The following is a 113,112-nucleotide window of genomic DNA, read 5'->3' as shown; positions in this document are numbered from 1 at the left end:
CGTACGTGCTGGCGGGCTGGACCGGCGCGATGATCCTGCACGGCCTGTGGAACGGCCTGGCCTCCTACGGCGGCTTCCCCGGGCTCGTGGTGGCCTACCTGGCGCTGCTGGTCGTGCTGGTGGTGCTCATCGGCGTAGTGTTCAGGGACCGGCGGCGCATCGTGGCGCTCATCCAGCGCTACCTGCCGCCGTACGAGCCGACCAAGCTCGTCACCCCGGCCGACATCTACATGCTCTCGACGTTCTCCCGCCGCCGCCAGGCGCGCCAGTGGGCCCGCGCCCACGGCGGCAAGGCCGGCGTGCGCGCGATGCGCGACTACCAGCTCGCCGCCACCGAGCTGGGCCTGCTGCACGAGCGTGCCGCCCGCCACATGGTCGACGAGCACACCTTCCACGAGGAGCAGCGGGCGCTGCTCGAATGCATGAGCACGGCCAGGGCCGACTTCCCGGTGCCGTCGATGCACGCGCGCTCGGTGGCGAGGGGGTCGCCGCCGCCCGGCTACGCGCCGGGCGCCCCCACCTGAGCGCCGCCGGGCCGGGCCAGGATCTCGGTGAGCGAGACCTCGCGCGGCCCCGGGTAGACGGGGTCGGAGTGCAGGACCACGGCGTCGACGAACGCCTTGCCCGCGGCGAACACCTCGCGGGCGGCGCTCGCGTAGGTGGTGACGGCGTAACGCCTGACCGAGTCGTCACCCACCCCGAACGCCTCCAGCCCCGCCGCCCTGCACAGCGTCACCGCACGGGGAATGTGGAACTCCTGGGTCACCACGGTCACCTTCTCGGCGCCGAACACCCGGCGCGCCCGCACGCACGAGTCCCACGTGTCGAACCCGGCGTAGTCGAGCACCATCACGGCGTCCGGCACGCCCCTGGCGCGCAGGTAGTCGCGCATCGCCGTCGGCTCGTCATAGTCCGCGCGGCTGTTGTCGCCCGACAGCAGCAGCGCCCGCACCTTGCCCGCCCGGTACAGCTCGGCGGCGATGTCGAGCCTGCGGGCCAGCATCGGGCTGGGGTGGACGCCGTCGTACAGGCCCGCGCCCAGCACGAGCGCGGCCTGCGCCTGCGGCACCCGCGCCTGCCAGCCCGGCTCCTCCGCCGTCGCGCGATGTCCCGAACTGCTCAGCCAGGCCCACGTCATGGGCGCCAGGGCGAGCACGCTGGCCAGGACCAGCCCCTGGTACGCCCGGCGCAGCGTCTTCCGAGAGAGGCGGACTTTTCCCAGCAAATCGCACCCTTCCAGGACCGGGGGAGTGGCGGACATCTCCCATAAACCCTGGCATATCCGATCAGAGGGCGTCGGTCTTTCCGGTGGGGGAGTGGGTTCCGGTCAGAGGGCGTCGGTCTTTCCGGTGGGGGAGTGGGTTCCGGTCAGAGGGTGGTGGTCGTTCCGGTGGGAGTGGGTCGCCGTCAGAGGGTGGTGGCCGTTCCGGTGGGGGTGGGTCGCGGTCAGAGGGTGGCGGCTGCTTCGGTGGGGGAGCGGGTCGCGGGGGCGGGCTCGCGGTCGCGGGCGCGCAGCGAGGTGACGACCCGCAGCGTGGCGGTCCACACCAGGGTCGAGCCGAGCACGTGCAGCAGCACCAGCAGGGCCGGCACGGCGAGGAACCACTGCGTGTAACCGATCAGGCCCTGCAGCAGCTCGGCTCCGAAGAGCGCGAGCGCGGCACGGCGGGCGGGCCGGGGCCCGTTGGTCACGTGGAGGGCGAACAGCAGCGCGAACGTCAGCCCGACCACGACGTAGGCGATGTCGGCGTGCAGCCGGGCGATGACCTCGATGTCGAAGTCGAAGCGCGAGGCCAGCTCGTCGCCCGAGTGCGGGCCGGTGCCGCTGACCCCGACGCCCACCACCAGCAGCACGAACACGGCGGCGAGCAGCACGTGGCCGAGCCTTCTGACGTCGCGGTGCGTGATGCGCCGCATGGGGGCGTCGCCCTCGCCCGAGCGCGCGTACAGCAGCCAGCAGGCCGCGATGAGGCCGCTGGAGATCAGGTAGTGCATGCCCACCGTGAACGGGTTGAGCATGGTGCCCACCACCAGCCCGCCCCACAGCGCCTGGGCGACGATGCCGACCGGCTGCAGCCAGGCCAGCCGCACCAGCGAGGAGCGCCGGGGCGACAGCCGCAGCGCCGCGAGCACGCACGCCACGCCCACCGCCAGCACCAGGAACGTCAGCAGCCGGTTGCCGAACTCCACCGCCATGTTGAGCGGGTCGACATCGGCGTGCACGACCGGGACGAAGCTGTCGGGAGTGCATCGCGGCCAGGTCGGGCAGCCCAGCCCCGACTCGGTCACGCGCACGCCGGCCCCGGTGACCGTGATGCCGGCGTTGACCACCACGGACGCCAGCGCCCAGGCCCGCATCGACCGCTCGGTCGGGGCGAGGAAGGAGCGCAGCAGCCGGACGAAGGGGTTGGTGCTGTCGGCGGGTAGCTTCACGCCATCGATGGTAGGGGCCGTGACAGGCGGTCCCGCCACCGGCCACCGGGCGGCTCGCCGTCCCGGTCTTTCACCATTACAAGGTATGTGACATATTACTGGAAGGAGGTGGTGATGTCCGACGTCATCGTCGTCGGCGCCGGAGTCGTGGGCGCGGCCTGCGCCTACTACGCCGCGCGCGCGGGCCTCGACGTGACCGTGATCGACCGCGGCTCCGTGGCCGCGGGCACGACCGGCTCGGGCGAGGGCAACGTGCTGGTCTCCGACAAGGAGCCGGGGCCGGAGCTGGAGCTCGCCGTGCTGTCCAACGGGCTGTGGCGCGAGCTGGCCGGGTACGGCGGCTTCGAGTTCGAACCGAAGGGCGGGCTCGTCGTCGCCGAGACCGGCAAGGTCATGGCGGCGCTCACCGAGCTGGCCGCCGAGCAGGGCGTGGAGCACACCCTCGTCCAGGCGTCCGAGCTGCGCGACTACGAGCCGCACCTGACGCCGGAGCTGGCCGGCGGGGTCTTCTACCCGCAGGACGCGCAGGTCCAGCCCATGCTCGCCGCCGCACGCCTGCTCAGGCACGCCGCCGAGAGCTTCGGCGAGGGCACGCTACGGCTGCACCTCGGCGCCGAGGTCACCGGCTTCCTGCGCTCCGGCGACCGGCTCACCGGCGTGCGCACCACCAAGGGCGACGTGCTCGGCGACGCCGTCGTCAACGCGGCGGGCACCTGGGGCGGCGAGATCGCCGCGCTGGCCGGCGTCGAGCTGCCGATCCTGCCCAGGCGCGGCTTCATCCTCGTCACCGAGCCGCTGCGCGAGCCGCTCATCCGGCACAAGGTCTACACCGCGGCCTACGTCACCAACGTCGCCAGCGACAACGCGGGCCTGGAGACCTCGGCCGTCATCGAGGGCACCCCCGCCGGGACCGTGCTCATCGGCGCCAGCAGGGAGCGCGTCGGCTTCGACCGCACCACCTCCGTGCCCGTGCTCGCCAAGCTGGCGCGGCAGGCCGTCGAGCTGTTCCCCGCGCTGCGCGGGATCCGGGCCATCAGGTCCTACTGCGGGTTTCGGCCGTACTGCCCCGATCACCTGCCCGTCATCGGCGCGGACCCGCGCGTCCCAGGGCTCTACCACGCGTGCGGGCACGAGGGCGCCGGCATCGGGCTCGCACCCGCCACCGGGCACCTGCTCGCCCAGCTTCTCACCGGCGACAAGCCCGCGCTCGACCTCCACCCCTTCCGCCCCGACCGTTTCGCGAAGGAGGCCGCATGACGTTCCACATCACCGTGGACGGCCGGCAGGTGCCGGTCGTGCCCGGCCAGACCATCGGCGCGGCCCTGCACGCGGCCGGCGTGCGGTCGTGGCGCAGCACCAGGTTCGGCGGGCGGCCGCGCGGGCTGTTCTGCGGCATCGGGGTCTGCTTCGACTGCCTGATCTCGGTCAACGGGCGGCCGCCCGAGCGGGCGTGCCTGCTGGAGGCGGCGCCGGGAGACGAGGTGACGACGGCGTGACGTACGACCTCCTCGTGGCCGGCGGCGGGCCCGCCGGCGTGGCGGGCGCGCTGACGGCGGCCCTGGCCGGGCTGCGGGTGGCCCTGGTGGACTCCGGTCAGCGGCTCGGCGGCCAGTACTTCCGCCACACCGCCGCGGACGAGACAGGGCCGGGCGCGAAGCCGGATCTCGCGAGGTTCCTGCGCCAGGCGCGGGCCCTGGAGGCGCGCGCCGACGTGCTGCTGCGCCACCAGGCGTGGAACGTCTCCCGCGAGCCGGACGGCGACCTCGTCCTGCGCTGCGTCACGCGCAACGGGGACGGCGAGCGCGTCGCCGAGCTGCGCGGCCGCAGGCTGCTGATCGCGACCGGCGCGCACGACAGGCCGCTGCCGTTCCCCGGCTGGGACCTGCCCGGCGTGCTCACGGCCGGAGGCGCGCAGGCGCTGCTCAAGGGCTCGGGCGTGGTGGCCGGACGGCGCGTCGTGGTCTCCGGCACCGGGCCGTTCCTGCTGCCGGTCGCCGCCGGGCTGGCCGCCGCCGGAGCGCGGGTGCTCGGCGTGCACGAGGCGAACGGCGGGCTCGGTCTGGCCAGGCACCCCTTGCACGCGCTGTCCAAGGCGGGCGAGGCCGCTGGGTACGCCGCCGCGCTGGCCCGCCACCGGGTGCCGTACCGCACCCGCCAGGCCGTCGTCGCCGCGCACGGCGATCGCGAGGTCGAGGCCGTCACCCTGGCCAGGCTCGACGCCGCGTGGAACGTGCTCGCCACCCGCGTCGTCGAGTGCGACACCGTGGCCGTCGGCTACGGGTTCGTCCCGCAGATCGAGCTGGGCACCCAGCTCGGCTGCGCCACCAGGCACGACGCCGACGGCAGCCCGGTGCTCGCCGTGGACGCCGCCCTGCGCACCAGCGTGCCCGGCGTCTGGGCGGCCGGCGAGCCCACCGGCGTGGCCGGATGGCGGCCCGCCGAGACCGAGGGCCGCGTCGCCGGGTACGCCATCGCCGCCGACGCGGGCCGCCCTGCCACGGCGGGGCCCGACGGCGTGCCCGCGGTGCTCGCCAGGCGGCGCGAGCGCGGGCGTGCCTTCGGGGCTGCGCTGCAGCGGGCGTACCCCGTCATGCCGGGCTGGCGCACGTGGCTGCGCGACGACACGCTCGTGTGCCGCTGCGAGGAGGTGCCGCTGGCGCGCGTACGCGAAGCGCAGGCACTGGGCGCCACCGGCGCCCGCGCCGTCAAGCTCCTGGCCCGCCCCGGCATGGGCTGGTGCCAGGGCCGCATCTGCGGCTACGCCGTCTCCTGCCTGGCCGGGGAGCCGCCGCAGCCGCCGCGCCGCCCGATCGCCCAGCCGGTGACGCTGGGCGCGCTGGCCGAGCTCACCACCGACCAAGACGAGAGCACCGCTCGCCGACCCTCTGGAGGACTGCCCTGATGGACAACCGCAGCAAGCCCTGGCACGGCGTCATGGTCGCCACCGCGCTGCCCCTGCGCGAGGACCTGTCGGTCGACTACGACCGCTACGCCGAGCACTGCCGCTGGCTGATCGAGAACGGCTGCGACGGCGTCGTGCCGAACGGCTCGCTCGGCGAGTACCAGACGCTCACCCCCGGCGAGCGGATCAAGGTGATCGAGACCGCGGTCGAGGCCGTGGGCGGCGCCAACGTCATGGCGGGGGCGGGCGCGTACGGCGCGGCCGAGTCCCGCCGCTGGGCCGAGCAGGCGGCCGCGGCGGGCTGCGGATCGGTGCTGCTGCTGCCGCCCAACGCCTACCGGGCCGACGAGCGGGCCGTCCTGCAGCACTACCGCGAGGTCGCCCGGGCGGGCGTGCCGATCGTGGCCTACAACAACCCCTACGACACCAAGGTCGACCTCACCCCCGCGCTACTGGCCAGGCTGCACGAGGAGGGGCTGATCGTGGCGGTCAAGGAGTTCACCGGGGACGTGCGGCGCGCGTACGAGATCGCCGAGCTGGCCCCCGAGCTCGACCTGCTGATCGGCTCCGACGACGTGCTGCTCGAACTCGCGATCGCCGGCGCGAAGGGGTGGATCGCCGGCTACCCCAACGCGCTGCCGCAGTCCAGCTCCGCCCTCTACCGCGCGGCGGTGGCCCGTGACCTCGACACGGCGTTGCCCCTTTACCGGAGCCTGCACCCGCTGCTTCGCTGGGACTCCAAGACGGAGTTCGTCCAGGCCATCAAGCTGTCGATGGACCTGGCGGGCCGTCACGGCGGTCCGTGCCGGCCGCCCAGGCAGCCGCTCACCGAGGAGCAGGCCGCCGTGGTGCGCGCGGCGACGGAGAAGGCACTGGCAGAAGGGCTGCGATGAGGACAAAGCGCGTTTTCCACGCCGTCGACTCCCACACCGAGGGCATGCCGACCCGGGTCATCACCGGCGGCATCGGCGTCATCCCGGGTGCGAGCATGGCCGAGCGGCGCGTCTACTTCCGCGACAACCTCGACCACATCAGGACCCTGCTGATGACCGAGCCGCGCGGTCACTCGGCCATGAGCGGCGCCATCCTCCAGCCGCCCACCAGGCCGGACGCGGACTTCGGCGTGCTGTTCATCGAGGTGTCCGGGCTGCTGCCGATGTGCGGCCACGGCACCATCGGCGTGGCGACCGTACTGGTCGAGACCGGCATGGTCGAGGTGGTCGAGCCCGTCACGACCGTGCGTCTGGAGGTGCCCGCCGGGCTCGTCGAGGTGGACGTCGCCGTCGAGGACGGTATGGCCATGTCGGTGACGCTGCGCAACGTGCCCTCCTACTGCGACCGGCTGGACGCCAAGGTGAGCGTGCCGGGCTTCGGGGAGATCCCGTACGACCTGGCCTACGGCGGCAACTTCTACGCCATCGTCAACCTCGACGACTACGGCCTGCCGTTCGACCGCGCCGCCAAGAACGAGATCATCGCCGCCGGCCTGAAGACCATGGAGGCGATCAACGCCGCCGACGAGCCGGTGCACCGCGAGGACGACCGCATCCGCGGCTGCCACCACGTGTACTTCGCCGCGCCCGGCTCCGACGCCGTGCACTCCCGCCATGCCATGGCCATCTACCCGGGCTGGTTCGACCGCTCGCCCTGCGGCACCGGCACCAGCGCCCGCATGGCGCAGCTCCACGCGCGCGGCGAGCTGGAGGTGGGCAAGGACTTCGTCAACGAGTCGTTCATCGGCACCCGCTTCATCGGCCGCGTGCTGGAGGAGACCGAGGTGGGCGGACGGCCCGCCGTCCTGCCGTCGATCACCGGGCGGGCCTGGATCACCGGCACCGCCCAGTACTTCCTCGACCCCCGCGACCCGTTCCCGGCCGGTTTCGAGCTGTGAGGCGGCCGCTGTGATCACGACGATCGACTACCACACGGCCGGCGAGCCGTTCCGCATCGTCACCGGCGGCGTGCCGGAGATCGCCGGGTCCTGCGTGCTCGACCGGCGCACCACCGCGATGGCCGAGTTCGACGACGTGCGGCGGCTGCTGTGCCTCGAGCCGCGCGGCCACGCCGACATGTACGGCTGCTTCCCGGTGCCGCCCGACGACGACGGCGCGCACCTGGGCGCGCTGTTCTGGCATAAGGACGGCTTCTCCACCGCGTGCGGGCACGGCACGATCGCGCTCGGCGCGTACGCGGTGCACGAGGGCCTGGTGGCGGCGCCGCCCGACGGGGTGACCGACGTGGTGGTCGACGTGCCGTCGGGGCGGGTCACCGCCCGCGTGCGCACCGTCGCGGGCCGCGTGGACGCGGTGACGTTCGTCAACGTCCCCTCCTTCGTCCTGGACCGCGGCGTGCAGGCGGGCGACGTCCGCGTGGACCTCGCCTACGGCGGCGCCGTCTACGCCTCGCTGCCCGCCGCCGGCCTCGGGCTGACCGTCGAGCCGCGGCACCTGGACGCGCTCATCGGGCACGCCCGCCGCATCAAGGCCGCGCTGGCCGGGCACCCCGCCACCAGGCACCCGTCCGACGAGCGGCTCTCCGGCGTGTACGGCGTGATCTTCCACGAGGAGCTGCCGGACGTGGACGGCGTCAGGCACCAGCGCAATGTCACCGTCTTCGCCGACGGCGAGGTGGACCGCTCGCCCTGCGGCTCCGGCACGGCGGCCAGGATGGCGCTGCTGCACGACGCCGACGGCACCGCGACGCTGGTGCACGAGAGCGTCGTCGGCAGCGTCTTCACCGCCCGCGTGGCCGCGCGGACGGCCGGCGGCGTGGTGGTGGAGATCGACGGCACCGCGTACCGGACGGGACGGCACACCTTCGAGCTCGACCCGGCCGACCCGTTCCCGACCGGGTTCACGCTCCGATGAGCGGCCCGGCCGGCGACCCGGTGGGCGCCGCCATGGGCGGGCTGCCCTACCTCGACGCGGCCGCCGTCGAGCGGCTGGTGCCGATGGGGCGGGCCGTGGACGTGCTGGAGGAGGCGCTGCGGGCGGGCCTCGACCCCGAGGACACCCCGCAGCGGCCGATCGTGGACGTGGCCGCGGGCCAGCTGCTGCTCATGCCCGCCGCGACCCGCACGTACGCGGGCGTCAAGGTCGTCTCCATCGCCCCGGCCAACCCCGGGCGCGGGCTGCCCCGGATCCAGGGGACGTACCTGCTGTTCGACGGCGACACCCTGGCGCCGCTCGCGGCCATGGACGGGATCGCGCTCACCTCGCTGCGCACGCCCGCCGTCTCCGCCCTGGCCGTGCGGCACCTGGCGGAGCAGGACGCGCGGCGGCTGGTGGTGTTCGGCAGCGGGCCGCAGGCGTACGGGCACGTGCTGGCGCTGCGCGCGGTACGGCCGGTCGAGGAGGTCACGGTGATCGGCCGCGACGCCGGGCGCGCGGAGGCGCTCGCGGGCCGCTGCCGCGAGCTGGGCCTGAAGGCCCGCGCATTGACCGGCCGCGACCCCGCCGTCACGGCCGGTCAGGCGGCGGATGCCGCGCCGGAGCCGGCGGCGGCTTCCGCCGCGGATCGGGCGGCGGGTCCGGCGGACGACGGCGAGATCGCGGTGGAAGCCGCCGTGGCCGAGGCGGTCGCGGCGGCCGACCTCGTCGCGTGCTGCACCACCGCCAGGACCCCGCTGTTCCCCGGTAAGCTCGCCCGCGACGGCGTGACCGTCGTCGCCGTCGGCTCCCACGAGCCGGACGCCCGCGAGCTCGACGGCGACCTCGTCGCGCGCGCCACCGTGGTCGTCGAGGCGAGGGCGGCGGCCCTGGAAGAAGCGGGAGATCTGCTCGTCCCGATCGGCCGGGGTACCATCACCTCTCGTCATCTCGCCGGTAACCTCGCCGACCTGATCGCCGGAAGGGTCGTCGCGGGCCCGGGGCCGCGCGTGTTCAAGAGCACCGGCATGGCGTGGGAGGACCTCGTGGTCGCGGCTGCCGCTTACGAGGCGTGGACATAGAAGGGATGGGCGGATGGCTGCCGAGGACCGGCTGGATCTGCCGATGGTGGGAGAGCGCCAGAGCCTGCGCGAGCAGGTCGCGCACGCGTTGCGGGCCGCGCTGATCACGGGTGAGATGCGGCCGGGGGTGGTCTACTCCGCCCCGGTGCTGGCCGCCCAGTTCGGCGTCTCCGCGACGCCCGTCCGCGAGGCGATGCTCGACCTGGCCAAGGAGGGCCTGGTCGAGGCGGTGCGCAACAAGGGCTTCCGGGTGACCGAGCTGTCCGACCGCGACCTCGACGAGCTGACGGAGATCCGCCAGCTCATCGAGGTGCCGACGGTCGCGCGGCTGGCCGACAGCTCCCGGGCCGAGGAGTTCGAGCGGCTGCGGCCGATCGCCGAGGAGATCGTCTCGGCCAGCGAGCGCGGCGACCTGCTCGCGTACGTGGACGCCGACCTGCGCTTCCACGTGGAACTGCTGTCGCTGAGCGGCAACTCCCACCTGGTGTCGGTGGTGCGCGACCTGCGCAACAGGGCCAGGCTGTACGGCCTGTCGCAGCTCTCGGAGCGCGGCACGCTGACCGACTCGGCCAGGGAGCACCTCCAGCTGCTCGACGCGCTCAGCAGCGGCGACAGCGAGGCGGTGAAACGCCTGATGGCCGAGCACATCGGCCACGTGCGCGGCATCTGGGCGGAGCACTGACGCGGGCGGATCCGTACGAGCGGGAAATCACCCCCGAACGTTGCACTGGCCGCAAGTTCTGACATTCGGGGATCGAGCACTCCCCGATCGAGGTAATCTCGATGCGGGCCGCCCGAGCGGTGCACGCCGGTGGTCCCATCATTCTCACCACGACGGATCGGCCGTGCCCGCATCCGCCGGTGGCGCATGCCTGGTCAAGCGGACTCCCGCACTCCGCTGACCTTCGCGGGCTCGGCGCACCCCGCCCACCGAGCCGAGCCCTCCGCCGCGCGCCCGAGAGACCCCATCCCACGGGCGCGCGGCGGCCCCATCATCCGATCCGTCAGCCGCTCGTCCTGCCCGTCCTGGTGGAGCCGAGGCTGGCGGCGACGATGCACACGATCGCGGCCCACTGCTGCACGTGCAGGATCTCGCCCAGCAGCAGCACGCCGATCAGCGCCGCGGCGGCGGGCTCCAGGCTCATCAGGATGCCGAAGACGTGCTTGGGCATCCGCCGCAGCGCCTGCAGCTCCAGCGAGTAGGGGATCACCGACGACAGCAGCCCCACGCCGAGCCCGATCAGCAGCAGCTCGGGCTGCAGCAGGTCGGCGCCGCCGGTGGTGACGCCGACCGGCGCGATCACCACGGTCGAGACGATCATGGCGAACGCGAGCCCGGTCGTGCCGGGGAAGCGCCGCCCGGCCGCCGACGACAGCAGGATGTAGGCCGCCCAGAACACGCCCGCCATGAGCGCGAACCCGATGCCGGCCCAGCTCACGGTCTCGGACTCGCCCCAGGGCGCGAGCAGCACCACGCCGGCCCCGGCGAGCGCGACCCACAGCAGGTCGATGCGCCGCCGGGAGGCCGCCACCGCGACGCCGAGCGGCCCGAGGAACTCGATCGCCACCGCGATGCCCATCGGCAGCCGCGCCAGCGCCTCGTAGAAGACGAGGTTCATCAGCGCGAGGGTGACGCCGAAGCCGGCGCCCACGGCCCAATCGCGCGCGCTCAGCCCCTTCAGCCTCGGCCGGACGAACGTCCCCAGGATGAGCGCACCGGCCGCGATGCGCAGGAACACCACCGCGCTCGGCGGCAGCGACGCGAACAGCTCCTTGGCGAACGCCGCGCCCAGCTGCACCGAGAAGATGCCGAGCAGCACCAGCCCCGATGGCGGGATGGCGTCGGCGGCGGTGCGCAGCAGGTTGCCGGGGCCGGGCAGGCGGCGTCCGCGGTCGAGCGGGTCGTCGAGGGCGAAGTCGGTCACGGAACTCCTCGGGATCCTAACGGGACAACCGTCAGAGCTTACCCAGGTCAGACGACATGTCCCTGCGTGAGGTGGTACTACTGACGGTTGGCTGCAATTTCCGGACAGAACACCAAGGACCGATGAAAGCCCCCACCACGCCGGCGAAGCCCGCCCGGCCGCCGCTGGCACTGTCCGTCTCCTCGTTCGTCAGCAGCTTCGACAGGTTCGCGGTGAGCCCCATGCTCGTGCTCATCGCCGCCGACCTGGACGTCCCGCTGTCGGCCTCGGTCGCCGCCGCCAGCGGCTACTACCTGGCGTACGGGCTGACGCAGCCGCTGTGGGGGCTGCTGTCCGACCGGTTCGGGCGGGTGCGGGTGATGCGCTGGGCGCTGTCCGGCGCCGCCGCCGCGGGCGCGGTCTCCGCGCTGATGCCGGTGCTGTGGGCGCTGGTGCTGGCCAGGGTCGTCACCGGCGCCTGCTTCGGCGCGGTCATCCCCACGAGCCTGACGTACGTGGGCGACACCGTCGCGCCCGACGTGCGCCAGCGCGCGCTCACCGATCTCATGGCCGCGGCCGCGCTCGGCACCGCGCTGGCCACCGGCCTCGGCGGGGCCGTCGCGGGCCTGGTGGACTGGCGGGTGGCCTTCACCGTGCCCGCCGCGTGCGCGCTGGCCTGCGCGCTGTCGCTGCGCGCGCTGCCGGAGCCGCCCGCGCACGCCGGGGCGGGCCGGGGCGTCGCCGGGCACCTGCGGGCGGTGCTCGGGCAGCCGTGGGCGCTGCTGGTGTTCGGGCTGGCCTTCGCCGAGGGGGCCATCATGCTGGGCGCGATGCCGTTCCTCGCCACCGCGCTCCAGCACACCGGGCTCGCCGCCGCCGTGGCCGGGCTGGCCATCACCGCGTACGGGCTGGGCCTGTGGGGCTTTTCCCGGCTGGTCAAGACGCTGGCGGGACGCTGGCCCGCGCCCGCGCTCATGCTGACCGGCGGCGCGCAGCTCTGCGCCGGCTTCGCCCTGGTGAGCGTGCACGTCAGCGTGCCGCTGGTGGCCGCCACCGCGCTGCTGCTCGGCGGCGGCTGGTCGTTCCTGCACTCCTCGCTGCAGACCTGGGCCACCGCCGTGGTGCCCGAGGCCAGGGGGACCACCATCGCGTTCTTCGCCTGCGCGCTGTTCGTCGGCAGCGCGGTCGCCTCGTGGGCGGGCGGCCCGCTGGCCGAGGACGGCAGGTACGCGCTGCTGTTCGGCCTGGCCGCGGCCGCCGCGGTGCCGCTGACGGCGGTGGCCGCGCTCAGCCGCCGCCGCTACGGCGCCCTGCGCGCCGCCGCGCCGGAGTGACCACCGGGCGGCCTCTCACTCCCAGCGGAACGTCCGCGAGACCAGCGCCAGCGACAGCACCGCCCACGCGGCGAGCACGGCGAGCGGCCCCAGGGGGAGCGCGGCGCCCTCGGCGAGCACCGCGCGCAGGCCGCCGGTCAGCGCCCCGATGGGCAGCGCCTCCAGTACCGGCCGCACCCCTTCGGGGAACACGCTGAGCGGGAACATCACCCCGCCGACCCCCAGCAGCACCAGGTAGACCAGGTTGGCGGCGGCCAGCGTGGCCTCGGCCCGCAGCGTGCCCGCCATGAGCAGGCCCAGCCCGCTGAAGGCCGCCGTGCCCACCACGACGAGCAGCAGCGCGCTCAGGAACGACCCGTGCGGCCGCCAGCCGAGCGCCAGCCCCACCGCCACGATCACCACCGCCTGGACGACCTCCACGCCCACCACGGCCGCCGTCTTGGCCAGCATCAGCCCGCTCCTGGACAGCGGGGTCGCGCCCAGCTGCTTGAGCACGCCGTAGCGGCGCTCGAAGCCGGTCGCGATGGCCTGGCCGGTGAAGGCGGTGGACATCACCGCGAGCGCCAGCACGCCGGGCACCAGGAAGTCGACCCGCCGTCCGCCGCCCACGTCGATCAGCGGGGCGAGGGAGAAGCCGATCAGCAGCAGCACCGGGATGATCAGCGTGAGCAGCAGCTGCTCACCGTTGCGCAGCGTCGCCCGCAGCTCCGCGCCGGCCTGCGCCAGCACCATGCGCGGGAACGGCGCGGCCCCGGGCGCGGGCGTGAAGTCGAGCGGTCCCCGGCTCGGAGTGTGGGCGGTCATCGCAGCTCCTTGCCGGTCAGCTCCAGGAAGACGTCTTCGAGCGTGCGCCGCTCGATGCGCAGGTCGTCGGCCGTGACGCCCTCGGCCGCGCACCAGGCCGTGACCGTCGCCAGCAGCTCGGGCCCGACCAGGCCCTCGATGATGTAGTGGCCGGCCGGCGACTCCTTGGCGGCGCTGCCCGCGGGCAGCGCGTTGAGCAGCTCCTCCAGCGCCAGCCCCGGCCGCGCCCTGAACCGCAGCTGCCGCTCGGCCCCGGTCAGCGAGGCGGGGGTGCCCTCGGCCACCACGCGGCCCCTGTCGATGATGACGACGTGGTCGGCCAGCCGCTCGGCCTCGTCCATGTGGTGGGTGGTGAGCACCACCGACACCCCGGCCGCGCGCAGCTCGCCGACGAGGTCCCAGCAGGCGTGGCGGGCCTGCGGGTCGAGCCCGGCCGTCGGCTCGTCGAGGAAGACCAGCTCGGGACGCCCGATGACGGCCGCGGCCAGCGACAGCCGCTGCTGCTGCCCGCCCGACAGCCGCCGGAACGGGGTGCGGGCGTGCTCGCTCAGCCCGAGCCTGGCCAGCAGCGCGCCGGGGTCGAGCGGATGGGCGTAGAACCGGGAGACCAGCCGCAGCCACTCGCCGCAGCGCACGGCCGGAGGAACCCCGCCCGCCTGCGGCATGATGCCGACGCGGGCGCGCAGCTCGGGCCGCGTGGGAGCCAGGCCGAGCACCTTGACCGTGCCGCCGTCGGCGGTGCGGAACCCCTCGCAGATCTCGACCGTGGACGTCTTGCCCGCGCCGTTGGGGCCGAGGACCGCGGTGACCTGGCCGCGCCCCGCCTTGAACGTGAGGCCGTCGATCGCCGTGGTGGCGCCGTAGCGCTTGACCAGCCCGGCGATCTCGACGGCCGGCTCCGGCACCTGCCCTGGGGCCGGCTCGGCGGCTCGGGATTCCATGGCCACGAGTTTAGGGACTCCCCGGGGCGGTTCGCCGCGCAGGTGAGCGCGCAGGTGAAAGGGACGGTCGCGGCCTCGCGGGCGCCTCATTGTGCCGCGTCCCGGCCAGGTGCGCGCGGCGGTTCGACGTGACGTTCGCCGCAAAAGCCGTCAGGCCCTGGAATACCGCGGAAAACATGTAATTATCAGATGACCGGGAATTCGGAGGATCAGAACCCCGTTGCTAGTCCTCGGTTCTCTTGGGCCAGCCGCCACAGCCACCACCGCAGGAGAAGGGGAACACGCATGTCCGTGGCCGAAGCCGCCGCGTCAGCCGTCACCGCACCACCCACACTCGTACGGCAGGAGCGTAAAAGCCGCCGCGGGCTGCTGCTGCTGATCCTCGGCGCGCTGTCGGCCATCGGCCCGCTGTCGATCGACATGTACCTCCCGGCGCTGCCCGCCATCACCTCCGAGATGCTGAGCGCCCCCGCGCAGGTGCAGCTCACCCTGACCGCCTGTCTCATCGGCGTCTCCGTCGGCCAGGTGATCGCCGGCCCGGTGAGCGACGTACGCGGGCGGCGGGTGCCGCTCCTGATCGGCGTCGCCGGGTTCATGGCCGCCTCGCTGCTGTGCGCGTTCGCCCCCTCCGTGCCCGCCCTCATCGCCTTCCGGCTGATGCAGGGCATGCTGGGCGGCACCGCGCTGGTCATCGTGCGCGCCATCGTCCGCGACCTGTACGACGGCGCCGCCATCGCCCGCATCTTCGCCACGCTCATGCTGGTCAGCGGCCTCGCCCCGATCCTGGCCCCGATCGCGGGCGCGCAGCTGCTCGCCTTCACCTCCTGGCGCGGAGTCTTCGTGGCGCTCAGCATCATGGGCCTGGTGCTGCTGCTGGCCGTGCTGGCCGGCGTACGCGAGACGCTGCCCGCCGAGCGGCGCGAGTCCGGCGGGCTCAAGCACACCCTGCGCACGTTCTGGCAGCTCCTGCGCGACCGCAGGTTCATGGGCTTCGCCCTGACCGGCGGCCTGGCCTTCGGTGCGATGTTCGGCTACATCTCCGGTTCGCCGTTCGTCCTCCAGGAGGTCTACGGCGCCACGCCCGCGCAGTACTCGCTCATCTTCGGCGGCAACGCCCTCGCGCTGGTCGCCGCCTCGCAGGTCGGCGGCCGTCTGGCCGGCCGCGTGCCTCCCGTGCTGCTGGTGAGCATCGGCCTCGGCACCTCGCTGACGGGCGCCGCGGTGCTGCTGGCCGCCGCGCTGGCCGGGTTCGGCCTGCCCGGCATCGTGGCCGGTCTGTTCATCATCATGCTCGGCCAGGGCCTGACCATGCCCGGCACCGGCGCGCTGGCGCTCGGCTCCCAGCCCGCCCAGGTGGCCGGCAGCGCCTCGGCGCTGATGGGCGTCCTGCAGTTCGCGCTCGGCGCGGCCGCCGCCCCGCTGGTCGGGCTGGCCGGTTCCGCTACCGCGGTGCCCATGGCATGTGTCATGCTCGGGCTCTTCCTGTGCGCCGGGCTGGCGTTCACGATCCTGGGCCGGGCAAAGACGGACAAAGTTAGGTAAGCCTACCCTGCGTGACCCATTCCATTCCCGTCCCTGGTCAGATCCGTTTGTGCAGCGGGAAGGAATTACGGCACACTGATGTTGTGAAAAACATGCCCACGATGGAGCCCGGCAGCGAGCGCGGCACGCGCGCCCGCGTCGCCAGGCTGATCCTGGAGCATGGTCCCATCGCGGCCGCCGCCCTGGGCGAGCGGCTCGGGCTCACGCCCGCCGCCGTCCGGCGTCACCTCGACGCCCTGGTGGCCGAGGGGATGATCGAGCCTCGCACGATCCGCCCGCGCGGTCAGCGCGGGCGCGGACGGCCGGCCAAGCTGTTCGCGATCACCGATGCGGGGCGCAGTGCTTTCGAGCACGCCTATGACGACCTGGCCGGGAGCGCGCTGCGCTACCTGGCCCGGCGCATGGGAGACGAAGCCGTGGCCGATTTCGCCCGCGAGCAGGTCGCGAGCCTGCTCCACCGGTTGGAGCCGGTCATGCGGACGGTGCCCGCGGACCAGCGCGTGCAGGTGCTGGCGCAGGCTCTGTCGGCGGAGGGGTACGCCGCCTCGGCCAGCAAGGCCAAGTCCGGCGGCGACCAGCTCTGCCAGCACCACTGCCCGGTGGCTCACGCGGCCGCGGAGTTCCCGCAGCTGTGCGAGGCCGAGACGGAGGCGTTCGCGCAGCTGCTCGGCACGCCGGTGCAGCGCCTGGCCACGATCGCCCACGGCGACGGGGTGTGCACCACCCACGTGTCCCCCCAGTCCCTGGCCGATTCCGCACATAAAGACAAGAGCAAGGAGACCGGAAGGTGACTGTCACCGACCGCCCGGAGCTGGAAGGCCTCGGGAATTACAAGTTCGGCTGGGCCGACCCGGATGCCGCGGGTGCGGCGGCCAAGCGAGGCCTGTCCGAGGAGGTCGTCCGCAACATCTCCGCTCTGAAGAACGAGCCGGAGTGGATGCTCGACCTTCGCCTGAAGGGCCTCCGCCTGTTCGAGAAGAAGCCGCTGCCGACGTGGGGCTCCGACCTCAGCGACATCGACTTCGACAACATCAAATATTTCGTGCGCTCGACCGAGAAGCAGGCCGCTTCCTGGGACGAGCTGCCCCCCGACATCAAGAACACCTACGACAAGCTCGGCATCCCCGAGGCTGAGAAGCAGCGTCTCATCGCCGGCGTCGCGGCCCAGTACGAGTCCGAGGTCGTCTACCACAAGATCCGCGAGGACCTTGAGCAGAAGGGTGTCATCTTCGTCGACACCGACACGGGCCTGCGCGAGCACGAGGACATCTTCAAGGAGTACTTCGGCTCGGTGATCCCGGTCGGCGACAACAAGTTCGCCGCGCTCAACACCGCCGTGTGGTCCGGTGGCTCGTTCATCTACGTGCCGCCGAACGTCGAGGTGGAGATCCCGCTGCAGGCCTACTTCCGGATCAACACCGAGAACATGGGCCAGTTCGAGCGGACCCTGATCATCGTGGACGAGAACAGCTACGTCCACTACGTCGAGGGCTGCACCGCGCCGATCTACTCCTCCGACTCGCTGCACAGCGCGGTCGTCGAGATCGTGGTGAAGAAGAACGCCCGCTGCCGTTACACGACCATCCAGAACTGGTCCAACAACGTCTACAACCTGGTCACCAAGCGCGCCGTCGCCTACGAGGGCGCGACCATGGAGTGGATCGACGGCAACATCGGCTCCAAGGTCACCATGAAGTACCCGGCCGTCTACCTCATGGGCGAGCACGCCAAGGGCGAGACGCTGAGCGTCGCGTTCGCCGGTGAGGGCCAGCACCAGGACGCCGGCTCGAAGATGGTGCACCTGGCTCCCAACACCAGCTCCAGCGTCATCTCCAAGTCGGTGGCGCGCGGCGGCGGCCGCACCTCCTACCGTGGTCTTGTGCAGATCGAGGAGGGCGCCCACGGCAGCGCCAGCACCGTCAAGTGCGACGCCCTGCTGGTCGACCAGATCAGCCGCTCCGACACCTACCCCTACGTCGACGTCCGCGAGGACGACGTCTCGATGGGCCACGAGGCCACGGTCTCCAAGGTCAGCGAGGACCAGCTGTTCTACCTCATGAGCCGCGGGCTCGACGAGGACGAGGCGATGGCGATGATCGTGCGCGGCTTCGTGGAGCCGATCGCGCGTGAGCTGCCCATGGAGTACGCGCTCGAGCTCAACCGGCTGATCGAGCTGCAGATGGAAGGAGCCGTCGGCTGATGGGCCTGAACGAGAAGCCCGTGTCGACCCTGCACGAGAAGTCGTCCTTCGACCTGGCCGACTTCGACGTCCCGACGGGTCGCGAGGAGGCGTGGCGCTTCACGCCGCTCTCCCGCCTCAAGGGCCTGCACAACGGCAAGGCCGAGCCGGCCGGTCACGTCCGCGTCGACGTCGATGCGGCCCCCGAGGTCACCGTCGAGACGGTCGGCCGCGACGACGCCAGGCTCGGCACCTCGTTCGTGCCGTCCGACCGGGTCAGCGCCCAGGCGTGGAACAGCTTCGAGAAGGCCACCGTCATCACGGTGCCGCGCGAGGCCGTCACCTCCAGGCCCACCGTGCTGACGCTGACCGGCGAGCAGGCCGGCGGCGCCGCCTACGGCCACATTGTGGTCAAGGTCGAGCCGCTGGCCGAGGCCGTGCTCGTGCTCGACCACAAGGGCAGCGCCGTCTACGCCGACAACATCGAGTTCGTCGTCGGCGAGGGCGCCAGCCTCAAGGTGGTCAGCCTGCAGGACTGGGACGACGACGCCGTCCACGTCTCCGCCCACCACGCCCAGCTCGCCAAGGACGCGGTGTTCCGCAGCTTCGTGGTGACGCTCGGCGGCGACCTCGTACGCCTGTCGCCCAGCGTCAGCTACACCGCCCCGGGCGGTGACGCCGACATGACGGGCGTCTACTTCGTCGACGCCGGCCAGCACCTGGAGCACCGCCTGCTGGTCGACCACTCGCAGCCCAACTGCAAGAGCAACGTCGACTACCGCGGCGCGCTGCAGGGCCAGGACGCCCACGCCGTCTGGATCGGCGACGTCATCATCAGGGTCGAGGCCGAGGGCACCGACACCTACGAGCTCAACCGCAACCTCATCCTCACCGACGGCGCCCGCGCCGACTCGGTCCCCAACCTCGAGATCCTCACCGGCGAGGTCGCCGGGGCGGGCCACGCCTCCGCCTCCGGCCGTCTCGACGACGAGCACATCTTCTACCTCCAGGCCCGCGGCATCCCGCACGACGAGGCCCGCCGCCTGGTCGTGCGCGGCTTCCTCGGCCAGCTCGTCGAGAAGATCGAGGTGGCGGAGATCCGCGAGCGCGTGCTGAACGCCCTGGAGGCGGAGCTCTCGCGATGAGCGCTTTCGAGAAGGTGTGCAAGCTCGCCGACATCCCCGACGAGGGGGTCATCGGCGTCGAGGTGGGGGAGACCCCGGTCGCACTCGTGCGCAAGGGCGACGAGGTCTTCGCCCTGCACGACATCTGCTCCCACGCCGAGGTCAAGCTCAGCGAGGGCGAGGTCTACGACGGCACGCTGGAGTGCTGGCTGCACGGCTCGTGCTTCGACATCCACACGGGCAAGCCGACCGGACCTCCCGCGACCCAGCCAGTGAACGTCTACACAGTGAAGATCGACGGCGATGACGTCCTCGTCTCGCTCTCGAAGGAGTCCTAAGCACATGTCCACCCTTGAGATCCGTGACCTGCAGGTCGCCGTCGAGGACAAGGAAATCCTGCGCGGCGTCAACCTGACCGTGAAGGCCGGCGAGACCCACGCCATCATGGGCCCCAACGGCTCGGGCAAGTCGACGCTCGCCTACGCGATCGCCGGTCACCCCAAATACACGATCACCGGCGGCCAGGTGCTGCTCGACGGCGTGGACCTGCTGGAGCTGTCGGTCGACGAGCGGGCCCGCGCCGGCCTGTTCCTCGCCATGCAGTACCCGGTCGAGGTTCCCGGCGTGTCGGTGTCGAACTTCCTGCGTTCGGCCGTCACCGCGATCCGCGGCGAGGCGCCGAAGCTGCGCGAGTTCTCCAAGGACCTGAAGAACGGCATGGACGCGCTGTCCATCGACCCGGCCTTCGCGCAGCGCAACCTCAACGAGGGCTTCTCCGGCGGTGAGAAGAAGCGCCACGAGATCCTTCAGCTGGAGCTGCTCAAGCCGAAGATCGCGGTGCTCGACGAGACCGACTCCGGCCTCGACGTCGACGCGCTGCGCGTGGTGTCGGAGGGCATCAACCGCTTCCGCTCCTCGGGCGACACCGGCGTGCTCCTCATCACCCACTACACCCGCATCCTGCGCTACGTGAAGCCGGACTTCGTGCACGTGTTCGCGGCCGGCCGGATCGTCGAGGCGGGCGGACCCGAACTGGCCGAGAAGCTCGAGGCCGAGGGCTACGAGCAGTACACGAAGGCATCTGCATGACTTCCACCGGCCTCGATGTGGAGAAGATCAGGAAGGACTTCCCGATCTTCTCCCGCGAGCTGCCCGACGGGCGCCCGCTCGTCTACCTCGACTCGGGCAACTCCTCACAGAAGCCCAACCAGGTCATCGAGACCATGCGGGAGCATCTGGCGCTGCACTACAGCAACGTCGGGCGCGCCATGCACGTGCTGGGCGCCGAGTCCACCGACGCCTACGAGAGCGCCCGCGACAAGGTCGCGGGCTTCATCGGGGCGCCGGCGCGCGAAGAGGTGATCTTCACCAAGAACGCCTCCGAGGCGCTCAACCTGCTGGCCTACTCCTTCGGGAACCCGGCCACCACCGACCCCCGCTTCGCGCTGGGGCCCGGCGACGAGATCGTGATCTCCGAGATGGAGCACCACTCCAACATCGTGCCGTGGCAGCTGCTCGCGCAGCGCACCGGCGCGACGCTGAAGTGGTTCGGCGTCACCGACGAAGGCCGGCTCGCCTACGATCCTTCGCTCATCACCGAGCGCACGAAGATCGTCTCCATCGCCCACCAGTCCAACGTGCTGGGCACGATCAACCCGGTGGCCCAGGTGGCCGCCAGGGCCCACGAGGTGGGCGCGCTGATCGCGCTCGACGCCTCGCAGTCCGTGCCGCACCACCGCACCGACGTCACCGCGCTGGGCGCCGACTTCGTGGCCTTCACCGGCCACAAGATGGTCGGCCCCTCCGGCATCGGCGTGCTGTGGGGTCGCTCGGAGCTGCTCGAGGCCATGCCTCCGTTCCTGGGCGGCGGCGAGATGATCGAGGCGGTCTGGATGGACCACTCGACGTACGCGCCGATCCCGCACAAGTTCGAGGCGGGCACGCCGCCCATCGTCGAGGCCATCGGGCTCGGCGCGGCGGTCGACTACCTCACCGAGGTCGGCATGGACGCCATCGAGGCGCACGAGCGCGCCCTGACGGACTACGCGCTGCAGGCGCTGCGCGAGGTGCCGGGGCTGCGCGTCATCGGCCCCGAGTCGCTGGAGGAGCGCGGCGGCACGGTGTCGTTCACGCTGGAGGGCATCCATCCGCATGACGTGGGGCAGATCCTCGACGACCAGTTCGGGGTGGCCGTCCGCGTCGGGCACCACTGCGCGCGTCCGCTGCACCTGCGCTTCGGAATACCGGCGACCACGCGGGCGTCTTTCTACCTGTACAACACCACGGGCGAGATCGACGCCCTGGTGCGCGGCCTCCATCACGTTCAGAAGGTGTTCGCATAGCCATGATCGGCGAGTCGATGTACCAGGAGCTGATCCTGGAGCACTACAAGCACCCGCAGGGGCGGGGGCTGCGCGAGCCGTACGACGCCGAGGTTCACCACGTGAACCCGACGTGCGGCGACGAGATCACGCTCAGGGTCAAGGTGGGCGACGCCGGCAAGATCCTCGACGTCTCCTACGAGGGTCAGGGCTGCTCGATCAGCCAGGCCGCCGCCTCGGTGCTGCACGAGCTGGCCACCGGCTCGACGGTCGACGAGACGCTGTCCGTGGTCGACGAGTTCACCCGGCTGATGCAGGGCAGGGGGCAGGTGGAGGCCGACGAGGAGATCCTCGGCGACGCGGTCGCGTTCGCGGGCGTGGCCAAGTTCCCGGCGCGCGTTAAATGCGCGTTGCTTTCTTGGATGGCCTATAAGGATGCGGTTGTGAGGAGCGCTGCCCAATGAGCAAGCCAGTGGAGACGCCGACCGATTTCGACGGTGAGACGAGTCCCGAAGAGGTCATGGAGGCACTCAAGGACGTCGTCGACCCCGAGCTCGGCATCAACGTCGTCGACCTCGGCCTGGTCTACGGGCTCAACCTCGACCCCGGTGAGAACGGCGGCAAGCCCGTGGCCACCATCGACATGACCCTGACCAGCGCCGCCTGCCCGCTGACCGACGTCATCGAGGACCAGGCGCACTCCGCACTCGACGGCATGGTCTCCGACGTGAAGATCAACTGGGTCTGGCTGCCGCCATGGGGCCCGGACAAGATCACGGACGAGGGGCGCGAGCAGCTTCGTATGCTAGGCTTCAACGTCTGACCTTTTCCGCTGTCACGGCTGGCGTAAATCGTCAGCCGTTTCAGCGTGTTCGGCGCATTTTCCGGAAAGTCCGGACGCACGCCGGGGGAATATCCGATAACATCCCCGGCGTTGGTAACAGATGTACCTGACGTCTCATTGCGCGTAACGCACCGCCTGCGGCCGGTGCCAGGTGCGTCTCCCCCTTTTCTTCCCGCCCCCATGACGGCGGGTGCCCTTACCCTGTGCGGCCCCGCCGCATGCCTTGGCTCGTCCTTTCGCAGAAGTGACGTGCCACTTCGACGGAAAGGCACGACTTTCGTGACCATGCTTGACGCTGTCATGCCCACGCTCGACGACACCTCGTCAGAGCCGGGCCCGTCCGAGTTCGAGCTGCTCGGCCTGCCGAAGCCGCTCGTCTCCGGACTGGCCAGACTGGGCTTCGACAGCCCGTTCCCCATCCAGAGGGCGACGATCCCCGACGTGCTCGCCGGCCACGACGTGCTCGGCCGCGGGCAGACCGGATCCGGAAAGACGCTCGCCTTCGGCCTGCCCACCATGGCCCGCATCGCCGGCGTGAAGCCCGCCCCAGGGCGGCCCCGCGCGATGATCCTCGTCCCCACCCGCGAGCTCGCACTCCAGGTGCACGACGCCCTCGAACCCCTCGGCCGCGGCCTCGGCCTGCGCATGAAGGTGGTCGTCGGCGGCATGTCCATGGGCAAGCAGATCGAGGCGCTGCGGCGCGGCGTCGACCTCGTCATCGCCACCCCCGGCCGGCTCGGCGACCTCATCAGGCAGGGCGAGTGCTCGCTCGCCGACATCGAGGTCAGCGTCCTCGACGAGGCCGACCACATGTGCGACCTCGGCTTCTTCCCCGTCGTCACCGAGCTGCTCGCGCAGACCCCGGCCGACGGGCAGCGGCTGCTGTTCTCCGCCACGCTCGACGGCGACGTCGACAAGCTGGTGCAGCGCTTCCTGAAGGACCCCATCACCCACTCCGTGGCGCCCGCGACCTCGCCGGTCGACACCATGGAGCACCACGTCATGCAGGTGACGCGGGACGACAAGTTCGACGTCACGGCCGAGATCGCCAACCGCGAGGGCCGTACGATCATCTTCGTCCGCACCCAGCACGGCGTCGACCGGCTGTGCAAGCAGCTCGCCAGGGTCGGCGTCAAGGCCGGCGGACTGCACGGCGGCAAGCGCCAGAACCAGCGCACCCGCATCCTGTCGGAGTTCCGCGAGGGCGCCATCAACGTGCTGGTCTGCACCGACGTCGCCGCGCGCGGCATCCACGTCGACAACATCAGCCTGGTGCTGCACGTCGACCCGCCGCAGGACCACAAGAGCTACCTGCACCGGGGCGGCCGCACGGCGCGCGCCGGCGAGAAGGGCACCGTGGTCACGCTGGTGCTGCCCAACGAGCGCCGCTCGACCGAGGCGCTCACCCGCCGGGCCGGTATCCACCCGTTCCGGCTCAAGGCCACGCCGGGCCACCCCAGGGTCGCCGAGGTGACCGGGGCGCGCGCGCCGAGCGGCGAGGCCATCCCCGTGTGGGAGCCCGACGTCCGCAAGCCGCTGCGCCCGCGTCGCGACGGCGGCACCTCCGAGCGCCGTGGCCGCAGGCGCCGCGACTTCGACGGTGAGCGCCGCCCGCGCCGCCACGAGGACGGCGAGGAGCGGCGGCCGCGCCGCGAGTTCGACGGCGAGCGCAGGCCGCGCCGCGAGTTCGACGGTGAACGCCGTCCGCGCCGGCACGACGACGGCGCCCGCGCGTTCGACGACCGGCGTCCGCGCCGCCACGAGGAGGGCGAGCGGCCCTTCAGCGCGCCGTCCGGCGAGGGCCGCCCGCACCGCCACGGTGAGGGCGAGCGGCCGTTCGGGCGCTCGCAGGAGCCGAGGACGTTCGGCGACGACCGCCGCCGCGAGGGACGCGGCCGGGGCGGCCACCGCTCCGACGACCGCCCGCTGCGCTCGGACGAGCGCGGCCCCCGCCACGGCTCCGACCGCGGCCGTCCGTACTCGGGTGACCGCGACCGCGGCTACCGTTCCGACGACCGCCCTGCGGGTCACCGCTCCGGGCGCTCGGACGAGCGCGGCCGCCGGAGCTCCGGCCGCCGCTACGAGCGCTGACCGGCCGCTCGGACACTCGTCTCAGTGAGTGCCGACCGGCCGCTCGGGCGCATATTCGCTCCCGCGAGCGCTGACCGGTCGCTAGGTTCGCGCTCGCACCGCGAGCGCTGACCGTCGCCTGAGCTGAACACGGAACCGCCCGCCGCACCCCCGAGATGCGGCGGGCGGTTCGCGTTTCCAGGTCAGCCCCTCAGCCCGCTGAGCGCGATGCCGCGGACGAAGTACCGCTGGAAGAACAGGAAGAACAGGAAGAACACGGTCGTCGGCAGCGAGGCGAGCAGCCCGCCCGCCATGATGGCGCCCTGGTGGTCGGGTCCGGCGTAGTAGGAGTCGAGCCGGGCCGGCGCGACCGGCAGGTTGGCCATCTCGTCGCTGCACGATGATGAGCGGCCACGGGAAGTTGTTCCACTCGGCGAGCACGATGAAGATCGACATCGCCGCGCGGCGGTGCGCCAGGCGCGGTGCGGGGCCGTTCCGGCGCGGCCTGGGCGAGCGTGTCCACCGGGGCGGCCATCACAACTCCTTCAACGCGCGGCCAGGCGAAGGTGAGGAACGCGAGCAGATCGCGCTGCCCGCAGCCGTCGTTCGTCGTCGCGTCAAGGACGTCCGATCTCTCGCCCGCTTGATGGGCGGATCTCTGCACTTAAACGGTAAGTGGCAACTTTTGTCATGAAAGTTTCACGTGGCCGCTTGAGCTACATCGATGACCAGTTGACGTGCTGCTTTGGCACATTACGGTTTCGGACGCCTGGCTTTTCCGGTTCATCCATGTGGGGAGGCGCGAAAGCAGCCATCCGATGTGTACGCTGACGCTGCCCGTACATGAACTGTTGATGACGCTCGTCTCGCGTGGCGGACGCAGGGCGGCGTCACCCCGTGACGCAGACTAGGCTTAACAGGCACGCCAGCCGACCGACGAGAGAGACCATGAAGACCTTCGAAGAGCTGTTCGCCGAGCTGTCAGAGAAGGCCAGGACCCGGCCCGCGGGCTCGGGCACCGTGGCCGCGCTCGACGCCGGCGTCCATGCCATCGGCAAGAAGGTCGTCGAGGAGGCCGCCGAGAGCTGGATGGCGGCCGAATACGAGTCAGACGACAGGGCAGCGGAGGAGATCTCGCAACTCCTCTACCACGTGCAGGTGCTCATGATCGCCCGGGGCATCGGCCTCGACCAGGTCTACAAGCATCTCTAGGGCGCTCCGGCGCCCGGCCACCGAGGAGAGACAGCGAGAGCGAGACACGTAAGGACCTGACATGCTGCGCCTGGCAGTACCGAACAAGGGCGCGCTCAGCGAGGGCGCCCAGAGCATGCTCAAAGAGGCCGGCTACCGGCCCCGCAGGGACAGCAAGGAGCTCGTCGTCGTCGACGAGGCCAACGGCTGCGAACTGTTCTTCCTGCGGCCCAGGGACATCGCCGTCTACGTCGGCGAGGGCACCCTCGACGTCGGCATCACCGGCCGCGACATGCTGATCGACTCCGGCGCGCCGGTCGAGGAGATCATGCCGCTCGGCTTCGGCAACTCGACCTTCCGGCTGGCCGCCCCGGCCGGCGCGATGTCCTCGGTCGCCGACCTCGACGGCCGCCGCATCGCCACGGCCTACCCCGGCCTGCTCGACAAATACCTGTCCGACCAGGGCGTCGACGCGCGCGTGATCAAGCTCGACGGCGCCGTCGAGACCGCCATAAGGCTCGGCGTGGCCGACGCCATCGCCGACGTCGTCGAGACCGGCACCACGCTGCGCAACGTCGGCCTCGAAGTCTTCGGCGAGCCGATCATGCGCTCGGAGGCGGTGCTCATCAAGCGGCAGGGCGCGGGGGAGACGCCGGGCGAAGGCCAGCTCGTCCGCCGCTTCCAGGGCGTCGTGCACGCCCGCGACTTCGTCATGATGGACTACGACATCCGCGCCGAGCGCATCGAAGAGGCCATCGCGCTCACCCCGGGCATGGAGGGGCCGACGGTCTCGCCGCTGCACCGCGAGGGCTGGGTCGCCGTGCGGGCCATGGTCCGCCGCCAGGGGCACCAGCAGGTGATGGACCAGCTCTGGGACATCGGGGCGCGCGCCATCCTGGTCACCGACATCTACGCCTGCCGGCTGTGAGCCTCGGGGCGCGCCCGGCCGGTCATGGGGCGGGCGCGCCCGTCTGACCCCGGGCGCGCCGGCCCGCCTGGTCTCGGGCCGCGCCTTTCTGGTCCTGGCCGCGCCGTCCGGTTGATTCCGGGGCGCCGGCCCCGCCTGGTCCCGGGCGTGCCGCCCGTCTTGGTTCCCCGTACGGTGCGTCCGTACTGACAAATGTCATGGCGAAGGCCGGAGGGAACGCACTGCCGCCGCCCACCGGCCCGCACCTAGCGTTCACGTCATGAACGCCATCGTGTTCGACCACGTCAGCAAGCACTACGGGGACGTGCTCGCCGTCGACGACCTGTCGCTGTCCGTCGCGCCCGGCTCGACGGTCGCGCTGCTCGGCCCCAACGGGGCCGGCAAGTCCACCTCCATCAACCTGCTGCTCGGCCTCCTGCAGCCCACCAAGGGCACGGTGGCCGTGCACGGGCGCACCCCCGCCGAGGCGGTCAGGGCCGGGGAGATGGGCGCCATGCTCCAGCACGGCGCGCTCATCCCCGAGCTGACCGTCAAGGAGCTCGTCGACTGCGTCCGCCGCCTCTACCCCCGCCCCCTGGCCCTGGACGAGGTCCTGGAGCTGGCCGACCTGACCGGCCTGGCCGGGCGGCGGGCGGACAAGCTGTCCGGCGGGCAGGCGCAGCGGGTCAGGTTCGCCCTGGCCATCGCGGGGGCGCCGAAGATCCTGCTGCTCGACGAGCCCACCGCCGCCATGGACGTCGAGTCCAGGCTGCGCTTCTGGGCGGGCATGCACGACTACGCGGCGGGCGGGCGTACCGTCGTCTTCGCCACCCACTACCTGGAGGAGGCCGACGAGCACTCCGACCGGGTGATCGTCATCGCGCGGGGCCGGCTGGCCGCCGACGGCACCGCCGCCGAGATCAAGGCCGCCGCCGGCGGCAGCGCCGTCAGCTTCGACCTCGGCGCCCAGCCCACGGCCGGGCTCGACCGGCTGCCCGGCGTCCGCGCCGTCGAGGTCGTCGCCGGCACGGCCACCCTGCACACCTCCGACCCCGACGCCACCCTCGACGCGCTCTACCGCGGCACCACCCTCGACGTGCGCGGCCTCCGGCTCACCGGGGCCGGCCTCGAAGCCGCGTTCCTCCAGCTGACCAGGGAGTCCTGATGCTCGCCTTCGCCAAGATCGACATTCTGCGCATGCTGCGGAACCGGCGCTACCTCGTGTTCGTGGTGACCTTTCCCGTGCTGCTGTACGCGATCAACGCCAACATCTACGGCCAGGACACCTCCCCGGACGGTGTCGGCTACAGCGTCGTGCTCATGGTGTCGATGGCCGCCTACGGGGCGCTGGCGGCGTCCATGATGAGCTCCGCCGTGCCGCTGGCCAGCGAGCGGCAGTCCGGCTGGCTGCGCCAGCTCCAGATCACCCCGCTGCCCGGCTCCGCCGTCATCGCCGTCAAGCTCGTCACCGCGATGACCCTCGTGCTGCCGTCGCTGGCGCTGGTCAGCCTGGTCGCGATCGTGCAGCAGGGCGTGTCGCTGCCGCCGGGCAGATGGGCGGCGCTGCTGGTGGCGCTGTGGCTGGGCGTGGCGCCGTTCGTGGCGCTCGGACTGGCCATCGGCTCGGCGCTGACCGCCGACGCCGCCCAGCCGGTCGCCATGATCTGCATGTTCGCCCTGGCCATCGCGGGCGGCCTGTGGTTCCCGCCCGAGGTCTTCGGCGCGACCATGAAGGCCGTGGCCGAGCTGACGCCCTCCTACCACTACGCCGGGCTCGGCTGGAGCCTCGCCGCGGGACACGGCCTGGCCATGGCGGACGTGCTGGCCGTCGCCGGGTGGACGGTCGTGCTGGGCGGGCTGGCGGCCTTCCTCTACCGGCGGGCTACGGTACGTGCATGAGCTTCGCCGACCGGATCAGCTTCGGTGGCCCCGACGAGAGCGGGAGGCCCGCCAGGAGACTGGTGGGCGTCTCCATCGGGATGGTCTACCTCCTCTTCCCGGTCACCGACATCGTGACCGGCGCCTTCACCGGAGCCAAGGCCGTCTGGGCGGCGCTGTTGCTGGTGGCGTACATCGGCGCCTACATCGCCACCGTCGTCAGCCCGCCGAACATGGTCAAGGCGGGCCGCTTCACCTACCCGCTGCTCGCGCTGGTCACCCTGCTCGGCGTGACCGGCGCGCTCGCCTTCGGCGGGTCCTGGCTGTCGCTGCCGGTCTACACCGTCGTCCTGTACGCCTTCGTGCTGCGGCCCGCCCACGCCCTGGCCGGCATGGCGCTCAGCCTGCTCGTCGTCATCGGCGGCGGCGTCCTGCACCGCGACGACTGGGACACCCTCGCCGTGCTCTCCATCCAGGTGGTGACGCTCGGCGTGCTGTTCATCAGCGTCCGCAACACCCGCGCGCTGAGCCACCAGCTCCGCATCGCCCAGGACGAGGTGGCCAGGCTCGCCGCCACCGAGGAACGCCTGCGCATCGCCCGCGACCTGCACGACCTGCTCGGCCACAGCCTGTCGCTGATCGTGCTCAAGAGCGAGCTGGCCGGGCGGCTGGCCGAGGAGTCGCCCCGGGTGCGCCAGGAGATCGCCGACATCGAGTCCGTCGCCAGGAAGGCGCTGACCGAGGTGCGCGAGGCGGTCGCCGGCTACCGGCAGCGCAGCCTGGCCGAGGAGCTCGACAGTGCCCGCGCGGTGCTGGCCGCCGCCGGGGTCGCCGCCGAGGTGCGCGTCACCGGGGGACCGCCGCCCGCCGCGCTCGACGAGCTGTTCGGGTGGAGCGTGCGCGAGGGCGTCACCAACGTCGTACGCCACGCGCACGCCACACGGTGCGAGATCACGGTGACCGTCGAGGGTGACACTGCCATGCTGGAGATCGTGGACGACGGAGACGGCGGCGACGGGCCGTACGAGCTGGGCAACGGCCTGCGCGGGCTGACCGAACGGGTGACCGGCGCCGGCGGCACGGTCACCGCCGGCCCCGACGGACACGGGCACGGGCACCGGCTCAGGGTGCGGGTGCCCGCAGTGGAGTACGCATGATCACGGCGCCGGCGCCTGCGGTGGAGTACGCATGATCAGGGTGATGCTGGCCGAGGACCAGGCCATGGTGCGCGGGGCGCTGGCCTCCCTGCTGGGCCTCGAAAGCGACATCGAGGTCGTCGGCGAGGCCGCCGACGGCGACGAGGCGCTCGCCGTCGCCGCCGCCACCCGGCCCGACGTGGCGCTGCTCGACATCGAGATGCCCGGCACCGGCGGGCTCGCCGCCTGCCGGAACATCGTCCGCGACGTGCCGGGATGCCGGGTGATGATCCTCACCACCTTCGGCCGTCCCGGCTACCTGCGCACCGCCATGGAGGCGGGGGCGGTGGCCTTCCTCGTCAAGGACAGCCCGGCCAGGGAGCTGGCGGCGGCCATCCGGCGGGTGCACGCGGGGGAGCGGGTCATCGACCCCGCCCTTGCGGCCGCCGCGCTGAGCGCCGGTCCCAACCCGCTGTCGGGGCGCGAGCGCGACGTGCTCGCGGCGGCGGCCGACGGATCCACGATCGGGGACATCGCGGCGCGGCTGCACCTGTCCGAGGGCACCGTGCGCAACTACCTGTCGTCGGCCATCCAGAAGACGCACGCACGCAACCGCATCGAGGCGGTGCAGCGGGCCAAGGCGCAGGGCTGGGTCTGACCCGGCCTCGTGCGCGCCCGGTCAGGCCCGGGCCGTGACCTGCCTGATCAGATCAGCGACGCGGACGATGCCGAGGCAGCGGTTCAGCTCGTCGGTGACCACCAGGTCGTCGTAGACGCGGGCCGCGTCCCGGCCGGCGGCCTGCATGGCGGCGATGGCGGGGGTCGTGCGGGGCACCGTACGCGGCGGGTCGGCCAGGCGGCGGGCCGGCTTCGTGCTGTGCAGGGCATGGCCGTAACGGGCCGCCAGCGACAGCAGGAACCGGCTGCGGTCCAGGCTGCCCGTCGGCCGCTGGAACTCGTCCACCAGGATCACGCTCGTGACCGTCGGCTCCTGGCCGAAGGCCGCCACCGCCTCCTCCGCCTTGGCGTCGGCGGGCAGCGTCACGGCGGGCAGCAGCAGCTCCTGCACGCGGGGGCCGAGCATGGCCGATTCCGGCGGCTCGTCGGCCACCGGCAGCGGCACCCGTACCTTGCCGTCGGGGCCGGGCGCGAGCAGCGGGCCGTGCGCGAAACGTACGCCGAGCCCGCGGATGACCGCCACCTGCGGCTCGCGCTCCACACCCGGGGCCATGACGTGCGCGCCGATGCCGCGCGCCAGCGTCACCACCGCCCGCACCACCGCCGTCGCCCGATGATCCCCGGGGACGCGCGCCACCACCTCGGGGTCCAGGGCCAGCACGTACGGGGCCGCGCCCGCCATCAGGTCCAGGCCCGGGCTCGCGATGCCGACGTCCGCGAAGCCCAGCAGGTAGCCGATCGTCCGCAGCCCGTCGATGCCCACCTTCAGCAGCGGGCGGTCCTGCTCGCCGCAGGTGCCCGTGAGCAGCAGTATCGCCTCGCGCGGGTGCCGTCCGGCCCGCCGCAGCGCCTCGTGCAGCGGGGCCAGCGCGCCCGCGCCCGACAGCACCACCCTGATCGGCAGCTCCAGCACCATGGGCAGCGGTGTGGCGCGCAGGACGCCCGAGGGGTCCACGACGGCGGGATGCGCGATGACGGCCCCGGTGTCGAGATCCACCAAGGGGCTGGCGAGCAGGGCGGACACGTAAGGAGATGGTGCTCCTGAGACGGCTGCCATCAGAAGGGCCGCAAGGGAGAATTCACCGGCATTTCGGTGAGGGTTCCCGGTTTCGGGGCAACCCTCGCCGTTCCGCCCCCTCCCCGCGCCCGGCCCCGGCCCTCACCCCGTCGCGCCCCGGGCTCCGGGCCGCCGCGGACGACGACCGCCGCGCCGCCGTTCACCGTGATCGGCTGGAACGCGGAGTCCCGGACGGCGAACGCCGCCACGCGCCTCGCCACGTTCCGCGGCCCGCGGATCCGGGCGGTCGCGGCGGGCCTGGTGTCACCGTCGTCGGCGTGGAAGGTGATCTCGGGATGCGGCAGAGCGAGCAGGATGCCGAGATCGCCGTCGCGGGGGCGTCAGGCCCTCCAGGACGATGCGCAGTGCCAGGCTGACCGGCTCGGCGAGGAGCGCCTGATCCTCAGGCTCCACGGCGTCGGCCGGCCGGAGACGCGGCCATTCGAAGCGGGCTACCACGTCGCCCCCGGCTTCTGCGCCGCGAGCCCGCTGGCCGCCGTGTGGCTGCCGCTGCGGGCGTTCCGGGGACGGCCGGCGGTAGGCGGGCGGCGGGGCGGCGGAGTTCGGTAGGGTTCGCCGCATGGGCGGGCGTCCGGCGAAGGGCGGCGGCCGGTGGGTCTGCGTGCCGCCGGAGCGCCTGCATCCGTGGATCGACGGGTTCGCCGGGCGCCACGGCCCCTTCTCGGCGTCCGGCGACGAGCGGGTGGTGCGGCTGGTGGCCGGCGACGGGGCGGTGGCCGAGCTGCACGTGCCCTTTCCGCCCATGACGCCGCCGGGCCCGCCGCACGTCACCCGGCTGGTCACGCACGCGCGGGCGGCGCGGCGGGTGGGGGTGTTCCTGGTACGGCTCGGCGGCTACGCGGCCGGGGTGTTCCACGGGACGGAACTGGTGGCGTCGAAGGTGGGCTCGCGGCTGGTGCAGGGGCGCACGGCGGCCGGCGGCTGGTCGCAGCAGCGCTACGCCAGGCGGCGGGCGAACCAGGCGGCGCGGGTGTTCGAGGACGCGGTGGCGACGGCCGTACGGGTGCTGACGCCGCACCTGGGCGACCTGGACGCGGTGGTGCTCGGCGGGGACCGGCGCGCCGTGGACGCCCTGCGGCAGGACCGCCGCCTCGCCCCGCTGCTCGCGCTGGAGCGCGAGCCGTTCCTCACGGTGCCCGACCCGCGGCTGGTGGTGCTGCGGGAGACGCCCGCACAGTTCAGAGCGGTACGGATCCGGGTCGTCGATCCGGCGTGAGCCCTCGACGGGGGCGGGCCCGAGCCTCCGATCGGATCCGCGTGAGCCCCCGGCGGGGCCTGCCCGAGCCTCCGATCGGGTCCGGTGGGAGCTGCGAGCCCGACCGGCGCCGATCAACCCATGTGCCGTTCGTTCAGGAGAAGGCGTCCTTGTGGTCGGTCAGGAAGGCGGACAGGGGGCGGGGCGGGCGGCCGGTCAGGTCCTCCACCGTCGTCGTGGTCGAAGCCCAGCGGCCGTCGCCGATCTCGGCCATGAGGGCCGCCAGCTCGGCGGCCTGCGGGCGCGGCATGCCGCGGCGTTCGAGGTGGGCGGTCATCTCGGGGACGGGCAGATCCACGTAGCGGGCGGGGCGGCCGAGCACGCGGCCGATCTCCTCGGCGATCCGGTCGTGCGGCAGCGACTCGGGTCCGGTCAGTACGTGATCGCCGCTGGGCCCGGCGGGGCCGGTCAGCAGGGCGGCGGCCGCGGCGGCGATGTCGCGGGCGTCGATGTAGTTGACGGGGGCGGTGCCGTACGAGCCGTACATGACGCCGCCCGCGAAGTCGTGCGGCAGGTTCTGCATGAAGCCGGTCGGCTGCAGGATCGCGTACGGCACGCCGGAGGCCCGCAGGTGGGCGTCCACGACGCCGTGCAGGCCGGTGGCGAGCCTGCCACCGGGAGCGGCGCCGCGTACCGACACCGTGACGATCTGCGCGACCCCGGCGCGCGCCGCCTGGTCGATGACGGCGCGGTGGGCGTCCGCGAAACCGGGCCAGATCGAGCTGTTGAGGAAGAGCCGGTCGCCGGGGGAGAGCAGCGCGCCGATCGTCTCGGGGCGCTCGAGGTCGGCGATCCGGTGCGGGATGCCGAGGTCGCCGGCGGGACGGCGGACGGCGGCCAGGGCGTCGCGGCCGCGCAGCAGTGCGGCGAGTTCGCGGCCGATGGAGCCGGTGGCGCCGGTCACCACGATCATGAGCGTACCTCCATAAGCGGACAGTAAGGTTCCGGTTAGCCGGACGGTACACTAGACGGAATCGGATCGTCCACTTAGGAGCCGGAACGTGCGTGCGGACGCCAGGCGAAACCTCACCAAGATCGTCGCAGCCGCGGCGGAGGCCATCGCCGAACGCGGGGTCAACGTTCCCATGGAGGTCATCGCGCGGCGCGCGGGCGTCGGCGTCGGCACCCTCTACCGCCGCTTCCCCGACCGCAACGCGCTGATCGCGGCCATCGGCGAGCACTACGTCCACACGATGACCGAGGCGCTCGACGACGCCGCGGCCGAGAGCGACGCGTGGAGCGCCATCCGGAGCTTCGTCTCCTGGGCCGCCGAGCCGGGCCGCACCGCGCTGTCCACGGCGCTCGCCGAGCTGCCGGACGAGGTGGTCGTGGGGCGGGCCGAGTTCGCGCGGGCGCGGCAGGAGTGGGTCGAGCGGCTCGACCGGCTCGTACGCCAGGCGCAGGCCGACGGCTCCATGCGCGAGGACGTCGGCACGGACGACCTCGTCCACCTCCTCAACGTCTTCACCTGCCACCCCGACCGGCTCCCCGCGCCGGTGGCCGCCGATCCGGGGCGGTATCTGCGGTTGATGCTGGACGGCATGAGCGCCGAAGTCGCGACCTCGCTCACATAGTGCGCAGCAGGCTCTTGAGACGATTCAATAGTTTGCCGCTATGATGAGCCGAGTTCTCGGTGGACCGCGCTAAGCGGCACACCGTACGACATCGGGTCACGCCTCTCGCCGGTGCGCCGTGTCCGGCGCGCACCCAGGGCGGCGCTCCCGCACCTTCAGCAGCACGGCCTCGTGAGGATCGATGGCGACCACGAACATCAAAGAGGTCGCGCAGCTGGCGCGCGTCTCGGTCGGCACGGTGAGCAATGTGCTCAACCGTCCCGAGATCGTGTCTCCGGCCACCCGCGAACGCGTCTTCGAAGCGATCAAGAAACTGGGGTTCGTCCGCAACGAGGTGGCTCGCCACCTGCGGGCGGGCCGCAGCCGCACGGTCGGTCTCGTCGTGCTCGACGTCGCCAACCCGTTCTTCGTGGACGTGGCCACGGGCGCCGAAGCCGTCGCCGACGACCACGACACCATGGTGGTGCTCTGCAACAGCGCCGGAGACCCCGGCCGCGAGCGCCGCCACCTCGACCAGCTCGAACAGCAGCGGGTGATGGGCATCCTCATCACCCCGGTCGAGGCCGAGACCCCCTGGCTCGAGGAGCTCGTCGCCCGCGGCACCCCCGTCGTGCTGGTCGACAGCCCCGCCACGGGGTTGCAGTGCTCGGTGGCCGTGGACGACCGGCTCGGCGGCCAGATCGCCGGCGCGCACCTCATCGAACGCGGACACCGCCGCATCGTCTTCGTCGGCGGGCCGCCGAGCATCAAACAGGTGGCCGACCGGCAGGCCGGCGTGACCAGCGCCGTCGCCGCCTCAGGGGGCGCCGTCGAGCTGCTCACCGCCACCGCGCCCGCGCTCACCGTGGCCGAAGGACGGGCCATCGGCGAACGCGTCGCCGCCCTGCCGCCCGCCGAGCGGCCGACCGCCGCCTTCTGCGCGAACGACATGATGGCGCTCGGGTTTTTGCAGGCCATGGCCTCGCACGGGCTGCGGGTGCCCGCCGACATGGCCATCATCGGCTACGACGACATCGACTTCGCCGCCGCCGCGGCGGTGCCGCTGTCGTCGGTGCGGCAGCCTCGCGAGCTGCTCGGCCGTACGGCCATCGACCTGCTGCTCGAGGAGGTGAGCGACCCCGAGCAGCACCGCCACCGCCAGGTCATCTTCCAGCCCGACCTGGTCGTCCGCGACTCCAGCGCCCCATACCGCTCCTCCTGACCCGGCTTGTTCCGCTTGGGCGCTGACCCGGCTGGCTCCTGACCCGGCTTGTGTCGCTTTGAGCTGCCGGAGCGCCGTGAGCCACCGCGTGGGGCTCGCGCGCCCTCGTCCGTACCCGCTGGTCACGGCGCGGTCGGTCGCTCCGGTGCGGGCGCTACCGCACGCTCCCGGCGGCCGTGTCGTGGCCGCTCACGGCGGTGCGGGTGCTACCGCGGCGCTCATGCCTGTCGTGTCGTGTCCGGTGGCACCGGTGTGGGTGCTCTTGCCCGCTCACGCCGGTCGTGACCGGTCGGACGGCTGCGGGGTGTCCTCGCCCGGCTCCTGCCGCTGCGTCGTGGCTGGTCACAGCGGTCCGGGTGTCGCAGTGCGGGGCAGGGCGGCCGGTGCCTGGTGCCGCGCCTGAACGTTTGCGCTTTGCCGTGGTGGCGCGATACCCGCCTGGGGCCCGCCTACCTGCCCGCCTGCCTGCCCGCTCGCTCGCCCGTCGGCCTGCCCGATCGCCCGCGCGCCTGCCTGCCTGCCCGCTCGCTCGCCCGCGGCCCGCTCGCTCGCCCGCGGCCCGCTCGCTCGCCCGCGGCCCGCTCGCTCGCCCGCGGCCCGCTCGCTCGCCCGCGGCCCGCTCGCTCGCCCGCGGCCCGCTCGCTCGCCCGCGGCCCGCTCGCTCGCCCGCGGCCCGCTCGCTCGCCCGCGGCCCGCTCGCTCGCCCGCGGCCCGCTCGCTCGCCCGCCGGCCTGCCCGATCGCCCGCGCGCCTGACTGTGCGCAGGTCTGCCTGCGCGGCCGGATGCGCCGTCCCACCCCCAAGCCGGGTGTGCCGTTTGGGGTGGTCTGGTGTTTCTTGAGGGAAAAGTCGCTGGATGCGTGGCCTGTCCGGGGGTCTTCCCTGTACGTTGCTGGTGAGCCTCTCGGAACCAACGATTTGGTCTCGGGGGCCCGGCCGGAAGGGGGTTCTCGCTGGTCGGGCGGCCGGGGCGAGGCCGGGCGGCGAAATCTCCGTCGTCCGCATCATTGACTTTGAGTCGATTCAACACTACTTTCGCACCAACCGCCGTTCACTACCTTGTAACTGGGCAGGAACCACGGTGCAACACTCCACCCCCGCATTCGTGCACGTGCCACGAGAAGGTGGTGCCGGATGAATCATCCCGCCATGTCGATCAGGATCCAAGCTGCCTGCTCAGAGGTCATCTGGGTGGTTCAGCTCAACCTGATGTGGCTCGTCTTCACCCTCGCGGGAGGCGTGATACTCGGGCTCGGGCCCGCCACTGTGGCCGCGTACACGCTGGCCCGGCGGCACGCCAGGAATGAATCGTTTCAGGCGTGGGGCGAATTCTGGACCGTCTACCGGCGGGAGTTCGTCCGCGGCTCGCTGCTCGTCCTGCCGCCGGTGGTGCTCGGCACCGTACTGGTCGGCAACTACCTGTACTTCTCCGTGCTCGGCCAGGACGCGGGCGGGCTGCGGATCGCGACGTTCGTGGCGCTGCTGGCGCTGGCGGCCGTCGGGTCCTACATCGGCCCGCTCTACACGCACTACGAGCTGCCGCTGTGGGCGTACATCCCGAAGGCGTCGCTGCTCGCGCTGACCCGGCCGGCCTCCACCGTGCTGCTGATGTTCACGCTCTGGGCGATCGTCTACGCGACGTCGGAGATGCCCGTCCTGGCGCCACTGGTCAGCATCGGTGCGTGGATCTCTGTCAACACCTGGCTCTGCCTGCGCTTCTTTGAGGAGAACGAGGCGCGCCTGCATTCGGAAGGAAACCCATGAGCGCATCCCGTAGTCGCTTCCTCGCCGGAGCGTTAGCGCTGACAACCGCCCTGGTGGCCTCCGCGTGCTCCGGCACCGGCGCCGGCGGCGACTCAGGCCAGGCGGACGACAACACGATCACGTTCATGACGCAGCTGTTCGGCACCGCGCCCGACCCTCAGGGCGAGCTGCACCAGGCGATCGAGAAGTTCCTCGGCAAGAAGATCAAGGTCACCTGGGTGCCGAACGCCGAGTACCAGGAGAAGGTCAACGTCACCCTGGCCTCGGACAACATCCCCGACGTCATGGTGGTGGACCCGAAGTCGCCCGCGTTCGGCAAGGCGGCCGAGGCCGGGGCGTTCTGGGACCTCACCGACAAGATCAAGAAGTACCCGAATCTCGTCGGTGACGAACAGGTCCTGCTGAACTCCTCGATCAACGGCAAGATCTACGGCATCTACCGGATCAGGCCGCAGCTCCGCTCGGCCATCCAGATCCGGAAGGACTGGCTGAAGAAGGTCGGCCTGGAGCCGCCGAAGACGACCGACGACCTCTACAAGATCGCCAAGGCGTTCACCGAGGACGACCCGGACGGCAACGGCAAGGACGACACCTACGGCCTCATCATCCCGAAGTGGCCGGGCACGGTGTTCGCCGCCTCCAGCCCGTTCAACGCGATCGACGTGTGGTTCGGCGCGCCGAACAACTGGGGCGTCCGCGACGGCAAGATGGTGCCGGAGTTCGACACGCCCGAGTTCTTCGAGGCGCAGCGCTACATCAAGAAGATGATCGACGAGGGCCTGGTCAACCCCGACTGGAACACCCTCGACACCGCCAAGTGGAACGACCCGTTCGTCCAGGGCAAGGGCGGCATCATCATCGACGTCGACGTGCGCACCACGCAGCTGCTCGACCTGTTCAGGGAGCAGGACCCGAAGAACTACGGCGACAAGGTTCTGACGGTCGGCAACCTGGCCAGGCCCGACGGCAAGAAGTTCTCGCTGCCGTTCACCGGTTACAAGGACGTGCTCGCCATCTCCAAGCAGCGCATCCACACCGAGGAGCAGCTGGACGACCTGCTGGCCACGCTCAACAAGCTGGCAAGCAAGGAAGGCCAGGTGCTGCTGGCCAACGGCATCGAGGGCCGCAACTTCAAGGTCGAGGACGGCGTGGCCGTGCTCATCAACCAGGACGACCCGAAGGTCAAGCAGCTCCAGGACGACGTCGACAAGGCGTTCATCCAGCTCGGCACGCGGGCCAGCACCGGTACGGGCGGCGTCGCGTACGAGCGGGTGCCTCCGGAGGAGCCGTACCGCAAGGACCTGGAGGAGCGCAAGAAGCGGGTCGAGGAGGACCTGAAGACGGCCGTGTGGGACGTCAGCGCTCCGGTGGTCTCGCCGACGGCGGTGGCCAAGGGCGCGACGCTCAACCCGATCGTCACCGACGCGCGGGTCAAGTACCTCGCGGGTCAGATCACGGAAGAGCAGCTGAAGGCCGAGATCAAGCGCTGGTATGACAGCAGCAGCAGGCAGATCGCCCAAGAGATCCAGGACCTGGTCTCCAAGCTCGGCCAGTGACGCAAGCAGGGAGGGGCCCGTCCGGGCCCCTCCCATGGAAAGGAGGCCGAGTGGCCACCGACCTGGCGACGCCACCGGTCAAGACGGTCACGTCGCACGGGCGCAAGCCCGGTAAGGCCCGCAATCTGTGGCGCTTCCGATGGCTGTACCTCATGCTCGTTCCCGGGCTGGTGTACTTCATCGTCTTCAAGTACGTGCCCATGCGCGGCCTGCAGATCGCCTTCCAGGACTTCGTGCCGTTCCTGGGCTACAACGGCAGCGAGTGGGTGGGCTTCAAGCACTTCGTGGACCTGTTCACGGGGCCCGACTTCGGCCGGCTGATGTACAACACGCTGGTCCTGGCGCTGCTGAACATCATCTTCGTCTTCCCCGCGCCGATCATCGTCGCGCTGATGCTGAACGAGCTGCGGATCAACATACTCAAGCGCTCGGTCCAGTCGCTGATCTACATCCCGCACTTCCTGTCGTGGACGATCGTCGCGTCGCTGACGTACATCCTGTTCTCGGTCGACTACGGCGTGCTGGCCGGGTGGATCCACGACATCGTCGGCGGGCCCAAGGTCGACTACGTGGCGCAGCCCGAGTGGTTCAGGCCGGTCATCGTCCTGCAGACGCTGTGGAAGACCACCGGGTGGTCCACGATCATCTACCTGGCGGCACTGGCGGGCGTGAACCACGACCTGTACGAGGCGGCGCGGATGGACGGCGCCGGCCGCTGGCGCCAGCTCTGGCACGTCACGCTGCCCGCGATCCGCCCGACGATCGTCGTCATGGCCATCCTCATGTCCGGCAACCTGCTCGACATGAGCTTCGAGCAGATCTGGCTCATGACCAACAGCCTCAACCGCGCCACCGCCGACGTCTTCGACACCTTCGTCTACTACGTGGGCATCAACCAGGGCGCGTTCAGCTACGCCACGGCCGTCGGCCTGTTCAAGGGCGTGGCGGGAGTCCTGCTGATCTTCGGTTCCAACTGGCTGGCCAAGCGCCTCGGCCAGCGGGGTCTGTTCTAGGAGCGCCGCATGTCCGTCAACCAGTACCGCTCCGTGGGCAGCCGGATCTTCGACACGATCAACATCATCGTGCTGATCGGGCTGGGCCTGATCACGCTTCTGCCGCTGCTGTACGTCCTCGCGGGCTCGTTCGCCTCGGAGTCGGAGATCGCCTCGCGGTCGTTCTTCCTGTGGCCGCACAAGTTCGTCACCAGCACCTACGAGTACATCTTCGCCACCGATGTGTTCATCAGGGCGCTGCTGACCACGGTCGGGGTGACGGCCGTCGGCACGGTCATCCAGCTCATGCTGACGCTGACCATGGCGTACCCGCTGGCCAAGCGCTACCTGCCGGGCCGGACGCTGGCGCTCAACATGGTCATCTTCACGGTGGTGTTCAGCGGCGGGATCATCCCGACGTACCTGGTGGTGCGCGACCTGGGGCTGCTCAACAGCTACTGGGCGCTGATCCTGCCGCTCGCGATCAACCCGTTCTACCTGCTCATCGTCAAGAGCTTCTTCCAGGAACTGCCCGAGGCGCTGGAGGAGGCGGCCCGCATCGACGGCTGCACGGAGATGGGCGTCTTCTTCAAGATCGTGCTGCCGCTGTCGAAGCCGATCATCGCGACGTTCTCGCTGTTCTACGCCGTGGGCATCTGGAACGACTACATGTCGCCGCTGCTCTACATCGACGACAGCAGCAAGTGGACGCTCCAGGTGCTGGTGCGCCAGCTCACCGGCGCGGACGCGCAGAACGCGCTGTCGGCCCTGGAGACGGTGTTCTTCCCGACGCAGGGGCTGAAGTTCGCCGTCGTGGTCATCGCCACGCTGCCGATCCTGTGCTTCTACCCGTTCCTGCAGAAGCACTTCGTCAAGGGCGTCCTCATCGGGTCGGTCAAGGAATAACGCGAACACATCGTGAAGGAGAGGTACATGGCCGAGCTGCGCTGGCTGGATCGGCCCGCCGAGCAGGGGACGACCTGGGGCGTGCCGTGGCCGCGCGGCGCGGTCGAGCGCGGCACGCCGTTCGCGCTGGCCGACGCCGAAGGACGGCAGGTGCCGGTGCAGAGCTGGGTGACCGCGACCTGGCCGGACGGCTCGGTCAAGTGGTCGGCGCACGCGATCGGGGCGGGACCGCACGCGGAGGCGTACCGGCTGGAGCCGGGACGCGAACCGGCCGCCACGCAGACGCCCGTCACGGTCGCCCGCGAGCGCGGCGAGCTGGTGGTGAGCACCGGCGTCATCACCTGGCACATCGGCGGCGGCACGCTGGCCAAGTCGGTCCGGCGCGCGGGCCGTGAGATCGCCAGGGACGTGCGCCTGGTCAGCCTGCGCCAGCGCGAGCCCGCACCCGACGAGGGCGGGCACGTGGTGCGCGAGCGGGCGGCCGGCGTCGTCGAGAGCGTCGCCGTGGAGCAGGAGGGCCCGGTGCGCGCGGTGGTGCGGCTGGAGGGCAGGCACGGCGACTGGCTGCCGTTCACCGTGCGCCTGTACTTCTACGCCGGGGCCGAGCACGTACGGGTGATGCACACCTTCATCTGGGACGGCGACCCCGAGCACGACTTCCTCGCCGGGCTGGGGCTGCGCGCCGACGTGGTCATGCGCGACGAGCCGCACGACCGGCACATCCGCCTGGCCGGGGAGACCGGCTTCCTCACCGAGGCGGTACGCGGGCTCACCGGCCTGCGCATCGACCCCGGCGAATCGCCCCGCCGCAACCAGATCGAGGGCCGCCCCGCGGGACCGCTCGCCGAAGGGGTGGCCTCCCGGCTCCACCTCATCCCCACCTGGAGCGACTACACGCTCGACCAGACCTCGGCCGACGGCTACACGCTGCGCAAGCGCACCAAGGACGGCCACGCCTGGGTGACGATCCCGTCGGGCACCCGCTCGGCCGGATACGGCTACGTCGGCGGGACGAGCGGCGGCCTCGGCTTCGGGCTGCGCGACTTCTGGCGCCTGCACCCCACCCGCCTCGACATCAGGAACGCCGCCACCGGCCTCGCCACCGCCACCGTCTGGCTCTGGTCGCCCTCGGCCCCGGCCATGGACCTGCGCTTCTACCACGACGGCATGGGCCAGGACACCTTCGCCGAGCAGCTCGAAGGGCTGGAGATCACCTACGAGGACTACGAGCCGGGATACGGGGACCCGCGGGGCATCGCGCGTACGCACGAGCTGAGCCTGCGCTTCCACGAGACCACGCCGAGCGCGCAGGAGCTGGCCGGGCACGCCGCCGCGATGAACGAGCCGGGCCTGCTGGTCGCGAGCCCCGAGCGGGTGCATGAGGCGGGTGTGTTCGGCGTCTGGTCGCTGCCCGACCGCTCGACCCCGGCCCGCGCCGACATCGAGGACCGGCTGGACTTCCTGTTCGACCACTACGTACGGGAACGCGAGCAGCGCCGCTGGTACGGCTTCTGGGACTACGGCGACGTCATGCACACCTACGACGGCGACCGGCACACCTGGCGCTACGACGTGGGCGGCTACGCCTGGGACAACTCCGAGCTCTCGCCCGACCTGTGGCTCTGGCTGCAGTATCTGCGCACCGGCAGGGCCGACGTCTTCCGCTTCGCCGAGGCCATGACCCGCCACACCGGCGAGGTGGACGTCTACCACCTGGGCCGGTGGAAGGGACTGGGCAGCCGGCACAACGTGCAGCACTGGGGGTGCAGCTGCAAGCAGGTGCGCATCTCCAACGCCGCCTACCGGCGCTTCTACTACTACCTGACCGCCGACGAGCGCACCGGCGACCTGATGGACGAGCTGAGCGCGCCCGAGGAGACGTTCCTCGCCATCGACCCGCTGCGCAAGGTGCGCGACGACGTCTACACGCCCGACCCGTCGGCGCTGTCGGTCGGGCTCGGCACCGACTGGGGTGCGCTGGCCGCCGCCTGGCTCACCCGCTGGGAGCGGCACGGCGACGAGCGGGCCCGCGACCGGCTGCTCGGCACGATGGCCGACATCGCCGCGATGCCGCGCCGCTTCCTGACCGGCGAGGGCCGGCTCGACCTGGAGACCGGCCGCTTCGACACCTCACGCGACCGGATCTCCGTCTCGCACCTGTCGTCGCTGTTCGGGCTGCCGGAGATCTGCGCCGAGCTGATCGGGCTCGGCCTGGACGTGCCCGGCTTCGAGGAGGCCTGGCTGGAGTACTGCCGCCTCTACCTGGCCACGCCCGAGCAGCAGAAGGCCGAGGTGGGCGTGGCGCTGAGCGGGATCTCGCTGATCCAGGCGCACAGCAGGCTCACCGCGTACGCGGCGGCGCGCACCGGCGACGCCGGGCTCGCGGCCTGGGCCTGGCACAAGTTCTTCACCGGCGAGGGCGACCAGCTCAACCGCAACCCGCTGCAGGAGCAGGACGAGTGGGAGCTCACCACGGTGGACGGCCCCGAAGTGCCGCACGCGGTGCGCGAGGCGGCCTACGTCAGCACCAACAGCGCGGCGCAGTACGGCCTTGCGGCCATTCACAATCTGGCCCTGATAGGGGAGCACCTGCCGGAGAAATAGCGAAGGTGGAGCCCCTGCTCGGGGCTCTACACTGATCGGTATGCATGCTCCCGATTGACCGGCGTTCCACGCCCAATCCTCGTTTCCTAGCTCGGGAGTGTCCGGTCACATGATCATTGCCAATGATATCGAGCTGCGCGCGGGCGCGCGCCTGCTCATCGAAAAAGCCTCGTTCCGCGTCAACCCGGGTGACAAGATCGGTCTCGTCGGCCGCAACGGCGCCGGTAAGACCACGCTCACCAAGGTGCTGGCGGGCGAGGCCCTGCCCGCGGCCGGCACGGTCACCCGCGCCGGCAGCGTGGGATATCTCCCTCAGGACCCGCGCACCGGCGACCTTCAGGTGCTGGCGCGCGACCGCATTCTGTCGGCGCGCGGGCTCGACGAGGTCTTCCGCGAGCTGCGCGAGGCGGAGCTGGCCATGTCCTCCGCCGACGACCGCACCCGGGAGAAGGCCGTGCGCCGTTACGGCCGGCTCGAAGATCAAATGCACGTGCTGGGCGGTTATGCGGCCGAGTCGGAGGCGGCCTCCATCGCCTCCAGCCTCGGTCTGCCCGACCGGGTGCTCGGCCAGCCGCTGCAAACGCTTTCCGGCGGCCAGCGCCGCCGGGTGGAATTGGCGCGAATTCTTTTCAGCGGGGCTGAAACTCTCCTTCTTGACGAGCCGACAAACCACCTAGATGCCGACTCAATCGGGTGGCTTCGTGATTTTTTGCGCAGCCATCAAGGCGGCTTGGTGATCATCAGCCACGACGTCGGGCTTCTTGAAGCGACGGTCAACAAGGTCCTGCACCTCGACGCCAACCGGGCCACGATCGATCACTACAACGTCGGCTGGAAGGCGTACCTCGCCCAGCGCGAGACCGACGAGAAGCGCAGGAAGCGCGAGCGCGCCAACGCCGAGAAACAAGCCGGAGCGCTGCTCGCGCAGGCCGACAAGATGCGCGCCAAGGCCACCAAGGCCAAGGCCGCCCAGGACATGATGCGCCGCGCGCACCGCCTGCTCGCCGGCACCGAGGAGGAGCGCAAGAGTGACAAGGTGGCGCGGCTGCGCTTCCCCGATCCGCAGCCGTGCGGGCGCACTCCGCTGATGGCGCGCGGGCTGTCGAAGTCGTACGGGTCGCTGGAGGTCTTCACCGACGTCGATGTGGCCATCGACCGAGGTCACAGGGTCGTCATCCTCGGTCTGAACGGCGCCGGCAAGACCACGCTGCTGCGCCTGCTGGCCGGTCTGGAAAAGCCCGACACCGGCGAGATCGTGGCGGGACACGGGCTCAAGATCGGTTATTACGCCCAGGAACACGAGACTCTTGACGCCGACCGTACGCTATTGGAGAACATGCGATCGGCCGGCGGCGGCGACTTCACCGACACCGAGTTGCGCAAGGTGCTCGGCTCGTTCCTGTTCACCGGAGACGACGTCGACAAGCCCGCGGGAGTCTTGTCCGGTGGCGAGAAGACCCGTCTCGCACTTGCGATCTTGGTGCTCTCCAGCGCTAATGTTCTTCTTCTCGACGAGCCTACGAACAACCTTGATCCTGTCAGCCGAGAGCAGGTTCTCAATGCTCTGAGGTCGTATTCAGGAGCTATCGTCCTAGTGACGCACGACGAGGGTGCCGTTGACGCCCTGTCACCGGATAGGGTGATCTTGCTACCGGACGGAACTGAAGACGCATGGAGCGACGAATTTTCCGATCTTGTGGCACTCGCCTGATCTTAATTTGAGTGGGTACGGATCTTTTCCCGTGGAGTAGGTAGCCGATCCCGCTGAAATGACTGATCATGGCGGAGTAACGCTGCGGAAGTCCGGCACTACAGGAGGTACTCGTGGCCGAGACACTGAAGAAGGGCACCCGGGTCACCGGGGCCGACCGGGAAAAACTGGCCGGCGATCTCAAGAAGCGCTACGCCGCGGGTGAGAGCATCCGCGCCCTGGCCGCTTCGACCGGTCGGTCCTACGGGTTCATCCACCGCATCCTGAGCGAGTCCGGTGTGACTCTGCGCGGGCGCGGCGGTGCGACCCGGGGCAAGTCCAAGCGCTGACCGGCGTCTCGGAACGTGCGACCGCAGCCGCTCGTCCCAGCAGGCCGGCGTCGCGCCCGAGCCAGAACCATATTCTGTAGGCTCGGGCGCGACGGTCAGCACTCCTGACATTCCGGAAGCGGAGGGAGCGGGCGATGGCGGAAGCGCAGGCGCAACAGCGCGGGGGGATCGCGGACGACGGCTTCGCCGAGGCGGAGAGCGGAGTCCGCTACGAGGTGGACGGTGAGATAGCGACGATCACGCTGGCCCGGCCGGAAAAGCGCAACGCGCAGACGTTCGCGACATGGTCGGCCCTGGCTCGCATCGGCGAGAGCCTGCCCGAGCAGGTCCGCGTCGTCGTCGTGAAAGGTGAGGGACCGTCCTTCTCGGCAGGTATCGACCTGCGAATGTTCACATCTGAGGGGGTGCCAGGACAGGGCTCCTTCAGTACGGCGGCCAAGATCGGCGACGCCGGCTTCGAGCAGCGCATCAGACAGGCCCAAGCGGGGTTCCTGTGGCTGCGCCGCCCGGAGATCGTCTCCATCGCGGCGGTTCAGGGGCACGCGATCGGCGCGGGGTTCCAGCTCGCGCTCTCCTGCGACCTCCGCATCGTGGCCGAGGATGTCGCGTTCTGCATGAAAGAGCCCGCACTGGGCCTGGTGCCCGACCTGACCGGGACGAAGCCCCTGGTCGAGCTGGTCGGCCTGGCCAAGGCCATCGACATCTGCCTGACCGCCAGGACCGTGCACGCCGACGAGGCCATGCGCATCGGCCTCGCGGAGCAAGTGGTCGCCCGTGGCGACCTGGAGCAAGCGGTAAGTGACAAGGTCGCTGCGCTGCTGTCCGTCAACAGGGACGCGGCCGTGGCGACCAAGCGGCTCCTCCAGGGGGCGCGGCAACGCACCTTGGAGGAGCAGAGTGTGGCCGAGGGCATCGAACAGGCCGCACGGATCAAGGCGCTCTTCGGCTGATCCGGCTCGGGGGCCGGGCGAGGTCGTGATCCGATCGGGGCGGATCGTGACCCGAGGGTGTTCCGGCTGATTCGGGGATCAGTGGCGGCTGAGCCGGAGATCAGGAGCCGTCCCGCTGACGTGCGCCGCTCGGCGGGACGGCGGCGCCGCGGCGCGCTCTGAGGCATCGTGACGCGCGTTGAGCGGCGGGGGTGCCCCATGGGTCCAGGCGGGCCCTCACAGGCTCTCAGCGGCGCGTTCAGCGGCGATCAGCACCGGTTCAGGGTGACGCGTCCGGGTTTGGGGCTGCCCGTGCCGGGGTTTGAGGCGTGGGTTTCGCGGTGAGCTGATCGGGGAATCTCCCCGCGCCGCCCGAGCGCTGTCTCCGGCGGAGGAAGGGAATGCCGGATGGCGATGATGGGCGGCGGCTTCGGGCCGCACGTATGGGCGTCACTGCGACGCGACGGTTCGGTCCTGCAGCAGCGGCTGCGACCCGGCACCGTGCGGCGCATCGCGCGCTACGCCCGCCCCTACACCCGGCAGATCATCGCGTTCCTGCTGCTCGTGGTGGCCGGCGCGGTGATCGTGGTGGCCAACCCGCTGCTGATGAAGGCCATCATCGACGACGGCATCCTGCTCAAGCGCACCGGCGTGGTGATCGGCCTCGCCGTGGCGATCGCCGCGCTCGCGCTGGTCGACGCCGGGCTGACGCTGGTGCAGCGGTGGTTCTCCGCCCGCATCGGCGAGGGCCTCATCTACGACCTGCGCACCGAGGTGTTCGACCACGTCCAGCGCATGCCGGTGGCGTTCTTCATGCGCGCGCAGACCGGCGCGCTGGTCAGCCGGCTCAACACCGACGTGATCGGCGCTCAGCGGGCGCTCACCAGCACGTTGTCGTCGGTCGTCTCCAACGTCGTCAGCCTGGTCCTGGTGCTCGGCGCGATGCTGGCGCTGTCGTGGCAGGTGACGCTGGTCGCCCTGGTGCTGCTGCCGATCTTCATCGTGCCCGCGAAATACGTCGGCCGCCGCATGTCGGCGCTGACCCGCGAGCAGATGCAGCTCGACGCCGAGATGAGCTCGGTCACCACCGAGCGCTTCAACGTCGCGGGCGCGATGGTCGCCAAGCTCTACGGCCGCCCCGAGGACGACGCCGCCATGTTCGGCGCCCGCGCCGCGCGGGTGCGCGACGTCGGCGTGACCGTCGCGATGTACGGCACCGTCTTCCGCGTCGCGCTCGGCCTCATCGCCGCCCTGGCCACGGCCATGGTCTACGGCATCGGCGGCGTACTGTCCGTCTCGGGCGCGTTCGAGCTCGGCACCCTCGTCGCGCTGGCCGCGCTGCTCATGCGCCTGTACGGCCCGCTCACCTCGCTGTCCAACGTCCACGTCGACGTGATGACCGCGCTGGTCAGCTTCGACCGCGTCTTCGAGATCCTCGACCTGAAGCCCATGGTGGCCGAGCGGCCCGGCGCGGTGCCGGTGCCGGAAGGGCCGGTCACGATCGAGTTCGACGACGTGCACTTCCGCTACCCGGCCGCTGAGGAGGTCTCGCTGGCCTCGCTGGAGTCGGTGGCCAGGCAGGACACCGGTCCTTCGCACCCGGTGCTCAAGGGCGTGTCGTTCACCGCCGAGCCGGGCAGGCTCGTCGCGCTCGTCGGCCCGAGCGGCGCCGGCAAGACCACGATCACATCGCTGGTGTCCCGGCTCTACGACGTCGACCAGGGCGCGGTGCGCATCAACGGCCTCGACGTGCGCGACGCCACGCTGGCCTCCCTGCGCGACACCGTGGGCGTGGTCATGCAGGACCCTCACCTCTTCCACGACACGATCGCGGCCAACCTCCGCTACGCCAGGCCGGGGGCGAGCGAAGAGGAGATGTGGGAGGCGCTGCGGGCGGCGCAGATCGCCGACCTGGTCGCCGGCCTGCCCGAAGGGCTGGAGACCGTGGTGGGCGATCGCGGCTACCGGCTGTCGGGCGGCGAGAAGCAGCGGCTCGCGCTGGCCAGGCTGCTGCTCAAGGCGCCACGGGTGGTCGTGCTCGACGAGGCCACCGCCCACCTCGACTCCGAGTCGGAGGCGGCGGTGCAGGTGGCGCTCAAGACCGCCCTGGAGGGCCGCACCTCGCTGGTGATCGCGCACCGGCTCTCCACGATCAGGGAGGCCGACGAGATCCTCGTCGTCCAGGACGGCCGCATCGCCGAGCGGGGGCGGCACGAGGAGCTGCTGGCCCGCGGCGGGCTGTACGCCGAGCTGTACCGCACGCAGTTCAGCTCGTCGGACGGCAGCCCGGCCACCACCTGACCCGGGCGGGCGGGTCAGCTCTTCAGGTAGCCGAGCCGGTTCAGCTCCTGCCTGGCGACCTTCTCCACCAGCTCCAGGTCGTCGCGGCCCAGCGCGGTACGCCACGCGCCCACCTTCGGCACGGCGGGGTCGTACATGACGACCTTGGACACCCGCGTCTCCAGGAACTCCGAGAGCCCGGCCACCGCCTGCTGCGGCCTGCTCACCAGCTCCTCGTAGCGCAACGTCAGCAGCTGCCGTTCGGGCAGCGTGCGGCGCAGCTCGGCGCTGAGCCGCACGGCGCTGCGCCACCGCAGCGCGCTCTTGCCCGCCGCGGGCATGGCCTTCCATCGCTCCAGGTGCTCCTCCTTGTTGACGCCGAGGAACGCGCTGGGGAACTCGGTGTGCTCGGCCACCATGGCCGGCTTGAACCAGGCCAGGCAGGCGGGGTCGGCGAGCATGCCGGCGACGACGTCCCTGCCGTCGCGGATGAGCTGCACGAAGCGGGCGTCGGGGAACGCCTGGAGCAGCACGGGCGCGCTGTAGAGCAGGTCGGGGCTGCCGTCGCCGAAGCGGGTGACGTCGGCGGCGCTGACGCACGGGCCGGTGCCGGTCACCCCGCCGGCGTCCCGGCACGACTCGGCGCAGTCGCCGCAGGAGCGGGGGAGCACCTGCCACGATTCGGCGAGCGCGTCGCGCATCACCTGGACGGCGCCGGTCGTACGGGAGAGCGACGGTTTGCGGGCGAAGGCCTGGACCACGTGCGCCACGCTCGCGCGGCCCATCGTCACGTGGAAGCCGGGTGATCGTTTGAGGGCGCGGGCCAAGAGGTCCACTCCGGAATGCGGCGCTCCGAGCAGGAAGACCGGACGGCGGACCTTGATGCCGTTGACCACGAGGATGTGGGGCGGAAGTCGCATACAGCAGCCAAGTGTGACACCGTTTGGCAGGTGAACGCGCCAACCTCAGTGTCGGTCCTCACCGGAGCGGGTGTGTCCACCGATTCCGGCATTCCCGACTATCGGGGGCCTCAAGGCGTGTGGACGAAGAACCCGCGCGCCGAGGCCGACGCGACGATCGACCGCTACCTCGCCGATCCCGAGGTCAGGCGGGCCGCCTGGCAGGCCCGGCTGCATTCGCCCGCCTGGCAGGCCGAGCCCAACGCCGCCCATCTGGCGCTGGTCGAGCTGGAGCGAGCCGGGCTGCTGCGCGCGCTCATCACCCAGAACATCGACGAGCTGCACCAGCGCGCCGGGTCGTCGCCGGAGAAGGTCATCGAGCTGCACGGCACCATGCGCCGCGCCGAGTGCCTGTCCTGCGACCTGATCACGCCCATGGAGGAGGTGCTGGCCAGGGTCGCCGCGGGCGAGGACGACCCGCCGTGCCCGCGCTGCGGCGGCATCCAGAATGCCAACACGATCTCGTTCGGGCAGTCGCTGAGGCCGGAGGTGCTGACCGCGGCGCTCGACGCGGCCCGCTCGTGCGAGCTGTTCCTGGCGGTGGGCACGTCGCTGACCGTGCACCCGGCCGCCGGGCTATGCGGCGAGGCGCTCGACGCGGGCGCCCGGCTGGTGATCGTGAACGCCCAGCCGACCCCCTACGACCCTTACGCCGATCGGGTCGTCAACGAGCCGATCGGCCAGGCACTACCCGCGCTCGTCAAGGAGTTGATCGATGCGGCAAGGTGACACCGTCGCCATCGTCTCGCCGTCCGGACCGCCCAATCCCGAGCTGCTGCGCCGCGGCGTCCAGCGGCTGGAGAGCCTCGGGCTGAAGGTGGTGACCGGGGCGCACGCGCTCGACCGGCAGAACCTCGAGTACCTGGCGGGCGAGGACGCCGCCCGGGCGGCCGACCTCCAGGACGCCTGGTGCGACCCGGCCGTCTCCGGCGTCTTCTGCTGCCGTGGCGGCTACGGCGCGGCCCGGCTGCTCGACCTGCTCGACTGGGACGCGATGCGGGCCGCGGGGCCGAAGGTGCTGCTCGGGTCGAGCGACATCACGGCGCTGCACAACGCGTTCGGCATCGAGCTGGGCGTGCCGACGCTGCATGGGCCGATGGCCGCCTGCGACGTGATCGCGGGGGATGAGGCCGGTCCCGAGCCGCGCACGTGGGAGAGCCTGCGCGAGGCGCTGTTCGAGACGGGCGCGCCGGTGCCGGTCACCGGTGACCGGGTGCTGGCGCCCGGCCGGGCGGAGGGCGAGGTGCGCGGGGGTAACCTGTCGTTGCTCGCCTCCATGTGCGGCACGAGGTGGCAGCCGTCGTTCGACGGTTGCATCGCGTTCCTCGAGGACATCGGCGAGGAGCCCTATCGCGTCGACCGGATGCTCACCCAGCTTCTGCAGGCGGGCGTCTTCGACGGCGTACGAGGTGTCGCGCTGGGCTCGTGGGTGGGCTGCGGAGATCCGTACCCGGTGCTGGAAGACCGGCTGCGCCCGCTGGGGGTGCCCATCGTGGCCGGTTTGCCGGTGGGACACGGGACACCCCAGATGAGCGTGTGGCTTGGGGCACTTGGTGTTATCGATACCGAATCGTGTTCGCTGACTGGCTCGACGGGGGTCTGGGACCAGGCAAGGTAGAGGGACAAATCCGGCAGAAAGGGACACAGCACGTGAATGGGTTCGAACGTGACCGCGAGCCCTCGGGCCGTACGGTCGAGGACGTCGATCTCGATTCGCTGCTGGCGCTCGTCGCGGAGTCCCTCGGATACTCCTTCTCGTTCTCCGGCGACGGCTCCCGCCTCACCCTCACCAGCGCGGCGGGGCCGGACGCCGGGCTGGTCGTCAAGCTGACCGGGCTGCGGCGCGAGGCCGCGCGGCGGGCCAGGGAGGACTGGCCGGTGCTGGTTTCCGAGCATCTCGCGCACGCCGTCGCCACCGTCGGCGAGCGCGTGGACGTGTGCGACCTGGAGCAGGCCGGGCCGCTGCTGCGGATCAGGGTCGAGTCGGTGGACGAGGTGCCCGACCTCACCCGCGTCGTCGGCCGCCACCTCAACGCCGACCTGGTCGAGCTGCTCACCGTGGGCGCGCGGCTGGTCCGCCCCGAGGAGTCGGGCTGCTGGCCGGTCTCCGGCGGGCAGGCGCTCGACCGGGCGGTGGCCAACGTCCGCAGGCACGGCTCGCTGACCACCGAGCACATCGAGCTGTCCGGCACCCCGGTCATCCGGCTGACCGCCGAGAGCCCGTCGGCCGCCGTCCACCTGCGCTGGCTGGACGAGCACGTGGCCGTGCCCGGCGACGGGGTGCTCGTGGTGCTGCCCGACCCGTACACGCTGCTCGTGCACCCGGTGGACGGCATCGGCGTGGTACGCGCGCTCGAACGGCTGCGCGTGCACGCCGTGCGCACCGACGGGCTCAGCCCCCAGGTCTACTGGTGGCACGACGGGCGGCTGACGCTGATCAGGGCCGACATCGTCGCCCAGGACGGGCAGACCAGGCTCGTCGTGGCGCCGCCGCCCGAGTTCGCGCGCGTCCTGGCCCGCCTCGCGGTCTGACCCTCGCCGTTCGCGGGCGTCTCGCCTCGCCGTCGGAGGCCCGCTGCGTGTGCCCGCCTCGCCGCCTGACCCTCGCCGTCTGATCTCGCGCTCAGCGGGTGCGGCCGACGTAGTCGCGCAGGTGGACGGCCGTCAGCGAGGTGCCGGTGGCGACCAGCTCGCCCGGCGTGCCGGTGAAGACCACCTGACCGCCGTCGTGACCGGCGCCGGGGCCGAGGTCGATGATCCAGTCGGCGTGCGCCATGACGGCCTGGTGGTGCTCGATCACGATGACCGTGTTGCCGTCGTCCACCAGGCGGTCGAGCAGCGACAGGAGCTGATCGACGTCGGCGAGGTGCAGGCCGGTGGTGGGCTCGTCCAGGACGTACGTGGTGCCGGTCTTCGCCATGTTGATGGCCAGCTTGAGCCGCTGCCGCTCGCCGCCCGAGAGCGTCGTGAGCGGCTGCCCGAGCCCGAGGTAGCCGAGGCCGACGGCCATCAGCCGGTCGAGGATGACGCCCGCCTGCCCGTCGGGGAAGAACTCCCTGGCCTCGGCCACCGGCATCTCCAGCACCTCGCTGATGTTCTTGCCGCGCAGCCGGTACGTCAGCACCTCGGGCGTGAACCGCTTGCCCTCGCACTGCTCGCACACCGAGGCCACCCCGGCCATCATCGCGAGGTCGGTGTAGATGAGGCCGATGCCCTTGCAGGCCGGGCAGGCGCCTTCGGAGTTGGCGCTGAACAGGCCCGGCTTGACGCCGTTGGCCTTGGCGAACGCCGTACGGATCGGGTCGAGCACGCCGGTGTAGGTGGCCGGGTTGCTGCGGCGCGAGCCGCGGATCGGCGACTGGTCGGCCACGACCACGCCCTCGCGGCCCGCCACGTACCCGTGGATCAGCGAGCTCTTGCCCGAGCCCGCCACTCCGGTGACCACGGTGAGCACCCCGAGCGGGATGTCCACGCTCACGTCGCGCAGGTTGTGCAAGGTGGCGTTCCTGATCGGGAGCCGCCCGGTGGGCTTGCGCACCTCCTCGCGCAGGCTCACCCGGTGGTCGAGGTAGCGGCCGGTGAGCGTGCCGGAGGCGCGCAGGCCCGCCAGGTCGCCCTGGTAGCAGATCTCGCCGCCGGCGGTGCCCGCGCCGGGGCCGAGGTCCACCACGTGGTCGGCGATCGCGATCAGCTCGGGCTTGTGCTCGACGACGAGCACCGTGTTGCCCTTGTCGCGCAGCCGCAGCAGCAGGGTGTTCATGCGCTGGATGTCGTGCGGGTGCAGCCCCGCGGTCGGCTCGTCGAAGACGTACGTGACGTCGGTGAGGCTGGAGTTGAGATGGCGGACCATCTTGACCCGCTGGGCCTCGCCGCCCGACAGCGTGGCGGACTCGCGGTCGAGGCTGAGGTAGCCGAGGCCGATGCCGACCAGGGAGTCGAGCGTGGACAGCAGCCCCTCGAGCACCGGGCCGACCGACGGGTCGTCGATGCCGCGGATGAACGCCGCCAGGTCGTCGATCTGCATGGCCGCGCATTCGGCGATGTTCCTGCCCTGGACGCGGGCCGAGCGCGCGGCCTCGTTGAGCCGGCTGCCGCCGCACGAGGGGCAGGTCGCGAGCTTGATCGCCCGGTCGGCGAACGCGCGTGCCGCCGGCTGCATCGACTCGCGGTCCTTGCCCAGGTACGACTTGCGCACCTTGAGCACGAGCCCCTCGTAGGTGAAGTTGCCCGCGCTGTACTTGAGCTTGACCGCGGGCTTGTAGAGCAGGTCCTGCCACTGCTGCTCGGTGAAGTCCTTCAGCTTCACGCCCGGATCGAACAGGCCGGAGCCCGCCACGACCTGCCACTGCCAGCTCCCGACCGCGAAGCCCGGGATCTTGATGGCGCCGTCGTCCAGCGACAGCTCCCGGTCCACCAGCGCGTCCACGTCGATCTCCGACGCCTTGCCGAGGCCCTCGCACTCGGGGCACATGCCCTCGGCCCGGTTGAAGCTGAAGGCGTAGGCGGGGCCGACGTAGGGGCGGCCGATGCGGCTGAACAGGATGCGCAGCATCGTGTGGGCGTCGGTCACGGTGCCGACGGTGGAGCGCGGGTTGGCGCCCAGGCGCTCCTGGTCCACGATGATCGCCGCACTGAGGTTGTGCAGCGCGTCGACGTCGGGACGGCTGAGGCTCGGCATGAACGACTGGATGAACGCGGTGTAGGTCTCGTCGATCAGCCGGCGCGACTCGGCGGCGATCGTGTCGAAGACGAGCGAGGACTTGCCGGAGCCGGACACCCCGGTGAACACGGTGAGCCGCCGCTTGGGGACGTCGAGGGAGACGCCCTTGAGGTTGTTCTCCCTGGCGCCGCGGACCTGGATGTGGTCGTGGCTGTCCGCCAGAGCGTGATGAGCGTGATCGGTGCTTGCCTCGGGGCTGGTGAGCACGGGATCCTTCCGTCGTCGGCCGAATTGTTTATGCTGTAAGGAGATACGGCCGGGACAGCGTACACCGGCTTCGCGATGATTGTGTCGCGAGGCTCTGACAGAAATGAGGAGTCATGACGATGGAGGACGTCCGGGAGCGCGCCGCCCGGCCCGAGGACCTTAGCCGTTTCGTCGTCGAGCGGCTCAACGCGGGTGACGTCGAGGGGCTGGTGGCGCTGTACGAGCCGGACGCGGTGCTGGCGCTGCCGGACGGCGGGGTCGCCAGGGGGACCGACGAGATCCGCCGGGCGTACGCGGCCCTGGTCGCCGACCGGCCGGTCTTCACCGCGGGGAAGCAGCAGCCCACGCTGGTCAGCGGCGACCTGGCGCTCACCTCCGTACGCCTGCCCGGCGGCGGCGTCACCGTCGAGGTGGCCCGCCGCCAGGAGGACGGCACGTGGCTGTGGGTGATCGACCAGCCGAGCCTGCCGATCTAGGCCGGGCGTCCCGCCAGGCCGAGAGCGGGCCGGCCTGGCGGTGGTGCAGCGCGATCACGGGGACTTCGTGCAGGCTGCCGGAGCACAGGAACCGCGTCACGCGGGGAAGCGCGGGTTGCCGGGGATGCGGAAGTCCACCGGGGCGCGCTCCCCTCACGAGCCGCGCAGGAGTGAGAAGTGCGACGGGCTGTGCGCTTGAGGGTGGCTCACGGGGGGATGGTCGGCGGGCCCATGCGGCGCAGCGTCAGGATCGCGATGTCGTCTCGGGCGTCGGAGCCCGTGAACGCCCGCAGATCCGCGCCCAGCGCGCGGGCGAGCGGCACCGGCGGCTGCGGCGCCCACTGCCGCAGCCGCTGCTCCAGCGGGTAGAAGGCGCCGCGCGGGTCGCGAGCATCGGTCACCCCGTCGGTGCACAGCAGCAGCGTCGCGCCCAGCGGGAACGGGAACCGTGCGGAGCGGCGCGGCTCCGGCCACAGCGACGCGAGCCCCAGCGGCAGGGCGGGCTCGCCCAGGTTCACCTGGTACGCCGTGCCGTTGAACATCACGAACGGGGCGATGTGGCCGCAGTTGACCGCCTCCACGTCCGTGTCTCCGGCGATGTCCAGCACGAGGGCCGTGACCAGCCGCTCGGGCTCGCCCGTCATGGCGGCGAACACGTTCTGCCGCACCACCGTCGTCTCCAGGGCCGTCACCACGCCGGTCAGCGTGTGCTCGCGGTAGGCGGCCTCGCGGAACGAGCCCAGCACGGCCAGCGCCATGCCGATCGCGGGCAGGCCCTTGCCCTGGACGTCCGCGATCAGCACCCGCGTGCCGTGCCGGGACACCGCCACGTCGTACATGTCGCCGCCGACCAGGGCGTCCTCCTCCACCGGGTGGTAGAGGCCGTCCACGGCGACCTCCGCTGTACGGAGGGGGAGCGGGCGCACGATGAGCCGCTGCAGCGCCGAGGCCGCCGAGCGCAGCCGGTGCACCTCCTCCTCCCGGCACACCCGGTACCGGCAGCTCAGCACGCTCACCACGCCGAACACCGTCGTGAACGAGGCCGCGAGCAGCAGGTCGTCGACCTCCGCACCCAGGAAGAAGCCGATGCCGACCTCCACCAGCACCACCCACACCGAGGCGGCGATCGTCTGCTTGACGTCGCCGAGACCCGAGACGATGGCGGGGAGGAAGATCAGCAACGGGTACAGCCGGATGGCCGTGCCCGTGGTCAGGTCGAGCGCGAGCACGACGGCCGTGACGACGAGCAGCCCCGCCACGAACAACGGCGTCCACAGGTAGCGACCGCCGCCGGACCCGCCGCTCGACCTGCCGCCCGGCCACCTCGCCGGCCCGCCACCGCCCGACCAGCCGCCCGCAGCGCCACCGGCCCGGCGTCCCCCGCCCGGCTCGGCGCCCCGGCGTCCCCCGCCCGGCTCGGCGCCCCGGCGCCCTCCGCCCCGATCGGCACCCCCGCGACCTGCCGCCTGGTTACCGGCTCTACGCCCGCCGGCGCGGTCGGCTCGCCTCCTGCTCGTCCCGCTGCTCGGCTCGGCGCCCGCTCCGCTGTCGGCGTGGTCGGCTCGCCTGCCGTTCGCCGCATCGCCCGGCTCATGGCCCACTCCGCCGCCGGCCCGGTGGGCGCGCTTGCCGTTCGCATCGCCGCGCGGCTCGCTGTGTGGCCCGCCGTCCGAAAGGGCCGTATCCCCTGGACGGCCGATCGGGACGTTCGCATGGCCATCCGGGGGAACGCTCGCATGGCCGTCGGCCGGGCCGCTCGCATGCCCATCCGTGGAAACGCTCGCGTGGCCGTCGGCCGGGCCGTCCGCGTGGTCGTAGGCCGGGGCGGACGCCTGGGCGTCCGCTGGGCCGCCCTCGTGGCCCTCGGCCGGAGCCGCGATGTGGCCGTTCGCCGGAGCGGCCGCCTGGCCGTCACTCGGACCGGTTGCGTGGCCGTCGTTGGCCGGGCCTTCGGCGGCCGGTCCCTTCCCGCGCCCCCGTCGCGCGTCTTCCGTCACTGTCTCCCGCACCCCCATGTCACCTTCTATCAGGCCGTTTCGCCTATCCGGCCCGCGGCGCGCGTCCTTGACCCCACCTTGCCCCGGCAAGTAAATGAGAATCTTTCGCGCGGACGTATTCACGCGTTTATCCGAGCGGCCGGATAAGTAGTCGCGCGCCGCTCGTAAGCGTTTTCAAAGGCGAGAAAACGACGGCCCCGAGAGGCCGCCGTTGATGCGTTTTCGGCTCGATTCAGGTGCTGGGTGGATACGGAGCGTTGACTCTGTGTGCGGGAAGGATAGGCCCGTCGGCTACGGAAAGTAAACAGTCGCGTCCCTTTTATGGGGGTTTGCTGGAGTTGCTAGGTAAATGTGGTAAAGGCGGGAGAGGGTGGCCTCGATTCTTGTTTTTCTTTTCCTCGCCAAACGCATTGACAGAAATAAATGATCTTGTAAGCATCTGAGTTGAGACGCGGTGCGGCGGCGAATTCTTGTCAGGAAAGGGAGCGGTCCATATGGACATCGAGCACGACTGGACCCTGCTGCCGGCCGTGGTCGTCCGCAGCGCCGGGTTTCCATGGGAACTGGTGCTGTCACTCGCCTACCTCAGGGCGGCGGAGGCGGCCGCGGTCGTCGTACACCTGGAGCGCAAGGCACTCGACCTGCTCGCCGACGCTCCCGCCGCCGACCCGCGCCCGGCCGGCACAGCCAACGGCCGGGCGGGCACGGGTCCGAGCACGGACACGGGGACGGGACGGCCGTCGCGCGGGCTGCGGGGGCGCCTGCGCGATCTGCGGCCGCTGCCGTCGGGGGCCGTCGTGTCCGGGGCCGGCGACGCGGGCAACTGGGTGCTCGCCTGGAACGAGGTCACCGGCCTCCTGGAGCGTGCCAGGCTCACGCTCACCGCGCTCGTCGGCGGGGACGCCGCTCTCACCAGGGGCGCCGTGGCGGAGCTGACCGCCGACGAACGCTTCCTCGACGCTCTCGTGTGCTCCGCGCCCGGCCTCTACCGCGACCTGCGACACGGCGCCAAGGGCGGCAGGACCCGCCGCGAGCTCGCCGCCCACCTGCAGCGGCTGACCACCTCGTGCGAGACCGACGGCTGCTACGGGCCGCTCAATTACGGCACCGTACGGCCAGGCCCCTCCGGCCACACCTGGCAGGGGCACCGCGTGTACGCCGAGCGGCTGGCCTACCCGGCCGGCCGGGTGAACGAGGCGCTGCAGCAGCGCATCCTGGCCGATCCCACGCTGGTGGCCGGGCTGGTGCCGCGCCGCAGGACCCTGGTGGGCGAGGTACGCGACGGTGCGGCCTTCACCGGTCACTGCGACGGCCGCCGCACGCTCGCCGAGATCGCCGCCGAGACCGGCATCGGCATGGAACGCGCCGCGGCGGCACTGACCGTGGCCGTACGGCGCGGGCTGCTCACCCACGACCTGTGCCCGCCCGCCGGTGCGTGCGACCCGCTCGCCTGGCTGCGCGACCGCCTGACCGCCCGCGGCGTCCCGATCCACGAGGGCGACGACCCCACCCCGGGCCTGCCGGGGCCGGGCGGGCCCGCACCGCACCGGGGGAGCGTCCAGCCGATCGCTCCCTGTGAGTGCCGGCTGCCGCCGCACCCCGCGCACGCGGGCTTCCCTCCTCCCGGCGGCACCGGGCTCCGGCCCGCCGCCGAGCGCGACGACCTCACCGGGCACGGGGGCTCTGGTGCGGCCGGGGGCGCGCTCAACGGCGGGCCGGGGTCCGGGCGGTCCGGGTCCGGTTCCGATGGCAAGCCGGGCAACGGCTCCGTTGGCAAGCCGGGCAACGGCTCCGTTGGCAAGCCGGGCAACGGCTCCGTTGGCGCGCCAGGAAGCGGGAGCGGGTCCGCGAACGGTCTCGCGGGCGAGCCGGGGTCCGGGCTCGGGAGCGGGTCCGGCAGGCGGTCCGGGGCCGGGGCGGGGGAGAAGGGCGTCCCCGGTGAGCGACCGGTGGGGCAGTCCACCGGAGCTCCGGGCCGGGGGCAGGTGGGGGCGTCGGGGACGTCCGGACGGGGGTTCGTGGCTCCCGCGGGCGTGCCCGTGCAGCGCGGGCTGAGCGGCGCCGGCCAGGCGTCCGGGTCCGAGCTGCCGGTGGGGCGGCGGGTCGGGGAGATCAGCGAGTTGCTCGCGAGGTATCCCGCCGCCTCACCCGACGTGAAGCTGGCCGTGCAGCGGCGGATCGAGGCGCTGGCCGGACTCGGCGGGCACCGCGACGACCAGGCGGTGGTGCACGAGGCCGCCGCGGGCACGCTGCGGGTCGGCATCGGCGACGCGCTCGCCGCCGACCTGCGGGAACGTGTGCCGAGGGTGCTCGACCTGCTGGCCGAGGAGGCCGAGCTGACCCGGCTGCGCACCAACCGGCTGCTGGCGGGACGGCTCGGGCCCGGCACGTACGCGCTGGCCGACGCCCTGCGCATGACCGGCGACCTGGAGATCGACCACGGCGACCGGCTGTCCGCCCGCATCGCGGAGCTCGTCCGCGCGGCCCCTCCGGGCGCCACCGTGCTGAACCTCGCGGGCCTGCTCGACGAACCCGCCCCGCCGGCCGCGCCCGTGCTGTGCTCGGCGGATGTGATGGTGGCCGCGCCGGAGCTGGAGGCGTACGAGCCGGGCGTCACCCCGCTGGTCCTGACCGGCCTGCACGACGGGGTGCTGCTCACGCCGTGGGCGCTGCAGTTCCACGACGAGAGCGACGCCTGCCTCGCCGAGCGCGACGAGCAGGTGCGGCGGGCGCTGGCCGGGTTCACGGTGCTGAACGTCGTCTCCAGGCCCGAGCACGGCGTGCCCCGGCCCGACCTGCCAGGGCCTGTGCTGGAGCTCAACGGGGGGACCGCCGACCCCGGCCGCCGCAGGATCGGCCTCGACGAGCTGTACGTGCACAGCGACGGCCGCCGCGCCGTCCTGCACGCCAAGGGCTTCGAGGAGCCGCTGCTGTTCAACGACGGCGAGCACGACACCGCGCTGCACACGGCGCTCGCGCTGCCGAGGCTCCGGCTGCCCCGCTTCCACGACCTGCCCCGCATGCCCAGGCTGACCTGGGACAACGTCGTGCTGGCCGGGCGGCGCCGGCATCTCGAGGCGGACGCGTTCGAGGCGCTCGGACAGGCGGGCGGCGACGGCGACCTGCTGGTGAGCATGGCCCGGCTGCGGGAGACGTACGAGCTGCCCGTCGTGTTCTACGCCGCCACCGCCCGCGAGCGCATCTACGTCGACACCCGCTCGCCCGCCCTGCTCGAAGGGCTCGCCCGGCTCGCCGCCGGAGGCGAGGGCATCACGGTGAGCGAGGTGCTGCCGGGGCCCGAAGGGTGCTGGCTGCGCGACGGGGAGCACCGGTTCGCGGCCGAGCTGCGCTGCGTCTACCTGCGCCCGGCCGGCCCGAGCCGCCGCGAGGAGACCGGCCCGGCCGTCCGGGCACCGGTCTCGAAGCCCGCCGCCCGCCTGTTCGGCCGGTCCGCGGTCCACCCCTACCCGTGGCCCGGCGAGACCACCCGCTACAGCCGGTGACCCCGCCTTTCTCGCGGACGGCGGACGGCGGACGGCGCGGGGGTGCGGGACGGAAGGCACCATAGAGAGGTGACACCGAGCACCACGAAGGTGGCCGAGCTTGCCGAACTCGTCGCCAAGGGCGGGGTGGCCGTGCTCAGCGGGGCGGGGCTGTCCACCGAGTCCGGCATCCCCGACTACCGGGGGCCGACAGGGCGGTCCAGGCGGGCCGAGCCGATGACGTACCAGAAGTTCGTCGGCAGCGCGCAGGCCCGGCAGCGCTACTGGGCGCGCAGCCACGTCGGTTGGCGGCACATCGGCTCGGCCCGCCCCAACGCCGGGCATCGCGCCGTGGCCGAGCTGGAGCGGCGCGGCCTGCTGGCCGGGATCGTCACCCAGAACGTCGACGGCCTGCACCAGGCGGCCGGTGCGCGGGAGGTGATCGAGCTGCACGGCGGGCTCGACCGCGTGGTCTGCCTGGCGTGCCGCGAGCGCACCCCGCGCACCGAGCTGGAGCGCCGCCTCAACGAGGCGAACCCCGGCTGGGAGGCGGGCGGCGCGATCAACCCCGACGGCGACGCCGTGCTCACCGACGAGCAGATCGCCGGGTTCAAGGTCGTCGACTGCGAGGGCTGCGGCGGCGTGCTCAAGCCTGACGTGGTGTTCTTCGGCGAGAACGTGCCGAAACCGCGGGTGGAGCAGTGCTTCGCGGTGGTCGAGCGGGCGAGGACGCTGCTCGTGCTCGGGTCGTCGCTGGCGATCAGGTCGGGGCTGCGCTTCGTCACCAGGGCGGCCGAGCTCGGCATCCCCATCGCGATCGTCAACCAGGGCCCCACCGGCGGCGACGGCGACGCCTCGCTCACCCTCGACGCCCCGCTCGGGCCGACGCTGACCGACCTCACCGCCCGGCTCGGGGCACAATAGGGCCCATGCCTCCTCGCATGTGTCCCTGCGGCCTGCCCGCCTCCTACCACGACTGCTGCGGCAGGCTGCACCGGGGCGAGGCCACGGCCACCACCGCCGAGCAGCTCATGCGCTCCCGCTTCAGCGCCTTCAGCGTGGGCGACGAGGCGTACCTGCTGCGCACCTGGCACCCGTCCGACCGGCCGCGGCGGCTCGGGCTCGACAAGCGCGTCACGTGGGTGCGCCTCGAGGTGCTGGAGACCAGCGGGGGCAGCGTCGTGCACACCGAGGGCACCGTCCGCTTCCGCGCCCACTACACCGAGCGTGGGCGGCCCGGGCACATGGAGGAGCACAGCCGCTTCGTCCGCCTCGACGGCCGCTGGGTCTACGCGGGCGTCGTCTGACCCCGCCGCGCCCGGCCCCATCGCCCCCCGGACGCGCCCGCCCGCGACCCGCCGCCCGGGCCGCCCGCCGGACCCTACGCCGACTCGCGGATGATCAGTTCGGTGGGCAGGACCACCGGCTCGACGTGCTCGGCGCCGTCGATGAGGGCGAGCAGCAGGCGTACGGTCTCCTTCGCCGTCTCCGCAAGCGGCTGGCGGATTGTGGTCAGCGGCGGGTGCGTCGAGACCGCCACCGAGGAGTCGTCGAAGCCGCCCACCGCGACGTCGTCGGGCACCCGCCGCCCGGCCGCGCGCAGCGCCGCGAGCGCGCCCGCCGCCATCAGGTCGGAGGCCACGAACACCGCGTCGATGTCGGGGGTGCGCTCCAGCAGCTCCTTCATGGCCCGCTCGCCGCTCGCCTGGGTCCAGTCGCCGTGGGCGATGAGCCGCTTGGTGGCCCTGCGGCCCAGCACGTCGGCGAAGCCCTCCAGACGCTGGATGCCGCCCGGCGTGTCCATCGGCCCGGTGATCATCGCGATGCGCTTGCGGCCGAGCCGCACGAAGTATTCGGTCATCTGGCGGGCGCCGAGCCGGTCGTCGGCGGCGGCGTACGGGATGACGGTCTCGCGGCCGATGACCGGGCCGCACGAGACCGCGGGCGGGCCGTCCTTCAGCGCGTCGAGCAGCGGGTCGCCGGCGTGCGTCGAGACCAGCAGCACCCCGTCGGCGTGGCCGCCGCGCACGTAGCGGACCACGCGCTCGCGGTCGCCCTCGTTCCCGGCCAGCATCATCACCAGCGACAGGTCGCGCTCGGCCAGCATGCGGATGGCGACCCGGATGAGCGTGCTGTAGTTGGGGTCCTCGAACAGCTTCTCGTGCGGCTCGGACAGCACCATGACGACCGACCCCGTACGCTGCGTGACCAGGCTGCGCGCGGCCCTGTTGACGACGTAGCCGGTCTCGGAGATCGCCCTTTCGATGGCCACGCGCGCCGCCGGGCTCACGTATTTGTCCCCGTTGAGCAGGCGGGAGACCGTTCCACGGGAGACCCCCGCGGCGGCGGCGACGTCGTGGATCGTAGGGCGTTTCATTTCACGGCTCCGGAGGACAGGTCGGTCTTCCAGTATCGCTGCATGGTGAGGAAGAGCGCGATCAACGGCAGGATCGACAGGAACGCGCCCGTGAGGATCAGGTTGTACAGGGAGGGCTGGTTCGCGCCGGCCGCGAGCAGCGTGTACAGGCCCACCGTGAGCGGGAACTTGCCGTCGTCGCCGAGCATGATGAACGGCAGCAGGAAGTTGTTCCAGATCGCTACGAACTGGAACAGGAAGATCGTCACCATGCCCGGCACCATCAGCGGCAGCGCCACCCGCCGCATCAGCAGCCACTCACTCGCCCCGTCGATGCGGCCCGCCTCCAGCAGCGAGTCCGGCACGGCCGCGGTGGCGTAGACGCGGGCCAGATAGATGCCGTACGGGTTGAGGATCTGCGGCAGCAGCACCGCCCAGTGGCTGTCGGCCAGCCCGACCTTGGAGAACAGCAGATACTGCGGCACCGCCAGCACCACCGACGGCACGAGGATGCCGCCGATCAGCAGGTTGAAGATCGCGCTGCGGCCGGGGAAGCGGTACTTCGCCAGCGCGTACCCGGAGACCGCCGAGACGGCGGTGGACAGCAGCGAGCCGCCGCCCGCGTAGATGAGCGTGTTGAGCGCCCACAGCCAGAACACGCCGTCGCGGTAGGCGAACAGCTCGGCCACGTTGGCGAAGAAGCCGGTGCCGAAGGAGAGCGTGGCGGTGCTGAACAGCTCGGCGGGCGACTTGGTCGCCGCGATCAGCACCCACACCACGGGGAACAGGCAGTAGATCGCGCCGATCAGCAGCAGCGCCGTCGGCACCAGGCCGGTCATGCCGGCGGCGCGGGGCCGGCGGTGCGCGGCGGTGGCGGCCGCGGTGGTGAGCGTGGTCATCGGCCCTCTCCGAAGGCGCGGTCGCGGACGATGCGCAGGAACCCGAAGGACAGCACGAGCGCGATCGCCGCGATGACGATCGAGGTGGCGGCGGCCGAGTACAGGTCGCCGGTGACGAACGCGTCGCGGTAGACCTTCATCAGCGGGCTCCACGTGGAGCTGATCGTGTTGGTCAGCGGACGCAGCGCGGTGGGCTCGGTGAACACCTGGACCGTCGCGATGATCGAGAACACCGTGGTCAGAATGATCGCCGGGGCCAGCATGGGGATCTTGACGCGGAGCGCGATCTGCAGCTCGGAGGCGCCGTCGAGGCGGGCGGCCTCGTACAGGTCGCGGGGGATCGCGCGCAGCGCGGTGTAGAGCGCCAGCATGTTGAAGCCGGTGCCGCCCCACACCGCCACGTTCGCCATCGAGTACGTGACCGTGGTGGCGCTCAGGAAGTCCACGTCCAGCACCTGGCGGATGGGGCTGAGCGAGGGCAGGTAGAGAAAGCCCCACAGCAGCGTGGCGGCCACGCCCGGCACCGCGTACGGCAGGAAGATCGCGATCCTGGAGAAGCGGGCGAGCCGCACCCGCGCCGTGTCGAGCAGCAGCGCGAACAGCAGCGCCAGCCCCAGCATCACGACCAGCACCAGCGTGCCGTAGCCGAGCACGCGCAGCCATCCGGCCCACAGCTCGGCGTCGCTCAGCGCGGCGGCGAAGTTGTCGAACCCGGCGAACACCTCCCTGCGCGCGCCCTTGCCCAGGCCGAGCCCGGACACCTTGGTGCGGTGCAGCGCCAGGTAGACGGTGTAGCCGATGGGCACCGCGAGGAAGAGCGTGAACAGCACGATCGCGGGGGCCAGGAACAGGTACGGCCACGGCCCCCGCTCGGGCCGGCTCATCGAGGGACGCTTCATGACGCGAGCTGGAAGCCGGCCTTGCGCATGTCGGCGACCGTGGCCTCCTGCATGCCGCGCACCGCGTCGGAGAACGGGGTGCCGTTCTGCAGCGCCTTGCCGAAGCCGTCCCTGAACGCGTTGTACGCCACGCCCACGTTGGGCCCGAAGGTGAAGCCGCGCGCTCCCTTCGAGACCTCGGCGGCCTGCTGCCAGAAGTCGGCCTGGCCGGAGAAGTACTCGGGTGCCTCGCCGAGCGCCGACTGCGCCTTGGTGGCCGCCGGGTAGATCGCGGCCTCCTTGACCAGCAGGTCGATGGCCTGCGGGTCGGTGTTGAGCCAGGTGGCGAAGCGGGTGGCGGCCGCCTTGTGCGGCGACTTGGCCGCCACGGCGGTGGACGAGCCGCCCCAGAAACCGCTGTAGCTCTCACCCGCGTTCCACTGCGGCAGCGGCGCGACCGCCCACTTGCCCTTGCCCTTGGGGGCGTTGCTGGACAGCACGCCCGGCGCCCACACGGCCGACGGCCAGGTGAGCAGCTTGCCGTCGTTGAGCGCCTTGTTCCACTCGGGGGTGAAGTACGGCATGTCGTCGATGACGCCCTCCTTCACCAGGCCGCCCCAGTAGTCGGCGACCTTGACGGTGGCCTCGTCGGCGATGTTCACCTTCCACGACTCGCCGCTGATCGACCACCACTGGGCGCCCGCCTGCTGCGCCAGACCTGTGAACGCTCCCGGATCGTTGCTGGAGAAGGTGCCCAGGTACACCTTGGAGTCCTTCTTCCTGACCGTGCGCGCCGCCTCGGCGTACTCCTGCCAGGTCTTCGGGACGTCGATGCCGTACTTGTCGAAGAGGTCCTTGCGGTAGAAGAGCATCATCGGGCCGCTGTCCTGCGGGATGCCGTAGACGCCCTCGGTGCCCAGCGTCACCAGGCCCCACAGCCCGTCGGTGAACTCGCCCTTGATCGCGGCGGTCTCGGCCTTGATGTCGGCCACCGCGTCGGCCGCGATGAACGACGGCAGGTGCTGGTACTCGGCCTGCACCAGGTCGGGAGGGTTGCCGGCCTTCGCCGCCGTGAGGAACTTGGCCGCCGCGTCGTCGCCGCCGGCCTGCTTGCTGACCGTCACCTGGATGTCCGGGTTGGCCTTGTTCCAGACCTCGACGATCTTGTCCATGTTGGGGGCCCACGTCCAGTACGTGAGCTTGACGGGCCCCTGGGCGGCGGTCGCCGGGCTCTGCGCCGCCTCGGGCGCTTCGGCGGGTTCGCCGGACGCGCAGCTCGCGAGTGTGGCCGTGAGCGCGACGGCCAGTGCTGCTCCAAGGCGGTGGGCGCGCATGCGTACCTCCAGAAGGTTCTGTGAACGTGCACAGAGTGAAACAGCCCACATTCGAGCGTCAAGGGTTGTTACGTTCTCGTTGCGCGCCTGGAGAAAGTAAGTCCGGGCGGTGACTGTTCTTCCCCGGGCGGATCGGCTTTACTGTGCACGTTCACAGAAAGATGGTGCGGGGGGACGGATGTATCCGGAGCGACCGGCCGGGATCGCCTTCGGCGGCGACTACAACCCGGAGCAGTGGCCGCGCGAGGTGCTGGAAGAGGACGTCGAGCTCATGCGCGAGGCCGGGGTCAACCTGGTGAGCCTGGGCATGTTCTCGTGGGCGCTGATGGAGCCCGAGGAGGGGCGTTTCGACTTCGGCTGGCTCGACGAGATCCTCGACCGGCTGCACGCGGCCGGGGTGGCGGTCGACCTCGCCACGCCCACCGCCGCGCCGCCCGCCTGGTTCGTCGCCCGCCACCCCGACGTGCTGCCGGTCAACAGGGAGGGCGTGCGGATCGGGTTCGGCGGTCGGCAGAGCGCCTGCTCCAGCGCGCCCGCGTTCCGCGCGGCCACCGCCCGGCTGGTGCGCGCGCTGGCCGGGCACTACCGCGACCACCCCGCCGTGGTCATGTGGCACGTGCACAACGAGTACGGCGCCCCGCTCGGCGAGTGCTACTGCGAGCACAGCGTGGCCGCCTGGCGAGAGTGGCTGCGGCACACCTACCGCGACATCTCCGCGCTCAACGACGCCTGGGGCACCACGTTCTGGGGACAGACCTACACCGACTGGTCGCAGATCGACGCCCCGCGCGCCAACCACACGGCGGTCAATCCGGCCCAGCGGCTCGACTACGCCCGCTTCAGCGACGGCGAGCACCGCGCGCACTACGCGCTGCAGCGCGACATCCTGCGCGAGGCGACCCCGCACCTGCCGGTCACCACGAACTTCGCCGGCACGGTCAACTGCAAGTCGACGGACCTGTGGCAGTGGGCCCGCGAGCTGGACGTCGTCGCCAACGACCACTACCTGCAGGCCGAGCGGCCCGACAACCACATCGACCTCGCCATGTCGGCCGACCTCGCCCGCTCGGTGGCCGGCGGCGAGCCGTGGATGCTCATGGAGCACTCGGCGGGCGCGGTCAACTGGCAGCCGCGCAACCTCGCCAAGCGGCCGGGGGAGATGCGCCGCAACAGCCTCGCGCACGTCGCGCGCGGCTCGGACAGCGTGCTGTTCTTCCAGTTCAGGGCCTCGCGCTTCGGCGCGGAGAAGTTCCACTCCGGGATGGTGCCGCACGCCGGGACCGACTCCGAGCAGTGGCGGGAGATCGTGCGGCTGGGCGCGGACCTCAGGCGGCTGGCCGGGGTGCGCGGCAGCCGGGTGCGGGCCGAGGTGGCGCTGGTGTGGGACTGGGAGTCGTACTGGGCGCTGGAGCTCGACTGGCGGCCGTCGGTGGACCTGACGTTCCGCGAGCGGATGGACGCCTTCTACGAGGCGCTGTGGCGCGAGCACGTGACGGTGGACTTCGTCCACCCCTCCGCCGACCTGTCGCGGTACCGGCTGGCGGTGGCGCCCAGCTCGTACCTGCTGACCGAGGCGTCCGCCAAGAACCTCCACCGGTACGTCGAGTCCGGCGGGAACCTCCTCGTGTCCTACTTCTCCGGCATCGTGGACGAGCACGACACCATCCACCCCGGCGCCCACCCCGGCGCGCTGCGCGAGCTGCTCGGCCTGTCGATCGAGGAGTTCCACCCGCTGCGCGAGCACGAGACGGTGGCGCTCACCGCGGACGGTGAGGCCCGCATCTGGTCGGAACGGGTCCGCCTGGCCGGCGCCACCGCCGTGCGCGGCTTCGCCACCGGCCCCGACGCGGGGCACCCCGCCTTCACCCGTCACGACCTCGGCGCCGGCACCGCCTGGTACCTCGCCACCGCGCCCGTCACCGGCCTGCCCGGCCTGCTCGGCCAGGTGCTCGACCACGCCGGGGTGACCAGGCCGCGCGGCCTGCCCGACACCCTCGAACTCGTGCGCAGAGGCCGCCACCTGTTCCTGATCAACCACGGCGACCAGGCCGTGACGGTCGAGGGGGTGAGCGGCGTGAGCGTGTTCGACGGCGTGCGGCACGACGGGCCGGTCACCGTCGCGGCCGGGGCGGTCACGGTCATCGAGGAAACCCCCGACCCTAGGAGAGCGCCATGAGAGGCATCCTCACCGCACTGCTGTTATTCGCCGCCCTTCTCATCGCCCCACCGGCTCAGGCGCGGCAGGCCGCCACCCTCGCGATCAGAGGCGCGGACGTCTCCAGCCTGGCCAAGTCGGAGGCGCTCGGCGGCGTCTACCGCGACGCGAACGGCACCACCGGCGACGCCCTGCGCATCCTGGCGCAGAACGGGGTCAACTCCATCAGGCTCAAGGTCTGGGTGAACCCGGCCGACGGCTACAACACCAAGACGCAGGTCCTCGCGGTCGCCAGGCGCGCCAAGGCGCTCGGCATGAGCCTGCTCGTCGACTTCCACTACTCCGACAGCTGGGCCGACCCCGGCAAGCAGACCAAGCCCGCCGCCTGGCAGTCGCTGCCGTTCGACCGGCTCAAGCAGGCCGTCTACGACCACACCTACGACGTGCTCGACGCCCTGCGCCGCCAGGGCACCACCGCCGACCTCGTGCAGGTCGGCAACGAGATCAACGGCGGCCTGCTGTGGCCCGACGGCGCCAACTCCACCTGGCCGAACACGGCCGCGCTGCTGAACGCCGGCTACGACGCCGTCAAGGCGGTCTCCCCGAGCACCAGGGTCGTGCTGCACCTGGCCGACGGCGGTGACAACGGGCTGTATCGGTGGTGGTTCGACAACGCCGCATCCCACGGCATCCGCTACGACGTGATCGGGCTGTCGTACTACCCGTACTGGCACGGCACGCTGGAGACCTTCCAGGCCAACATCAACGACGTGGCCGCCCGGTACGGCAAGCCGGTGCTGGTCGCCGAGACCGCCTACCCGTTCACCACCGGCGACGCCGACGGCTGGCCCAACATCATCACCGGCGCCGAGCCGTACCCCGGCTACCGCGCCACGCCGCAGGGCCAGTCGGCGATGCTGGCCAAGGTCGCCGACATCGTCCGCGCCGTCCCGGACGGCCGCGGCCTCGGCCTCTACAGCTGGGAGGCCACCTGGACCGCCGTGCCCGGCAACGGCTGGGACCCGGCGGACCCGTCGTCCGGCAACGCCTGGGAGAACCAGGCGCTGTTCGGCTACGACGGCCGCGCGCTGCCCGCGCTCGCGGTGCTCGGCAGCGTCTGATCTCTCAGGGTCTGAGGGCCCGAGCCGGGCGGGGCCGGGCGGGGGATGACGCGCCGAGATGGGCATGATGAAGCGCATGACGATCTCAGCAGACGAGCTGCTCACCACGACCCGCAGCGTCCGCAAGCGCCTCGACCTCACCCGCCCGGTCCCCTTGGAGCTGGTCAAGGAGTGCCTGGACATCGCGCTCCAGGCGCCGTCCGGCAGCAACGTGCAGAACTGGCACTGGGTGGTGGTCACCGACCCGGACAAGCGCAAGGCCATCGGCGGCTACTACGAGCGCGCGTGGCGCCGCTACCGCGAGTCGGCGGCGTCGGCAGGGCGGCTGTTCGCCGACGACCCCGACAGGGCCGCCGTCCAGCAGCGGGTCTCGGAAAGCGCCGCCTACCTCGCCGAGCACATGGGCGAGGTGCCGGTGCTGGTGATCGGCTGCCTGACCGTGCCGGCCCTGCCCGAGGGCAACCAGGCCGGGCTGTGGGGCTCGCTGCTGCCCGCCGCCTGGAGCTACATGCTCGCCGCCCGCGCCCGCGGCCTGGGCACCGCGTGGACATCGCTGCACCTGGCGTACGAGCACGAGATCGCCGAGCTGCTCGGCATCCCGGGCGACGTGCGCCAGGGGGTGCTCATCCCGACCGCCTACTACACGGGCGAGACGTTCGGGCGGGCCAAGCGGCAGCCGCTGGACACGGTGCTGCACATCGACCAGTGGTGACTTTTCACCGCAAATCCCGATATTTCAAGATTCGCCGCTCGATGCCGGGCTTCTCGACTTAGGATCTTCGCCAGACCCCTGATCCAGAGGAGCCGACAGTGCCCGAGAGTGAGCAGGAGAGCGCGCCCAGCGGGATCGACACGAGCAAGCCCAGCGTCGCCCGCGTCTACGACTACATGCTCGGCGGCAAGGACAACTACGAGGTCGACCGGCAGGTGGCCGCCGCCGCTCTGAAGATCGCGCCGGACGCGCCGCAGGCGGCGATGGCCAACCGGGAGTTCCTGCGGCGCACCGTCCGCTACCTGGCGGGCGAGGCAGGACTGCGGCAGTTCCTGGACATCGGCTCGGGGCTGCCCACGCAGGGCAACGTGCACGAGGTGGCCCAGTCCGTACGCCCCGGCGCCCACGTCGTCTACGTCGACCACGACCCGATCGTGCTCGCCCACGGCCGCGCGCTGCTGGCCGTGGACGAGACCACCACGTTCGTCGACGCCGACGCCCGCGAGGCCGAGAAGGTCATGGACGACCCGAGGACGCGGGCCCTCATCGACTTCTCCGAGCCGGTCGGGCTGCTGCTCTTCGGCATCCTGCACCACCTCAGGGACGAGGACGACCCGAAGGGCGTCGCCGCCCGCTACATCGGCAGGCTCGCGCCGGGCAGCCACGTGGTGATCTCCCACTTCCACAACCCGGGCCCGGCCCTGCCCGAGGTGTCCGAGCAGGCGGCCACCGCGGAGCGGCTGTTCAACGAGCACCTCGGCACCGGCCGCTGGCGCACCCGGGAGGAGATCCTGGCCTACTTCGAGGGCCTCGAACTGCTGGAGCCCGGCCTGGTGCCGCTGCCCGAGTGGCGGCCGGAGACCGGTGACCACCAGGCGGCGCCGGGGATCACGTACCACACCTTCGTGGGCGGCGTGGCACGCAAGCCCTGATCCCCGGACGGCCACCGGGCGCGCGGCTCAGCCGACCGGCAGCTTGCCGGAGGTGACCACGTCGCGGTACCAGAAGGCGCTGTCCTTCCAGGTGCGCTCCATCGTCTCGCGGTCCACCCGGACGATGCCGAACCGCTTGGCGTAGCCGTGCGCCCACTCGAAGTTGTCCATCAGCGACCAGACGAAGTAGCCGCGCACGTCCACGCCCTGCGCGATGGCCTCGCCGACCGCCGTCAGGTGGCGGTGCAGGTAGTCGACGCGGTCGCTGTCGTGCACGCGCCCGTCGGGGGAGACCGGGTCGGGGAAGGCCGCGCCGTTCTCGGTGATCATGACGGGCAGGCCCGGATAGTCGCGGTGCAGCCGCAGCAGCAGCTCGGTCAGGCCGGTCTCGTCGATGTTCCAGCCCATCTCCGTGTACGGGCCGGGCTGGCGCACGAACTCCACGCTGTCGCAGGCGATCCACGGCGAGGCCGCGCCGTCCTGGTGGCCGTCGGCGGTCTCCTTGGGGCCCTTGCCGTCCCAGTGCCGCACCAGCGTCGGGTTGTAGTAGTTGACGCCGAGCACGTCCAGCGGCTGGTTGGCGATCGCGGTGTCGCCGTCGCGCACGAACGACCAGTCGGTCACCCCGGCGGTGTCGGCGAGCAGGTCGGCCGGGTAGGCGCCCTCCAGCATCGGGCCGAGGAAGGCCCGGTTGGCCAGCGCGTCCGTGCGCCGCACCGCGTCCGCGTCGGCCTCGGACACGCCGCGGATGTGGTGCAGGTTGAGCGTGACCGACATCTGCGCGTCCTTGGCCGCGGTCGAGCGCAGCGCCTGCACGGCCAGGCCGTGGCCCAGGTTGAGGTGGTGCACGGCGGCCAGCGCGGCGGCCGGCTCGGTGCGCGCCGGGGCGTGCACGCCGGAGGCGTAGCCCAGGTAGGCCGAGCACCACGGCTCGTTCAGCGTGATCCAGGTCCGTACGCGGTCGCCGAGCGCCTCGCCCATGATCCTGGCGTACTCGGCGAAGCGCTGCGCGGTGTCGCGGTTCGGCCAGCCGCCCGCGTCCTCCAGCTCCTGCGGCAGGTCCCAGTGGTAGAGGGTGGCGACCGGCGCGATGCCCCGGCTCAGCAGGCCGTCCACGAGCCGCTGGTAGAAGTCGAGCCCGGCGGCGTTGACCGGACCGCTGCCGCCCGGCTGCACGCGCGGCCAGGAGATGGAGAAGCGGTAGGCGCCGACGCGCAGCTCGGCCAGCAGGTCGAGGTCCTCCTCCAGCCGGTGGTAGTGGTCGCAGGCCACGTCGCCGGTGTCGCCGTTGGCGACCAGGCCGGGCGTGTGGGAGAAGGTGTCCCAGATGGACGGGCCGCGGCCGTCCTCGTTCCAGGCGCCTTCCACCTGGTAGGCGGCGGTGGCGGTGCCCCAGACGAAATTGTCGGGAAAGGTGGACATGTCACTCCTTGTGGGCAAAAGGTGATCTCAGGAAGAGGGAGGTTCAGGGGGCGGCGGCCCGGCGGCTTCCGCCGGGACCTGTGCGGCGGGTGATCATCCTGCGGCGCCGCCCGTGGGGACCAGCGCGGCGACCTCGCGGGGCGCCAGCGTCACGGAGCCCTCGGCGGTGGCGCCGGTGAGCAGGTCGTCGGCGCGTTCCGGCAGCTCCACCCGTACGGTGTCCGTCCCGTGGTTGAGCACGAACAGCACCTCGCCGCGGCGCACCGCCTCCACGCCGGGCGGCAGCGCGGGCAGTACGCCCGTCACGCCCGCGTCGGCCAGCACCCGCTCGGCCAGCGCGGCGAGCGCGGCCGGCTCGGGCATGGTGCCGACGTACCAGGCCAGGCCGTCGCCGTGCCGGTGGCGGGTGACGGCGGGCAGCCCGGCCAGGCCGCCTGAGGCGTACTCGGCCACCACCTCGGCGCCTTCGGCCGCCAGCAGCTCGGTCCAGGTGTCGGCGGTGAACTCCGCGCCGCCCTGCCAGCGGCACCGTACGGGCTCGCCCACGGGCTGCCACTCCTCGCCGGAGGCGCCGAGCACCTCGCGCAGCGGCGCGGGGAAGCGCCCGATGCGGATGTGCGCGCGCGGGTCCGCCACCCCGGAGAACGGGCCCACCACGAGCACCCCGCCGCGCCGGACGTAGGCGTCGAGACCGGCCGCCTGCTCGTCGCTGACGAGGAACAGGTTCGGCACCACGACCAGCGCGTACGCGTCCAGGTCCGCCCCCGGCGGCACCACGTCAACGGCGACGCCGCGCTCGAAGAACGGCACGTAGTAGCGCAGCAGCTGCTCGTCGGCGTTGAGCCGGTCGCTGGGCCGCCCGCGCTCCTCCAGCGCCCACCAGCTCTCCCAGCCGAACATCATCGCCACCCGCGCCGGCACCTCCGTGCCCGCCACGCCCGACAGCCTGCGCAGCTCCCGGCCGTGCTCGCGCACCGCGCGGTGCAGCCGCGTCTCGGGCCGGCGTGCGGCACCATCGCGGCGTGGAAGCGCTCGGCGCCGAAGCGGGAGGCCCGCCACTGGAAGTAGCAGAGCCCGTCCGCGCCGCGCGCCAGCGCCTGCAGCGACTCCAGGCGGAACTGTCCCGGCGGCTTGGGCAGGTTGTGCGGGCGCCAGTTGACGGCGCTGGTGGCCTGCTCCATCAGCAGCCACGGCCGGCCCTTGGCCAGGCCGCGCATGAGGTCGTGGGTGAGCGCGGTCCTGGCCGGGGTGAGCGGGTCGCCGGGCTCGGGGTAGCAGTCGTTGGCGACCACGTCCTCCTCCTCGGCCCACGCCCAGGAGTCGATGCCCTTGAACAGGCCCATGAAGTTCGTGGTGACCGGCACGCCGGGGGTGCGGGCGCGCAGCACGTCCCGCTGGGCGCGGAAGTGCGCGAGCATCTGGTCGGAGCAGAAGCGCCGCCAGTCCAGCCGCTGGCTCGGGTTGACGATGTAGGGGGCGGCGCGCGGCGGCAGCACCTCCGCCCAGTCGGAGTAGCCCTGGCTCCAGAACGTCGTGCCCCACGCCTCGTTGAGCCCGTCGAGGCCGCCGTACCGCTCGCGCAGCCAGCTCCGGAACGCGGCGGCCGAGGCGTCGCAGAAGCAGACCTGGCCGTACTCGTTGCCGACGTGCCACATCGCCAGCGCCGGATGACCGGCGTAGCGGTCGGCCAGCGCGGTCACAAGATCGAGGGAGCGCTCCCAATAAACGGACGAAGAAGGACAAAACTGGTTGCGCGCGCCGTACCAGAGCGTGTGGCCGTGCTCGTCCACGGGCAGCGTCTCCGGCCAGCGGTGGCCCAGCCACGGCGGCGGCGAGGCCGTCGGCGTGGCCAGGTCCACGCCGATGTCATGCGCGGCCATCAGGTCGAGCAGCCGGTCCAGCCAGCCGAAGTCGCGCTTGCCCGGCTCGGGCTCCAGCCGCGCCCAGCTGAACACGCCGACCGTGACCAGGTTGACCCCGGCGTCGCGCATCAGCGCGGCGTCCTGTGCCCACACCTCCTCAGGCCACTGCTCGGGGTTGTAATCCCCGCCGAACAGCAGTCCCCGTTTCTGGGTGAGGGTGTGCATACCGAGCTTCACGAAGCGGCTCCCGTACGAGGTGGTGCGGAACTGTCGCCGGTCACCAGCCGGCAAGGCACCAGGCGCTGCCGGGGCGGCCCGCCGCCGCCCAACCGGTCGATGAGCATGCGGGCGCCCAGCCTGCCCAGCTCCGCGCTGGGCGGCTCGAGCGTGGTCAGCCTGGGATGGAAGATCTCCGCGACCCGCGCCGACGCCAGCACGAGCAGCAGCGTCAGGTCGTCGGGCACGCGCAGGCCGCGCCGCGCCGCGGCGGCGAGCACGCCGGCCGCCGCCCGGTCGCCCATCACGGCCAGCGCCGTGACGTCGGGGCGGACGTCGAGCAGCGCGTCCAGCGCCCGCGCGCCCTCCTCGCGGGAGCCCGCGTGGCCGCCGTCCACGTAGTCGAGCCCGGCTTCGCGGGCGGCCGTGGCGAGCGCGGCGGAGGAGCGGACGGCCGGGCCGTACCCGGCCTCGAACGCGGCGGCGGGCGAGTTGACGAAGGCCAGCACCCGGTGGCCGAGCCCGGCCACGTGCGCCACGGCCTGCCGCGCCGTGGCGGCGAAGTCGATGTCGGCGTAGTCGATGCCCTCGGGGTCGCGGGTGCGCCCGATCATCGCGAACGGCACCCCGGCGCGCGCCAGGAACGCCGGCCGCTCGTCGTCGAGCCGCACCTCCATCAGCAGCACGCCGTCCACCAGCCCGAGCCCGGTCAGGTGGCGCAGCTCCTCGACCGGGGCGGCGCTCTCCGGGGAGAGCAGCACGTGGTAGCCGAGCTCCTTGGCGGCCTCGGCCGCGGCGGTGGCGAAGCCCATCCCCGTCGGGCCGAAGCCGCCGGCCGGCGGCGGGAACAGCAGCGCGAGGATCCTCGTGCGCTTGCTCTGCAGGCCCCTGGCCAGCAGGTTCGGCCGGTAGCCGAGCTCGCGGGCGGCCTGCTCGATGCGCAGCTTGGTGGCCGCCGCCACCGGACGGGTGCCGTTGAGCGCGGCCGAGACGGTGCTGACGGCCACCTGCGCGCGTGCTGCCACGTCGCGCAACGAGGTCATGGCGCTCCAACGGTCGATATGAGAAATCGAAACGTTTCGACAACCTAAAGTCCGATTTGCGGCGTTGTCAATGGTGGAGCGCGGCCATCTCGAACGCTGGACGGGCGGCGGGCGCCATCGCGCCCGCCGCCCGCCGGTGTGCGCGGGTCAGTACACGTACGGCCAGCCGGCCGAGTCCCAGCCGATGAGGTTGATCCCGAGCTTCGGCGTGCCGTTGTCGTTGCGGTCGTAGTAGTGGTAGACGAGCAGGTCGCCGTCCACGTCCGACATCAGGCTCTGCCCGCCGGGGCCGACGACCTGATCGTGCGTCTCCAGCACCATCGTGCCGCCGCCGTCCAGCATCCGGCGGCCCGAGCGGTCCACGTACGGGCCGGTGGGGCTGGTCGAGCGGCCCACCTTGATCTTGTACGTGCTGTCCAGCCCGGCGCAGCACCGGTCGTAGGAGGCGAACAGGTAGTAGTAGTTCCCGTGCCGGATGATCGCGGGCGCCTCCACCGCGTACGGCGCGTCAGGCCGGGTGGCCAGGTGGTAGAGCGTGCGGTCGGAGGAGTGGCGCTTGCCGGTCGCCGGGTCGAGCCTGATCATCCTGATGCCCGTCCAGTACGACCCGAAGCTCAGCCACCACCGGCCCTGGGCGTCCACCAGCAGGTTGGGGTCGATCGCGTTGTGGTCGGAGCCGGTGGTCGTGGAGTAGACGATGCCCTGGTCGGTCCAGGTGCCCGGCTGGCCGGTCGAGCTGGTGGCCAGGCCGATCGCCGAGTTGTTCGATCCGAAGCTGGAGACCGCGTAGTACATCAGGTATCTCCCGCCCTGCTGGGAGATGTCGGGCGCCCACGGGTCGTTGCCCGACGAGTACGTACGCCACCACGACGGCGGCGTGCCGAAGGCGTTGCCCGCCCTGGTGAAGTGGATGCGGTCGGTCGAGGTCCGGGCCTCCAGGTAGCCGTGGGTGGAGTAGAGCACGTAGCCGGACGGGGTGCGGATCATCGTGGGGTCGTGCACGACCACGTCACCGGTGACCCGGCCGGGGCCGGGATAGGCGAGCGCGGCCGCGGTGAGCGTGAGCGCCGCCGCGGCGGCGGCGGCGAGACGGGACAGGCGGCGCAAGGGTCCTCCTTCGAACGGGAAAGGTGACCGCTTCGCCTGCCGGACGCTGCGCCGGTTGCGTCGCAGGCAATGTAGGCGCGGTTTTCCGCGAGCGTCAACCCTGGGGTGCGCGGGCGTGAAAGTTACATGGCACCGGCTCCCGTCGCTTGCTCCTGAGCTGCGGCGATGCGGTGCGGCGCGGGGGCGGGTCTTGACGCGGCGGCTTGACGTTCGTAGGTTCGGGCCGCTTTCGAACCGTGATGTTAGCGCTAACATCAGCGCTCGGCATCAGCGCCGCCGGAAGCTGCGCCGCGTCACCCGCACCGGCCGGACGGCCCCGCGTCCGGCCGGGCTCCGCCGTGGCCGTGATCCGGCCTGACAGTCTCAGCGCGGTGCCCCATGGCCTGGCCCGCTGCGCCTGGCCCGCTGCGGCCGGCTCCGGGCGGCGGGCTCAGCTCGGTGGGGGCAGGAGAGCGGCGGCGGGCTCAGCTCGGTGGGGGCAGGGGAGCGGCGGCGGGCTCAGCTCGGTGGGGGAGCGGTGGAGCGGCGCTGGATCAGCTCGATCGGCCCGGCCAGCACCTCGGCCACCGTCGCGTCCGGGTCGAGGCCGCCCAGCAGCGTCACCCCGCGCCGGCCCAGCTCGGCCAGCGGCATCCGGACGGTGGTGAGCGCCGGGTTGAGATAGCCGGCCAGGTCGAGATCGTGCACCGCGACGATCGACAGGTCGCGCGGGATCTCCAGCCCGGCCGCCCGCGCGGCGTCCATCGCCCCGATCGCCGAGGCCACGTTCGCGACGAACACCGCCGTCGGCCGCTCGCCCTCGGGGGCGTTCGCGAGCAGCCTGGCCATCGCCGCCGCCCCGCCCGCGGGCGTGTAGTCGGCCGCCGTGATCGGCCCCTCCGGCAGGCCGGCGTCGCGCATGGCCGCCGAGTAGCCCGCCGACCTGCGCGCGGCCGTGTCGGCGCGGGACGGGCCCGCCAGATGCGCGATGCGGCGGTGGCCGAGGCGTACCAGGTGCTCGACGGCGAGCGCGGCGGCCCGCTGGTCGTCGAGGATGACGTAGCGCTTGACGCCCCTGCTGCGGTTGTTGAGCATCAGCCACGGGATCGCCGCCCGGTCGAGCTGCGCGGTCAGGCCGGAGTCGTCGCCGGTCCCGGCCAGCAGCAGCCCGTCGATGCGGCCCTGCCCGATGCGGTCCATGTACTCGCCGAGCCCGGCCCCGATCGCGCTGCCGGTGACCAGCACGTAGCCCTGCGCGGCCGCCTCCGCCTCCGCGCCCTTGATGATCTCGGCGTAGACGGGGTTGGCGAAGTCGGGGATGAACAGCCCGAACATGTGCGCCCGCGAGGTGCGCAGGCTGCGCGCGGCCACGTTCGGCCGGTAGCCCAGCTCCTCGATGGCGGCGAGCACGCGCTCGCGCGTCTCCTGCCGGATGTTGAGCGTCGGGTCCTTGTTGACGACCCGCGAGACCACGGCCCTGTCGACCTTCGCGACCGCGGCGACGTCGGCGAGCGTCACGCGGGCGCGCTTCATGACGGCGATCCCGGGCGTACGCTCTGGCCGCTGTCCATCGACCGGTAGAGCGCGTCGAGCAGGCGCAGCGTTCCGAGGTTGTCGGCGCCCGAGGTCTCCGGCTCGCCGCCCTCGGCGATCGCCCGCAGCAGCGACCCCATCGGCCCGGCCACCGCGTCGGGCAGCCAGCGCCGGGTCACCGGGTACGGCAGCCAGCCGTCCGTCGGCAGCACCCGGCTGTTCACCTCCAGGGTGTCGGGGCGGCCGTGCGGATAGTCGTACAGCAGGCCGAGCGTGCCCTTGATCGCGCCCTCGGTGCCGTCGATGCGGAAGGTCGCCTCGCCGTCGCCGGTGCGGTTCTCGTGGGTGGCGTGCACCAGCGCCCGCACCTCGCCCGGATAGACCAGCGTGCTCATCGTGCGCGTCTCGCCCTTGGCGACCTGCCCCGGCGTGCGGCTGCCGGTGCAGAAGACCAGCTCGGGGTCGCCCAGCACGGATCTGATCGCGTCGAGGTAGTGGATCGAGTGGTAGACGATCTCCAGCCGGTCGGTGGTGACCAGCCAGTCCCAGGCGCTCCAGTCGGTGAAGATGTCGACGGTGAACGTCATCGCCGTCGGCGCGCCGATCCACCCCTGACGCACCATGGCGCGGGCGGCCGCGATGCCCTCGTCGAAGCGGAGCTGCTGGTTGACCGCGATCTTGCGGCCGGCCTTGCCCGCCAGCTCCACCAGCTCCCGCCCGGTGGCCACGTCGGGCGCGAACGGCTTCTGGCACAGCAGGTGCTTGCCCGCCTCCAGTGCCTGCCGCGCGATGCCGGGCTGCGCGGCCGGCGCGACCGCGATGTCCACGACCTCGGCCCGCTCGTCGGCCAGCAGCTCCTCCAGCGACCCGTACACGCGCGGCACCCCGTGCCGGGCGGCCACCTCGGCGGCGCGTTCCGCGTTCAGGTCGTACAGGCCGGTCACCTCCAGCCCGGCCTGCCGGTAGGCGGGCAGGTGGGCCACGTCCACGATGGCCCCGGCGCCCACGATCGCGACCGGCCGGCGGTGCCCGGCCGGGATCGTCAGATCGGCGGCGGCCGCGATGGGCGCGAAAACGTCGATCACTGCTCCTCCATCCCGTAGAAGCGGGCCGCGGTGCCGCCGAGCACCTGCGCGCGGCCGGCCTCGTCCAGGCCCGACAGCGCGACCAGCGTCTCCCGCCACACCTTGGCGTAGTCGCCGGCGAGCGTGGCGACCGGCCAGTCGCTGCCGAACATCAGCCGCTCGGGGCCGAACAGCTCGATCGCGTGCTCGACGTACGGCCGCAGGTCCTCACCCGTCCACGTCTCGGCGTCGGCCGCGGTGTTGAGCCCCGACACCTTGGCGTACACGTCCGGGCACTCCGCCGCCCTGGCCAGCAGCGACGCCCAGGGCTCCCAGCCCTTCTCCTTGATCGGCGGCTTGGCCAGGTGGTCGATCACCATGCGCAGCCCCGGCACCCGCTCGGCCAGCACCGGCACGTGCTCCAGGTGGCGCGGCAGCACCGCCACCACGTCGAACGGCACCCCGGCCGCCGCCAGCAGCTTCAACCCTTCGATCACCGGCTCCTGCAGCACCCAGTCGGGGTCGGGCTCGTCGTGGATGAGGTGCCGGACGCCCGCGAACTTCGGATGCCGCCGGTACCGCTCCAGCGCCTCGGCCGCCTCCTCGGGCCGCAGCAGCGGCACCCAGCCGACCACCGCGCCGATGACGTCGTAGGCGTCGGCCTGGGCGAGCATCGCGCCGGTGTCCTCATAGGAGTCCATCGCCTGCACCAGGACCGTGCGGTCCACCCCGGCCGCGGTGAGCTGGGGCAGCAGCTCCGGCGGCTCGAACGTACGGAAGATCGGCCCCGACTCCGGCGTCAGCCAGGGGTACGAACCCGTCTCCAGGTTCCAGAAGTGCTGGTGGGCGTCGATGACGGTCATCCAGCTCCCCTTCCCATGATCAATCGTTTGAGCGTCACAAGGTAGCAGGAGGTTGGACGAGCTCCAGCGTGATCTCGTCCGGGTCGAGGAAGTAGCAGGCGTAACCGCCCTTGTTCACGCCCGCGGTGATCTCGGCGGGCGGGTTGACGAAGCGCACTCCCGCGGCCGACAGCCTGGCGTGCTCGGCGCGGGCGTCCTCGACGGTGAGCGCCAGGTGGGCGGCGCCGGGCAGGTGGCGGGCCGGGTCGCGGGGCGCACCGCGCGGCCGGACGTACTCGACCAGCTCCAGGTCGTGGGTGGAGACGCCGCGCGGCTGTCCCGGCACCGCGAGCTGGGCCACCCGCAGCACCGCGTCGGGGTAGCCGACCAGGCGGCGGGTGTAGTCGTTGTCCTGCACCTGCGTGTGCACGAGCGTGAAGCCGAGCAGGTCGCGGTAGAAGGCCACGCTCCTGTCCAGGTCGGCCACCGTGAACGAGAAATGCCAGACGCCTCTCATCGCATCGCCTCCTGTCCGGCGGCCGGCCGCGCCGCCGTCAGCCCTTGACCAGTCCCCGTACCTCCGCCGCGATCCTGGCGGCGTCCGGCACCAGCGCCCCGGCCAGCACCGGCGCGGCCGGGATCCGCACGTCCGGCGTGCCGATCCTGATCGGCGGCGCGAGCAGGGGCGCCCCCGCCTCCGTGACCCGGGCGACGACCTCGGCGCCGAAGCCGCCGGTGACGTTCGCCTCGTGGACGACCGCGAGCCGGCCCGTGCGCGACACCCCCGCGAGCACCGCGTCGAGGTCGAACGGGTTCAGCCACGGCGTCTCCAGCACCTGCGCCTCGATGCCCTCCCCGGCCAGCCGTCCCGCCGCATCCAGCACCCGGTGCGTCATCGCGCCCCAGGTCACGATCGTCACGTCCGAGCCGTCGCGGCGGGTGCGCGCCCCGCCCACCGGCCTGACCGCGCCGCCCGTCTCGACCGGCTCCTTGGGGCCGAAGTAGAGCGTGCGGTTCTCGATCACCAGCACCGGGTCGTCGCAGTGCACCGCCGTCACCAGCAGGTCGTAGGCGTCCTGCGGGGTGCTCGGCATGCACACCCGCAGCCCCGGCACGTGCAGGAACAGCGCCTCCAGCGACTGCGAGTGCTGCGCGCACGCGCCCGGCGCGTTGCCCTGCTGCGTACGGATCGTCAGCGGCGCCGCCAGCCGGCCGCCCGACACGTAGCGCACGTTGGCCGCCTGGTTGACGATCTGGTCCAGCGCCACCAGCGAGAAGTCGGCCCACATGATCTCCACGATCGGGCGGCGGCCGAACATCGCCGCGCCCACCGCGCTGCCCAGGATCGCCGACTCGCTGATCGGGGTGTCGAAGACCCGCTCGCCGTACCGCCCGCGCAGCCCCCGCGTCACCCCGAACACGCCGCCCGGCACGGCCACGTCCTCGCCGTAGACCAGCGTCTCCGGCAGCTCCTCCATCACCCGGTGCAGGGCCGCGTTCACGGCCTCACCGTAGGTCAGCTCACGCATACAGGTGCTCCCTCGCTGTGGCGGGGTCGGCGAGCGGCTCCGCCTGCGCGGCCGCCGCCGCGGCCGCCATCTCCTCGCGGGCCCGCCGCTCCACCGCGTCGATCTCCGCCTCCGGCACGCCGTCGGCCAGCAGGCCCGCGCGCAGCCGCGCGATCGGCTCCCTGCTCCTGATCCGGTCCAGCTCGCCCGGCTGCCGGTAGGTCTCGGCGTCGCCGATGTAGTGGCCGACCAGCCGGTCCGTCATGCACTCCAGCAGCGTCGGCCCGCCGCCCTCCCGGGCCACCTCGATCGCGTCGCGCACGTGGAAGCGCACCGCCTCGGCGTCGTTGCCGTCCACGCGCCGGCCCGGCATCCCGTATCCGGCGGCGCGCTCGGACAGGCGCGGGTTGCCCACCATGCCGGAGATCGGCGTCAGCTCCGAGTAGCGGTTGTTCTCGCAGATGAACACCACCGGCAGCCGGAAAGCGGCGGCGAAGTTCAGCGCCTCGTGCACCGCGCCCTGGTTCATCGCGCCGTCGCCGAACACGCTCACCGCGACCCGGCCGGAGCCGTCGTACCGGCCCGCCAGCGCCGCGCCGCAGGCCAGCGGCGCGCCCGCGCCGACGATCGAGTTCTCGCCGTGAAAGCCGTAGTCGGCCGCGGTGAAGTACGCAGAACCGCCGCGCCCGCCGTTGACCCCGCCCGCCCGGCCCATCAGCTCCGCGAACAGCGGCTGCGCGGGAACCCCACGGGCCAGCGCCCAGCCGTGCCCCCGGTAGGTCGCGAACAGCGCGTCCTGCGGATCCAGCTCGCCGCACGCGCCGACCGGGATCGCCTCCTGCCCGATGCACAGGTGCACCGACCCGACGATGGGGCCCTGCGCCCGCAGCTCCCGCACCTGCTCCTCGAACGCGCGGATCCGCCACATGGCCAGCAGGTCCGCCAGCCGTCTCTCACTCATGCTCGTGCCTCCAGGCCTTCAGGGCCGCGGCGCAGATGGCCCCGGCGTCGCCGATGTAGGACTCCGGCGGGATGGGCAGCGGGCCCAGGCTCTCCAGGTCGCCCGGCCCGGCCGTCTCGCGCAGCGCGTCGGCCAGCGCCCTGCCGTGCTCGCGCGCCTCGTGCGCCGCCCGGTAGACCAGGTCGTGCGCGCGCTCGCGGCCCAGCGCGGGCGCCAGGCGCATCATGTACGCCTCCGCCATGATCAGGCCGCCCTCCGCGTCCAGGTTGGCGCGCATCGCCTCCGGATAGACGCGCAGGCCGCCCGCCACGTCGGCGGCCGTGGCCAGCGCGCCCGCGGCCAGCTCGGCCAGCAGCGGCACCACGTACCACTCGACCTGCCACTCGCCGGCCGCCCGCTCGTGCCCGGCCTCCATCGCGCGGAACAGGCCCGAGCTGAGCGCGCCCGCCGTGCCCGACATGCCGATCACCGCCTCGCAGCCGATCGGGTTGGCCTTCTGCGGCATCGTCGACGAGGCGCCCCGGTGATGGCCGCCCGCCTCGCGCACCTCGCCCACCTCGGTCCGCGACAGGTCCACGACCTCGCGGGCGAAGCGGGCCGCCGTCGCCGCCAGCGACGCGCACGTCACGCCGAACTCCGCCACGCCGTCCCTGGCCACGTGCCAGGGCACCTCGGTCGTGCGCAGGCCCAGCTCGCGCGCCATCGCCGCGCGCACCTGCGACGAGCGCCCGCCCATGGCGGCCGAGGTGCCGCCCGCGCCGAACAGCGACACCACCCGCACCTGCCGCGCCGCCGCCGCCACCCGTTCGCGCTGCCTGGTCACCTCCGCGAGCAGCACCGCCATCTTCGCCCCGAACGTCGTCGGCACCGCCTGCTGGGCGTGCGTGCGGGCGGCGATCACCGTGCCGGCGTGCTCCTCCACCAGCCGCGCCACCGCGTCACCGAACGCGCCGAGCAGCTCCGCCAGCCGGTCGAGCGCCTCGCCGAGCTGTAGCGCCAGACCGGTGTCCATGATGTCCTGGGTGGTCGCGCCGTAGTGCACGCGGCCGTCGGGACCCTCCGGCAGCGCCGCGGAGATCATCCGTACGAGGGGGAGTATCGGGTAGCCCACGTTGACCGCCTCCGACCACAGGCGGGGCATGTCCACCGTCGCCGGCACGCACGCCGCGGCGATGGCCGCCGCGTCCCCGTGGCCGATCACGCCCGCTTCGGCCTGCGCCCTGGCCAGCGCCGCCTCGGTGCGCAGCCAGGCCAGCACCGTGCGCTCGGCGGAGAAGATCTCGGCCATCGCGGCGTCGCCGAACAGCTCGGGCAGCAGTTTGAACGTCTGCTTGCTCAAGGTCAGTTCATCTCCAGTCCGCCGTCGACGTTCAGGGCCTGGCCGGTCACGAACGACGCCAGGTCGCTGGCCAGGAACAGCACCGCCGACGCCACCTCCTCGGGCCGCCCGGGGCGCTTGAGCGGCGTGCGCCCGCTGACCTCCTTCAGGTGGCTCTCGCCGGCCCGCGGGCCGAAGCGGCGGTCGCGGTCGCTGAGGATCTCCTCCCACATGGGGGTGAGGAAGACGCCGGGGCAGACCGCGTTCACCCGGACGGGGGCCAGCGCTTCCGCCGCCGACTTGGTCAGCGACAGCAGCGCCGTCTTGGCCGCCGAGTAGTGGGCCGCGTTCGGCCGTCCCGAGCGGGCGGCCACCGAGGCCAGCGTCACGATCGAGCCGCCGCCCTGCCCGGCCATCCTGCGGCCGGCCGCCTGCGTCAGCCAGAAGGTGGCGTTGAGGTTGACGTCCACGACGCGCAGCCACTCATCGGGCTCGATGTCGAGCAGCGGCGTGGTGCGCATGATCCCGGCGCAGTTGACCAGCACGTCGATGCGGTCGAGATCGGCGACCAGGGAGACGGCCTGGGCGCGGTCGGTCAGGTCGGCGGGCCGCGCCGCGACGCCGAGCTCGGCCGCCGCCTCGGTCAGGCGCGGGCCCTCCAGGTCGGAGAGCACGACGTCGGCTCCCGCGTCGGCCAGGGCGCGGGCGCAGGCGAACCCGAGGCCGCCCGCGCCGCCGGTGACGAGCGCGGTGCGGCCGGTCAGGTCGATCGTGACAGGCATCCCCTCTCCCTCTGCCTCGGTCAAACGATTGACCGCACGATAACAGCGCGGCTGGAAATGGAACAAGGGGGCGTTCAATCGTTTTTATCGGGATATTTCGCTGAATGGGCGGTTTGACGGCGCGCGGTGGTGGCCGCGGTCAGCGGTCACGGCGGCGGGGCGGGCCGGTGACCGCGGCGGCTTCGTCGCGCGTCCCGTGGCCGCTGCGGCGGCGGGGCTCAGTGTCGCGCCGCCGCCGCAGCGCGCCTCGTCACGAGCCGTCTTTCCAGCCCAGCTCCTCGTAGAAGGCGCGGCGCGCCCGCGCGAACGCCTCCCGGTCGAGCACGGCGCCCTCGTACGGGCCCTCCGCGATGGGCTCGTCGTGCAGCCGCGCCGGCAGCTCCTCGCTCAGCCGGTCGGGGAAGTCCTGCGCGTCCGCCCCGGCGTCGCGGCCCTCGCGCAGGGCGTACGCGCGCATCCCGTCCAGCCTCGCCTGGCCGGCCGCGAGCAGGTCCTTGAGCGTGAACTTCTCCCCGAGCACGGCCGTCACCAGCGAGATCAGGTGATCGACGGTGAGCGGGCGGGTCGGCGTCGAGGCGAACACGCACAGGTTCAGCGCGTCCAGCGCGCTCCACAGCCGCAGCAACCGGGCGCTGCGCCGGCCCCGCTCCTCGTTCAGCCGCCCGGCCGGCGCGGGTGCCGCGCCGACCCTGGCGGCCTCGGGGAAGCTGTAGCCGAGCCCGGCGACCGGGTCGAAGTCGAGGTCGTGCTCAAGGGCGTCGTAGCGCGGGCCGCCGGGTGCCAGGGCGTACCCGAGCCCGAGCCCCGGCTGCGGGCGCGGGTCGAAGCACGGCAGCTCGGCGCCCTTGGCCGTCATCGCGTACGGCACCGCCTCGGGGCCGATGCGCCGCGCCGCCCTGGCCGAACCCTCCGCCAGCAGGTCGCCGAGGGCGCCCGAGCGGGTGGCGACGTCCTCGATCAGGCTCTTGAGCGCCGCCGTGTCACCGAACGCGGGACCGTCCGGCAGCAGCCCGCGCTGCGCGCACTCCATCGCGAACGCGAGCGTGCCGCCCAGCGAGACCACGTCGAGGCCGAGGTCGTTGCAGCGGGCGTTGGCGGCGAGCACGGCGTCGAGGTCGTCGATGCCGAGGTTCCAGCCGAGCGACAGGAACGCCTCCTGGCCCAGCCCGCCGGTCCGCCGCTCGCCGCCGCCGGGCGGGGCGAAGATCTTGATGCAGTCGTTCGGGCAGCCGGGGCAGCAGCCGGAGGTGGACACCGCGCGGCCGTCGTAGTCCTCGGTGGCAGGGACGCGCAGGCCGGGCTCGCCGGTCTCGGAGAAGTTGCGGACCGAGGCGTAGCCGGGGGCGAGCGGATCGATCCAGCCCGCGAACCCCGGCACGCTCGCCTGGAGCGCGGCGAGCGGGTTCGTGGCCAGCGCGCCGCGGTAGTAGGTGTCCAGCGCGGCTATCTTGCCCGGGTCGGCCACCTCGGCGGGCGCGCCGCCGCCCGCGCACACGATGGCCTTGAGGTTCTTGGACCCGAACACCGCGCCGAGCCCGTACCGGCCCGCCGCGAAGGCGTGATCGGTCACCACGGAGGCGTACCGCACCAGGTGCTCGCCCGCCGGGCCTATCGCCGCCACGTGCGCCTCGCCGCCGTGCTTCGCGCGCAGCGCGTCCGTGGTCTCGGCCACTCCCAGCCCCCGCAGCTCGGGACACGCGTGCACGCTCACCCGGCCGTCCTCGACCAGCACGTACGACAACCGCTCCGCACGCCCCGTCACCGCCAGCGCCCGCGCACCGGACGCCCGCATCCCCGCCGCGAACGGTCCAAGCGCGTGCGCCTCACCGGCCACACCCGTCAACGGCGACTTCGCCAGGAACACCGCCTTGGCCAGCCCCGGCGCCAACGTCCCGCCGAGCATTCCCGCGGCGACGTACAGCAGAGTGCGCGGGTCGTACGGGTCGAGCCCCGGCACCGTCCGCTCGTTCAGCAACCGCAGGCCGAGCACGGTCCCGCCGTAATGTCCCTTCTCCGAAGTCCGGTCTTCCTTCTCGACGTCTCCGCTGGTCACATCAACGATGAACGGCATTCGCCCGGCCTCCTGGAGTCAAACGAGGGGATCGGGCGGCACAACATCACATGACGCGGAAAAAGCGCAACCCTTCACTCCGAAACCCCGTCTCGGCAGGCTGTCCCGCGCCCCGCCTCGGCAGGCGGCGCCCGCCGGAACTCCCTGAGTGCGCTCGCCGGCTCGCCTCCCGGTACATCCGCCACCACCCGGGACACCGCACCCTCGCCCGCCGCGCCACCGGGCGGGACATTCGCCCCGGCCTGCCGTTCCTTCACCCGAAGCCGGTCCGCGCCACCGGCGGGACCGCCCCGGCCTGCTGTTCCTTCACCCGAAGCCGGTCTGCGCCACCGGCGGGACCGCCCCGGCCTGCTGTTCCTTCACCCGAAGCCGGTGCCCTCCGGTTCTCGCCCGAGCTCCCAGCGCGCGTGCTCGGCCGTTCGGCGCGCCGTCGCTCGCCTGGCCGTGGCGCGCGCGAGGCACCCTGCGCCGAGCCGTCCGGGCCGCGGCCTCTCCGACGGGCGAAAGTGGAGCGGACATAGGTGATAAGTCAGTGATCTTCCGGGCAGTGTCCGGGGTGATGCCCACCCTTGACCTCATGCTGGCCCTCGGCGGCGCGGCCGCGCTGCTCGCCGCCATCCTGCCCGACGTGCTGGCCCGCCGCCCCGTCTCCCTGCCGCTGGTCTACCTGGTGGCAGGCGTGCTGCTGTTCGCGTTACCCATCGGCCTGCCCGACCCCGACCCGATCGTCCACCGTACGGCGCTCGAGCACATCGCCGAGCTGTGCGTCGTGATCTCCCTCATGGGCGCGGGCCTGGCCATCAACCGGCCGGTCGGCGCGCGCCGCTGGTCCACGACCTGGCGGCTGCTCGGCCTCGCCATGCCGATCACCGTGCTCATGGTGGCCGCGGCGGCCGTCGCGCTGCCCGGCTGGCCGTTCGCGGCGGCGCTGCTGCTCGGTGCCGTACTCGCGCCCACCGACCCGGTGCTCGCCTCCGACGTGCAGGTCGGCGAGCCCGTGGACGCCGAGAACGCCGACGACGAGGTCCGCTTCGCCCTCACCTCCGAGGCGGGGCTCAACGACGGGCTCGCCTTCCCCTTCGTGTACGCCGCCATCGCCGTCGCCGTGTCCACCGGCGCCGGCCGCCTGGGGGAGTGGGCGCTGACCGACGTGCTCCACCGCACCGTCGCCGGCCTGGCGTCGGGCCTGCTGATCGGGTACCTGCTCGGGAGGCTGTTCTTCCACGGCGCGGCGGGCGGGCGGCCCCTGTCGGAGCGCCGTGACGGGTTCGTCGCGCTGGCGGCCACCTTCCTGGCGTACGGGGTGACGGAGCTGATCCACGGCTACGGCTTCATCGCCGTGTTCGTCACCGCCTGCGCCATCAGGAACGCCGAGCGCGGGCATGGCTACAACAACGTGCTGCACGGGTTCGTCGAGCAGCTCGAACGGCTGTTCACCGCCTGGCTGCTGCTCCTGCTCGGCGGGTTCGTCGCCACCGGCGGGCTGGCGGCGCTCACCTGGCGCGGCGCGGCCGTCGGGCTGCTGCTCGTGCTGGTGATCCGGCCGCTGGCGGGCTGGCTGAGCCAGTGGCGCGGCCGCGCGGGGCCCAGGGAGCGGCTGGCCGTCTCGTTCTTCGGCATCCGGGGGATCGGGTCGCTGTTCTATCTGGCGTACGCGCTGGGCGAGGCGGACTTCGGCGTACCCGCCGAGGAGCTGTGGGCGGTGACCGGGTTCACGATCGTCGTCTCGGTGGTGCTGCACGGCGTGACGGCCACGCCGGTGATGCGGCGCGTGGACGCCATCCGCGACCGCCGCGCCGCCGCGTCAGAGGGCTGACGCCGGCCGGGACCTCGCGCCTGGTCGCCAAGGGTGCTCAAGGCGGGCCGAGGCTCCAGACGTGCAACCTGCCCCGCTCGTCCGCCCCGGCGACGACGGGCCGGCCGTCCAGCTCGGCGATCGCCACGTGGTAGACGGCGCTTTCGTCACGGAGACCGAGATGGCCGATGACCTCGCCGTCGTCCAGGTTCCAGACCCGTACGGTCACCTTGCCGCCGGGAGCGTGCGCCGCCACCGCGATCGGCGTGTCGCCCAGCAGGCCCGCGACCAGCGCCGTCACGCCCCGGTCGTCGGGGCTCCAAGAGCTGAAGTTCCACTTGCCGATGCGTTCGCCGGTCGCCAGATCGTGCACGCGCAGGGTGGCGTCGAAATGCGTGGAGACCAGCGCCGGCGCGCCCTTGACCCGCGCGCACGCCACCAGCTCGATGCCGCCCTCCTCGCCCGTCGTGAACGAGCGCAGCAACGTCCCCGACGACAGCCGCCAGAGCCGCACCCGGTTCGCGCCGTCACCCGTCACCAGGAGGTCCTCGCCGTCCAGGTGGCCGAACGTCAGGCACTTGACGCCCCCGAAGTGGTCGGTGAGGCCGGGGCCGATCTGCTCGCCGGTGGCGACGTCCCACAGGCGGACCAGGCTGTACTGGTCTTGGACGAGGTCGTGCCGCTCCGACACCGCCACCGCGCGGCCCGCCACGGTGACGCCCCTGATCCGGTCCTTCGCCCGGTGATCGGCCAACCGCTTGCCGGAGGCGTCCCACAGGCGCATCCGGCCGTCCTCGTGCCCGGACACCACGACCGTCCGGCCGTCCAGGGTGCCCGCCGCCACCGACGTCACCCCGTCACCGCCGTCGCCCAGCCGCGCCGCGGGGCTGCGCATGTCCCAGCCGAACAGGACGCCCTTGCCGGTGCCGCACACCACCGTGCCCCCGGCCGCGGCCAGCGCCGTCGGGTCCCCGTCCTTACCGCGCGGCAGCGCCGCCGGGCCGGCGATCTCCGCCCCGAACGGCTCCACCGTCGTCTCGGCCGACGGGGTTCCGGTTTCTGCACGCCCGTCCGCCGCCTGACTCGGCGACATCTCGCCGCCCGGCCGCCCGTCGTCCTGACCCGCGGGACCGCCGTCCGGCCGCAGCAGCAGGAACGCCGACCCGCCGAGGGCCGCCGCCACCACCCCGCCGATCAGCACCCGCCGACTGACCCCACCCTCCCGGCTCTCCTCGCCGTCGATCCCCGGGGCCTCGCCGGGCGCTTCGGGGGAGAGGCGACCGGGTGCTTCGGGCGAGGGCCGGCCGGGTCGCGGCGGGCGCGAACCAGGCGCATCCGGCCCGTGCGGCGCCGGCGCTGGCGTCGGTGCCGGTGCCGGTGCCGCGCCAGGGGTCGAGCCAGGTCCGTACGCGACCGGCCGCGCTCCTGACCCGCCGGCCCCGTGCCCGGAAGACGGCGCGACAGGGGACGCTCCTGAGAAGCCCGGCTCGCGTGCGGGCGGCGGAACGGCGGGAGACACACTTGAGCCGTCGGGTGGCGCGGCGGGGCGTGAGCCCGAGGCGGCCGCACCCTTTGCGGGCCGTCCTGAAGGACCGGTGCCGGGCGCTGGCGGGGCGGCGTCCGGAGCGGAGGCGGAGAGCGAGGAGACCGGGGATGAGATGGCCGGGCGGATCAGGGTGTTGAGCAGGTCGGCGGGGGAGGGGCGGTGAGCGGGGTCCTTGGCAAGGCAGGCTTCTACCAGGCCGCGCAGGGACGCGGGCACGCCGTCCAGGTCGGGCGCACCGCTCAGGATCCTGTTCATGATCACGGCCATCGCCTCGCCGCGGAACGGCGGGTGCCCCGTGGCCGCGAACACCATCGTCCCTGCCCAGCTGAACATGTCCGACGCAGGCCCCACCCGCTCGCCGCGGAACTGCTCGGGCGACATGTACGCCGGCGTCCCCACCGCCCCCGACGTCGCGGAGGTCGCGTCGAGAGCCTTGGCGATGCCGAAGTCGATGACGACGGGCCCGTCCGGCCCCATGAGGACGTTGCCCGGCTTGAAGTCCCGGTGCACGATCCCCGCCTGGTGGATGGCGGCCAGCGCGGTGAGCGTCGCGATCGCCAGCCGGTGCAGCGCACCGCCGGTGCGGGGCCCCGAGGTCCGTACGACGGTCAGGAGCGTGTCGCCGGGGACGTACTCGCTGACGATGTACGGCCGGTCGTCCAGCACGCCGACGTCCAGCACCGCCGCCGTGCAGAACGCGGCGACCCGCCGCGCCGCCTCCACCTCCCGCAGGAACCCGCGCTTGACGTCGCCGTCCTGGGCGAGATGGCTGTGCAGCAGCTTGACGGCGACCTCGCGCCCCTCGTCGCCGACGCCGCGATAGACGGTGCCCTGCCCGCCGGAGCCGAGCACGCCGAGGAGCCGGTAGCCGCCGACACGGTCGGGGTCGGTGGGACGGAGCGGGCGCATGTCCGGCATCCCGCTCCTTTCACGACCTTTGTTGGCGACCAATACGATAAGCCCGCCCGCGCCGCTTCCTCCCGAACCCCCGCCTGTCAGACACGGTCAGACAACCTCATGACCGCAGGGGGAGAAGACGTCCTCAGCCGCCATCGCGACCGATGCACCGGAGGCCAAGGGGCCGATGCCACGCCTCACGGCGACCGGCACCCCACCGCCTGACCACCTGATCCGGCTCTCGCCTCTCAAGCGGGCTCCCCGCTGCGCGGGAGGTCAGGCACTGGACGGGAGCGCCCGGGCACCGAACGGTCGCCGCGCATCGAGCAGGGGAGCCGCCTTGATGGCGAGCCGGCGGCGGGTCGCGGCCGATGCCCGGTCGCCGCTCACCGTCGGGCTGCCGGCCGGGGTCGCGACCCGGGAGCGCTGTTGCGGGCGCGGGCGTGCGTCGGGCAGGGGAGGCGAGGCCGCGCGTCGAAGGAGATCGCGCGCCGAGGAGGGCCGTGCGGCCGGGCGCGAGGGCATGCCGGGCGGGAGGTCGCGTCCCCGGCAGCACCGATGCGGCGCTTGCCCACGACCGGTGTCTGGAAGGGGCGGTTACCGACCTGTCTCGGCTGCGCCAGGAGTGGACCAAGACGTGGCCGGACGGTGTCCCGGTCACCCGGCCGCGGTTCTGGCCATGTCGGGTGTCTGGCTCTTTCCGAAGACCGGTAGCTCCAGCACCGTGCCATCGAAAGCGGGCAGGCGCTCCCTCAGCCCGTCGGGCACGAGTACGGTTCTGGCCCCCGAGTCGCGCAGGACCAGCTCGAGTCTGGAGGCCGGATATTCCGGATCCAGCGGGAGGTAGGCGGCGCCGGCCTTCATCGCGGCGAGCATCCCGGCCATGGTCCCGGCCGTACGTCCCGCGAGGATCGCCACCACCTCACCGGCCGCGCCCCCGTGGCCGCCGGTGCTCATCTCGCTGGACTTCGGTGCGAACGTGGTGCCGGCCGCGCCGTCCGCAACCGCCTCGCCGTTCTGACCGGTCGTGCCGTCGGTCACCGGCGCGGCGCGGTGACCGGTCGTGCCGTCGGTCACCGGCGCGGCGCGATGATCGGTCGCGCTGCCGCTCACCGGCTCAGCACGGTGACCGGTCGCGCCGCTGGTCACCGGCTCAGCGCGATGACCGGTCGCGCTGCCGGTCACCGAACCGCCGGTGCCGTAGGTCACCTCGTCAGCGGCGGTGCCACCCGTCACCGTGGCGCCGGCGTGGTAGCCGGCGTCACCGGCCGGCCACCCAGCGGTCGCATCGCCGGGTGCCGGCGCGCCTGCAGGGCTGCCCGTGCCGTTCGCCCTCTGGCCGGGGGTGGTGCCGTCGGTGCGTCCGGCCACCGACGCGCCGCCGGCACCACCGGTGGCGCGATCCGCGCCACCCGCCGCAGGCGAACCGATGGCGCGGGCGGTCCGGTCCGCCGCCCGACCGTTCACCGTCGCGTGGGTCGCCGCTCCGCGGTCCCGCGCGTGGCGGCTCCCCGCGCCGGCCTCGATGAGGCGGCGGGCGAGCAGGTCGGCGGCGGCGTTGAGCTCGCCATACGAGACGGTGCCCTCGCGGTCCACCACGGCCGCCCGGTCCGGGGCCTTGGCCGCCCACTCCTCGAACAGCAGCACCATCCCGGACCTGCCGGGCAGTGGCCGGGCGGGACCGTCGGGCTCGCCGTCGTCCCTGTGCCGGATCGGAATCTCCACCTGCGGCATTTCGCGCATCGCGCCATCCTTCGTACGGACAGGCATGGTGGTCTCGACGCGGAGACCGGACCGAACGCCCGCTACGAACACCCGCGAACAGAAGTCGTGGGAACGCTCCCAACAACTTCCAGGGTAGGGACGCGAAAGCGCCGCGGTCAACGAAACCGGCGACTCCACGGGCCCGCCTCCGGAGAACGGCTGAAAAGAACGCTCCTACCTGGAATTTCGCTAAACAACGTTTTGGCAACATCACGGAGAGGAGTGCGGGAGCGCTCACATGTGGGTCCCCTTTGTTGGGAGCGCTCCCACTTCTGTAACGGGGTTCGGTGACGGCCGGACAGGGGGGGCGCCGCCTCGCCGGGTCGCTGCATACGGCCCTGACCGGGTCGGCGCTTGATCGGTGCGTCAGCGGCTCCCGGCCCCGTACGGGTGACACGGGCGTGGCCTCAGCCGCCGCCGGGGCCGTACCGGGTAGGTTGCCTCTCCATGGAGGCACGCCACACGCAGTTCCGCCGGGCGCCCGCGCTCGCCACCGCCGCCGCGATCCTGTTCACGGCGGCCTGCGGCACCCCGGCGCAGAGCGCGGACGCGGGCAGCGCCCCACCGGCCACGCCGACCGTTCCAAAGCGGGCCCCCGCGCAGACCCCGGACGTCGAACGGCTGCCGGAACCCGGCACAAAAATCCCCAAAAATGCTGACAAACTGGCCGCCGCCCTCCGCGACACCACCACCAGGCTCAACAAGGCGATCGACGCCTGGACGAAGGGCGGCGAGCCCGACCCTGAGGAGCTGCCGGAGGACGTCGAGCTGCTCGCCCTCTACCAGCAGCGCCTCTACCGCTACGCCGCCCGCCACCCCGGCCTGGCCTCCAAGGCGTTCGCCCGCCTGCCCGCCAAGCTCAGGTCGCAGGCCGAGGACAACACCGAGGCGCTGCGCGAGCTGTTCGCGCTGACCCGGCCGATCGAGCCGTCCAAGGTGTTCAAGGTCCGCGACCCCCGCCCGGCCGGCGAGCTGCTCGGCTACTTCAAGAAGGCCGAGCGCCGCTTCGGGGTCGAGTGGGAGGTGCTGGCGGCGGTGATGTTCGCCGAGACGAAGTTCGGGCGGGTCAGGTCGGACAGCCACGCGGGCGCGCAGGGGCCGATGCAGTTCATGCCGGCCACCTGGAAGGCGTACGGGCTGGGCGGCGACGTGCAGGACCCGCACGACGCCGTCATGGGGGCCGCCAACTACCTCAAGGCCACCGGCGCGCCGCGCGACTACCGGCGGGCCCTGCACGCCTACAACCCCTCGCAGGCGTACGTGGACGCGATCCTGCTGCACGCCCGCCAGATCAAGCGCGACCCGCGCGCCTACTACGCCTATTACGCCTGGCAGGTCTTCGTGCTCACGACGGAAGGCGAGCGCCGCCTCACCGGGCCCTGAAGCTCAGGACAGCGCGCGGGCCGCGTGCACCAAGGGCACGTGGCTGAACGCCTGCGGGAAGTTCCCGACGAGCCGCCCGTAGCGGGGGTCGTACTCCTCGGCCAGCAGCCCCACGTCGTTACGGAGGGCCAGCAGCCGTTCGAACAGCTCCTTGGCCTCCTCCTTGCGCCCCTGCATGGCCATCACCTCGACCAGCCAGAAGCTGCACGCAAGGAACGCGCCCTCGCCGCCGGGCAGGCCGTCCACGTCGTTGTCGGCGGCCAGCGGATAGCGCAGCACGAACCCGTCGGACATCAGCTCCTTCTCGATGGCCGCGACCGTGCCGGTCACGCGCGGGTCGTCGATGGGCAGGAAGCCCACGAGGGGGATCATCAGCAGCGCGGCGTCCAGCTCGGACGAGCCGTACGACTGGGTGAAGGTGTTGCGCCGGGCGTCGAAGCCCTTGTCGCAGACCTCGGCGTGGATGGCGTCGCGCAGCCTGCGCCACTTGTCGACCGGCCCGACGCGGCCGAACTGCTCGACGTACTTGACGGCCCGGTCGAGCGCCACCCAGCACATCACCTTGGAGTGCACGAAGTGGCGGCGCGGCCCGCGCACCTCCCACAGGCCCTCGTCGGGCTCGTCCCAGTGGTCCTCCACGTAGTCGAGGAGCTGGCGCTGAATCGTCCAGGCGCGGTCGTCCGGCCACAGGCCGCGGCTGCGGGAGGTGAACAGGCAGTTCATCACCTCGCCGTACACGTCGAGCTGGAGCTGCTTGACGGCCTCGTTGCCGATGCGGACCGGGCGGGAACCCTCGTAGCCGTCGAGCCAGTCGAGCATCAGCTCGGGCAGGCGGCGTTCGCCCGCGACGCCGTACATGATCTGCAGGTCCTGGGGGCGGCCGGCGATGGCGCGCAGCAGCCAGCCGCGCCAGTCGGCGGCCTCCTCCAGGTAGCCGGAGCTGATGAGCGCGTCCAGCGTGAGGGTCGCATCGCGCAGCCAGCAGAAGCGGTAGTCCCAGTTGCGCACCCCGCCGAGGTCCTCGGGCAGCGACGTGGTGGCGGCGGCGACGATGCCGCCGGTCGGCGCGTACGTGAGCCCCTTCAGCGTGATCAGCGACCGCACCACGGCGTCGCGGTACGGCCCCGAGTAGGTGCACTTGGCCACCCACTCGGCCCAGAACGACTCGGTCTCGTCGAGCTGGTTCTCGCACTCGATCTGCGGCGGCATCGGCTCGTGCGACGGGTGCCAGGTGAACACGAACGGCAGCCGCTCGCCCTCGCTGACCTTGAACGTGGCCCGGTGCGCGTAGTCGCCGCCCTTGAGCGGCACGGGGGAGTGCAGCCACACCGAGTCGGGGCCGCCGATGGCCTGCAGGTGGCCGTTGTGGCGGCGCACCCAGGGCACGATGCGGCCGTAGTCGAAGCGCACGCGCAGCTGGGTGGACATCTCGACGGTGCCGGAGACGCCTTCGACGATGCGGACGACGTCGGGGTTGCGGTCGCGGGGCGGCATGAAGTCGATCACGCGGACGGTGCCCGTCGGAGTGTCCCACTCGCTCTCCAGGATGAGCGTGTCGGGACGGTAGCGGCGCCGGGTGGCCGGCTTGCGGCCCGTCGGCCCGAGCCACCAGTGCCCGTTGCGCTCGTTGCCGAGCAGCGCCGCAAAGCACGCGGGTGAGTCGAACCTGGGCAGGCAGAGCCAGTCGATCGAGCCGTCCCGCGCCACGAGCGCGGCTGACTGCATGTCTCCGATCAGGGCGTAATCCTCGATCCGCATGCCTAGACGGTACTCGGCGCGGGGTGATCCCGGGCCCGGGCCGATCATGTCGCGTCATGTCCGGCCCGGACGGCCCGGGATCACGTCAGGGGGAACCAGCGGGTGAACAGCTGCGTCAGCGGTCCGATGGCCAGCGCGAACACGACGGTGCCGACGCCGACCTGCCCGCCGAGCAGCCAGCCCGCGGCCAGCATGGTGGCCTCGATGAGGAAGCGGGACAGGCGTACGGACATGCCGAGGCGCACCAGCCCGGTCATGATGCCGTCGCGCGGCCCCGCGCCCATGCCGGCCCCGATGTAGAACAGGGTGGCGAGGGCGACCGTCACGACCGCGAGGCCCACGTAGGCCGCCTGGACGGCGAGGTCGCCGGGGGTGGGCAGCAGGTACAGGCCGAGGTCGGCGAACACGCCCACGAGCAGCACGTTGCTGATCGTCCCCAGCCCCGGTTTCTGTTTCAGCGGGATCCACAGCAGCATGACCAGGGCGCCCGTCAGGGTGATGACGGTGCCGATGGTCAGGCCGAGCCGCAGGGCGACGCCCTGGTGGAAGACGTCCCATGGACCGTTGCCGAGGCCCGACTCGACCTGGAAGGCGAGGCCGAAGCCGTACAGGGCGAGCCCGCCGAAGAGGCGGAGGAGGCGCACCGGGAAGGAGTGCGGCCGCGCGACGGTGGTTTCACTCATGATGGCTTCACAGTGGCAGGCCATGACTTGCCAAGAACAGGGCCAATAGCGAAAAGTGGCCTCATGCGGCACTTGTCAGCCACGCAGGTGGCCCGGCTCGTCGGCCTCGACCCCGGCGCCCGGCCCTACTATCGCGCGCTCGCCGACGCGGTGCGCGCGCTCATCCTGGACGGGCAGATCCCCGTACGCGTCCGCATGCCCGCCGAGCGCCACCTCGCCCAGACGCTCAAGGTCAGCCGCACCACCGTCACCGCCGCCTACGACCTGCTGCGCGAGCGCGGCTACCTGGAGAGCCGGCAGGGCTCGGGAAGCTGGACCGCCCTGCCCGACCCGGCCGCCACCGCCGACAACCCGTGGCTCGGCACCGACGGCGACGGTCTCGTCCAGCTCCACGCCGCCGCGCCGCCCGCGCCCTGCGGGCTCGCCGAGGTCATGGCGGAGGCGGTGGCCGACCTGCCCCGCTACGGCATGGGCAACGGCTACGACCCCATGGGCCTGCCCGCGCTCAGGGAGCGCATCGCCGCCCGCTACACCGCCAGGGGAGCGGCCACCAGGCCCGAGCAGATCCTCGTCACCACCGGCTCCCAGCACGCGCTCCAGCTCGTCTTCGGCCTGCTCACCGGCCCCGGCGACCCGGTGCTGATCGAGTCGCCCACCTACCCGCACGCCATCGGCGCCGCCCGCAGGCGCGGCGCCCGCATCGTCCCTGTCGGCGTCTCCTCCGAGGGCTGGCAGCAGGACCTGGTGGCGGGGGCGATGTGCCAGTCGTCGGTGCGGCTGGCGTACCTGATGCCCGACTTCCAGAACCCGACGGGCGCGCTCATGGAGGACTCCGTGCGCGCCGCGCTCGCCGGCGCCGCCCGCCGCGCGGGGACCACGCTGCTGGTGGACGAGACCTGGGCCGAGCTGGCGCTGGACGAGGTGCCGCGGACCTCGCCGATGGCCGCCTTCGACACCGACGGCCGGGTGATCAGCGTCGGGTCGGCGTCCAAGCTGTGGTGGGGCGGGCTGCGCATCGGCTGGATCCGCGCGGGGGCGGCGCTGATCCGCCGGCTGGCCACGTTCCGCGCCTCGGCCGACCTGGCCAGCCCCGTGCTGGAGCAGCTCGTCGTGGCGCGGCTGTTCGACCGGCTGGAGGAGACGCGCGCCGAGCGCCGCCGCGGGCTGCGCGCCTCACGCGCGGCGCTGCTCGCGGGGCTGCGCGAGCATCTGCCCGAGTGGACGTACGTGCCGCCCAAGGGCGGCGGCACCCTCTGGGTACGCCTGGGGCAGGGCACCAGCTCGGCCGTGCTCGCCGAGGCGGCCGCCTGCCAGGGGCTGCGCCTGGCCCCCGGCCCGTGGTTCGGCCTGGACGGCACGCTGGAGAACTACCTGCGGCTGCCGTTCACCCAGCCGCCCCAGGTGCTCGCCGACGCGGTCGTCCGGCTGCGCGCCGCACTCGACCAGGGCCCGTCGGCCGTGCCGAGGCCCCGCGAGTCGCTCATCGGGATGGTCTGAGGCGTGGTCCGACGGGCGTCCGATGGGCCCGATCAGTCGCCGACGCCCCTGGCCAGCGGCGCCCGCCAGTTGCGCCGCATCGCGGCGATGCGCAGCCCGAAGGCCAGCACCGCCGCCGCCAACGTGGCCGGCCAGCCGTGCAGCCCGTACGCCGACAGCCCCGCCATCGCCGCCGACCCCACCAGGGCGGGCACCGCGTAGAGCTGCCGGTCGTACAGCAGGGTCGGGATCTCCCCGGCCAGCACGTCGCGCAGCATGCCGCCGCCGACCGCCGAGGTGACGCCCAGCAGCGAGGCGTGCAGGGGGCTGAGGCCGTACTCCATGGCCTTGGCCGTGCCGACCGCGCAGAACAGCCCGAGCCCGGCCGCGTCCAGTACCAGGATCGCCGGCATCACCCTGGCGACGTGGGGATGCCAGAAGAACACGATCACGGTGGCGGCCAGCGGCACCAGCACGTAGCCGAGGCTCTGGAAGGCCGCGGGCCGCACGTTGAGGATGAGGTCGCGGACGAGACCGCCGCCGAGCGCGGTGATCTCGGCGAGCACCGCCATGCCGACCACGTCGAGGCGCTTGCGCACGCCCATGAGCGCGCCCGACAGCGCGAAGACGAAGATTCCGGCCAGGTCAAGAAGTTCGGACACGTTGGGAATGTCTACCGCATGGCAGGTTCGTGGTGTTCGGCCATCATGATCCGCAGCTTGCGGGTGAACATGAACAGCGCCGCACCCGCCACGATCGCCAACGCCGCCAGCACCAGGTAGTACGCCGGATCCGACAGCACCCGGCTCAGCCGCCCGGTCTGCCCGCCGACCGCGTCGCCCACCGACGTGGCGATGAACCACAGGCCCAGCATCTGCCCCTTGAACGCCTCGGGCGCCAGTTTCGTCGTCACCGACAGTCCGACCGGGCTCAGCGACAGCTCGCCGAACACCTGGATCAGGTAGACCAGCACCAGCCACCACACCGACACCCGGCCGCTGCCGGCCAGCGAGGCCGCCAGCGCCATGACCACGAAGCTCAGCCCCACCATGACCAGCGCGAAGGCGAACTTCTGCGGCGTGCTCACCCGCGTGCCGAGCCGCACCCACAGCGCCGCGAACACCGGCACGAAGATCATGATGAACAGCGGGTTGAACGACTGCGTGGTGGCCGCCTGGATCGGCAGCCCGAACAGCGACAGGTCCGTATGGTCGGCGGCGAAGAACAGCAGCTTGCTCGGCGCCAGGTCGTAGATCATCCAGAACACCGCCGCCGCCACGAACAGCCAGATGTAGGCCTTCATCCTGATCCGCTCGTCCTCGGTCAGGTCGTGGCTGCCCAGCAGGATGTAGCCGAAGTAGGCGATCGGCACGATGAGGATGATCACGGTGATCGCCACGGTGAGCCCGTCGATCGTCAGCGTGCCCGTCGCCGCCCACACTCCCAGCGCGATCGCCACGATCGCCACGCCGAGCAGCGCCAGCCGCAGGAAGTGGTGCCGCTCGCGGCGGGTCAGGCGCAGGCCGGGACGCTCGCCGACGCCGCGCAGGCTGTGCCGCCCCCACACGTACTGCACCAGGCCGAGCGCCATGCCGACCGCCGCCGCGCCGAACCCGAGATGCCAGCGGTCGTCCGCGGCCAGCCAGCCCACCACGATCGGCGCGAAGAACGCCCCCAGGTTGATGCCGAGGTAGAACAGCGAGAACCCGGCGTCCCTGCGCCCGTCGTCGCCCTCGGGATAGCGCCGGCCCACCATGACCGAGATGTTCGGCTTCAGCAGGCCCGTGCCGGAGATGATCAGCAGCAGCCCGAGCCAGACGAAGAACGGCGTCGTCACCGGGATCGCCATGCTGATGTGCCCCAGCATGATGATGAACCCGCCCCACAGCACCGACCTGCGCGCACCCAGGATGCGGTCGGCGATCCACCCGCCCGGCAGCGCCACCAGGTAGATCAGCGCCCCGTAGACGCCGACCACCGCCTGCGCCGTCTCCTGAGACAGGCCGAGCCCCTGGTGTGCGGGCGAGGCGGCCATGAACGTGGCCAGGATGGCCCGCAGGCCGTACCACGAGAACCGCTCCCACATCTCGGTGGTGAACAGGGTGGCCAGCCCCCACGGATGCCCGAAGAACGTCCTGCCGCCGTGTTCGCTCATGCGCGCCCCCAGCACACTCCACGCATTGTCTCGATCACTGTACGTGAACAACATGGATCTTTCTCCGCAAGCTCTTGTCGCCTCCGGCGTGCTGTGGTGCGATGCATGCCACTCACATAAGTGATTACTGACAGGAGGCGGGTGCCATGGCCGATGTCCTCGAAGTCCGGGCGGAGATCCTGCGGGAGATCGCCGGCCGTACCGTCTGCGAGCGGCTCGCGAACGCGGCGGAGCAGCATGGCGACGCACCCGCGTACTCCGATCCGGACGGCGACGGATGGACCACGCTCACCTACCGCGAAGCCCGCACGCGGGTCCTGGAGATCGCCGCCGGCTACACCGCGCTCGGGCTCCGGCCGGGGGAGCCGGTGGCGATCATGATGGTCAACCGCAGCGAGCACGTGCTCGCCGACCTCGGCGCCGTGCACGCAGGAGGGGTGGGCTGCACGATCTACTCGACGTTCGCGCCCGACCAGATCGCCTTCGTGGCCGGCGACGTCGGCGCCCGCATCGCGGTGCTCGGCGGCCCCGCCGAGCTGGTCCGCTGGGCGCCCGTCCTGGACCGCCTCGACGGCCTGCGCAAGATCATCATGCTGGACGGCGCTCCCGCCGGCGACCGCTTCATGACCTGGCGGGCGTTCCTGGAGCTGGGCCGCGAGCGCCTGGCCGCCGACCCGGCCGCCGTCGAGGCCCGCCACCGCGCGGTCACCTCCGACGACGTGGCCACCGTCCTGTACACATCCGGCACCACCGGCACGCCCAAGGGCGTGCCGCTCACCCACACCAACATCTTCTACGAGGTCGCCGCCACCGACCGGCTGACCAGGCTGCCCGAGAAGGGCACCCAGGTCTCCTACCTCACCTACGCCCACATCGCCGAGCGCATCCTGAGCCTCTACCTGCCGCTGGTGAAGGCCTCCCACGTGCACTTCTGCACCGACCTCGCCGGCCTCGGCGCCACGCTGGGCAAGGTCAGGCCGATGTCGTTCTTCGGCGTGCCGCGCGTGTGGGAGAAGATGATGGCCCGCCTGCAGGCCGTGCTCGCCACCCAGCCGGAGGAGCAGCAGGCCGCCGTACGCGCCGCGATGGCCGCCGGGGCCGCGTACGTCGAGGCCGGCCAGTACGGCCGCACCGTCACGCCCGAGATCGAGGCCGCGTACGAGAAGGCCGACGCGGCCGTGCTCTCCACCATCCGCGGCTTGATAGGCTTCGATCGCGCCGAGTGGACCGCCACCGGCGCCGCCCCGCTCTCCGACGAGGTGCGCCACTTCTTCGCCGGACTCGGGATCAAGGTCATCGACGTGTACGGCATGACCGAGACCACCGGCGCCTGCACCGGCAACAGCCCCACCTGCTACCGCCTGGGCAGCGTCGGCAGGGCCGAGCCCGGCGTCGAGATGCGCATCGCCGAGGACGGCGAGATCCTCACCCGCAGCCCGCTCAACACCGCCGGCTACCTCAACAGGCCCGAGGCCACCGCCGAGCTGATCGACGCCGACGGCTGGCTGCACACCGGCGACATCGGCACCGTGGACGAGGACGGCTTCTTCCGCGTCGTCGACCGCAAGAAGGAGCTGATCATCACCGCGGGCGGCGAGAACATCTCACCCGCCGAGATCGAGAACCACCTCAAGCAGCACATCCTCATCGGCCAGGCGCTCGCCTACGGCGACCGGCGCCCCCACCCCGTCGCCGTCCTCACCCTCGACGCCGAGACCGCGCCCGGCTGGGCGCAGGCGCGCGGCATCTCCTTCGGCTCGCTCGCCGAGCTGGCCCAGCACCCCGAGGTGCTCAAGGAGGTCGAGGAGGCGGTACGCGCGGCCAACGCCAAGCTCGCCCGCGTGCAGCAGGTCAAGAAGTGGGCCTTACTCGGCGTGGAGTGGACCGCCGAGACCGAGGAGCTCACCCCGAGCCTCAAGCTGAAGAGGCGGATCATCCACTCGAAGTACGCCGACGTCATCGAAGGGCTCTATTCAGGCTGATCCCGGCTTTGCCATTCGGGGCGTGTGTTGTGGCCGTGCCCATTACCGGCCGGTTCCTACCGTCTTGATCATGAGCAGAAGCCTTCTTCTCGCCTCGCTCGCGGCGGGAGCGCTCACGGTGCCCGCACCGCCCGCCTCCGCCGCGACCGAGCCCGCCATCCGTTCCATCACCGTACGACCCGCGCAGCCGGTGGTCGGCGCGCACGGTTCCGTCCGTCTGGTGATCGACGTGATCGCCAGAGGGGTGAAGGGCAAGGACGGCGTCACCGTCAAAGTCGAACCCGGCGCCCCGCCCGCCGACGCCCCGCAACCCCGTCCCGCCACCCCACCCGTCACCGGACCCCAGAACCCCCCACCAGGACAGAACGGCACCCCGGGCACGCCTGAGCAGGACCAGAACCCCGGTGCGCCCGACACCGCCCAGGACCCCGCGACACCCGACGACGCCCGGAAGCCGAACACGCCACCCGCCCAGACGCCCGTCAAGGACGAACCCCAGGAGAACGCGGAGCCCGCACCGCAGGGGACGGCTGATGAGGCGACTCAGGAAGGGGCGACTCAGGAGGGGACGTCCCAGCAGGGGGCGACTCAGGAGGGGACGGTTCAGGAACCGGCGGCTCAGGGCACGGCCGGTGAGTCGGCTCAGGCCGGCGCTCCCGTCACCGTCCTCGCGCCCGGCCGGGAACCCGCCCGCCCGCACCACATCCTCACCCAGGCCCGCGCCGGCGAGCAGCAGACCCAGAACACCCAGTGGGGCGTTCCCCAGCAGCCGGGACAGAACGCGCAATCAATACAGGACGGTGCTGTCACCGCGCCGAAGGTGGGCGTGCCGCCCCGGAACGCGGAAGCCATCCTGCCCCGGCTGGTGTGGCGCCGCATCCCCGTGCCGCCCGCCAGGATGGCTGACGGCTGGGAGACCTGGCGCTTCCTGCCGGACAAGCGCCTGAACCGCTACTACCCGGCAGGCACCTGGACGATCACCGCCACCGCCAAGGGCAGGGACGGCAAGACCGTCACCCAGTACGCATCGTTCCAGCTCAGGAGGGAGAGCAGGCTGTCCTCCGTGCGCGTGGAGAAGGCGGCCAAGGGCGACGGCGTACGCCTGCGCGGCTCGCTCACCCGCGTCGATCCACGCGGCCTGACCGACTTCGGCCCGTTCGCCAAGCAGCGCCTGGACATCCTCTGGCGTCCCGACACCAGTTCGGCCTGGGAGAAGGTGGGGCAGGCCACCACCGACGCGTCCGGCGCGTTCGTCCAGACCGTGCAGGGACGTACGGGCGGTTACTGGCGCGTCCGCTTCGCCGGAACTGGACATTACGCACCAGACAATTCAAAAGTGCAACAAATCCCGCAATAGGCCATTCTGCTAATTGCCGCGAACAATGGCGTCGTTGCCCTTTTGTGATCGGTCTGACGGCAACTTTTCCTTCCCCGGGCGCGTCTATTGGCGTTGACGTGCCCCGCTACGTGGGCCGTCTCGCAAACGGGGAAGGATTTCTCTCTTGAAGATGCGACGTCTAGCCGCCGGCCTGGCGGCTGCCGCCATGGGCGCGACGGTGGTGGCCACCACCGCCGCCACGCCCGCGCTCGCGGACCCGGGCCTCGACCCGGATGTCGCGGGTGGCCAGACCAGCCTCCAGCTCGACGTGAACCCTGAGCCCGCGTTCCGCGGCCGGCCTCTCCACATCGGGGGCAAGCTCTCCGTGAAGTGCGAAGAGGACTACATCCGCGGCCTGGTGTCGGTGACCCACTCCGACCGCTGCAAGAAGCAGGAGACCTGGCACCGCCTGGCCTGGAAGCGGATCGTCATCCTCTTCCAGCCCGCCGGCAGCGGCCGCTGGGAGCACGTGGACACCGTCCGTACGCGCGGCAACGGCAACTTCGCCCTGAAGGTGCCGGCCCGCACGTCGGGCACGTGGCGCGCGGTGTTCGAGGGCAGCCGGCACCTCGCCCCGTCCGAGGGCAAGGACTGGGTGAAGGTCATCGGCCATCGCCACCGTCACCACCACTGATCACCTTCGCGAACGCCCGGCCCCAGCGGCCGGGCGTTCGCCGTTCCCAACCCTCTGCCCAACACCCCGCCCGGCTCTATGCCACCGGTCGGCTGTTTACCCGTCCGGCTCTGTGCCACCGCCCGGCCGTTTACCCGTCCGGCTCTATGCCACACCGGCTTGCCGTTTACCCGTCCGGCTCCATGCCACCGGCCGGCCGTCTACGGCGAACACCCCGCCGAACCCCGCCGCCTGGTGAGCCCCGTGCGGACCTGCCGCCTGCGCGGTCATGCCGCCCCTTCGACCCGCATTCGCCGCGTGCGCGGCCGGCTCCGCGCGAACCCGCCTTCTGCGTGGTCCTGCCCTCTCGTACGCGTCGCTTGCAGGGCGGCGTCCCGTGCGAATCGGCTCTTGGGACTGTGCCCCGTGCGGACCTGCCACCCGCGCTGCCATGCCTTGCCCGCGAATTCCGCCCGCACGGTCCTGCCGCGTCCGGTTCGCCGCCTGCGAGGGCGATGCTCAACGCGGGCGGGCCGCCACCTGCGCCGCCGTCCTACGCGCGCCCCGGCACTACCCCAGCCTCTGCTCAACCTGCGCCCGCGCTCCCTGTACCCGCGCTCCCCGCGTCCGCGTGGCCCGTCCGGGCTTCCCGCGCCTCTGTTCTACTCGCACTTCGGCTTTACCACGCTCCCGCTGTGAAGCCGCATCCCGGGCGAGACCGCCGTGAGCAGGGCATCGTGAGCAGGGCATACGGCCTCGGCCGGACCGCCACGGACAGGGCGCTGCTGGTGGGGCGCAGGACGGGAGCGGTGGCCGGTCCTTGGCGGCGGGTCCTGGGATCAAGGGCCCCTACACCGGCGTGAGCTCGGAATCGATCTAGGGAACAATGTGTTCTCGAGGCGTGAACCAGAGGATTTCCGGCCCGGCGCAAACCCGACGTAGGCTGGCGATCTGGCACACGAACAGGAGGTGACGCCCCGTGTTGCGAGACTCGTTCGGACGGGTGGCGACAGATCTGAGGGTGTCCCTCACCGACAAATGCAACCTGCGCTGCACGTACTGCATGCCCCCTGAGGGGCTCGACTGGCTGCCGAAGCCCGAGCTGCTCACCGCCGACGAGATCGTCCGCCTGGTCACGATCGGCGTCGAACGCCTCGGCATCACCGAGGTCCGCTACACCGGCGGCGAACCCCTCCTGCGCCGTGAGCTGGTCGACATCGTCGCCCGCACGGCCGCGCTCAAGCCCCGCCCGCAGATCTCGCTGACCAGCAACGGCATCGGCCTTGCCCGCCTGGCCGAGCCGCTGGCCGCCGCCGGGCTCGACCGGGTCAACGTCTCGCTCGACACGCTCGACCCCGACACGTTCAAGCGGCTCGCTCACCGCGACCGGCATGCCGACGTCATCGCAGGCCTGGCCGCCGCCGACGCCGCAGGGCTGCGCCCTGTCAAGATCAATGCCGTGCTGATGCGCGGCATCAACGACCATGAGGCCGTGCCGCTGCTGCGCTGGGCCCTCGACCAGGGTTACGAGCTGCGCTTCATCGAGCAGATGCCGCTCGACGCCCAGCACGGCTGGAGCCGCGCCGACATGGTGACCGCCGACGAGATCCTGCATCTGCTGTCCACCGACTTCGACCTCGCGCCCGACGACCGGGAAGAGCGCGGCAGCGCCCCCGCCGAGCGGTTCCTCGTGAACGGCGGCCCGGCCAGGGTCGGCGTGATCGGCTCGGTGACGCGGCCGTTCTGCGGCGCCTGCGACCGGGTGAGGCTCACCGCCGACGGTCAGGTGCGCAACTGCCTGTTCGCCACCGAGGAGTCCGACCTGAAGACCGCTATGCGGGCCGGGGCCTCCGATGACGAGCTGGCCGAGCGCTGGGTGGCCGCCGTCGCCAGCAAGCGCGCCGGACACGGCATCGACGACCCGTCGTTCCTCCAGCCGGCCCGCCCGATGTCCGCCATCGGCGGCTGACGGTCCGCGACCGGCATGCCCGCCGCCTCCGACCCCGCCCCCGTCGACGAACGCCTCCATCCACCCGAAGAGCCATCCCCCGCCCCGCCCCAACTCCCGTCCCGCCCCCGGACGTTTCCGCCCACCCGGCGAACCGTCCCTCATCCCGCGTCCCACTTCCGGTCCCGCCTCCAGCGCCGGGACAGCTCCCGGTGCTCGGCCGTCCTCATGCGCCGAGACGGTCCGGAAATCGGAGCGTCCGCCGCAAAAGCAGCAGCGCCTGGCGCGTCCTCCGCCACGGTGGCGGTGTCTGGGGCGCCCTCCACCATGGCGGCGGCGCCTGGCGCGTCCTCCGCTGCGGCGGCGGCGCCTGGCGCATTTTCCGCCACGGTGGCGGTGTGCGGGGCGCCCTCCACCATGGCGGCGGCGCCTGGCGCACCCTCCACCACAGTCACAGCGTCCGGCGCGCAGGCGTCTGCCGCCATCGGGCCGACGGCGGGTGACGGTGTCAGGTGCCCTCCGGCTCCGGGTGCCCGGTACTCAAGGCGGGCGCCCCGGGACGTGGGCGTCGCGGGAGAGCCTGAGGTGCAGGCCGCCTTCGTATCCGAGGCGGCGGTGAGCGACGCGCGGGGCGTCCTCCGAGCGCATGGCGCTGGTGCCTGACGCGCGTAGTGCCTTTCGCGCTGCGAGGGAGCTTTTGCGCTGCGAGGGAGACTGACGTTCCGATGGCCTTCGCGAGCGCGGCGGCGAGGCCCGGCGGTCAGGCGCTCTTCGGTCCTGGGCCGGCCTCCGACGATCACGGGGCCATCCCGTGCGATGCTGGGGCGGCTTCCCAGAGCACGAAACCGGGCAGGGAGGGGCTGTGAGCGAGGGGTTCGATGCGGTGATCCTGGCCGGTGGGCGGGCCAGGCGGCTGGGCGGCGCGGACAAGCCGGCGCTCACCGTGGGCGGCAGGTCCCTCATCGAGCACGTCATCGCGGCGGTCGAAGGCGCCCGCACCGTCGTCGTGGCAGGCCCGGAGCGCCGTCCCGTCCCCGGCGTCGTGTACGTCCGTGAGAACCCGCCGGGCAGCGGCCCGGTCCCGGCGCTCGCCGCCGCGCTGCCCCACGTGACGTCCCGATGGCTGGTCCTGCTGGCTGGAGATCTCCCGTTCATGGGGCCTGGCCACGTGGCGGCGCTGCTCGAAGCGGCCCGGGAGGCGGGCGGCGGCGCCATCCTGCTCGACGACGGCGGACGGGAGCAGTGGCTGGCGGGCGCGTGGCCGGCGGCCGGGCTGAAGGCGGGCATGGCCGCCTACGACGGACGTTCGCTCAGGGGCGTGCTGGCCCCGCTCGTACGCGCCCGGCTCACCTTGCCCGGGCGCCCCTGGTTCGACTGCGACACAATGGACGACCTGGAGGAGGCTCGCATGAACGTGCTGCACGAATGGACCGTCCTGGCCTGCAAGGAGCTGGGCATCGACCCGGCCAGGGTGGACCGCGACCAGATCCTCGACCTCACCAAGGAGGTCGCCCACGGCGTGGCGAGGCCCGCCGCGCCGCTTACCGCCTACCTGCTCGGGCTCGCTCAAGGCGCGGGCACCGCCCCGGAAGACGCCGTCGCCCGATTGACCACATTGGCGAAGAACTGGAGCCGCGCCACCCAAGAGACCCTGACAGACGACTGACACTCGAACGAACTCTTGAAGTCAAGCTCGCCCCAAACCTGAAGATTTCCTGTGAATAACGGGGGAGGGGCGAGTGTAAACGATTTCGGGAAAGCCGCCCTATCGAACCGGGGCCGATGCGCGCGTTGATCGAAACGCGACCCGGGAAAAGGGCGACGCCGGGTGGTTACGGGGGCAAACCACCCGGCGTCGCATCATCGGCGTTCCGACGGGGGCCCGGAACGCCGGCACCAGCACTCCGACGGGGGACCGGAGCGCTTGGCTAAAGCGTACACCTACAACCCATGGGATGCGTCAAGAGTTAGTCACGACCCGATCTCGCGTCGATGCAGCGGTATCTCGGTTTGGTTAGCCTCCGGGCTCTGAAAGGTAGGCGGCGGACCAGGGTTCCCCCTCTCATTGGCCCCGATTACGGCTATGTATGGCAAAAAGACCGCGCCGGCGATGAACAGCAGCCGGTACGGCCACGGGACCGGCACCACGACCGCCAGGATCAGGCAGATCGTGCGGATCCCCATCTTGATCAGATAGCTGATCTCCCGCTTGTGGATGTCCGCCGACAGCGACGGCTTGGCGTCCGTGACCTGGTGGACTTCCGGCTTCCTGCGCCACCCCTTCATGCTTTCCACGGTAGTCCCGCCATGCCGAGCTCCTGACCGTGCCCCGGCGGGGACAGGGGGTCATGCGACCATGGCCTTCTAGTAAGGAGGATGTGGAGATGACGGATCGCACGTACCGGGTGACCGAGATCGTCGGAACCTCTGGGGAGAGTGTCGACCAGGCCATCCGCAACGGCCTCAAGAGGGCCTCCGAGACGCTGCGGCACCTCGACTGGTTCGAGGTCACGGAGATCAGGGGTCACCTCGACGCGGGCGAGGTCGCCCACTTCCAGGTCGGCATGAAGGTCGGCTTCCGCCTCGAAGACGCCTGAGCCCGTCTGCGTGAGCCCCCCTCACGCCCTCTCGCGCCCACGTGTCCCGCTCCGGCGCCCAAGACCGTACGAGAGCCTCGTGAAGGCCGGAGCAGGCCGCCCAGAGCCCCGAGAAGCCGCGCGGGCGCGGGGTGAGGCCTTCCGGAGGCGGGGGAGAGGGCGTGGACGCGCCAGAGGCGTACGGGGCGACAGGGGAGGCGTGCGGGCGGCCGGGAAGGCCTGCGGGCGCACGAGAGGCGTACAGCGTTACAGGCAACGTCCCGCGGCCGCGCCGCGCCCCATATGCGACACGATCCGCACCTGAGCCCCAAGCGATCCGCGCCTGCGGCCGGCGCAAGCGCGGCCGCGCCTCAAGCGATCCCGCGCCTGAGGTTTGCGCGAACGCGGCTGAGGCCTGAGCCCTCCCGCGCCTAACCTGCGTAAGCGCACTGAGGCCTGAGCGAGCGCGCCTGAGGCGCGAGGAACGGCGCCGCCAGCCCGGCTGAGCCGCGCGCGGAGTCGAACGGGCCCGTGCCGCGAACAAGCCCTTGCGCCGAACAGCCCCGTGCAGTGTACGTGGGGCCCAAGCGGGGCTCGAACAAGCCGCGTAAGGCCCGAGCAGGCCCGAGCAGGCCCAGGCAAGCCGCGCCGCGAGCCTCGACCGAACCCGAGCCCTCGATCGAACTTGCTCCCTCGACGGAGCCTGAGCCCTCGGCCGAACGCGAGCGAAGACGGCCCGCGCTCGGGCGGGCGTAGCAGACCCGTCCGAGCGCGAGAACCACAAGGCCGAAAGGCCCGTCTGAAACGCGTGTCAGCTCGCCTGGCTGACCGTGGACATGTTGAAGTCGGGCACCCGCACCGCCGGCATGATCGCCCGCTGGAAGTAGTCGCTCCACTCCCGGGGCAGCGTGCGGCTCCCCTCGCCCACCTCGGTCATCCGCCCCAGCAGGCCGACGGGGCTTTCGTTGAAGCGGAAGTTGTTCACCTCGCCGACGACCTCGCCGTGCTCGACGAGGTAGACGCCGTCGCGGGTCAGCCCGGTGAGGAGCAGCGTCTGGGGGTCGACCTCGCGGATGTACCACAGGCAGGTGAGCAGCAGCCCGCGCCGGGTCGAGGCGATCATGTCGTCGAGCGAGGCCGCGTCGTCCGGCCCGGCCATGATGAGGTTGTCGATGGCGGGCGTCACGGGCAGCCCGCTCAGCTCGGCCGAGTGGCGGGTCTGCAGCAGCGCCTCAAGCCGGCCGTCCTTGATCCAGTCGGTACGCGACAGCGGCAGCCCGTTGTCGAACACCGAGCTCTCCCGGCTGGAGGCGTGGGCCGTCACGAACGGCGCGCAGCCGATGCCGGGCGCCGCCGGGTCGCTCGTCAGCGTGACCGGCAGCCTGGCGAGCTGCTCGCCGACGCGGGTGCCGCCGCCCGGCTTGGAGAAGACCGTACGGCCGTCGAGCGCGTCACGCGCGCCCGCCGACCAGAACATGTAGATCATCAGGTCGGCCACGGCGCTCGGCGGCAGCAGCGTCTCGTAGCGGCCCGCGGGCAGCTCGATGCGGTTCTTCGCCCATTCGAGCCGCTGCGCCAGCGACGAGCCGAGCGCGGAGACGTCGACGTCGGTGAAGTCCTCGGTGGACACGCCCGCCCACGCCGACCGCTTGAGGTCGGCGGACTTGGCGTTGACCTCAAGCCGCCCGGTCGGCTGGTCGTGGCGCAGCCGCACGCCGGCCGACGTGCCGAGGAACGTGGAGGTCAGCGAGTGCTCGGCGAACCCGTACAGCTTCCTGCCGCCGGCCTCCGCCGCCGCGAACGCCTCCCCCAGAGCGGGCGCGAAGCGCCCGAACACCTCGATGTCGGTCGGCACCACCTCGTCGGCCCAGTGGGGTGAGGCGGGGCCGGCCTCGACGAGCGGCCGGGCGTCCTCGGCGGGCTGGGCCTCGCGCGCCGCCGCGTCGGCCGCCGCCACCACGTCGGCGAGCTGGTCGTCGCGTACGGCCGAGCGCGACACCACGCCGGCCTTGTCGCCCGCGATCGAGATGACGGTCAGCCGGGACGAGCGCGCGACGCCGTTCGTGGTCAGCGTGTTGCCCGCGAAGCGCAGGTTGGCGGTGGAGCCCTCGTCCACCAGCACCACGCAGCCGTCGTTAGAGGAGAGCTCCAGCGCCCTCTCCACCATCTCCTGAGGCGTCACTTGCCGCCCTCCTGCACCGTGTTGAGGATCCGTACGCCGCGGAACAGCGCCGACGGGCACCCGTGGCTGACCGGCGCGACCTGTCCAGGCTGGCCCTTGCCGCAGTTGAAGGCGCCGCCGAGCACGTACGTGCCGGGCCCGCCGACCGCCTCCATCGACTGCCAGAAGTCGGTCGTCGTGGCCTGGTAGGCGAAGTCCCTGATCTGCCCGTCCAGCCGGCCGCCGGTGATGCGGTAGGCCCGCTGGGCGGTGAACTGGAAGTTGTAGCGCTGCATGTCGATCGACCAGCTCTTGTCGCCGACGAGGTAGATGCCCCGCTCGACGCCCGCGATCAGGTCGTCGGTGGACGGCCCGTCGGGGGCCGGTGCGAGCGAGACGTTCGCCATGCGCTGGATCGGCATGTGGCCGGGCGAGTCGGCGAACGCGCAGCCGTTGGAGCGGCCGAGCCCCTTCATCAGCGCCATGCGCCGGTCGAGCTGGTAGCCGACCAGGACGCCGTCCTTGATGATGTCGAAGCTCTGCGTCTGGACGCCCTCGTCGTCGTAGCCGATGGTGGCCAGGCCGTGGGTGACGGTGCGGTCGCCGGTGACGTTCATGATGGGCGAGCCGTAGACCAGCTCGCCGAGCTGGTCGAAGGTGGCGAAGCTGGTGCCGGCGTAGGCGGCCTCGTAGCCGAGCGCGCGGTCCAGCTCGGTGGCGTGGCCGATCGACTCGTGGATCGTCAGCCACAGGTTGGACGGGTCGATGACCAGGTCGTACTCGCCGGCCTCCACGGAGGGCGCGGCCAGCTTCTCCGCCAGCAGCTCGGGCAGCCTGGCCAGCTCGCCCTGCCAGTCCCAGTGGCCGCCGGTCAGGTACTCATAGCCGCGGCCGACCGGAGGCGCCAGCGTGGACATGTCGTCGAAGCCGTTCTCGGCCGCCTTCATGGCGTTGAGCGTGGGGTGCACCCGCACCCGCTGCTGGGTGGTCACGGTGCCGGCCGTGTCGGCGTAGAACTTCTGCTCCTTGACCTGCAGCAGCCGGGCCGAGACGTGGTCGGCGCCCTTGAGCAGCCCGGCCGACCAGTCGGCGAGCAGGCTCACCTTGTCGGATGTGGCCACCTCGAACGGGTCGATCTCGTAGTCGGACACCCACACCGCCTCGGCGTGGACCGGCTCGGGCGCCAGCTCGATGCGCTCCCTGTTGATGGGGGCGCTCACCTCCGCCACGCGTACGGCCTGCTCGGCCACCTTGGCGGCGGCCTCGGGCGTCAGGTGGATGCCGGAGGCGAAGCCCCAGGTGCCGTTCTTGACCACGCGCACCGCGTAGCCCAGATCGTCGGCGTCCATGGAACCTTCGAGCCGGGCGTCGTAGAGGCTGAGGGACTCGGCCCTGATGCGTTCGAGCCGGAAGTCCGCGTGCTCGGCGCCGAGGTCGCGAGCGCGTTGCAGAGCGGCGTCCGCGAGCTGCCGCAGCGGCAGCTCCAGGAAGTCGGAATCGATCTGGCGCATGTCCACGATCCTAACCCTGTGATCTTGTGCCACCCGGACAAGCGGATACCCGCCGGTAGGAGATACCGTCAGGTGTCATGGCACGCTCTGTACTCGTCACCGGGGGCAATCGCGGCATAGGCCTCGCGATCGCCCGAGAACTCGCCGCGGCAGGCGACGCCGTCGCGGTCACGTACCGATCGGGTGAGCCGCCCGAGGGCCTGTTCGGCGTGCGCTGCGACGTCACCAGCACCGCCGACGTCGAGGCCGCCTTCGACAAGGTCGAGGCCGAGCAGGGTCCCGTCGAGGTGCTGGTCTCCAACGCCGGCATCACCAAGGACACGCTGCTGGCGATGATGAAGGAAGAGACCTTCACCGACGTCATCGACACCAACCTCACCGGCGCCTACCGCGTCGCCAAGCGGGCCATCAGGCCCATGATGCGGCTCAAGCGCGGCCGGATCATCCTCATCTCCTCCGTCATCGGCCTCACCGGCCAGGCCGGTCAGGCCAACTACGCCGCCTCCAAGGCGGGCCTGGTCGGTTTCGCCCGCTCGCTGGCGCGCGAGTACGGCTCGCGCAACATCACCGTCAACGTCGTCTTGCCCGGCTTCGTCAACACCGACATGACCGCCGGGCTCGACCACGACGCCATCGTGTCCAACATCCCGCTCGGGCGGCAGGCGGCCCCCGAGGAGATCGCGCGCGTCGTGCGCTTTCTGGCCGGCGACGACGCCTCCTACATCACCGGGGCCGTGATCCCGGTCGACGGCGGACTCGGAATGGGGCACTGACATGGGCATTCTCGACGGCAAGCGGATCCTCGTCACCGGGGTGCTGACCGACGCGTCGATCGCGTTCGCGGTGGCCAAGCTGGCCCAGGAGGAGGGCGCGACGGTCGTGCTGACCGGCTTCGGCCGGCTCAGCCTCGTCGAGCGCATCGCCAAGCGGCTGCCCGAGCCCGCGCCGGTGCTGGAGCTCGACGTCCAGAACACCGAACACCTCGACACGCTGGCCGACCGCGTGGGCGAGCACGTCGACGGGCTCGACGGCGTCGTCCACTCCATCGGCTTCGCCCCGCAGTCCGCGCTCGGCGGCAACTTCCTCAACACCTCCTGGGAGGACGTCGCCACGGCGCTGCAGGTCTCCACGTACTCCTACAAGTCGCTGGCCGTGGCCTGCCTGCCGCTGATGAAGGAGGGCGGCGCGGTGGTCGGCCTCGACTTCGACGCCTCCAAGGCGTGGCCGGTCTACG

Annotated in this window: 99 protein-coding genes (2 of these 99 only partly in view); 61 read left to right on the top strand and 38 right to left on the bottom strand. The window is 72.1% G+C overall.

Features of this window, described 5'->3' with window-relative positions:
• Nucleotides 1-524: the final stretch of a PrsW family intramembrane metalloprotease gene (locus ACFMQL_RS41545; RefSeq protein WP_378790111.1), read on the top strand. The gene continues 667 nt to the left of window position 1, outside the view; only the last 524 of its 1,191 coding nucleotides appear in the window; its start codon lies beyond the left edge, outside the window; the stop codon is at nt 522-524.
• On the opposite strand, the gene ACFMQL_RS41540 is transcribed toward ACFMQL_RS41545, so the two are convergent.
• Complete coding sequence (locus tag ACFMQL_RS41540; RefSeq protein WP_364065768.1) at nt 500-1,225, bottom strand: ElyC/SanA/YdcF family protein; 726 nt, start codon at nt 1,223-1,225, stop codon at nt 500-502. The two genes, ACFMQL_RS41545 and ACFMQL_RS41540, sit on opposite strands and share 25 nt — an antisense overlap.
• Before the next feature lie 221 nt (nt 1,226-1,446).
• Nucleotides 1,447-2,433 carry a COX15/CtaA family protein gene (locus ACFMQL_RS41535; RefSeq protein WP_364065765.1) on the bottom strand — a complete coding sequence of 329 codons (987 nt, stop codon included), beginning with the start codon at nt 2,431-2,433 and terminating at the stop codon, nt 1,447-1,449.
• A gap of 87 nt (nt 2,434-2,520) precedes the next feature.
• Here ACFMQL_RS41535 and ACFMQL_RS41530 point away from each other — a divergent pair, with 87 nt between their 5' ends.
• Genes ACFMQL_RS41530 through ACFMQL_RS41495 form a run of 8 tightly spaced genes read left to right on the top strand, consistent with a single transcriptional unit; the run spans nt 2,521 to nt 9,966 of the window.
• A complete protein-coding gene (locus ACFMQL_RS41530) occupies nt 2,521-3,690 on the top strand; it encodes an FAD-binding oxidoreductase (protein ID WP_364065762.1) in 1,170 nt (389 codons plus the stop codon).
• Entirely contained in the window at nt 3,687-3,929 is a 243-nt protein-coding gene (locus tag ACFMQL_RS41525) for a (2Fe-2S)-binding protein (protein WP_364911482.1), read from the top strand. Before ACFMQL_RS41530 ends, ACFMQL_RS41525 begins: the two co-directional genes overlap by 4 nt.
• On the top strand, nt 3,926-5,335 hold the full coding sequence (locus ACFMQL_RS41520; RefSeq protein WP_364065756.1) for an FAD-dependent oxidoreductase: 1,410 nt from the start codon (nt 3,926-3,928) through the stop codon (nt 5,333-5,335). The genes ACFMQL_RS41525 and ACFMQL_RS41520 overlap by 4 nt, the downstream gene beginning before the upstream one ends.
• The gene (locus tag ACFMQL_RS41515) at nt 5,335-6,228 is read left to right on the top strand and encodes a dihydrodipicolinate synthase family protein (protein ID WP_364065753.1); all 894 of its coding nucleotides are present in this window, start codon (nt 5,335-5,337) and stop codon (nt 6,226-6,228) included. The genes ACFMQL_RS41520 and ACFMQL_RS41515 overlap by 1 nt, the downstream gene beginning before the upstream one ends.
• A complete protein-coding gene (locus ACFMQL_RS41510; protein ID WP_364065750.1) occupies nt 6,225-7,226 on the top strand; it encodes a proline racemase family protein in 1,002 nt (333 codons plus the stop codon). The genes ACFMQL_RS41515 and ACFMQL_RS41510 overlap by 4 nt, the downstream gene beginning before the upstream one ends.
• Nucleotides 7,227-7,236: 10 nt before the next feature.
• Nucleotides 7,237-8,202, top strand: a complete 966-nt coding sequence (locus ACFMQL_RS41505; protein WP_364065748.1) for a proline racemase family protein — start codon at nt 7,237-7,239, stop codon at nt 8,200-8,202.
• Nucleotides 8,199-9,284, top strand: coding sequence for an ornithine cyclodeaminase family protein (locus tag ACFMQL_RS41500; RefSeq protein ID WP_364065745.1), 1,086 nt, complete (start codon nt 8,199-8,201; stop codon nt 9,282-9,284). Before ACFMQL_RS41505 ends, ACFMQL_RS41500 begins: the two co-directional genes overlap by 4 nt.
• A gap of 13 nt (nt 9,285-9,297) precedes the next feature.
• Nucleotides 9,298-9,966 carry a GntR family transcriptional regulator gene (locus ACFMQL_RS41495; protein ID WP_364065742.1) on the top strand — a complete coding sequence of 223 codons (669 nt, stop codon included), beginning with the start codon at nt 9,298-9,300 and terminating at the stop codon, nt 9,964-9,966.
• Between the two features lie 322 nt (nt 9,967-10,288).
• Here the strand turns inward: ACFMQL_RS41495 and ACFMQL_RS41490 are convergent, their stop codons facing one another.
• Nucleotides 10,289-11,209 (bottom strand): DMT family transporter, encoded by a 921-nt coding sequence (locus tag ACFMQL_RS41490; protein ID WP_378790110.1) that lies wholly within the window; start codon nt 11,207-11,209, stop codon nt 10,289-10,291.
• Between the two features lie 122 nt (nt 11,210-11,331).
• Here ACFMQL_RS41490 and ACFMQL_RS41485 point away from each other — a divergent pair, with 122 nt between their 5' ends.
• A complete protein-coding gene (locus ACFMQL_RS41485; protein WP_364065736.1) occupies nt 11,332-12,522 on the top strand; it encodes an MFS transporter in 1,191 nt (396 codons plus the stop codon).
• Nucleotides 12,523-12,537: 15 nt separating this feature from the next.
• On the opposite strand, the gene ACFMQL_RS41480 is transcribed toward ACFMQL_RS41485, so the two are convergent.
• Both ACFMQL_RS41480 and ACFMQL_RS41475 read right to left on the bottom strand, forming a co-directional pair.
• Entirely contained in the window at nt 12,538-13,326 is a 789-nt protein-coding gene (locus tag ACFMQL_RS41480; RefSeq protein ID WP_378790109.1) for an ABC transporter permease, read from the bottom strand.
• Nucleotides 13,323-14,267: an ABC transporter ATP-binding protein gene (locus ACFMQL_RS41475; protein WP_378790108.1), complete on the bottom strand. Its 945-nt coding sequence runs from the start codon at nt 14,265-14,267 to the stop codon at nt 13,323-13,325. Before ACFMQL_RS41475 ends, ACFMQL_RS41480 begins: the two co-directional genes overlap by 4 nt.
• Nucleotides 14,268-14,552: 285 nt before the next feature.
• On the opposite strand from ACFMQL_RS41475, the gene ACFMQL_RS41470 reads away from it, so the two are divergent.
• From ACFMQL_RS41470 to ACFMQL_RS41425, 10 genes are all read left to right on the top strand, one after another.
• Entirely contained in the window at nt 14,553-15,809 is a 1,257-nt protein-coding gene (locus ACFMQL_RS41470) for a multidrug effflux MFS transporter (protein ID WP_364065730.1), read from the top strand.
• Between the two features lie 92 nt (nt 15,810-15,901).
• Nucleotides 15,902-16,600: a helix-turn-helix domain-containing protein gene (locus ACFMQL_RS41465; RefSeq protein WP_364065727.1), complete on the top strand. Its 699-nt coding sequence runs from the start codon at nt 15,902-15,904 to the stop codon at nt 16,598-16,600.
• Nucleotides 16,597-18,009, top strand: coding sequence for a Fe-S cluster assembly protein SufB (sufB, locus tag ACFMQL_RS41460; protein ID WP_378790107.1), 1,413 nt, complete (start codon nt 16,597-16,599; stop codon nt 18,007-18,009). The genes ACFMQL_RS41465 and sufB overlap by 4 nt, the downstream gene beginning before the upstream one ends.
• Nucleotides 18,009-19,133 carry a Fe-S cluster assembly protein SufD gene (gene sufD / locus ACFMQL_RS41455; RefSeq protein ID WP_364065722.1) on the top strand — a complete coding sequence of 375 codons (1,125 nt, stop codon included), beginning with the start codon at nt 18,009-18,011 and terminating at the stop codon, nt 19,131-19,133. The genes sufB and sufD overlap by 1 nt, the downstream gene beginning before the upstream one ends.
• Nucleotides 19,130-19,450, top strand: a complete 321-nt coding sequence (locus tag ACFMQL_RS41450) for a non-heme iron oxygenase ferredoxin subunit (protein WP_364065719.1) — start codon at nt 19,130-19,132, stop codon at nt 19,448-19,450. Before sufD ends, ACFMQL_RS41450 begins: the two co-directional genes overlap by 4 nt.
• Nucleotides 19,451-19,454: 4 nt before the next feature.
• Entirely contained in the window at nt 19,455-20,201 is a 747-nt protein-coding gene (gene sufC, locus ACFMQL_RS41445; RefSeq protein ID WP_364065716.1) for a Fe-S cluster assembly ATPase SufC, read from the top strand.
• Nucleotides 20,198-21,454 carry a cysteine desulfurase gene (locus ACFMQL_RS41440; RefSeq protein ID WP_364065713.1) on the top strand — a complete coding sequence of 419 codons (1,257 nt, stop codon included), beginning with the start codon at nt 20,198-20,200 and terminating at the stop codon, nt 21,452-21,454. The genes sufC and ACFMQL_RS41440 overlap by 4 nt, the downstream gene beginning before the upstream one ends.
• Before the next feature lie 2 nt (nt 21,455-21,456).
• A complete protein-coding gene (sufU, locus tag ACFMQL_RS41435; protein WP_364065710.1) occupies nt 21,457-21,897 on the top strand; it encodes a Fe-S cluster assembly sulfur transfer protein SufU in 441 nt (146 codons plus the stop codon).
• The gene (locus ACFMQL_RS41430; protein WP_378790106.1) at nt 21,894-22,256 is read left to right on the top strand and encodes a metal-sulfur cluster assembly factor; all 363 of its coding nucleotides are present in this window, start codon (nt 21,894-21,896) and stop codon (nt 22,254-22,256) included. Before sufU ends, ACFMQL_RS41430 begins: the two co-directional genes overlap by 4 nt.
• 306 nt (nt 22,257-22,562) lie before the next feature.
• Complete coding sequence (locus ACFMQL_RS41425) at nt 22,563-24,368, top strand: DEAD/DEAH box helicase (RefSeq protein ID WP_378790105.1); 1,806 nt, start codon at nt 22,563-22,565, stop codon at nt 24,366-24,368.
• Between the two features lie 182 nt (nt 24,369-24,550).
• On the opposite strand, the gene ACFMQL_RS41420 is transcribed toward ACFMQL_RS41425, so the two are convergent.
• Entirely contained in the window at nt 24,551-24,733 is a 183-nt protein-coding gene (locus ACFMQL_RS41420) for a hypothetical protein (protein WP_364065701.1), read from the bottom strand.
• Nucleotides 24,734-24,789: 56 nt separating this feature from the next.
• On the opposite strand from ACFMQL_RS41420, the gene ACFMQL_RS41415 reads away from it, so the two are divergent.
• From ACFMQL_RS41415 to ACFMQL_RS41385, 7 genes are all read left to right on the top strand, one after another.
• Entirely contained in the window at nt 24,790-25,041 is a 252-nt protein-coding gene (locus ACFMQL_RS41415; RefSeq protein ID WP_378790104.1) for a hypothetical protein, read from the top strand.
• A 254-nt stretch (nt 25,042-25,295) separates the two neighbouring features.
• A complete protein-coding gene (locus ACFMQL_RS41410; protein WP_345386086.1) occupies nt 25,296-25,559 on the top strand; it encodes a phosphoribosyl-ATP diphosphatase in 264 nt (87 codons plus the stop codon).
• Nucleotides 25,560-25,620: 61 nt separating this feature from the next.
• Complete coding sequence (gene hisG / locus ACFMQL_RS41405; protein ID WP_364065698.1) at nt 25,621-26,466, top strand: ATP phosphoribosyltransferase; 846 nt, start codon at nt 25,621-25,623, stop codon at nt 26,464-26,466.
• Nucleotides 26,467-26,725: 259 nt separating this feature from the next.
• The gene (locus tag ACFMQL_RS41400; RefSeq protein ID WP_364065695.1) at nt 26,726-27,610 is read left to right on the top strand and encodes an ABC transporter ATP-binding protein; all 885 of its coding nucleotides are present in this window, start codon (nt 26,726-26,728) and stop codon (nt 27,608-27,610) included.
• Nucleotides 27,610-28,344: an ABC transporter permease gene (locus ACFMQL_RS41395; protein WP_364065692.1), complete on the top strand. Its 735-nt coding sequence runs from the start codon at nt 27,610-27,612 to the stop codon at nt 28,342-28,344. Before ACFMQL_RS41400 ends, ACFMQL_RS41395 begins: the two co-directional genes overlap by 1 nt.
• Nucleotides 28,341-29,480, top strand: a complete 1,140-nt coding sequence (locus ACFMQL_RS41390; RefSeq protein ID WP_378790103.1) for a sensor histidine kinase — start codon at nt 28,341-28,343, stop codon at nt 29,478-29,480. The genes ACFMQL_RS41395 and ACFMQL_RS41390 overlap by 4 nt, the downstream gene beginning before the upstream one ends.
• 31 nt (nt 29,481-29,511) lie before the next feature.
• Nucleotides 29,512-30,117, top strand: coding sequence for a response regulator transcription factor (locus ACFMQL_RS41385; RefSeq protein WP_364065686.1), 606 nt, complete (start codon nt 29,512-29,514; stop codon nt 30,115-30,117).
• A gap of 21 nt (nt 30,118-30,138) precedes the next feature.
• Here the strand turns inward: ACFMQL_RS41385 and ACFMQL_RS41380 are convergent, their stop codons facing one another.
• A complete protein-coding gene (locus ACFMQL_RS41380; protein WP_378790102.1) occupies nt 30,139-31,161 on the bottom strand; it encodes an EAL domain-containing protein in 1,023 nt (340 codons plus the stop codon).
• A 613-nt stretch (nt 31,162-31,774) separates the two neighbouring features.
• Here ACFMQL_RS41380 and ACFMQL_RS41375 point away from each other — a divergent pair.
• The gene (locus ACFMQL_RS41375) at nt 31,775-32,431 is read left to right on the top strand and encodes an acVLRF1 family peptidyl-tRNA hydrolase (protein WP_364065677.1); all 657 of its coding nucleotides are present in this window, start codon (nt 31,775-31,777) and stop codon (nt 32,429-32,431) included.
• Nucleotides 32,432-32,564: 133 nt separating this feature from the next.
• Here ACFMQL_RS41375 and ACFMQL_RS41370 read toward each other — a convergent pair whose 3' ends face one another.
• Entirely contained in the window at nt 32,565-33,383 is an 819-nt protein-coding gene (locus tag ACFMQL_RS41370) for an NAD(P)H-binding protein (protein WP_364065674.1), read from the bottom strand.
• Nucleotides 33,384-33,471: 88 nt separating this feature from the next.
• Here ACFMQL_RS41370 and ACFMQL_RS41365 point away from each other — a divergent pair, with 88 nt between their 5' ends.
• From ACFMQL_RS41365 to ACFMQL_RS41315, 11 genes are all read left to right on the top strand, one after another.
• Nucleotides 33,472-34,044 (top strand): TetR/AcrR family transcriptional regulator, encoded by a 573-nt coding sequence (locus ACFMQL_RS41365; protein ID WP_364065671.1) that lies wholly within the window; start codon nt 33,472-33,474, stop codon nt 34,042-34,044.
• A gap of 181 nt (nt 34,045-34,225) precedes the next feature.
• On the top strand, nt 34,226-35,245 hold the full coding sequence (locus ACFMQL_RS41360) for a LacI family DNA-binding transcriptional regulator (protein WP_364065669.1): 1,020 nt from the start codon (nt 34,226-34,228) through the stop codon (nt 35,243-35,245).
• 1,134 nt (nt 35,246-36,379) lie between these two features.
• Nucleotides 36,380-37,009 carry a YesL family protein gene (locus ACFMQL_RS41355; RefSeq protein WP_378790101.1) on the top strand — a complete coding sequence of 210 codons (630 nt, stop codon included), beginning with the start codon at nt 36,380-36,382 and terminating at the stop codon, nt 37,007-37,009.
• Nucleotides 37,006-38,565, top strand: coding sequence for an extracellular solute-binding protein (locus ACFMQL_RS41350; protein WP_378790100.1), 1,560 nt, complete (start codon nt 37,006-37,008; stop codon nt 38,563-38,565). Before ACFMQL_RS41355 ends, ACFMQL_RS41350 begins: the two co-directional genes overlap by 4 nt.
• 50 nt (nt 38,566-38,615) lie before the next feature.
• A complete protein-coding gene (locus ACFMQL_RS41345; protein WP_364065664.1) occupies nt 38,616-39,578 on the top strand; it encodes an ABC transporter permease subunit in 963 nt (320 codons plus the stop codon).
• Nucleotides 39,579-39,587: 9 nt separating this feature from the next.
• Nucleotides 39,588-40,463, top strand: a complete 876-nt coding sequence (locus ACFMQL_RS41340) for a carbohydrate ABC transporter permease (RefSeq protein ID WP_364065661.1) — start codon at nt 39,588-39,590, stop codon at nt 40,461-40,463.
• Nucleotides 40,464-40,490: 27 nt separating this feature from the next.
• Nucleotides 40,491-43,067: a Tat pathway signal sequence domain protein gene (locus ACFMQL_RS41335; RefSeq protein WP_364065658.1), complete on the top strand. Its 2,577-nt coding sequence runs from the start codon at nt 40,491-40,493 to the stop codon at nt 43,065-43,067.
• Between the two features lie 109 nt (nt 43,068-43,176).
• The gene (locus ACFMQL_RS41330) at nt 43,177-44,778 is read left to right on the top strand and encodes an ABC-F family ATP-binding cassette domain-containing protein (RefSeq protein WP_364065655.1); all 1,602 of its coding nucleotides are present in this window, start codon (nt 43,177-43,179) and stop codon (nt 44,776-44,778) included.
• A 113-nt stretch (nt 44,779-44,891) separates the two neighbouring features.
• A complete protein-coding gene (locus tag ACFMQL_RS41325) occupies nt 44,892-45,107 on the top strand; it encodes a helix-turn-helix domain-containing protein (protein ID WP_020547488.1) in 216 nt (71 codons plus the stop codon).
• 134 nt (nt 45,108-45,241) lie between these two features.
• Nucleotides 45,242-46,057 (top strand): enoyl-CoA hydratase/isomerase family protein, encoded by an 816-nt coding sequence (locus ACFMQL_RS41320; RefSeq protein WP_364065652.1) that lies wholly within the window; start codon nt 45,242-45,244, stop codon nt 46,055-46,057.
• Nucleotides 46,058-46,444: 387 nt separating this feature from the next.
• On the top strand, nt 46,445-48,337 hold the full coding sequence (locus ACFMQL_RS41315) for an ABC transporter ATP-binding protein (protein ID WP_364065649.1): 1,893 nt from the start codon (nt 46,445-46,447) through the stop codon (nt 48,335-48,337).
• Nucleotides 48,338-48,351: 14 nt separating this feature from the next.
• On the opposite strand, the gene ACFMQL_RS41310 is transcribed toward ACFMQL_RS41315, so the two are convergent.
• Nucleotides 48,352-49,236, bottom strand: a complete 885-nt coding sequence (locus ACFMQL_RS41310; RefSeq protein ID WP_364065646.1) for a sulfotransferase — start codon at nt 49,234-49,236, stop codon at nt 48,352-48,354.
• A gap of 30 nt (nt 49,237-49,266) precedes the next feature.
• Here ACFMQL_RS41310 and ACFMQL_RS41305 point away from each other — a divergent pair, with 30 nt between their 5' ends.
• The 3 genes from ACFMQL_RS41305 to ACFMQL_RS41295 are packed head-to-tail and all read left to right on the top strand — an operon-like array spanning nt 49,267 to nt 51,807.
• Nucleotides 49,267-50,004, top strand: coding sequence for an NAD-dependent deacetylase (locus ACFMQL_RS41305; protein ID WP_378790099.1), 738 nt, complete (start codon nt 49,267-49,269; stop codon nt 50,002-50,004).
• The gene (locus ACFMQL_RS41300; RefSeq protein WP_378790098.1) at nt 49,991-50,893 is read left to right on the top strand and encodes an LD-carboxypeptidase; all 903 of its coding nucleotides are present in this window, start codon (nt 49,991-49,993) and stop codon (nt 50,891-50,893) included. Before ACFMQL_RS41305 ends, ACFMQL_RS41300 begins: the two co-directional genes overlap by 14 nt.
• Before the next feature lie 32 nt (nt 50,894-50,925).
• A complete protein-coding gene (locus tag ACFMQL_RS41295; RefSeq protein WP_364065639.1) occupies nt 50,926-51,807 on the top strand; it encodes a hypothetical protein in 882 nt (293 codons plus the stop codon).
• A gap of 91 nt (nt 51,808-51,898) precedes the next feature.
• Here the strand turns inward: ACFMQL_RS41295 and ACFMQL_RS41290 are convergent, their stop codons facing one another.
• Nucleotides 51,899-54,202, bottom strand: a complete 2,304-nt coding sequence (locus ACFMQL_RS41290) for an ATP-binding cassette domain-containing protein (protein ID WP_378790097.1) — start codon at nt 54,200-54,202, stop codon at nt 51,899-51,901.
• A 113-nt stretch (nt 54,203-54,315) separates the two neighbouring features.
• On the opposite strand from ACFMQL_RS41290, the gene ACFMQL_RS41285 reads away from it, so the two are divergent.
• The gene (locus tag ACFMQL_RS41285; protein ID WP_378790096.1) at nt 54,316-54,678 is read left to right on the top strand and encodes a YybH family protein; all 363 of its coding nucleotides are present in this window, start codon (nt 54,316-54,318) and stop codon (nt 54,676-54,678) included.
• 206 nt (nt 54,679-54,884) lie between these two features.
• On the opposite strand, the gene ACFMQL_RS41280 is transcribed toward ACFMQL_RS41285, so the two are convergent.
• Nucleotides 54,885-55,937 carry a PP2C family protein-serine/threonine phosphatase gene (locus tag ACFMQL_RS41280; protein WP_364065630.1) on the bottom strand — a complete coding sequence of 351 codons (1,053 nt, stop codon included), beginning with the start codon at nt 55,935-55,937 and terminating at the stop codon, nt 54,885-54,887.
• Nucleotides 55,938-57,169: 1,232 nt separating this feature from the next.
• On the opposite strand from ACFMQL_RS41280, the gene ACFMQL_RS41275 reads away from it, so the two are divergent.
• From ACFMQL_RS41275 to ACFMQL_RS41265, 3 genes are all read left to right on the top strand, one after another.
• Nucleotides 57,170-60,178, top strand: a complete 3,009-nt coding sequence (locus ACFMQL_RS41275) for a hypothetical protein (RefSeq protein WP_364065627.1) — start codon at nt 57,170-57,172, stop codon at nt 60,176-60,178.
• 69 nt (nt 60,179-60,247) lie between these two features.
• Nucleotides 60,248-61,081, top strand: coding sequence for an NAD-dependent protein deacetylase (locus ACFMQL_RS41270; RefSeq protein ID WP_364065624.1), 834 nt, complete (start codon nt 60,248-60,250; stop codon nt 61,079-61,081).
• A gap of 5 nt (nt 61,082-61,086) precedes the next feature.
• Nucleotides 61,087-61,464: a YchJ family metal-binding protein gene (locus tag ACFMQL_RS41265; RefSeq protein ID WP_364065621.1), complete on the top strand. Its 378-nt coding sequence runs from the start codon at nt 61,087-61,089 to the stop codon at nt 61,462-61,464.
• Between the two features lie 74 nt (nt 61,465-61,538).
• Here ACFMQL_RS41265 and ACFMQL_RS41260 read toward each other — a convergent pair whose 3' ends face one another.
• From ACFMQL_RS41260 to ACFMQL_RS41245, 4 genes are read right to left on the bottom strand one after another with little or no spacing between them, the layout of a single operon-like run.
• Nucleotides 61,539-62,534 (bottom strand): LacI family DNA-binding transcriptional regulator, encoded by a 996-nt coding sequence (locus ACFMQL_RS41260; RefSeq protein ID WP_364065618.1) that lies wholly within the window; start codon nt 62,532-62,534, stop codon nt 61,539-61,541.
• A complete protein-coding gene (locus tag ACFMQL_RS41255) occupies nt 62,531-63,412 on the bottom strand; it encodes a carbohydrate ABC transporter permease (RefSeq protein ID WP_364065615.1) in 882 nt (293 codons plus the stop codon). The genes ACFMQL_RS41260 and ACFMQL_RS41255 overlap by 4 nt, the downstream gene beginning before the upstream one ends.
• Entirely contained in the window at nt 63,409-64,311 is a 903-nt protein-coding gene (locus ACFMQL_RS41250) for a sugar ABC transporter permease (RefSeq protein ID WP_364065612.1), read from the bottom strand. The genes ACFMQL_RS41255 and ACFMQL_RS41250 overlap by 4 nt, the downstream gene beginning before the upstream one ends.
• Nucleotides 64,308-65,624 (bottom strand): sugar ABC transporter substrate-binding protein, encoded by a 1,317-nt coding sequence (locus ACFMQL_RS41245; RefSeq protein ID WP_364065609.1) that lies wholly within the window; start codon nt 65,622-65,624, stop codon nt 64,308-64,310. The genes ACFMQL_RS41250 and ACFMQL_RS41245 overlap by 4 nt, the downstream gene beginning before the upstream one ends.
• A 178-nt stretch (nt 65,625-65,802) precedes the next feature.
• Here ACFMQL_RS41245 and ACFMQL_RS41240 point away from each other — a divergent pair, with 178 nt between their 5' ends.
• From ACFMQL_RS41240 to ACFMQL_RS41225, 4 genes are all read left to right on the top strand, one after another.
• Nucleotides 65,803-67,800 (top strand): beta-galactosidase, encoded by a 1,998-nt coding sequence (locus tag ACFMQL_RS41240; protein ID WP_378790095.1) that lies wholly within the window; start codon nt 65,803-65,805, stop codon nt 67,798-67,800.
• On the top strand, nt 67,797-68,900 hold the full coding sequence (locus tag ACFMQL_RS41235; RefSeq protein WP_364065603.1) for an arabinogalactan endo-1,4-beta-galactosidase: 1,104 nt from the start codon (nt 67,797-67,799) through the stop codon (nt 68,898-68,900). The genes ACFMQL_RS41240 and ACFMQL_RS41235 overlap by 4 nt, the downstream gene beginning before the upstream one ends.
• Nucleotides 68,901-68,976: 76 nt before the next feature.
• On the top strand, nt 68,977-69,612 hold the full coding sequence (locus ACFMQL_RS41230; protein ID WP_364065601.1) for a nitroreductase family protein: 636 nt from the start codon (nt 68,977-68,979) through the stop codon (nt 69,610-69,612).
• 98 nt (nt 69,613-69,710) lie between these two features.
• Nucleotides 69,711-70,544 (top strand): SAM-dependent methyltransferase, encoded by an 834-nt coding sequence (locus ACFMQL_RS41225; RefSeq protein ID WP_378790094.1) that lies wholly within the window; start codon nt 69,711-69,713, stop codon nt 70,542-70,544.
• 27 nt (nt 70,545-70,571) lie between these two features.
• On the opposite strand, the gene ACFMQL_RS41220 is transcribed toward ACFMQL_RS41225, so the two are convergent.
• The 14 genes from ACFMQL_RS41220 to ACFMQL_RS41155 all read right to left on the bottom strand — a co-directional run bounded on the left by ACFMQL_RS41220 (nt 70,572) and on the right by ACFMQL_RS41155 (nt 86,252).
• Nucleotides 70,572-71,966, bottom strand: a complete 1,395-nt coding sequence (locus ACFMQL_RS41220; protein ID WP_378790093.1) for a GH1 family beta-glucosidase — start codon at nt 71,964-71,966, stop codon at nt 70,572-70,574.
• 93 nt (nt 71,967-72,059) lie between these two features.
• Entirely contained in the window at nt 72,060-72,902 is an 843-nt protein-coding gene (locus ACFMQL_RS41215; RefSeq protein WP_378790092.1) for a beta-galactosidase trimerization domain-containing protein, read from the bottom strand.
• Nucleotides 72,866-74,065 carry a beta-galactosidase gene (locus tag ACFMQL_RS41210; protein WP_378790091.1) on the bottom strand — a complete coding sequence of 400 codons (1,200 nt, stop codon included), beginning with the start codon at nt 74,063-74,065 and terminating at the stop codon, nt 72,866-72,868. Before ACFMQL_RS41210 ends, ACFMQL_RS41215 begins: the two co-directional genes overlap by 37 nt.
• The gene (locus tag ACFMQL_RS41205) at nt 74,062-75,087 is read right to left on the bottom strand and encodes a LacI family DNA-binding transcriptional regulator (RefSeq protein ID WP_364065589.1); all 1,026 of its coding nucleotides are present in this window, start codon (nt 75,085-75,087) and stop codon (nt 74,062-74,064) included. The genes ACFMQL_RS41210 and ACFMQL_RS41205 overlap by 4 nt, the downstream gene beginning before the upstream one ends.
• Nucleotides 75,088-75,234: 147 nt before the next feature.
• Nucleotides 75,235-76,194, bottom strand: coding sequence for an arabinan endo-1,5-alpha-L-arabinosidase (locus ACFMQL_RS41200; protein WP_378790090.1), 960 nt, complete (start codon nt 76,192-76,194; stop codon nt 75,235-75,237).
• A gap of 498 nt (nt 76,195-76,692) precedes the next feature.
• The gene (locus tag ACFMQL_RS41195; protein ID WP_364065583.1) at nt 76,693-77,706 is read right to left on the bottom strand and encodes a LacI family DNA-binding transcriptional regulator; all 1,014 of its coding nucleotides are present in this window, start codon (nt 77,704-77,706) and stop codon (nt 76,693-76,695) included.
• On the bottom strand, nt 77,703-78,791 hold the full coding sequence (locus tag ACFMQL_RS41190) for a Gfo/Idh/MocA family oxidoreductase (RefSeq protein ID WP_364065580.1): 1,089 nt from the start codon (nt 78,789-78,791) through the stop codon (nt 77,703-77,705). The genes ACFMQL_RS41195 and ACFMQL_RS41190 overlap by 4 nt, the downstream gene beginning before the upstream one ends.
• Nucleotides 78,788-79,633: an amidohydrolase family protein gene (locus ACFMQL_RS41185; protein ID WP_364065577.1), complete on the bottom strand. Its 846-nt coding sequence runs from the start codon at nt 79,631-79,633 to the stop codon at nt 78,788-78,790. Before ACFMQL_RS41185 ends, ACFMQL_RS41190 begins: the two co-directional genes overlap by 4 nt.
• Before the next feature lie 34 nt (nt 79,634-79,667).
• Entirely contained in the window at nt 79,668-80,129 is a 462-nt protein-coding gene (locus ACFMQL_RS41180; protein ID WP_364065574.1) for a VOC family protein, read from the bottom strand.
• 37 nt (nt 80,130-80,166) lie between these two features.
• Nucleotides 80,167-81,141 carry a transketolase C-terminal domain-containing protein gene (locus ACFMQL_RS41175; protein WP_364065571.1) on the bottom strand — a complete coding sequence of 325 codons (975 nt, stop codon included), beginning with the start codon at nt 81,139-81,141 and terminating at the stop codon, nt 80,167-80,169.
• Nucleotides 81,134-82,081 carry a thiamine pyrophosphate-dependent dehydrogenase E1 component subunit alpha gene (locus ACFMQL_RS41170; protein ID WP_364065568.1) on the bottom strand — a complete coding sequence of 316 codons (948 nt, stop codon included), beginning with the start codon at nt 82,079-82,081 and terminating at the stop codon, nt 81,134-81,136. Before ACFMQL_RS41170 ends, ACFMQL_RS41175 begins: the two co-directional genes overlap by 8 nt.
• Complete coding sequence (locus ACFMQL_RS41165; RefSeq protein WP_364065565.1) at nt 82,074-83,420, bottom strand: adenylosuccinate lyase family protein; 1,347 nt, start codon at nt 83,418-83,420, stop codon at nt 82,074-82,076. The genes ACFMQL_RS41170 and ACFMQL_RS41165 overlap by 8 nt, the downstream gene beginning before the upstream one ends.
• A 2-nt stretch (nt 83,421-83,422) precedes the next feature.
• Nucleotides 83,423-84,181, bottom strand: a complete 759-nt coding sequence (locus ACFMQL_RS41160; protein WP_378790089.1) for an SDR family NAD(P)-dependent oxidoreductase — start codon at nt 84,179-84,181, stop codon at nt 83,423-83,425.
• A 250-nt stretch (nt 84,182-84,431) separates the two neighbouring features.
• Nucleotides 84,432-86,252 carry an aldehyde ferredoxin oxidoreductase C-terminal domain-containing protein gene (locus ACFMQL_RS41155; protein ID WP_378790088.1) on the bottom strand — a complete coding sequence of 607 codons (1,821 nt, stop codon included), beginning with the start codon at nt 86,250-86,252 and terminating at the stop codon, nt 84,432-84,434.
• A gap of 559 nt (nt 86,253-86,811) precedes the next feature.
• Here ACFMQL_RS41155 and ACFMQL_RS41150 point away from each other — a divergent pair.
• A complete protein-coding gene (locus ACFMQL_RS41150; RefSeq protein ID WP_364065556.1) occupies nt 86,812-88,068 on the top strand; it encodes a cation:proton antiporter in 1,257 nt (418 codons plus the stop codon).
• Between the two features lie 37 nt (nt 88,069-88,105).
• On the opposite strand, the gene ACFMQL_RS41145 is transcribed toward ACFMQL_RS41150, so the two are convergent.
• Together ACFMQL_RS41145 and ACFMQL_RS41140 are read right to left on the bottom strand one after the other, a co-directional pair.
• Nucleotides 88,106-90,511 (bottom strand): WD40 repeat domain-containing serine/threonine protein kinase, encoded by a 2,406-nt coding sequence (locus ACFMQL_RS41145; RefSeq protein ID WP_378790087.1) that lies wholly within the window; start codon nt 90,509-90,511, stop codon nt 88,106-88,108.
• Between the two features lie 636 nt (nt 90,512-91,147).
• Nucleotides 91,148-92,392, bottom strand: a complete 1,245-nt coding sequence (locus ACFMQL_RS41140) for an AMP-binding protein (protein WP_364065550.1) — start codon at nt 92,390-92,392, stop codon at nt 91,148-91,150.
• A 309-nt stretch (nt 92,393-92,701) separates the two neighbouring features.
• Here ACFMQL_RS41140 and ACFMQL_RS41135 point away from each other — a divergent pair, with 309 nt between their 5' ends.
• Nucleotides 92,702-93,637: a transglycosylase SLT domain-containing protein gene (locus tag ACFMQL_RS41135; protein WP_364065547.1), complete on the top strand. Its 936-nt coding sequence runs from the start codon at nt 92,702-92,704 to the stop codon at nt 93,635-93,637.
• A 3-nt stretch (nt 93,638-93,640) separates the two neighbouring features.
• Here ACFMQL_RS41135 and ACFMQL_RS41130 read toward each other — a convergent pair whose 3' ends face one another.
• Complete coding sequence (locus ACFMQL_RS41130) at nt 93,641-95,395, bottom strand: glycoside hydrolase family 15 protein (RefSeq protein WP_364065544.1); 1,755 nt, start codon at nt 95,393-95,395, stop codon at nt 93,641-93,643.
• Between the two features lie 80 nt (nt 95,396-95,475).
• Complete coding sequence (locus ACFMQL_RS41125; RefSeq protein ID WP_378790086.1) at nt 95,476-96,078, bottom strand: YitT family protein; 603 nt, start codon at nt 96,076-96,078, stop codon at nt 95,476-95,478.
• Between the two features lie 63 nt (nt 96,079-96,141).
• Between ACFMQL_RS41125 and ACFMQL_RS41120 the strand changes: the two genes are divergently transcribed.
• On the top strand, nt 96,142-97,575 hold the full coding sequence (locus tag ACFMQL_RS41120) for a PLP-dependent aminotransferase family protein (protein ID WP_364065538.1): 1,434 nt from the start codon (nt 96,142-96,144) through the stop codon (nt 97,573-97,575).
• Nucleotides 97,576-97,607: 32 nt separating this feature from the next.
• On the opposite strand, the gene ACFMQL_RS41115 is transcribed toward ACFMQL_RS41120, so the two are convergent.
• The gene (locus tag ACFMQL_RS41115) at nt 97,608-98,216 is read right to left on the bottom strand and encodes a trimeric intracellular cation channel family protein (RefSeq protein ID WP_364065535.1); all 609 of its coding nucleotides are present in this window, start codon (nt 98,214-98,216) and stop codon (nt 97,608-97,610) included.
• Between the two features lie 11 nt (nt 98,217-98,227).
• A complete protein-coding gene (locus tag ACFMQL_RS41110) occupies nt 98,228-99,709 on the bottom strand; it encodes a peptide MFS transporter (protein WP_378790085.1) in 1,482 nt (493 codons plus the stop codon).
• Nucleotides 99,710-99,855: 146 nt separating this feature from the next.
• Here ACFMQL_RS41110 and ACFMQL_RS41105 point away from each other — a divergent pair, with 146 nt between their 5' ends.
• From ACFMQL_RS41105 to ACFMQL_RS41085, 5 genes are all read left to right on the top strand, one after another.
• A complete protein-coding gene (locus ACFMQL_RS41105; protein WP_378790084.1) occupies nt 99,856-101,691 on the top strand; it encodes an AMP-dependent synthetase/ligase in 1,836 nt (611 codons plus the stop codon).
• Between the two features lie 70 nt (nt 101,692-101,761).
• On the top strand, nt 101,762-103,048 hold the full coding sequence (locus ACFMQL_RS41100; RefSeq protein WP_378790083.1) for a hypothetical protein: 1,287 nt from the start codon (nt 101,762-101,764) through the stop codon (nt 103,046-103,048).
• A gap of 151 nt (nt 103,049-103,199) precedes the next feature.
• Nucleotides 103,200-103,703, top strand: a complete 504-nt coding sequence (locus ACFMQL_RS41095) for a hypothetical protein (RefSeq protein ID WP_364065523.1) — start codon at nt 103,200-103,202, stop codon at nt 103,701-103,703.
• Nucleotides 103,704-104,661: 958 nt separating this feature from the next.
• Nucleotides 104,662-105,651, top strand: a complete 990-nt coding sequence (gene moaA, locus ACFMQL_RS41090; RefSeq protein WP_364065521.1) for a GTP 3',8-cyclase MoaA — start codon at nt 104,662-104,664, stop codon at nt 105,649-105,651.
• A gap of 841 nt (nt 105,652-106,492) precedes the next feature.
• Nucleotides 106,493-107,296, top strand: coding sequence for an NTP transferase domain-containing protein (locus ACFMQL_RS41085; RefSeq protein WP_364065518.1), 804 nt, complete (start codon nt 106,493-106,495; stop codon nt 107,294-107,296).
• A 305-nt stretch (nt 107,297-107,601) separates the two neighbouring features.
• On the opposite strand, the gene ACFMQL_RS41080 is transcribed toward ACFMQL_RS41085, so the two are convergent.
• Complete coding sequence (locus ACFMQL_RS41080; protein ID WP_355429547.1) at nt 107,602-107,916, bottom strand: DUF3099 domain-containing protein; 315 nt, start codon at nt 107,914-107,916, stop codon at nt 107,602-107,604.
• 98 nt (nt 107,917-108,014) lie between these two features.
• Here ACFMQL_RS41080 and ACFMQL_RS41075 point away from each other — a divergent pair, with 98 nt between their 5' ends.
• Complete coding sequence (locus ACFMQL_RS41075; protein WP_364065515.1) at nt 108,015-108,227, top strand: dodecin; 213 nt, start codon at nt 108,015-108,017, stop codon at nt 108,225-108,227.
• Nucleotides 108,228-109,017: 790 nt separating this feature from the next.
• On the opposite strand, the gene ACFMQL_RS41070 is transcribed toward ACFMQL_RS41075, so the two are convergent.
• Complete coding sequence (locus ACFMQL_RS41070; RefSeq protein WP_378790082.1) at nt 109,018-110,388, bottom strand: metallopeptidase TldD-related protein; 1,371 nt, start codon at nt 110,386-110,388, stop codon at nt 109,018-109,020.
• On the bottom strand, nt 110,385-111,878 hold the full coding sequence (locus ACFMQL_RS41065; RefSeq protein ID WP_378790081.1) for a TldD/PmbA family protein: 1,494 nt from the start codon (nt 111,876-111,878) through the stop codon (nt 110,385-110,387). The genes ACFMQL_RS41070 and ACFMQL_RS41065 overlap by 4 nt, the downstream gene beginning before the upstream one ends.
• Nucleotides 111,879-111,955: 77 nt before the next feature.
• On the opposite strand from ACFMQL_RS41065, the gene ACFMQL_RS41060 reads away from it, so the two are divergent.
• On the top strand, nt 111,956-112,651 hold the full coding sequence (locus tag ACFMQL_RS41060) for a beta-ketoacyl-ACP reductase (protein WP_364065506.1): 696 nt from the start codon (nt 111,956-111,958) through the stop codon (nt 112,649-112,651).
• A gap of 1 nt (nt 112,652) precedes the next feature.
• A protein-coding gene (gene fabI, locus ACFMQL_RS41055) for an enoyl-ACP reductase FabI (protein ID WP_364065503.1) crosses the window boundary here: on the top strand, nt 112,653-113,112 show its 5' portion. 305 nt of this gene lie beyond the right edge of the window; only the first 460 of its 765 coding nucleotides appear in the window; it begins with the start codon at nt 112,653-112,655; its stop codon lies off the right edge, out of view.

The sequence above is a fragment of the Nonomuraea fastidiosa genome (assembly GCF_042751225.1).
Classification (GTDB): domain Bacteria; phylum Actinomycetota; class Actinomycetes; order Streptosporangiales; family Streptosporangiaceae; genus Nonomuraea; species Nonomuraea fastidiosa.
This window is presented reverse-complemented; position numbering and strand designations above follow the sequence as displayed.

Excerpts from the sequence above, each read along its gene's own strand:
- ACFMQL_RS41100 (WP_378790083.1), top strand. The coding sequence starts at position 101,762 with ATGAGCAGAAGCCTTCTTCTCGCCTCGCTCGCGGCGGGAGCGCTCACG.
- ACFMQL_RS41355 (WP_378790101.1), top strand. The coding sequence starts at position 36,380 with ATGAATCATCCCGCCATGTCGATCAGGATCCAAGCTGCCTGCTCAGAG.
- ACFMQL_RS41340 (WP_364065661.1), top strand. The coding sequence starts at position 39,588 with ATGTCCGTCAACCAGTACCGCTCCGTGGGCAGCCGGATCTTCGACACG.
- ACFMQL_RS41110 (WP_378790085.1), bottom strand. The coding sequence starts at position 99,709 with ATGAGCGAACACGGCGGCAGGACGTTCTTCGGGCATCCGTGGGGGCTG.
- ACFMQL_RS41330 (WP_364065655.1), top strand. The coding sequence starts at position 43,177 with ATGATCATTGCCAATGATATCGAGCTGCGCGCGGGCGCGCGCCTGCTC.
- ACFMQL_RS41430 (WP_378790106.1), top strand. The coding sequence starts at position 21,894 with ATGAGCAAGCCAGTGGAGACGCCGACCGATTTCGACGGTGAGACGAGT.
- ACFMQL_RS41060 (WP_364065506.1), top strand. The coding sequence starts at position 111,956 with ATGGCACGCTCTGTACTCGTCACCGGGGGCAATCGCGGCATAGGCCTC.
- ACFMQL_RS41375 (WP_364065677.1), top strand. The coding sequence starts at position 31,775 with ATGGGCGGGCGTCCGGCGAAGGGCGGCGGCCGGTGGGTCTGCGTGCCG.
- ACFMQL_RS41300 (WP_378790098.1), top strand. The coding sequence starts at position 49,991 with ATGCGGCAAGGTGACACCGTCGCCATCGTCTCGCCGTCCGGACCGCCC.
- ACFMQL_RS41315 (WP_364065649.1), top strand. The coding sequence starts at position 46,445 with ATGGCGATGATGGGCGGCGGCTTCGGGCCGCACGTATGGGCGTCACTG.
- ACFMQL_RS41075 (WP_364065515.1), top strand. The coding sequence starts at position 108,015 with ATGACGGATCGCACGTACCGGGTGACCGAGATCGTCGGAACCTCTGGG.
- ACFMQL_RS41415 (WP_378790104.1), top strand. The coding sequence starts at position 24,790 with ATGAAGATCGACATCGCCGCGCGGCGGTGCGCCAGGCGCGGTGCGGGG.
- ACFMQL_RS41245 (WP_364065609.1), bottom strand. The coding sequence starts at position 65,624 with ATGCGCGCCCACCGCCTTGGAGCAGCACTGGCCGTCGCGCTCACGGCC.
- ACFMQL_RS41420 (WP_364065701.1), bottom strand. The coding sequence starts at position 24,733 with ATGGCCAACCTGCCGGTCGCGCCGGCCCGGCTCGACTCCTACTACGCC.
- ACFMQL_RS41265 (WP_364065621.1), top strand. The coding sequence starts at position 61,087 with ATGCCTCCTCGCATGTGTCCCTGCGGCCTGCCCGCCTCCTACCACGAC.
- ACFMQL_RS41500 (WP_364065745.1), top strand. The coding sequence starts at position 8,199 with ATGAGCGGCCCGGCCGGCGACCCGGTGGGCGCCGCCATGGGCGGGCTG.
- sufC (WP_364065716.1), top strand. The coding sequence starts at position 19,455 with ATGTCCACCCTTGAGATCCGTGACCTGCAGGTCGCCGTCGAGGACAAG.
- ACFMQL_RS41130 (WP_364065544.1), bottom strand. The coding sequence starts at position 95,395 with ATGCGGATCGAGGATTACGCCCTGATCGGAGACATGCAGTCAGCCGCG.
- ACFMQL_RS41470 (WP_364065730.1), top strand. The coding sequence starts at position 14,553 with ATGTCCGTGGCCGAAGCCGCCGCGTCAGCCGTCACCGCACCACCCACA.
- ACFMQL_RS41250 (WP_364065612.1), bottom strand. The coding sequence starts at position 64,311 with ATGAAGCGTCCCTCGATGAGCCGGCCCGAGCGGGGGCCGTGGCCGTAC.
- sufD (WP_364065722.1), top strand. The coding sequence starts at position 18,009 with ATGGGCCTGAACGAGAAGCCCGTGTCGACCCTGCACGAGAAGTCGTCC.
- ACFMQL_RS41180 (WP_364065574.1), bottom strand. The coding sequence starts at position 80,129 with ATGAGAGGCGTCTGGCATTTCTCGTTCACGGTGGCCGACCTGGACAGG.
- ACFMQL_RS41065 (WP_378790081.1), bottom strand. The coding sequence starts at position 111,878 with ATGCGCCAGATCGATTCCGACTTCCTGGAGCTGCCGCTGCGGCAGCTC.
- ACFMQL_RS41260 (WP_364065618.1), bottom strand. The coding sequence starts at position 62,534 with ATGAAACGCCCTACGATCCACGACGTCGCCGCCGCCGCGGGGGTCTCC.
- ACFMQL_RS41220 (WP_378790093.1), bottom strand. The coding sequence starts at position 71,966 with ATGTCCACCTTTCCCGACAATTTCGTCTGGGGCACCGCCACCGCCGCC.
- ACFMQL_RS41310 (WP_364065646.1), bottom strand. The coding sequence starts at position 49,236 with ATGCGACTTCCGCCCCACATCCTCGTGGTCAACGGCATCAAGGTCCGC.
- ACFMQL_RS41120 (WP_364065538.1), top strand. The coding sequence starts at position 96,142 with ATGCGGCACTTGTCAGCCACGCAGGTGGCCCGGCTCGTCGGCCTCGAC.
- ACFMQL_RS41350 (WP_378790100.1), top strand. The coding sequence starts at position 37,006 with ATGAGCGCATCCCGTAGTCGCTTCCTCGCCGGAGCGTTAGCGCTGACA.
- ACFMQL_RS41475 (WP_378790108.1), bottom strand. The coding sequence starts at position 14,267 with ATGGAATCCCGAGCCGCCGAGCCGGCCCCAGGGCAGGTGCCGGAGCCG.
- hisG (WP_364065698.1), top strand. The coding sequence starts at position 25,621 with ATGCTGCGCCTGGCAGTACCGAACAAGGGCGCGCTCAGCGAGGGCGCC.
- ACFMQL_RS41385 (WP_364065686.1), top strand. The coding sequence starts at position 29,512 with ATGATCAGGGTGATGCTGGCCGAGGACCAGGCCATGGTGCGCGGGGCG.
- ACFMQL_RS41370 (WP_364065674.1), bottom strand. The coding sequence starts at position 33,383 with ATGATCGTGGTGACCGGCGCCACCGGCTCCATCGGCCGCGAACTCGCC.
- ACFMQL_RS41195 (WP_364065583.1), bottom strand. The coding sequence starts at position 77,706 with ATGAAGCGCGCCCGCGTGACGCTCGCCGACGTCGCCGCGGTCGCGAAG.
- ACFMQL_RS41495 (WP_364065742.1), top strand. The coding sequence starts at position 9,298 with ATGGCTGCCGAGGACCGGCTGGATCTGCCGATGGTGGGAGAGCGCCAG.
- ACFMQL_RS41320 (WP_364065652.1), top strand. The coding sequence starts at position 45,242 with ATGGCGGAAGCGCAGGCGCAACAGCGCGGGGGGATCGCGGACGACGGC.
- ACFMQL_RS41155 (WP_378790088.1), bottom strand. The coding sequence starts at position 86,252 with ATGCCGTTCATCGTTGATGTGACCAGCGGAGACGTCGAGAAGGAAGAC.
- sufU (WP_364065710.1), top strand. The coding sequence starts at position 21,457 with ATGATCGGCGAGTCGATGTACCAGGAGCTGATCCTGGAGCACTACAAG.
- ACFMQL_RS41390 (WP_378790103.1), top strand. The coding sequence starts at position 28,341 with ATGAGCTTCGCCGACCGGATCAGCTTCGGTGGCCCCGACGAGAGCGGG.
- ACFMQL_RS41150 (WP_364065556.1), top strand. The coding sequence starts at position 86,812 with ATGCCCACCCTTGACCTCATGCTGGCCCTCGGCGGCGCGGCCGCGCTG.
- ACFMQL_RS41465 (WP_364065727.1), top strand. The coding sequence starts at position 15,902 with ATGCCCACGATGGAGCCCGGCAGCGAGCGCGGCACGCGCGCCCGCGTC.
- ACFMQL_RS41135 (WP_364065547.1), top strand. The coding sequence starts at position 92,702 with ATGGAGGCACGCCACACGCAGTTCCGCCGGGCGCCCGCGCTCGCCACC.
- ACFMQL_RS41080 (WP_355429547.1), bottom strand. The coding sequence starts at position 107,916 with ATGAAGGGGTGGCGCAGGAAGCCGGAAGTCCACCAGGTCACGGACGCC.
- ACFMQL_RS41175 (WP_364065571.1), bottom strand. The coding sequence starts at position 81,141 with ATGCGTGAGCTGACCTACGGTGAGGCCGTGAACGCGGCCCTGCACCGG.
- ACFMQL_RS41515 (WP_364065753.1), top strand. The coding sequence starts at position 5,335 with ATGGACAACCGCAGCAAGCCCTGGCACGGCGTCATGGTCGCCACCGCG.
- ACFMQL_RS41275 (WP_364065627.1), top strand. The coding sequence starts at position 57,170 with ATGGACATCGAGCACGACTGGACCCTGCTGCCGGCCGTGGTCGTCCGC.
- ACFMQL_RS41480 (WP_378790109.1), bottom strand. The coding sequence starts at position 13,326 with ATGACCGCCCACACTCCGAGCCGGGGACCGCTCGACTTCACGCCCGCG.
- ACFMQL_RS41285 (WP_378790096.1), top strand. The coding sequence starts at position 54,316 with ATGACGATGGAGGACGTCCGGGAGCGCGCCGCCCGGCCCGAGGACCTT.
- ACFMQL_RS41185 (WP_364065577.1), bottom strand. The coding sequence starts at position 79,633 with ATGACCGTCATCGACGCCCACCAGCACTTCTGGAACCTGGAGACGGGT.
- ACFMQL_RS41145 (WP_378790087.1), bottom strand. The coding sequence starts at position 90,511 with ATGCCGGACATGCGCCCGCTCCGTCCCACCGACCCCGACCGTGTCGGC.
- ACFMQL_RS41425 (WP_378790105.1), top strand. The coding sequence starts at position 22,563 with ATGCTTGACGCTGTCATGCCCACGCTCGACGACACCTCGTCAGAGCCG.
- ACFMQL_RS41410 (WP_345386086.1), top strand. The coding sequence starts at position 25,296 with ATGAAGACCTTCGAAGAGCTGTTCGCCGAGCTGTCAGAGAAGGCCAGG.
- ACFMQL_RS41255 (WP_364065615.1), bottom strand. The coding sequence starts at position 63,412 with ATGACCACGCTCACCACCGCGGCCGCCACCGCCGCGCACCGCCGGCCC.
- ACFMQL_RS41485 (WP_364065736.1), top strand. The coding sequence starts at position 11,332 with ATGAAAGCCCCCACCACGCCGGCGAAGCCCGCCCGGCCGCCGCTGGCA.
- ACFMQL_RS41440 (WP_364065713.1), top strand. The coding sequence starts at position 20,198 with ATGACTTCCACCGGCCTCGATGTGGAGAAGATCAGGAAGGACTTCCCG.
- ACFMQL_RS41105 (WP_378790084.1), top strand. The coding sequence starts at position 99,856 with ATGGCCGATGTCCTCGAAGTCCGGGCGGAGATCCTGCGGGAGATCGCC.
- ACFMQL_RS41450 (WP_364065719.1), top strand. The coding sequence starts at position 19,130 with ATGAGCGCTTTCGAGAAGGTGTGCAAGCTCGCCGACATCCCCGACGAG.
- ACFMQL_RS41170 (WP_364065568.1), bottom strand. The coding sequence starts at position 82,081 with ATGAGTGAGAGACGGCTGGCGGACCTGCTGGCCATGTGGCGGATCCGC.
- ACFMQL_RS41160 (WP_378790089.1), bottom strand. The coding sequence starts at position 84,181 with ATGCCTGTCACGATCGACCTGACCGGCCGCACCGCGCTCGTCACCGGC.
- ACFMQL_RS41125 (WP_378790086.1), bottom strand. The coding sequence starts at position 96,078 with ATGAGTGAAACCACCGTCGCGCGGCCGCACTCCTTCCCGGTGCGCCTC.
- ACFMQL_RS41395 (WP_364065692.1), top strand. The coding sequence starts at position 27,610 with ATGCTCGCCTTCGCCAAGATCGACATTCTGCGCATGCTGCGGAACCGG.
- ACFMQL_RS41205 (WP_364065589.1), bottom strand. The coding sequence starts at position 75,087 with ATGACCTCGTTGCGCGACGTGGCAGCACGCGCGCAGGTGGCCGTCAGC.
- ACFMQL_RS41335 (WP_364065658.1), top strand. The coding sequence starts at position 40,491 with ATGGCCGAGCTGCGCTGGCTGGATCGGCCCGCCGAGCAGGGGACGACC.
- ACFMQL_RS41510 (WP_364065750.1), top strand. The coding sequence starts at position 6,225 with ATGAGGACAAAGCGCGTTTTCCACGCCGTCGACTCCCACACCGAGGGC.
- ACFMQL_RS41095 (WP_364065523.1), top strand. The coding sequence starts at position 103,200 with ATGCGACGTCTAGCCGCCGGCCTGGCGGCTGCCGCCATGGGCGCGACG.
- ACFMQL_RS41235 (WP_364065603.1), top strand. The coding sequence starts at position 67,797 with ATGAGAGGCATCCTCACCGCACTGCTGTTATTCGCCGCCCTTCTCATC.
- ACFMQL_RS41360 (WP_364065669.1), top strand. The coding sequence starts at position 34,226 with ATGGCGACCACGAACATCAAAGAGGTCGCGCAGCTGGCGCGCGTCTCG.
- ACFMQL_RS41230 (WP_364065601.1), top strand. The coding sequence starts at position 68,977 with ATGACGATCTCAGCAGACGAGCTGCTCACCACGACCCGCAGCGTCCGC.
- ACFMQL_RS41400 (WP_364065695.1), top strand. The coding sequence starts at position 26,726 with ATGAACGCCATCGTGTTCGACCACGTCAGCAAGCACTACGGGGACGTG.
- ACFMQL_RS41240 (WP_378790095.1), top strand. The coding sequence starts at position 65,803 with ATGTATCCGGAGCGACCGGCCGGGATCGCCTTCGGCGGCGACTACAAC.
- ACFMQL_RS41525 (WP_364911482.1), top strand. The coding sequence starts at position 3,687 with ATGACGTTCCACATCACCGTGGACGGCCGGCAGGTGCCGGTCGTGCCC.